Source organism: Ruegeria atlantica, assembly GCF_001458195.1.
Classification (GTDB): Bacteria; Pseudomonadota; Alphaproteobacteria; order Rhodobacterales; family Rhodobacteraceae; genus Ruegeria; species Ruegeria atlantica.
In genome coordinates this window covers 1-113,963 of record NZ_CYPU01000017.1, presented here as the reverse complement: position 1 = coordinate 113,963, position 113,963 = coordinate 1, and the positions used below count along the sequence as shown (strand labels likewise).

110 protein-coding genes and 3 pseudogenes (1 of these 113 running past the window's edge) are annotated in these 113,963 nt (G+C 57.1%); 71 read left to right on the top strand and 42 right to left on the bottom strand.

What is annotated here, in order from left to right:
* The 8 genes from RUA4292_RS04880 to RUA4292_RS04845 all read left to right on the top strand — a co-directional run.
* Positions 1-289 carry the end of an alpha/beta hydrolase gene (locus RUA4292_RS04880; protein WP_058276573.1) on the top strand. It extends 683 nt beyond the left edge of the window, so the window shows 289 of its 972 coding nt (coding positions 684-972); its start codon lies beyond the left edge, outside the window; the stop codon is at positions 287-289.
* Positions 290-458: 169 nt separating this feature from the next.
* Positions 459-2,039, top strand: coding sequence for an ABC transporter substrate-binding protein (locus RUA4292_RS04875; RefSeq protein WP_233493352.1), 1,581 nt, complete (start codon positions 459-461; stop codon positions 2,037-2,039).
* Between the two features lie 126 nt (positions 2,040-2,165).
* Positions 2,166-3,731, top strand: coding sequence for an ABC transporter substrate-binding protein (locus tag RUA4292_RS04870; protein WP_058276572.1), 1,566 nt, complete (start codon positions 2,166-2,168; stop codon positions 3,729-3,731).
* Positions 3,732-3,904: 173 nt separating this feature from the next.
* Positions 3,905-4,882 (top strand): ABC transporter permease, encoded by a 978-nt coding sequence (locus RUA4292_RS04865; protein WP_058273052.1) that lies wholly within the window; start codon positions 3,905-3,907, stop codon positions 4,880-4,882.
* Positions 4,879-5,829, top strand: coding sequence for an ABC transporter permease (locus tag RUA4292_RS04860; RefSeq protein ID WP_058276571.1), 951 nt, complete (start codon positions 4,879-4,881; stop codon positions 5,827-5,829). Before RUA4292_RS04865 ends, RUA4292_RS04860 begins: the two co-directional genes overlap by 4 nt.
* Before the next feature lie 4 nt (positions 5,830-5,833).
* Positions 5,834-7,543: an ABC transporter ATP-binding protein gene (locus tag RUA4292_RS04855; RefSeq protein WP_058276570.1), complete on the top strand. Its 1,710-nt coding sequence runs from the start codon at positions 5,834-5,836 to the stop codon at positions 7,541-7,543.
* 132 nt (positions 7,544-7,675) lie between these two features.
* A complete protein-coding gene (locus RUA4292_RS04850; protein WP_058276569.1) occupies positions 7,676-10,939 on the top strand; it encodes an adenylate/guanylate cyclase domain-containing protein in 3,264 nt (1,087 codons plus the stop codon).
* 16 nt (positions 10,940-10,955) lie between these two features.
* Positions 10,956-12,119 (top strand): hypothetical protein, encoded by a 1,164-nt coding sequence (locus tag RUA4292_RS04845; RefSeq protein WP_058276568.1) that lies wholly within the window; start codon positions 10,956-10,958, stop codon positions 12,117-12,119.
* Here RUA4292_RS04845 and RUA4292_RS04840 read toward each other — a convergent pair.
* The gene (locus RUA4292_RS04840; RefSeq protein WP_058276567.1) at positions 12,116-15,754 is read right to left on the bottom strand and encodes a flavoprotein; all 3,639 of its coding nucleotides are present in this window, start codon (positions 15,752-15,754) and stop codon (positions 12,116-12,118) included. The two genes, RUA4292_RS04845 and RUA4292_RS04840, sit on opposite strands and share 4 nt — an antisense overlap.
* A 417-nt stretch (positions 15,755-16,171) precedes the next feature.
* Between RUA4292_RS04840 and RUA4292_RS04835 the strand changes: the two genes are divergently transcribed.
* Both RUA4292_RS04835 and amaB read left to right on the top strand, forming a co-directional pair.
* Positions 16,172-17,278 (top strand): saccharopine dehydrogenase family protein, encoded by a 1,107-nt coding sequence (locus tag RUA4292_RS04835; protein WP_058276566.1) that lies wholly within the window; start codon positions 16,172-16,174, stop codon positions 17,276-17,278.
* Between the two features lie 3 nt (positions 17,279-17,281).
* Positions 17,282-18,793: an L-piperidine-6-carboxylate dehydrogenase gene (gene amaB / locus RUA4292_RS04830; protein WP_082637001.1), complete on the top strand. Its 1,512-nt coding sequence runs from the start codon at positions 17,282-17,284 to the stop codon at positions 18,791-18,793.
* 45 nt (positions 18,794-18,838) lie between these two features.
* Here amaB and RUA4292_RS04825 read toward each other — a convergent pair whose 3' ends face one another.
* Complete coding sequence (locus RUA4292_RS04825; RefSeq protein WP_058276565.1) at positions 18,839-20,416, bottom strand: DUF5928 domain-containing protein; 1,578 nt, start codon at positions 20,414-20,416, stop codon at positions 18,839-18,841.
* A gap of 144 nt (positions 20,417-20,560) precedes the next feature.
* Here RUA4292_RS04825 and RUA4292_RS04820 point away from each other — a divergent pair, with 144 nt between their 5' ends.
* The gene (locus RUA4292_RS04820; protein ID WP_058276564.1) at positions 20,561-21,379 is read left to right on the top strand and encodes a sulfotransferase family protein; all 819 of its coding nucleotides are present in this window, start codon (positions 20,561-20,563) and stop codon (positions 21,377-21,379) included.
* A gap of 9 nt (positions 21,380-21,388) precedes the next feature.
* On the opposite strand, the gene RUA4292_RS04815 is transcribed toward RUA4292_RS04820, so the two are convergent.
* Together RUA4292_RS04815 and ilvD are read right to left on the bottom strand one after the other, a co-directional pair.
* Positions 21,389-21,838 (bottom strand): NUDIX hydrolase, encoded by a 450-nt coding sequence (locus tag RUA4292_RS04815; protein ID WP_058276563.1) that lies wholly within the window; start codon positions 21,836-21,838, stop codon positions 21,389-21,391.
* Positions 21,839-21,944: 106 nt separating this feature from the next.
* Positions 21,945-23,777, bottom strand: a complete 1,833-nt coding sequence (gene ilvD / locus RUA4292_RS04810) for a dihydroxy-acid dehydratase (protein ID WP_058276562.1) — start codon at positions 23,775-23,777, stop codon at positions 21,945-21,947.
* 107 nt (positions 23,778-23,884) lie between these two features.
* Here ilvD and RUA4292_RS04805 point away from each other — a divergent pair, with 107 nt between their 5' ends.
* Complete coding sequence (locus RUA4292_RS04805) at positions 23,885-24,439, top strand: helix-turn-helix domain-containing protein (protein WP_058276581.1); 555 nt, start codon at positions 23,885-23,887, stop codon at positions 24,437-24,439.
* A 130-nt stretch (positions 24,440-24,569) separates the two neighbouring features.
* Here RUA4292_RS04805 and RUA4292_RS04800 read toward each other — a convergent pair whose 3' ends face one another.
* Positions 24,570-25,676 carry a transporter substrate-binding domain-containing protein gene (locus tag RUA4292_RS04800; protein ID WP_058276561.1) on the bottom strand — a complete coding sequence of 369 codons (1,107 nt, stop codon included), beginning with the start codon at positions 25,674-25,676 and terminating at the stop codon, positions 24,570-24,572.
* Between the two features lie 601 nt (positions 25,677-26,277).
* Between RUA4292_RS04800 and sseA the strand changes: the two genes are divergently transcribed.
* Together sseA and RUA4292_RS04790 are read left to right on the top strand one after the other, a co-directional pair.
* A complete protein-coding gene (gene sseA, locus RUA4292_RS04795; RefSeq protein WP_058276560.1) occupies positions 26,278-27,132 on the top strand; it encodes a 3-mercaptopyruvate sulfurtransferase in 855 nt (284 codons plus the stop codon).
* The gene (locus RUA4292_RS04790; RefSeq protein WP_058276559.1) at positions 27,132-28,316 is read left to right on the top strand and encodes an amino acid aminotransferase; all 1,185 of its coding nucleotides are present in this window, start codon (positions 27,132-27,134) and stop codon (positions 28,314-28,316) included. Before sseA ends, RUA4292_RS04790 begins: the two co-directional genes overlap by 1 nt.
* 68 nt (positions 28,317-28,384) lie before the next feature.
* Here RUA4292_RS04790 and RUA4292_RS04785 read toward each other — a convergent pair whose 3' ends face one another.
* Positions 28,385-29,695 carry an ammonium transporter AmtB gene (locus RUA4292_RS04785; RefSeq protein ID WP_058276558.1) on the bottom strand — a complete coding sequence of 437 codons (1,311 nt, stop codon included), beginning with the start codon at positions 29,693-29,695 and terminating at the stop codon, positions 28,385-28,387.
* A gap of 33 nt (positions 29,696-29,728) precedes the next feature.
* Positions 29,729-30,067: a P-II family nitrogen regulator gene (locus tag RUA4292_RS04780; RefSeq protein WP_058273036.1), complete on the bottom strand. Its 339-nt coding sequence runs from the start codon at positions 30,065-30,067 to the stop codon at positions 29,729-29,731.
* Between the two features lie 259 nt (positions 30,068-30,326).
* Between RUA4292_RS04780 and RUA4292_RS04775 the strand changes: the two genes are divergently transcribed.
* On the top strand, positions 30,327-32,513 hold the full coding sequence (locus RUA4292_RS04775) for a transglycosylase domain-containing protein (protein WP_058276557.1): 2,187 nt from the start codon (positions 30,327-30,329) through the stop codon (positions 32,511-32,513).
* 48 nt (positions 32,514-32,561) lie between these two features.
* Here RUA4292_RS04775 and leuB read toward each other — a convergent pair whose 3' ends face one another.
* The 3 genes from leuB to RUA4292_RS04760 all read right to left on the bottom strand — a co-directional run bounded on the left by leuB (position 32,562) and on the right by RUA4292_RS04760 (position 35,690).
* Entirely contained in the window at positions 32,562-33,665 is a 1,104-nt protein-coding gene (leuB, locus tag RUA4292_RS04770; protein WP_058276556.1) for a 3-isopropylmalate dehydrogenase, read from the bottom strand.
* Positions 33,666-33,831: 166 nt separating this feature from the next.
* Positions 33,832-34,863, bottom strand: coding sequence for an endonuclease/exonuclease/phosphatase family protein (locus tag RUA4292_RS04765; RefSeq protein ID WP_058276555.1), 1,032 nt, complete (start codon positions 34,861-34,863; stop codon positions 33,832-33,834).
* Entirely contained in the window at positions 34,860-35,690 is an 831-nt protein-coding gene (locus RUA4292_RS04760; protein ID WP_058276580.1) for a hypothetical protein, read from the bottom strand. The genes RUA4292_RS04765 and RUA4292_RS04760 overlap by 4 nt, the downstream gene beginning before the upstream one ends.
* 78 nt (positions 35,691-35,768) lie before the next feature.
* Between RUA4292_RS04760 and RUA4292_RS25155 the strand changes: the two genes are divergently transcribed.
* Entirely contained in the window at positions 35,769-35,999 is a 231-nt protein-coding gene (locus RUA4292_RS25155) for a hypothetical protein (protein ID WP_233493351.1), read from the top strand.
* Positions 36,000-36,023: 24 nt separating this feature from the next.
* Here the strand turns inward: RUA4292_RS25155 and leuD are convergent, their stop codons facing one another.
* Genes leuD through RUA4292_RS24400 form a run of 4 tightly spaced genes read right to left on the bottom strand, consistent with a single transcriptional unit; the run spans position 36,024 to position 38,818 of the window.
* Entirely contained in the window at positions 36,024-36,629 is a 606-nt protein-coding gene (gene leuD / locus RUA4292_RS04755; protein ID WP_058276554.1) for a 3-isopropylmalate dehydratase small subunit, read from the bottom strand.
* Positions 36,630-36,671: 42 nt separating this feature from the next.
* The gene (locus RUA4292_RS04750) at positions 36,672-37,226 is read right to left on the bottom strand and encodes an HdeD family acid-resistance protein (RefSeq protein ID WP_058276553.1); all 555 of its coding nucleotides are present in this window, start codon (positions 37,224-37,226) and stop codon (positions 36,672-36,674) included.
* 37 nt (positions 37,227-37,263) lie between these two features.
* Complete coding sequence (gene leuC, locus RUA4292_RS04745) at positions 37,264-38,667, bottom strand: 3-isopropylmalate dehydratase large subunit (RefSeq protein ID WP_058276552.1); 1,404 nt, start codon at positions 38,665-38,667, stop codon at positions 37,264-37,266.
* 52 nt (positions 38,668-38,719) lie between these two features.
* A complete protein-coding gene (locus tag RUA4292_RS24400; RefSeq protein WP_108861670.1) occupies positions 38,720-38,818 on the bottom strand; it encodes an isopropylmalate isomerase in 99 nt (32 codons plus the stop codon).
* Between the two features lie 102 nt (positions 38,819-38,920).
* On the opposite strand from RUA4292_RS24400, the gene RUA4292_RS04740 reads away from it, so the two are divergent.
* From RUA4292_RS04740 to RUA4292_RS04725, 4 genes are all read left to right on the top strand, one after another.
* Entirely contained in the window at positions 38,921-40,273 is a 1,353-nt protein-coding gene (locus tag RUA4292_RS04740; protein WP_058276551.1) for a mechanosensitive ion channel family protein, read from the top strand.
* Between the two features lie 164 nt (positions 40,274-40,437).
* Positions 40,438-40,797, top strand: a complete 360-nt coding sequence (rsfS, locus tag RUA4292_RS04735; RefSeq protein WP_058276550.1) for a ribosome silencing factor — start codon at positions 40,438-40,440, stop codon at positions 40,795-40,797.
* 44 nt (positions 40,798-40,841) lie between these two features.
* Entirely contained in the window at positions 40,842-41,312 is a 471-nt protein-coding gene (gene rlmH, locus RUA4292_RS04730) for a 23S rRNA (pseudouridine(1915)-N(3))-methyltransferase RlmH (RefSeq protein ID WP_058276549.1), read from the top strand.
* Position 41,313: 1 nt separating this feature from the next.
* The gene (locus RUA4292_RS04725) at positions 41,314-41,799 is read left to right on the top strand and encodes a flavodoxin family protein (protein ID WP_058276548.1); all 486 of its coding nucleotides are present in this window, start codon (positions 41,314-41,316) and stop codon (positions 41,797-41,799) included.
* A gap of 3 nt (positions 41,800-41,802) precedes the next feature.
* On the opposite strand, the gene RUA4292_RS04720 is transcribed toward RUA4292_RS04725, so the two are convergent.
* Both RUA4292_RS04720 and RUA4292_RS04715 read right to left on the bottom strand, forming a co-directional pair.
* On the bottom strand, positions 41,803-42,150 hold the full coding sequence (locus tag RUA4292_RS04720; RefSeq protein ID WP_058276547.1) for a hypothetical protein: 348 nt from the start codon (positions 42,148-42,150) through the stop codon (positions 41,803-41,805).
* Between the two features lie 35 nt (positions 42,151-42,185).
* Positions 42,186-42,896, bottom strand: a complete 711-nt coding sequence (locus RUA4292_RS04715; protein ID WP_058276546.1) for a DUF599 domain-containing protein — start codon at positions 42,894-42,896, stop codon at positions 42,186-42,188.
* 80 nt (positions 42,897-42,976) lie between these two features.
* On the opposite strand from RUA4292_RS04715, the gene RUA4292_RS04710 reads away from it, so the two are divergent.
* The 6 genes from RUA4292_RS04710 to RUA4292_RS04685 all read left to right on the top strand — a co-directional run bounded on the left by RUA4292_RS04710 (position 42,977) and on the right by RUA4292_RS04685 (position 49,187).
* Positions 42,977-44,425 carry an FAD-linked oxidase C-terminal domain-containing protein gene (locus RUA4292_RS04710; RefSeq protein WP_058276545.1) on the top strand — a complete coding sequence of 483 codons (1,449 nt, stop codon included), beginning with the start codon at positions 42,977-42,979 and terminating at the stop codon, positions 44,423-44,425.
* 25 nt (positions 44,426-44,450) lie between these two features.
* Entirely contained in the window at positions 44,451-45,551 is a 1,101-nt protein-coding gene (locus tag RUA4292_RS04705; protein ID WP_058276544.1) for an FAD-binding protein, read from the top strand.
* 4 nt (positions 45,552-45,555) lie between these two features.
* Positions 45,556-46,872 (top strand): glycolate oxidase subunit GlcF, encoded by a 1,317-nt coding sequence (gene glcF / locus RUA4292_RS04700; protein WP_058276543.1) that lies wholly within the window; start codon positions 45,556-45,558, stop codon positions 46,870-46,872.
* Positions 46,873-46,990: 118 nt separating this feature from the next.
* Positions 46,991-47,785, top strand: a complete 795-nt coding sequence (locus RUA4292_RS04695) for a trypsin-like serine peptidase (protein ID WP_058276542.1) — start codon at positions 46,991-46,993, stop codon at positions 47,783-47,785.
* Positions 47,782-48,597 (top strand): trypsin-like serine peptidase, encoded by an 816-nt coding sequence (locus RUA4292_RS04690; protein ID WP_058273017.1) that lies wholly within the window; start codon positions 47,782-47,784, stop codon positions 48,595-48,597. Before RUA4292_RS04695 ends, RUA4292_RS04690 begins: the two co-directional genes overlap by 4 nt.
* A gap of 122 nt (positions 48,598-48,719) precedes the next feature.
* Positions 48,720-49,187 (top strand): Hsp20 family protein, encoded by a 468-nt coding sequence (locus tag RUA4292_RS04685; protein WP_058276541.1) that lies wholly within the window; start codon positions 48,720-48,722, stop codon positions 49,185-49,187.
* Positions 49,188-49,998: 811 nt separating this feature from the next.
* On the opposite strand, the pseudogene RUA4292_RS04675 reads toward RUA4292_RS04685, so the two are convergent.
* Together RUA4292_RS04675 and RUA4292_RS04670 are read right to left on the bottom strand one after the other, a co-directional pair.
* Positions 49,999-52,181, bottom strand: a pseudogene (locus RUA4292_RS04675) (esterase-like activity of phytase family protein).
* A gap of 128 nt (positions 52,182-52,309) precedes the next feature.
* Complete coding sequence (locus RUA4292_RS04670; RefSeq protein WP_058276539.1) at positions 52,310-53,785, bottom strand: NAD-dependent succinate-semialdehyde dehydrogenase; 1,476 nt, start codon at positions 53,783-53,785, stop codon at positions 52,310-52,312.
* A 283-nt stretch (positions 53,786-54,068) separates the two neighbouring features.
* Here RUA4292_RS04670 and RUA4292_RS04665 point away from each other — a divergent pair, with 283 nt between their 5' ends.
* From RUA4292_RS04665 to RUA4292_RS04620, 10 genes are read left to right on the top strand one after another with little or no spacing between them, the layout of a single operon-like run.
* Positions 54,069-55,148, top strand: coding sequence for a coiled-coil domain-containing protein (locus tag RUA4292_RS04665; protein WP_058276579.1), 1,080 nt, complete (start codon positions 54,069-54,071; stop codon positions 55,146-55,148).
* Positions 55,138-55,455: a hypothetical protein gene (locus tag RUA4292_RS04660; protein ID WP_145974870.1), complete on the top strand. Its 318-nt coding sequence runs from the start codon at positions 55,138-55,140 to the stop codon at positions 55,453-55,455. The genes RUA4292_RS04665 and RUA4292_RS04660 overlap by 11 nt, the downstream gene beginning before the upstream one ends.
* Positions 55,452-56,570 (top strand): hypothetical protein, encoded by a 1,119-nt coding sequence (locus RUA4292_RS04655; protein WP_058276537.1) that lies wholly within the window; start codon positions 55,452-55,454, stop codon positions 56,568-56,570. Before RUA4292_RS04660 ends, RUA4292_RS04655 begins: the two co-directional genes overlap by 4 nt.
* 53 nt (positions 56,571-56,623) lie before the next feature.
* A complete protein-coding gene (locus RUA4292_RS04650) occupies positions 56,624-58,555 on the top strand; it encodes an AAA family ATPase (protein WP_058276536.1) in 1,932 nt (643 codons plus the stop codon).
* A complete protein-coding gene (locus RUA4292_RS04645) occupies positions 58,552-58,887 on the top strand; it encodes a hypothetical protein (RefSeq protein ID WP_058276535.1) in 336 nt (111 codons plus the stop codon). The genes RUA4292_RS04650 and RUA4292_RS04645 overlap by 4 nt, the downstream gene beginning before the upstream one ends.
* Positions 58,884-59,180, top strand: a complete 297-nt coding sequence (locus tag RUA4292_RS04640; RefSeq protein ID WP_058276534.1) for a hypothetical protein — start codon at positions 58,884-58,886, stop codon at positions 59,178-59,180. The genes RUA4292_RS04645 and RUA4292_RS04640 overlap by 4 nt, the downstream gene beginning before the upstream one ends.
* Positions 59,181-59,219: 39 nt before the next feature.
* Positions 59,220-59,555, top strand: coding sequence for a hypothetical protein (locus RUA4292_RS04635; RefSeq protein WP_145974869.1), 336 nt, complete (start codon positions 59,220-59,222; stop codon positions 59,553-59,555).
* Positions 59,552-60,889 (top strand): DUF6638 family protein, encoded by a 1,338-nt coding sequence (locus RUA4292_RS04630; protein ID WP_058276532.1) that lies wholly within the window; start codon positions 59,552-59,554, stop codon positions 60,887-60,889. The genes RUA4292_RS04635 and RUA4292_RS04630 overlap by 4 nt, the downstream gene beginning before the upstream one ends.
* Positions 60,890-61,156 (top strand): hypothetical protein, encoded by a 267-nt coding sequence (locus tag RUA4292_RS04625; protein WP_058276531.1) that lies wholly within the window; start codon positions 60,890-60,892, stop codon positions 61,154-61,156.
* 11 nt (positions 61,157-61,167) lie between these two features.
* A complete protein-coding gene (locus RUA4292_RS04620) occupies positions 61,168-61,812 on the top strand; it encodes a DUF1523 family protein (protein WP_058276530.1) in 645 nt (214 codons plus the stop codon).
* Between the two features lie 62 nt (positions 61,813-61,874).
* Here the strand turns inward: RUA4292_RS04620 and RUA4292_RS25150 are convergent, their stop codons facing one another.
* The 4 genes from RUA4292_RS25150 to RUA4292_RS04600 all read right to left on the bottom strand — a co-directional run bounded on the left by RUA4292_RS25150 (position 61,875) and on the right by RUA4292_RS04600 (position 64,140).
* On the bottom strand, positions 61,875-62,072 hold the full coding sequence (locus tag RUA4292_RS25150) for a flagellar basal body P-ring protein FlgI (protein ID WP_233493350.1): 198 nt from the start codon (positions 62,070-62,072) through the stop codon (positions 61,875-61,877).
* Between the two features lie 105 nt (positions 62,073-62,177).
* The gene (locus tag RUA4292_RS04610; protein ID WP_058276529.1) at positions 62,178-62,606 is read right to left on the bottom strand and encodes an Lrp/AsnC family transcriptional regulator; all 429 of its coding nucleotides are present in this window, start codon (positions 62,604-62,606) and stop codon (positions 62,178-62,180) included.
* Positions 62,607-62,640: 34 nt separating this feature from the next.
* The gene (locus RUA4292_RS04605; protein ID WP_082637000.1) at positions 62,641-63,873 is read right to left on the bottom strand and encodes an MFS transporter; all 1,233 of its coding nucleotides are present in this window, start codon (positions 63,871-63,873) and stop codon (positions 62,641-62,643) included.
* Positions 63,874-63,876: 3 nt separating this feature from the next.
* Positions 63,877-64,140, bottom strand: coding sequence for a metal-sensing transcriptional repressor (locus tag RUA4292_RS04600; protein ID WP_058276528.1), 264 nt, complete (start codon positions 64,138-64,140; stop codon positions 63,877-63,879).
* 134 nt (positions 64,141-64,274) lie between these two features.
* On the opposite strand from RUA4292_RS04600, the gene RUA4292_RS04595 reads away from it, so the two are divergent.
* From RUA4292_RS04595 to RUA4292_RS04565, 7 genes are all read left to right on the top strand, one after another.
* Positions 64,275-64,889, top strand: a complete 615-nt coding sequence (locus tag RUA4292_RS04595) for a ribonuclease D (protein WP_058276527.1) — start codon at positions 64,275-64,277, stop codon at positions 64,887-64,889.
* The gene (locus tag RUA4292_RS04590; protein ID WP_058276526.1) at positions 64,886-65,848 is read left to right on the top strand and encodes a KpsF/GutQ family sugar-phosphate isomerase; all 963 of its coding nucleotides are present in this window, start codon (positions 64,886-64,888) and stop codon (positions 65,846-65,848) included. The genes RUA4292_RS04595 and RUA4292_RS04590 overlap by 4 nt, the downstream gene beginning before the upstream one ends.
* Before the next feature lie 15 nt (positions 65,849-65,863).
* Positions 65,864-66,463 carry an LPS export ABC transporter periplasmic protein LptC gene (gene lptC, locus RUA4292_RS04585; protein WP_058276525.1) on the top strand — a complete coding sequence of 200 codons (600 nt, stop codon included), beginning with the start codon at positions 65,864-65,866 and terminating at the stop codon, positions 66,461-66,463.
* A gap of 3 nt (positions 66,464-66,466) precedes the next feature.
* Entirely contained in the window at positions 66,467-66,958 is a 492-nt protein-coding gene (locus tag RUA4292_RS04580) for an LptA/OstA family protein (protein WP_058272997.1), read from the top strand.
* Positions 66,958-67,716: an LPS export ABC transporter ATP-binding protein gene (lptB, locus tag RUA4292_RS04575; protein ID WP_058276524.1), complete on the top strand. Its 759-nt coding sequence runs from the start codon at positions 66,958-66,960 to the stop codon at positions 67,714-67,716. The genes RUA4292_RS04580 and lptB overlap by 1 nt, the downstream gene beginning before the upstream one ends.
* Positions 67,717-67,969: 253 nt before the next feature.
* Positions 67,970-68,533 carry a ribosome hibernation-promoting factor, HPF/YfiA family gene (hpf, locus tag RUA4292_RS04570; protein ID WP_058276523.1) on the top strand — a complete coding sequence of 188 codons (564 nt, stop codon included), beginning with the start codon at positions 67,970-67,972 and terminating at the stop codon, positions 68,531-68,533.
* Positions 68,534-68,593: 60 nt separating this feature from the next.
* A complete protein-coding gene (locus tag RUA4292_RS04565) occupies positions 68,594-69,058 on the top strand; it encodes a PTS sugar transporter subunit IIA (RefSeq protein ID WP_058273066.1) in 465 nt (154 codons plus the stop codon).
* A 61-nt stretch (positions 69,059-69,119) separates the two neighbouring features.
* Here the strand turns inward: RUA4292_RS04565 and dalA are convergent, their stop codons facing one another.
* Complete coding sequence (dalA, locus tag RUA4292_RS04560) at positions 69,120-69,635, bottom strand: divisome-associated lipoprotein DalA (RefSeq protein WP_058276578.1); 516 nt, start codon at positions 69,633-69,635, stop codon at positions 69,120-69,122.
* Between the two features lie 169 nt (positions 69,636-69,804).
* On the opposite strand from dalA, the gene RUA4292_RS04555 reads away from it, so the two are divergent.
* Together RUA4292_RS04555 and RUA4292_RS04550 are read left to right on the top strand one after the other, a co-directional pair.
* Positions 69,805-70,404, top strand: a complete 600-nt coding sequence (locus RUA4292_RS04555; RefSeq protein ID WP_058276522.1) for a L,D-transpeptidase — start codon at positions 69,805-69,807, stop codon at positions 70,402-70,404.
* A gap of 140 nt (positions 70,405-70,544) precedes the next feature.
* On the top strand, positions 70,545-70,727 hold the full coding sequence (locus tag RUA4292_RS04550; RefSeq protein ID WP_010442520.1) for a hypothetical protein: 183 nt from the start codon (positions 70,545-70,547) through the stop codon (positions 70,725-70,727).
* Between the two features lie 76 nt (positions 70,728-70,803).
* On the opposite strand, the gene hemH is transcribed toward RUA4292_RS04550, so the two are convergent.
* Positions 70,804-71,853 (bottom strand): ferrochelatase, encoded by a 1,050-nt coding sequence (hemH, locus tag RUA4292_RS04545; protein WP_058276521.1) that lies wholly within the window; start codon positions 71,851-71,853, stop codon positions 70,804-70,806.
* Between the two features lie 57 nt (positions 71,854-71,910).
* Positions 71,911-72,741, bottom strand: coding sequence for a methyltransferase domain-containing protein (locus RUA4292_RS04540; protein ID WP_058276520.1), 831 nt, complete (start codon positions 72,739-72,741; stop codon positions 71,911-71,913).
* Between the two features lie 16 nt (positions 72,742-72,757).
* On the opposite strand from RUA4292_RS04540, the pseudogene RUA4292_RS04535 reads away from it, so the two are divergent.
* The 5 genes and pseudogenes from RUA4292_RS04535 to RUA4292_RS04520 form a co-directional block, all read left to right on the top strand.
* Positions 72,758-73,480: pseudogene (locus RUA4292_RS04535) on the top strand (ComF family protein); the annotation flags it as partial.
* A gap of 43 nt (positions 73,481-73,523) precedes the next feature.
* On the top strand, positions 73,524-73,781 hold the full coding sequence (gene grxC / locus RUA4292_RS23870) for a glutaredoxin 3 (protein WP_082636999.1): 258 nt from the start codon (positions 73,524-73,526) through the stop codon (positions 73,779-73,781).
* Positions 73,781-74,611: a carbon-nitrogen hydrolase family protein gene (locus tag RUA4292_RS04530; protein ID WP_058276519.1), complete on the top strand. Its 831-nt coding sequence runs from the start codon at positions 73,781-73,783 to the stop codon at positions 74,609-74,611. The genes grxC and RUA4292_RS04530 overlap by 1 nt, the downstream gene beginning before the upstream one ends.
* Before the next feature lie 14 nt (positions 74,612-74,625).
* Positions 74,626-75,066: a MarR family winged helix-turn-helix transcriptional regulator gene (locus tag RUA4292_RS04525; protein WP_058276518.1), complete on the top strand. Its 441-nt coding sequence runs from the start codon at positions 74,626-74,628 to the stop codon at positions 75,064-75,066.
* Between the two features lie 220 nt (positions 75,067-75,286).
* Positions 75,287-75,772: an imm11 family protein gene (locus tag RUA4292_RS04520; RefSeq protein ID WP_158506955.1), complete on the top strand. Its 486-nt coding sequence runs from the start codon at positions 75,287-75,289 to the stop codon at positions 75,770-75,772.
* 29 nt (positions 75,773-75,801) lie between these two features.
* On the opposite strand, the gene ubiG is transcribed toward RUA4292_RS04520, so the two are convergent.
* The gene (ubiG, locus tag RUA4292_RS04515; RefSeq protein WP_058276516.1) at positions 75,802-76,548 is read right to left on the bottom strand and encodes a bifunctional 2-polyprenyl-6-hydroxyphenol methylase/3-demethylubiquinol 3-O-methyltransferase UbiG; all 747 of its coding nucleotides are present in this window, start codon (positions 76,546-76,548) and stop codon (positions 75,802-75,804) included.
* Positions 76,549-76,596: 48 nt separating this feature from the next.
* On the opposite strand from ubiG, the gene pip reads away from it, so the two are divergent.
* The 8 genes from pip to infB all read left to right on the top strand — a co-directional run bounded on the left by pip (position 76,597) and on the right by infB (position 85,083).
* A complete protein-coding gene (gene pip, locus RUA4292_RS04510; RefSeq protein ID WP_058276515.1) occupies positions 76,597-77,574 on the top strand; it encodes a prolyl aminopeptidase in 978 nt (325 codons plus the stop codon).
* Complete coding sequence (locus RUA4292_RS04505; RefSeq protein ID WP_058276514.1) at positions 77,571-78,392, top strand: ABC transporter substrate-binding protein; 822 nt, start codon at positions 77,571-77,573, stop codon at positions 78,390-78,392. The genes pip and RUA4292_RS04505 overlap by 4 nt, the downstream gene beginning before the upstream one ends.
* 93 nt (positions 78,393-78,485) lie before the next feature.
* On the top strand, positions 78,486-79,403 hold the full coding sequence (locus tag RUA4292_RS04500) for a hypothetical protein (RefSeq protein WP_058276513.1): 918 nt from the start codon (positions 78,486-78,488) through the stop codon (positions 79,401-79,403).
* A gap of 9 nt (positions 79,404-79,412) precedes the next feature.
* Positions 79,413-79,583 (top strand): hypothetical protein, encoded by a 171-nt coding sequence (locus RUA4292_RS24710; RefSeq protein WP_158506953.1) that lies wholly within the window; start codon positions 79,413-79,415, stop codon positions 79,581-79,583.
* 164 nt (positions 79,584-79,747) lie between these two features.
* Positions 79,748-80,338 carry a ribosome maturation factor RimP gene (rimP, locus tag RUA4292_RS04495; RefSeq protein WP_058276577.1) on the top strand — a complete coding sequence of 197 codons (591 nt, stop codon included), beginning with the start codon at positions 79,748-79,750 and terminating at the stop codon, positions 80,336-80,338.
* The gene (nusA, locus tag RUA4292_RS04490; protein ID WP_058276512.1) at positions 80,338-81,945 is read left to right on the top strand and encodes a transcription termination factor NusA; all 1,608 of its coding nucleotides are present in this window, start codon (positions 80,338-80,340) and stop codon (positions 81,943-81,945) included. Before rimP ends, nusA begins: the two co-directional genes overlap by 1 nt.
* A gap of 22 nt (positions 81,946-81,967) precedes the next feature.
* Complete coding sequence (locus RUA4292_RS04485; RefSeq protein WP_058272981.1) at positions 81,968-82,591, top strand: RNA-binding protein; 624 nt, start codon at positions 81,968-81,970, stop codon at positions 82,589-82,591.
* An 8-nt stretch (positions 82,592-82,599) separates the two neighbouring features.
* On the top strand, positions 82,600-85,083 hold the full coding sequence (infB, locus tag RUA4292_RS04480) for a translation initiation factor IF-2 (protein ID WP_058276511.1): 2,484 nt from the start codon (positions 82,600-82,602) through the stop codon (positions 85,081-85,083).
* A gap of 280 nt (positions 85,084-85,363) precedes the next feature.
* On the opposite strand, the gene RUA4292_RS04475 is transcribed toward infB, so the two are convergent.
* The 6 genes from RUA4292_RS04475 to RUA4292_RS04450 form a co-directional block, all read right to left on the bottom strand.
* Positions 85,364-86,350, bottom strand: a complete 987-nt coding sequence (locus RUA4292_RS04475; protein ID WP_058276510.1) for a hypothetical protein — start codon at positions 86,348-86,350, stop codon at positions 85,364-85,366.
* Between the two features lie 266 nt (positions 86,351-86,616).
* On the bottom strand, positions 86,617-87,444 hold the full coding sequence (locus RUA4292_RS04470) for an alpha/beta hydrolase (RefSeq protein WP_058276509.1): 828 nt from the start codon (positions 87,442-87,444) through the stop codon (positions 86,617-86,619).
* Between the two features lie 3 nt (positions 87,445-87,447).
* Positions 87,448-88,326 carry a tryptophan 2,3-dioxygenase gene (locus RUA4292_RS04465; RefSeq protein WP_058276508.1) on the bottom strand — a complete coding sequence of 293 codons (879 nt, stop codon included), beginning with the start codon at positions 88,324-88,326 and terminating at the stop codon, positions 87,448-87,450.
* A gap of 63 nt (positions 88,327-88,389) precedes the next feature.
* Positions 88,390-89,418 (bottom strand): L-threonine 3-dehydrogenase, encoded by a 1,029-nt coding sequence (tdh, locus tag RUA4292_RS04460; protein ID WP_058276576.1) that lies wholly within the window; start codon positions 89,416-89,418, stop codon positions 88,390-88,392.
* Positions 89,419-89,432: 14 nt separating this feature from the next.
* A complete protein-coding gene (locus tag RUA4292_RS04455; RefSeq protein ID WP_058276507.1) occupies positions 89,433-90,617 on the bottom strand; it encodes a glycine C-acetyltransferase in 1,185 nt (394 codons plus the stop codon).
* A 109-nt stretch (positions 90,618-90,726) separates the two neighbouring features.
* Positions 90,727-91,290, bottom strand: a complete 564-nt coding sequence (locus tag RUA4292_RS04450) for a helix-turn-helix domain-containing protein (protein ID WP_058272976.1) — start codon at positions 91,288-91,290, stop codon at positions 90,727-90,729.
* Between the two features lie 118 nt (positions 91,291-91,408).
* Here RUA4292_RS04450 and RUA4292_RS04445 point away from each other — a divergent pair, with 118 nt between their 5' ends.
* Entirely contained in the window at positions 91,409-92,584 is a 1,176-nt protein-coding gene (locus RUA4292_RS04445; protein WP_058276506.1) for an acetyl-CoA C-acyltransferase family protein, read from the top strand.
* Between the two features lie 95 nt (positions 92,585-92,679).
* Here RUA4292_RS04445 and ubiB read toward each other — a convergent pair whose 3' ends face one another.
* Together ubiB and ubiE are read right to left on the bottom strand one after the other, a co-directional pair.
* The gene (ubiB, locus tag RUA4292_RS04440; protein ID WP_058276505.1) at positions 92,680-94,209 is read right to left on the bottom strand and encodes a 2-polyprenylphenol 6-hydroxylase; all 1,530 of its coding nucleotides are present in this window, start codon (positions 94,207-94,209) and stop codon (positions 92,680-92,682) included.
* Positions 94,209-94,961: a bifunctional demethylmenaquinone methyltransferase/2-methoxy-6-polyprenyl-1,4-benzoquinol methylase UbiE gene (gene ubiE / locus RUA4292_RS04435; protein WP_058272973.1), complete on the bottom strand. Its 753-nt coding sequence runs from the start codon at positions 94,959-94,961 to the stop codon at positions 94,209-94,211. Before ubiE ends, ubiB begins: the two co-directional genes overlap by 1 nt.
* A gap of 86 nt (positions 94,962-95,047) precedes the next feature.
* On the opposite strand from ubiE, the gene mutM reads away from it, so the two are divergent.
* From mutM to recF, 6 genes are all read left to right on the top strand, one after another.
* Positions 95,048-95,899, top strand: coding sequence for a bifunctional DNA-formamidopyrimidine glycosylase/DNA-(apurinic or apyrimidinic site) lyase (gene mutM / locus RUA4292_RS04430; RefSeq protein WP_058276504.1), 852 nt, complete (start codon positions 95,048-95,050; stop codon positions 95,897-95,899).
* A 66-nt stretch (positions 95,900-95,965) separates the two neighbouring features.
* The gene (acuK, locus tag RUA4292_RS04425; protein ID WP_058276503.1) at positions 95,966-96,742 is read left to right on the top strand and encodes an acryloyl-CoA hydratase; all 777 of its coding nucleotides are present in this window, start codon (positions 95,966-95,968) and stop codon (positions 96,740-96,742) included.
* Between the two features lie 232 nt (positions 96,743-96,974).
* Positions 96,975-97,238 carry a 30S ribosomal protein S20 gene (gene rpsT, locus RUA4292_RS04420; protein WP_058272970.1) on the top strand — a complete coding sequence of 88 codons (264 nt, stop codon included), beginning with the start codon at positions 96,975-96,977 and terminating at the stop codon, positions 97,236-97,238.
* Positions 97,239-97,778: 540 nt separating this feature from the next.
* A complete protein-coding gene (gene dnaA, locus RUA4292_RS04415; RefSeq protein ID WP_058276502.1) occupies positions 97,779-99,164 on the top strand; it encodes a chromosomal replication initiator protein DnaA in 1,386 nt (461 codons plus the stop codon).
* Between the two features lie 228 nt (positions 99,165-99,392).
* Entirely contained in the window at positions 99,393-100,514 is a 1,122-nt protein-coding gene (gene dnaN / locus RUA4292_RS04410; RefSeq protein WP_058272968.1) for a DNA polymerase III subunit beta, read from the top strand.
* 59 nt (positions 100,515-100,573) lie between these two features.
* Entirely contained in the window at positions 100,574-101,671 is a 1,098-nt protein-coding gene (gene recF, locus RUA4292_RS04405; RefSeq protein WP_199519987.1) for a DNA replication/repair protein RecF, read from the top strand.
* Here the strand turns inward: recF and RUA4292_RS04400 are convergent.
* On the bottom strand, positions 101,668-102,234 hold the full coding sequence (locus RUA4292_RS04400; RefSeq protein ID WP_058276500.1) for a carboxymuconolactone decarboxylase family protein: 567 nt from the start codon (positions 102,232-102,234) through the stop codon (positions 101,668-101,670). The two genes, recF and RUA4292_RS04400, sit on opposite strands and share 4 nt — an antisense overlap.
* A 99-nt stretch (positions 102,235-102,333) precedes the next feature.
* Between RUA4292_RS04400 and RUA4292_RS04395 the strand changes: the two genes are divergently transcribed.
* Both RUA4292_RS04395 and gyrB read left to right on the top strand, forming a co-directional pair.
* Entirely contained in the window at positions 102,334-102,906 is a 573-nt protein-coding gene (locus tag RUA4292_RS04395) for a TetR/AcrR family transcriptional regulator (RefSeq protein WP_058276499.1), read from the top strand.
* A 125-nt stretch (positions 102,907-103,031) separates the two neighbouring features.
* Positions 103,032-105,449: a DNA topoisomerase (ATP-hydrolyzing) subunit B gene (gyrB, locus tag RUA4292_RS04390; RefSeq protein ID WP_058276498.1), complete on the top strand. Its 2,418-nt coding sequence runs from the start codon at positions 103,032-103,034 to the stop codon at positions 105,447-105,449.
* A 144-nt stretch (positions 105,450-105,593) separates the two neighbouring features.
* On the opposite strand, the gene RUA4292_RS04385 is transcribed toward gyrB, so the two are convergent.
* The 6 genes from RUA4292_RS04385 to RUA4292_RS04360 all read right to left on the bottom strand — a co-directional run bounded on the left by RUA4292_RS04385 (position 105,594) and on the right by RUA4292_RS04360 (position 110,827).
* Entirely contained in the window at positions 105,594-106,355 is a 762-nt protein-coding gene (locus tag RUA4292_RS04385) for an HNH endonuclease (RefSeq protein ID WP_058276497.1), read from the bottom strand.
* Positions 106,356-106,364: 9 nt separating this feature from the next.
* A complete protein-coding gene (locus tag RUA4292_RS04380; RefSeq protein WP_058276496.1) occupies positions 106,365-107,069 on the bottom strand; it encodes a hypothetical protein in 705 nt (234 codons plus the stop codon).
* A 3-nt stretch (positions 107,070-107,072) separates the two neighbouring features.
* Positions 107,073-108,974 (bottom strand): Eco57I restriction-modification methylase domain-containing protein, encoded by a 1,902-nt coding sequence (locus tag RUA4292_RS04375; RefSeq protein ID WP_058276495.1) that lies wholly within the window; start codon positions 108,972-108,974, stop codon positions 107,073-107,075.
* A 6-nt stretch (positions 108,975-108,980) separates the two neighbouring features.
* Positions 108,981-109,466, bottom strand: a complete 486-nt coding sequence (locus tag RUA4292_RS04370; protein ID WP_058276494.1) for an immunoglobulin domain-containing protein — start codon at positions 109,464-109,466, stop codon at positions 108,981-108,983.
* Between the two features lie 2 nt (positions 109,467-109,468).
* The gene (locus tag RUA4292_RS04365) at positions 109,469-109,882 is read right to left on the bottom strand and encodes a CRISPR-associated protein Cas4 (protein WP_233493349.1); all 414 of its coding nucleotides are present in this window, start codon (positions 109,880-109,882) and stop codon (positions 109,469-109,471) included.
* 129 nt (positions 109,883-110,011) lie between these two features.
* On the bottom strand, positions 110,012-110,827 hold the full coding sequence (locus RUA4292_RS04360) for a 2-keto-4-pentenoate hydratase (RefSeq protein ID WP_145974868.1): 816 nt from the start codon (positions 110,825-110,827) through the stop codon (positions 110,012-110,014).
* Between the two features lie 84 nt (positions 110,828-110,911).
* Between RUA4292_RS04360 and RUA4292_RS04355 the strand changes: the two genes are divergently transcribed.
* Positions 110,912-111,109, top strand: a complete 198-nt coding sequence (locus tag RUA4292_RS04355; RefSeq protein ID WP_058276491.1) for a DUF3955 domain-containing protein — start codon at positions 110,912-110,914, stop codon at positions 111,107-111,109.
* Between the two features lie 243 nt (positions 111,110-111,352).
* Here the strand turns inward: RUA4292_RS04355 and RUA4292_RS04350 are convergent, their stop codons facing one another.
* A complete protein-coding gene (locus tag RUA4292_RS04350; protein ID WP_058276490.1) occupies positions 111,353-111,913 on the bottom strand; it encodes a Crp/Fnr family transcriptional regulator in 561 nt (186 codons plus the stop codon).
* A 96-nt stretch (positions 111,914-112,009) separates the two neighbouring features.
* Between RUA4292_RS04350 and RUA4292_RS04345 the strand changes: the two genes are divergently transcribed.
* From RUA4292_RS04345 to RUA4292_RS25690, 3 genes and pseudogenes are all read left to right on the top strand, one after another.
* A complete protein-coding gene (locus RUA4292_RS04345; RefSeq protein WP_145974867.1) occupies positions 112,010-112,567 on the top strand; it encodes a hypothetical protein in 558 nt (185 codons plus the stop codon).
* Between the two features lie 228 nt (positions 112,568-112,795).
* Complete coding sequence (locus RUA4292_RS04340; protein WP_058276488.1) at positions 112,796-113,722, top strand: DMT family transporter; 927 nt, start codon at positions 112,796-112,798, stop codon at positions 113,720-113,722.
* 66 nt (positions 113,723-113,788) lie between these two features.
* Positions 113,789-113,963, top strand: a pseudogene (locus RUA4292_RS25690) (IS30 family transposase); the annotation flags it as partial.

The following is a 113,963-nucleotide window of genomic DNA, read 5'->3' as shown; positions in this document are numbered from 1 at the left end:
CGATCTCGCGCTGCGGGCCAGCAAGGCAGCAAACCTCAAGAACAAAGTGGCGTCTCGCCGTTTGGGTCATACGGGGCCAGAGAATATCGATCGAACACCGCATAACATATTTCAGGTCGACTGTGACGATATCAATACGGCCTATGACACCCCCACCGGCCACAAGTATTTTGGTCCGGTTTCGCCGGGCGGCGAGGCAGGCCTGGTGTTCCGGCATATTTTTCAATGCGTCCAATCCGGGCGCGTTTTCCCGGATGATCCGCATCAGCGCTCGGTCATTCTGCGCTGAATCGGGTGTTCGCGATATGTCGGCTTTTCAAATTTGATCGGAAATCCAAATAGTTCACAATCTGGTGTTGCAACCTTCAGAATGATCTGGATGATCAGCACTACCAAGACCGACAAAACCGGTCTGCCGTTCCACGGAACGGTACTAACGAAAAAACGGGGAGATTATAATGATCCTGAAGAACTTGATGATCGCTGCCAGTGCGACCGCATTGATGGCGGGTGCCGCATCGGCGGAAACGCTGCGATGGGCACGTGCTGGTGACGCGCTGACGCTGGATCCGCACTCGCAAAACGAAGGCCCGTCACACACAATACGGCACCAGATGTACGAGCCGCTGATCATTCGCGACGTAACAGGCGCGTTTGAACCTGCGCTGGCGACCGAGTGGGGGCCCAAGGCGGATGACCCGAATGTTTGGGTCTTCAAACTGCGCGAAGGCGTGAAATTCCATGATGGCGCGGACTTCAACGCCGAAGACGTGGTGTTCAGCTTTGAGCGGGCCAAGCAGCCGAATTCGGACATGAAAGAGCTGATCGGTTCGATCACCGAAGTGCGCGCGGTGGACGATTACACAGTCGAGATCGTCACCGATGGTCCAAACCCGATCCTGCCGTCGAACCTGACTAACCTGTTCATTCTGGACAAAGGCTGGGCCGAGGCAAACAACACTGTCAATGTGCAGGATTTCGAGGGTGGCGAGATCACCTTTGCCACCACCAACGCCAACGGTACGGGGCCTTATGTCCTTCAAAGCCGCGAGCCTGACGTCAAAACCGTGATGGTGCGCAACGACAACTATTGGGGCATCGACCAGTTCCCCATGGAAGTGACCGAAATCGTCTATACCCCAATCCAGAACGCTGCGACCCGCGTGGCGGCGATGCTGTCGGGTGAGGTGAACTTCCTGCAGGATATGCCGGTTCAAGACATTGACCGCGTCAATGGCGCCGATGGCCTGATGGTCAAGCAAGCACCACAGAACCGTGTGATCTTCTTTGGCATGAACCAGGGTGCGGACGATATCGAAGCAGACAACGTAGACGGCAAGAATCCTCTGGCCGATGTGCGTGTGCGTCAGGCGATGTCGATGGCGATCAACCGTGATGCGATCAAGCAGGTCGTTATGCGCGGCCAGTCGCAGCCTGCGGGCATGATCGCACCGCCTTTCGTGAACGGCTGGACCGAAGCGATGGACGGCGAATCCGCCACTAATCTGGAAAAAGCCAAGGAACTGATGGCAGAGGCAGGTTATGCCGATGGCTTCTCGCTCCGGTTGGACTGCCCGAATGATCGATACATCAACGATGAAGGGATCTGTCAGGCGGCCGTTGGGATGTTGGGCCAGATCGGCGTGACCGTGAATCTGGACGCAAAGCCCAAGGCGCAGCACTTCCCGCTGATCACCGACGGCAAGACTGACTTCTACATGCTGGGTTGGGGTGTTCCGACATATGACTCGGAATACATCTTCAACTTCCTTGTCCACGGTCGCGAAGACGACATCGGCACATGGAACGGAACCGGCTATCAGGACGACGCGCTGGACACGAAGATCAAGTCGCTCGCTTCGAACACCGACTTAGACGCCCGGAATGCCGACATCGCGGACATCTGGCGTGTGGTGCAGGACGAAGCGCTTTACATCCCCATTCATCACCAGGTTCTGAACTGGGGCATGGCCGACGGTGTGGGTATCGACGTGGATGCCGAAGACCAGCCCAAGGTCAAATACTTCACTATCAAATAAGTCAAATCTGTTGACGGTTAGACAGGGCGCGATTTTCGCGCCCTGTTTTTTGTTGCGATCTGGGATTTCCTTGCGCATGCGGCAAAAACCAAGAAAACTCGACCACGGAAACAGGGAGACATAACAATGATCCTCAGGAACAGCGCCATTGGCATTGCAATGCTGGCTGCCACCAGTGTTCAAGCTGCAGATTTCAAATGGGCCTCGACCACCGACCCGCAAACCATGGACCCGCACGCGGTCAATTCGGCTCCGGTTCTGGGATTTCTTAACAACGTCTACGAAGGACTGGTCCGCCGCGACAAGGACATGAGCGTTCAGCCCGCCCTGGCCGTCAGCTGGGAGCCGATTGGCGAAGGCGACGGCTGGCGCTTCAAGCTGCGTGAGGGCGTGACCTTTCACGACGGCAGTACCTTTGACGCGCAGGACGTTTTGTTCAGCTATCAACGCGCCTCGGGCGAGGCCGCGGATACGCGCAGCTGGTTTGCGCCCATCAGTGAAGTCATCGTCGTTGACGATTATACCGTAGACTTCATGACGACCGCGCCGAACCCGTTGTTTCCATCCTCGATTGCCAACTGGATGATAATGGATCAGGGCTGGACCGAAGCCAATGATGCCGCCGTTCCGGACAAAGAGGCCGGAAATTTTGCGACCATCAACGCCAATGGCACCGGGGCATTCAAGGTCACCGAGCGTGAGCCTGGCCTGAAAACCGTACTGGAACCCCACGAAGGTTGGTGGGGCGACGTCGAACACAACATCACCCGCGCCGAGTTTAACCCGATCCAGAATCCCGCAACCGCCGTTGCGGCGTTGTTGTCGGGCGATGTGGATATGATCAACCCGGTGCCAATCCAGGACGTCGCGCGCCTGCAAGAAGACAGTGATGTCGAAGTCATCAAGGGGATCGAGGCCCGCGTGATCATGCTGGGCTTTGATCACGAGGCTGAGACGCTGAAGTATACCGACGATGAGGGCAAGCCCAACCCGTTCCGCGACCCGCGCGTCCGCAAGGCAGTGGCGCAGGCCGTGAATGTCGATGCCATTCTGGCCACCATCATGCGCGGCAATGCCGAAGCGGCCTCGCAATTGGTGAGCCCAGCCATGAGCGGCTATTCTGCGGCCCATGCCGAACGTCCCGCATTTGACGTTGAGGGTGCCAAGGCTCTGCTGGCCGAGGCAGGATACGCGGATGGATTCTCATTTGGACTGAAATGCCCCAATGACCGCTATCTGAACGACGAAGCGGTGTGTCAGGCAGTTGTCAGCATGCTGGCCCAGATCGGGATCACGGCTGAGCTGGAAGCGATGCCTGTGCGCAATTACTGGCCCGAGCTGCGCGAGGATAACTATGACATGTACCTGCTGGGTTGGAGCCCGGGCACATTTGACGCCGAGCATCCCGTCCGGTTCATTGTCGCGACCCCGAACGAAGAGAAAAAGCTGGGCAGCTGGAACTTCGGCGGCTTCTCGAACGCACGCGTGGATGAACTGCTGCCTGCCATCCAATCCGAGCTGGATGAGACTAAGCGTCAGGCCATGCTGGACGAAGTGGCTAAGATCATTCAGGACGAACAGGTCTATGTGCCCATGTATGTGCAGCCACTGGTCTGGGGCACGCGCAGCAATGTCGAGCTGACACAGCGCCCCGACAACTTCTTTTTGCTGCGCTGGGTGACAGTAAACTGAAGACGTTTTAGCATTGGATTGGCGAGGGCCGGTTCGGCACCGCCAATCCGCATCGTACCCTGCTCAAAGCCGATGACGCAGGAAATAAGGATCGCTCTGATACCATCCCGTTAGCGATACCTTGACCATTTAGCCGACCCGTGCATAGAGAAGCGGATCAATGGGGAAAGTGAATGTTCGCATATATCGTCCGAAGGATGCTCCAATCCGTGATCGTACTGCTGGTCGTGGGTCTGGTCGCATTCTCTATGTTCCGGTTTGTCGGCGATCCGATCGACAACATGCTTGGTCAGGAGCGTACGCAAGCCGATATCGACCGGCTGCGGGCTGAACTGGGGCTGGATCAGCCGTTTCCGGTTCAGTACTACAAGTTCCTGAAAAATGCCGTTCAAGGCAATTTCGGTGTGTCTTATCGTCAGGGACGTCCTGTCTCGACCATCATAGCCGAGCGCGCGCCGGCCACGCTGGAACTGGCTTTTGTTTCCGGCTTTCTGGCAATCACAATGGGGATTGCGCTGGGCGTGTTCACAGCCATCCGACGACAAGGGATTGCTGCGAATGTCATCATGACCGTTTCCCTGATCGGGGTGTCCCTACCGACCTTCCTGATCGGGATCTTATTGATCTACATTTTCTCGGTTGAATTAGACCTCTTACCCAGCTTCGGGAGGGGCGAGACCGTTATGATTGGCAACTGGTCCACCGGCTTCTTGACGACTTCTGGCCTCAAGGCGCTGATCCTGCCCGCGATTACGCTGGGTCTGTATCAGATGACCCTGATCATGCGCCTGGTCCGGTCGGAAATGCTTGAGGTGTTGCGCGCCGATTATGTCCGGTTTGCACGCGCTCGCGGTTTGTCGGACCGGGTGATCAACTTCCGCCACGCGCTTAAGAACACTATGGTTCCCGTGATCACGATCACCGGTCTGCAGCTGGGCTCGATCATCGCGTTCGCCATCATCACCGAAACGGTGTTCCAGTGGCCGGGCGTTGGCCTGCTGTTCATCAACGCGATCCAGTTTGTCGATATCCCTGTCATGGCCGCTTATCTGATGTTGATTTCGGTCATGTTCGTTTCGATCAACCTGATCGTCGATCTTCTTTATTATGCCATTGACCCGCGCCTGCGTGTCGACGCGAGGGCCACATGACCGATACCATCGAAACCCCGACCGCCCCAACCAAATCGCGATTTACCAAGTTCTGGGACAGCGATTTTGCGTGGTCCTTCCGGCATTCTCCGGTTGCCTTGATCGCCTCACTGGTGGTGCTGATCCTTTTGCTGGCCGCCGTTTTTGCCCCGGTCATCGCACCCTATAATCCGTTTGATCCGGCATCGCTGAACCTGATGAACGGCTTTACGCCGCCGGGCACGCCCAATGCCTTTACGCAGGAAACCTTCTTTTTGGGGACCGACGATCAGGGACGCGACGTATTCTCGACCATTCTATATGGCATGCGCATCTCATTGTTTGTCGGCGTGTCAGCCGTGATGCTGGCGCTGATCATAGGTGTCATCCTTGGGCTGGTTGCAGCGTATTTTGGCGGTTGGGTCGAGACGCTCATCATGCGGATTGCCGATGTGCAGCTGACCTTCCCGGCCATTCTGGTTGCGATGCTCATCTTTGGTATCGCCAAGGGCGTCACGCCTCCCGAATACCGCAACGAAATGGCGATTTATGTTCTGATCATCGCAATTGCCCTGTCTGATTGGGTGCAATTTGCGCGGGTCGTACGCGGCGCTGCGCTGGTGGAAAAGAACAAGGAATACGTACAGGCCGCCCGTCTGATCGGGCGCGGGCCAATTCCGATCATGTTCCGCCATATTCTGCCCAATGTCCTCAGCCCGGTTCTGGTTATTGCCACGATCTCGCTGGCGCTGGCAATTATCGCCGAGGCAACGCTCAGCTTTCTGGGCGTGGGTGCGCCGCCGACCCAGCCGTCGCTGGGAACACTGATCCGTATCGGACAGGGCTTCCTGTTCTCGGGTGAGTGGTGGATCCTGTTCTTCCCGGCCTGCACCCTTCTGGCGCTGGCCCTGTCTGTCAACCTGCTGGGCGACTGGCTGCGCGACGCGCTGAACCCCAAGTTGCGGTGATTACATGAGCCTTCTGACGATCAACGACCTGACGGTCGAATTCCCGACGCGCCGCCAATTGTTCACCGCCGTGGACCACGTGGACCTGTCCGTTGAACCGGGCGAGATCCACGGTCTGGTGGGCGAATCCGGTGCGGGCAAATCCACAATCGGAGCGGCCATCATGGGTCTGCTGGACCGGCCCGGCCGGATTGCCAGCGGCACCATCAAGCTGAGCGGTGACCAGATCAGCGGTCTGGATGCCGTCGCAATGCGCGGCCTGCGCGGCAAGAAAATCTCGATGATCTTCCAGGATCCTCTGACCTCGCTGAACCCGCTGTTTACCGTGCGCGAACAGCTGACCGAGACGATCCAGGCCCATCTGGGCGGAACGGATGCCGAGGCGAACCAGCGTGCCCGTGATCTGATCGACCGGGTGGGCATTCCTGACCCGGACACGCGGCTGGACCAATATCCGCACCAGTTCTCAGGCGGGATGCGGCAGCGTGTGGTCATCGCTCTTGCGCTGTGCACCGAGCCGGACGTGATTATCGCGGATGAACCGACGACGGCGTTGGACGTGTCCGTTCAGGCGCAGATTCTAGACCTGATCAAAGAGCTGGCGCTGGAACGGCAGGTTGGCGTTATCCTGATCACTCACGACATGGGCGTTATCGCGGATACCACGGACAAGGTGACGGTCATGTATGCGGGCAAGGTGGTGGAAACCGGCCCGACGTCTCAGGTCATGGGTAAGCCCACGCACGAATACACCAAGTCGCTGATCGCCGCCGTTCCGCGCCCGACTCTGAAGCTGCACCGCTTTCCGCAGATCAGCTATGGTGGGCGCGAGACCCGTTTTGCCATCGACGATATGGCCCGGCACTGGCCTAAGGTGGACAATGACACCAGCAAACCGGTGTTCGAAATCCGCAATCTGACCAAGAAGTTCCTGCAGCGCAAAGGCCTGCTGCCGTGGGACCGCACTTATTTCACTGCCGTTGACGATGTCAGCTTTGACATCCGTGCGGGTGAGGTGTTCGGGGTCGTGGGTGAATCCGGCTCTGGGAAGTCTACCATCGCGCGGATGATCGCGGGGCTGTACCCGGTTGATGGCGGTACGATCACCTTTGAGGGGCAGGTGGTTAGTGATCTGACCAACAGGGCCGCGTTGGATGCCTATCGCAAGAACATCCAGATGATCTTCCAGGACCCTTATTCGTCGCTGAACCCCCGGATGCGGGTCGACGATATCGTGGCCGAACCGATCCGCCATCATAAGCTGATGGAAGGGTCTGACATCAAGCGCCGCGTGAACGAGCTGTTGGATCAGGTCGGGCTGGGCCATGAGGCCGGGCTAAAATACCCGCACGAATTCTCGGGTGGTCAGCGACAGCGGATCTCGATTGCCCGCGCGCTGGCGACGCAGCCGCGGTTCCTGATCTGTGACGAACCGACCAGCGCCCTGGACGTGTCAATTCAGGCGCAAATCCTGAACATCCTGAAGGATTTGCAGGAGCATCTGGGTCTGACGCTGCTATTTATCAGCCACGACCTTCCGGTGGTGCGTCAGATGTGCGACCGGGTGGCCGTGATGAAGCAGGGCAAGGTGGTTGAACTTCAGGAAACCAACGAACTCTTCGCCAATCCGCAGACCGAATATGCAAGCGAGCTGCTGCGGTTGATGCCGAAACTGGACGATCTGTCGACGGACGGGCTAGAGGCCGAGATCTAATTCCAAAAACCCAATTGCCCGTCACGCGGGCAATTGGGTGTGCATATACATTAAAATATTCAAACTTTGCAGACTCATCCGAGTTTGTTGTGCTACGTCTGTCTATGGAGTTGGGGGCTTCAGAGGGGCGAAATGTCTCAGGACCTTAGGGACTGGCTAAGCGCACTTGGATTATCTGACTACGCGCAGGCCTTTTTGGATAACAAAATTGATTTTGGAATTTTACCCGATTTGACGGGTGAAGACCTGATCGAAATCGGAGTCACTGCTGTCGGCGACCGCCGACGGCTTTTGCGCGCGATTGCCGAGCTTGAGACGTTCGAAACCGCTCCGCCATTTCAGCCTGGGGAATCGCTGGAGCCTGCGAAGCGACAGGTGACAGTCATGTTCGCCGATCTGACCGGATTTACCCGGTTGACCAGCGAACTGGATGCCGAAGACATGCACGCGCTGCTCAACGCGTTTTTCACCAGGGTGGACAAAGTCGTCGAAAAATACGGCGGCCGGATCGACAAGCATATTGGCGATGCGGTTATGGCCGTGTTCGGCGCGCCGATCTCGCACACGAACGATACCGAACGGGCCGCGCGGGCCGCGCTGGAAATTCACACGGTTCTACCGGGCCTGAACCCGCCGCTGACCTGCCATATCGGGATTGCATCAGGACAGGTCATTGCCAGTACGACAGGCAGTCAGGCGCATACGGAATACACCGTGACCGGTGACGGTGTGAACCTGGCGTCACGCATCACCGACATGGCGGCGCCGGGGGAAACTTTGGTTTCACATGACATTCAGCGTGCGTTAGGGCCGCTTTTTGTCGGTGAATCGATGGGCGAAAAGGCGATCAAAGGCCTTGGTGATCCGGTTGAGCTGTGGCGGCTGGACCGGATGGCGCGCAACATCCGATCGCGCAGGCATCGCTTTGTGGGCCGCGAGCGAGAGCTGTCCCTGTTTTCGGCAACGTTTGATCGATGCCAGCGGCACGGTAAGGGTGAAGTCCATATCGTACTGGGCGAGCCGGGTATTGGCAAAACGCACCTGTCCGAACAGGTGGCTGAGTTGGCCGACAGCCTGTCCTATTCCGTCCACAATGGCGTGGTCATGGATTTCGGCGCGCGCGAGGGGCATTCAGCCATCCAATCCGTGACGCGCAGTATTCTGGGGCTGGAGCCGACGGATGATACGGAAACCTGTGCCTCTGTCGCGAAAGATGCAATTAGTAAGGGTTGGGTAACAGCGGCGAATGCCGCGCATCTGAATGCGCTGCTTGAGCTTGAGCAAGACCCCGGTCTGGCCGAGGTCTATGCGGTTATGGACAATGCAACCCGTCTGCGGGGGCGGCGTCAGGTCGTCGACGACCTGATCTCGGCCCACAGCCAAGAAACGCCTTTGTTGATCCATATCGAGGATATCCACTGGGCTTCACCCGAGATCCTGACAGCTTGCGCCCATATCGCGGCGATGACGCGAAATCTGCCCTGCGTGTTGCTGATGACCAGCCGCGTGGAAGGCGATCCGATCGACCGCGAATGGCAAATTGCGACGGATGGCGCCCTGATATCCAAGCTGGAACTGGCGCCGATGGGAGACGAACAGGCCCGGCAACTGGTCGAAGAGTTCACCGGGATCGACCCGGAACTGTTAGACGCCTGCGTGAAACGCGCCGGGGGCAATCCGCTGTTTCTTGAGCAGTTATTGCGTAATATCGATGTGCTGAAACAAGAATCTGTTCCCGGCAGCATTCAGGGCATTGTTCAGTCCCGTCTGGATTCGCTGGACCGGACCAGCCGGACGTCGATTCAGGCGGCATCTGTGCTGGGGCAGAGGTTCTCGCCCGAAGTTTTGAATTTTGTTCTGGGTGAAGGGCATCTGGACACCTCGACCCTGATCCGCTCCGCCCTGATCCGCGAGGCTGAGGCCGATCTGATGTTTGCCCACGCGCTGATCCGCGACGGATCTTATGCAACTTTGGTGAAATCTGAACGCGCGCGCCTGCATCGTCAGGCCGCGAGTTGGTTTGAGGACCGTGACGCCACCCTGCGGGCACAACATCTGGATCGCGCGGGTGCAACCCATGCGGCCCAGGCTTATCTGGAAGCCGCGGACAAGCTGATACAGGTTTTTCAGTTCGACGATGCCAGCCCGTTGATCGAACGGGGGCTGGAACTGCCAGCACCCGCAGGGGTTCGCTTTGATCTGTTCTGCGCCCGGGGTGAGACGCACCGGTTGCAAGGCCTGTCCAATGATGCCCTGCGTGAATTCAAAGAGGCTGCAGAACTGGCCGAAACGGATGAACAAATCTGCCGTGCACAAATCGGCCTGGCGCAGGCTGCGCGGCAGGCCAGCCTGTATCAGGAAGCACTGGAAAGTCTGAATATTGCCGAGGCAGCCGCAGAACGCTGCGGGTCTGACCGCGACATTGCCCAGATCAACTATGTGCGCGGCAATGTATACTTCCCGCTGGGGCAGGTGACAAAGGCGCTTGAGAGTAATGAAAAGGCTCTAACACTGGCCAGAAAGCTTGAATCCGCACGACTTGAAGTTGGCGCGCTCAGTGGATTTGGCGACGCCAATTTCATGAATGCCACGATGCAGACCGCAACGGGGTTCTACACGCAGGCGGTCGAACGGGCGCGGGAAAAGGGTTTGGTCCGTGACTTGGCCGCAAACCTGCACAATCTGAGCGTCGCGCGTAGTTATACCGGCGAAATAGCGCAAGGAAAGCTGGATGCGCAGGAAGCCATTGAGGTGTCACAGAAGTATTTTGCCTTTGTGCCGGAATGCGTTGCGCAGACCTGTTTGGGCGTTGCGCACACCTTTTTAGGAGAAATAGATCAGGCGCTGGACGCCTTCACCCTGTCTGCCGAGATCGCAAACCGTGTTGGTGCAAAACGCCTCGAGGCGCAGGCGCTTGAACATCTTGCCCGCACACACGTCTATGCCGGGCAGCTGGAACAGGCGCGCGAAACCGGTCGCCGCGCGGTCGATATTGCCCTTGAGCACGGTCGGAATTTTGTCGGACCAAAAGCGCTGTCAGCTTTGGCCATGGCCGAAGAGGACCCAACTGCGCAGGATGAAAACCTAAAGCTTGGCGAGAAGATCATCGCCGAAGGCTGTGTTGGCCATAGCCACCTGCATTTCTATACGGACGCCGCTGCCGTCATGCTGGCGCGCAAGCAGTGGGACGAAGCCACACGGTACGCAGATGCCCTGGCCGATTTCACAGCGGATGAGCCCTTGCCGATGGTCGATCTGTCGATCCTGCAGGCTCGAACACTGGCTGAATGTGGGGGTTGGGGCATTCCTTTGACGGCACACGAGGGTTTCGATGAATTGAAGGCGCGGTTTCAGAACCTGGGCATCAAGCAATCGCTGGTCGGGCCGCTGGACTAATCAGGTGAGGGGCTGAATGAGCATAGAAAAGAAAGTCTGGCTGATCTCGGGTTTTGTTACGCTGGGTCTGGCCCTTGTTCTGTTCAAACTCTGGATTGAACTGAACCATTTCGACGAGGACCCGACGCAATTGCCAGATCAGGCGTCGGTCGACGCTTACCTGCAAGACCTTCCAAATTTGCCTAGCTATCAGGTCAAAACTGGCATATTTATCAAATCCTTCAGTTTTACCGGTGCCAGTGATGTGCATGTCAGCGGCTATATCTGGCAGCATTATGAAGACGGTGTGCATGACGCCATCAAACCAGCCGAAGGCGAAGTGGGGTTCATCCTGCCGGAAGCTGCCGAGGCAGCGAGTGGCCTGATTGAAGAAGCCTACAGGATAGATCAGGGCGGGTCCGAGTTGATCGGCTGGTATTTTGAACAGACCTTGCGCCAGGCCTTTGACTATACCAGTTATCCGTTTGACCACAAAACCGTCTGGGTCCGTTTCTGGCCGGGCGAGTTTGATGTAAATGTGGCTCTAATCCCTGACTTTTCGGCCTATCCGGCCACGGGGCCGAACGATATCTTTGGCATCGACAACCGGATCGTCATGGGAACGTGGGAGCGTGAAAACACCTATTTCGACTACCGGCTGTCCGATCTGGATACGACCCTTGGCATCGGCAAGAACGAATATCAGACCAACCTGCCTGAGCTGCACTATAATTTCGTCATCAAACGGAACTTTGCGAATGCTTTTATCGTCCACATGATCCCGCTGATTGTTGTGACGATGCTGCTGTTCGGGGCTGTCATGACAGTCACGCGACGCCCCAATCTGGTGGAACGGCACGATTTCAGTACGTCCAGCGTTATCGGCACCTGCTCAGTCTTGTTTTTCGTGATCCTGCTGGCGCATGTGCAATTGCGCGAAGGCTTCGCCGGATCTCCTGTGATCTACATGGAATCGTTCTTTTTCCTGATGTATTTCCTGCTGCTGGCAGTGTCGGTAAACACCTACTTCTTTGCAGCCGAGGCCGTGCCGTCCCTGTGGTTCATCCACTATAAAGACAACCTGATTCCCAAGGCCTGTTTCTGGCCCTTTGTCCTGTCGTGCATGGTGATCATCACGGCCTATAACCTCAGCCTCAAGGACAGCCCTAAGGATGAGGTCGGGATACAGGTTCAAAACTAGGCGGGTGGCTGCCACCCGGGTTTTAATGTGCCTGTGGCCATGTCCAGCGTGTATTCCCCGACAACCCCGGCTGCGCCTTTCTCCAACTGATCCAGATACTTGGTGGGCTGCGCGATCACATAGGCATATGCGGGTTTCATTACGCCCTCGATCAGCACGTTGATCCGCTTACGGACGTAGACGTTCTCGGGTGATCCGGGTCCGTGAAAACCTTCGAGCTTGTCGAGTTCATTCATACCGGACGAAGTCACCCGATACACCTCTCCGTGGATCGGTTTGCCACGGCCTTTCTGGTCGACCAGCGTGGCCATCCGATGCAGGTAACCACAATTCGGATTGTCGCAATGCGGCTCATGCGGCACGATCAGGGGCATTCGCTGTCGGGTCACGGCCTTGCCAACGAAATCATCCAGCACATCTGTGTGGGCCTCATGGTTCGGGAAGCCTTTCTTTAACGAGCCATAGGTGAAGTAGAGATAGGTACGTTCACGGTCATCTACGACATCGTCTTCGCTCTCTTCCTCGATCTCCGCAAGCGTGTGGCTGTTGGCCCAGTCATCCAGCATGGCCAGCACTTTACTCGAGATTTTGGCTTCATTGACGTCCTCGGCGTTTTTGGGGCTTTGCAGGAAGTGGATGCACGAACTTGCGTCAATGCCATCTGCAGCCAACAGTGTTTTGACCATATCAACCGAGTTGTTCATCACCGCCACGTGCAGGCTGGTAAACCCATGGTCGTTGGTCGCATTCACGTTGATGCCGCGCCGTATCAGCTCTTGCGCGGCCTCAATGTCAGGTTTGCCCAAGCCCTTTCCGTTTTCATGCAACTCACCTTCGCCGCCAGCTGCGTAATGCAACAGCGTATCGCCATTGTGCTCATCCACGATGTCGATCCCGGCCATCCCGTTTTCAATCGCGTCGAAAACACGGCGCCATTGCACGAACTCATCCGAAGCTGCGGCTTCTTGCGCCCATTTGCAGATGTTGTGTTCCTGATCGGCTAGTTCTTCGAACGCTTCGTCCAGAACTTCCATGATCTGGTCCGGGGTCGCCATCATACCGATGCCCATCATGCCGTTCGACAGCCGCCCTTTGCGGGGACCGACCAGATCAACACCCAGATCGCGTAGCTTTTCGACATTCCTTTGGGTTGTGACGTTGTTCCACATGTTGGTGTTACACGCCGGGCAAAGGATCGCCGGTTTGTTCCGGTACTGCCAGGCGACAAAGACCGAGGTCAAAAGGTTGTCGGCAATCCCATTGGCGATCTTGCCCATTGTATTGCAGGTCACGGGCGCCACGATCACGCAATCGGCCCAATCACACAACGCAAGATGCGAGGCGCGCAGCGGCATGCCAAACTTGGTGTAGCGGAAGTTCCATTCGTCGTCGTCGCGGTAATAGTCGTTGTGCGAGATATAGTCCTCGACCTTTTCCGGCTCATACCCCCTTTCAATCTCGACGCCCTTTTCGATCTCTATATCGCGAAAGAACCTTTCAGCGGACACTGAAGGGATCAGTTTCACATTGTGGCCGGCATCGGTGATTTTCTTCACCAGTTGCGGCACCTTGTCCGCCGCCGATGATCCGCAAGCACACAGCAATACGTTGCGCTTTTCGCTGGGAGCATCGGTCAGCCCGCCCTTGGGGTACCCAAAGATGTTCTTGTCCAAGCTGGGGGATTCATGACGCAGCAGAACAGGCAACCCGGCCTTTTCAACGTCCTTCTGAAATTCGCCTTTCAGGATACTGTCCACGATGTCGTTTCGCCGGCCCAGACAAACGCCATTAAAAAACAGATACGGAACGGTTTCCTTACCGGTTCGGGCGATCAGTTGCCGGCGCATTTTCATAACGTTTGCACCATGCCCCTCGACATCAATCAGCTTGATGTCGGTGATGCCGATATTGGCCAGGATACTGCGCAGCATGTAGGACCAGGGGTCTTCATCCGCATAAAAAAGAACAAGTGGGTTGTTTTTGACGATCTGGTCTACGTCGCTGGGGTCTTCGGGTGGGTCCTGTTTTTCGATCACGAGCAAGGCCGGGTCCTTGAGGTCCCGAAGGCCGCGGAACAAATGCCCGCGCGGTGCCTGCCATACCTGTGAGGTCGCGGGACTCATGTCCACAACCGTCACCATATCGGTGGCCTCTTTATAAGCGATACACAGGCACCAGAACTCCTCCAGCAGGGCCGTTTCACGGAACGCATTCTTTGGGGGGCGAATGACCTCAGACCCCAGGACTTTATTGAAATCGATATTGATCATCAGATGACGAAGATCTTTGTGTTCGTTCAGACTTTGCAATTGGTGGTGGAACCAGTCTTCGGGTGAACTGACGTTTTTGTCTGAACGTTTGGCGTAGCGGCGGAAAGTGCTTCCCAGATGCACGTCCGGTTCCTGACTGAGGTACCGTTGCGCCATCGCGTGCATTTCCCGGGCTGTCGACACACGACTAAGCGCCTCGGCCAAATCGGTTTGCGTTGCCCTCAGCAGTTTGTCTTCGTCAACCTGTTCATCCCCAAGGATGGCCAGGCTTTCGGCAAGAACGCCCATCGAATTCATGTTCGGGCTGGCCCGCCGGAACAGGTTGCGCCGCTTTTTGGGGTCCTTGGCCAGGTATTGCGTACTGTCGACATAATTGCAGTCCTGCTTCAGGGTTTGCAGGTATGTTTTGACAGCGTCTAGCGCCGAAAACCGCAGCATCCCCCGTGATCGCATCGATGTTCCATCGCGGTCGGTCATCCCGGCCCACAGTCGATCAATGGTCGTCACCCATAGCTTGCCGTACTTTTCCGGGTGAACGTCCATCATATGCACAAGGCCGGTACTTGGGTTGCACTTTGCGATAATGGCAAAATGGCCCCCCGGCATGTTCTCCTTGCCATGTGCGACACCGACTTGAAAGTTCGCCACAAGGATATCGTTCTTTCCACCCAGCCGATTGGATTCGTCTATTGCCTCAAGCAGCAGATCCACGGATGTCGTGGCCTCATCCATGAAATAGGCCTGCACCTGAATGACATCGCGCAGGTCCTGAGTATGGATGAATGTGCAGGCAACATCGAAAAGTTCGCCCAGCGATATTCCGTCGTTTACGACAAACGAGGTCGGCAAGCCGCATTCGCGAAAGATGTCGTTGACTTCGTAGCTGAATCCAAGCGCCGACATGCTAAGGGCTGCAGCGGTCACGCTGCAGCAATTGATCGGCTGTTGATAGTTCTTCAGATGCACACTGACCAGATCGCCAAACAGCGTATCTTCACAGGCATCCTTGATCTTTTTCGGGATTGCCTTCCATTGGTGTTTGGGCAGATAGGCCAATCGGGTGCCCGGAGTGGCCAGCGCCTGAAGACTGACGGGAATGTCCTCGATTTCGAGATGTTCTTCGTAAAAATAGTCCCCGGTGTCTGCGGTCGCCAGAACCGCTTTGTCCTGCCGGAGCTGAACCATGCCGCCAAGGACCACGAACATACCTTCAGAGGGCAGGACCATCTCTTCGGATACTTCGTAGAACTCGAATTTCGAATGAATGACTGATGGATCCTTGGATGGCAGGACCTCGTCTATCAAGTTGAGATCGTCTTGGGATGGATTGAATGATTGAGAGTTTTCAATTGGATCTTTAGGCACGTCTTGTCCCCCCTGAACTTCGCCGTGAAAATTATCAAAGACCCAACGCAGAAGCTTGTTTTTGGGTCAGGCACCCATCGGTCATACGGAATAGAAAACCGGCCTGACGTAATTTTCCGCGCTGGGCGGACCGATTGAACACATTGATATGCGCGAACAAAAAGGTCCAATTGAGCGCACTGTATAATATCTGAATATAAAAATCACTGGCGTTGTTGATTGGGTCAATTGCGTTGCAGCCATAGGGTGATCATGTCGTTCATCGTGCCGCCGAGCGTGGAAGCTCGCACAGCTGGTACGACGAATTGACAAAAATCTTGTCAATATGACAAGCTTAACCACGATTTCGTCAAGATTGCCCCTGCGTTTCGGACAGAAGCGGCCTCATACTTTCAAAAACGAAAGAGGAGGCGCGTTTTGAGCTGGAACATTTGTGTCATCGGAGCAGGCAAGATCGGTCAGATGATCGCGACCTTGCTGAAGTCATCGGCCAATTACTCGGTCACAGTGGCCGACCGGGATTTGGCTGCGTTATCAGCTTTGAACAAGCAGGGCATTTCGACCCGGCAAATCGATGTGAGCGACGAAGCGCAACTGACCGAAGGCCTGGGTGGGTTCGATGCCGTAATCTCCGCGGCCCCGTTCTTTCTGACGCCGAAAATTGCCAAGGCGGCCAAGGCCGCTGGTGCGCATTATTTTGACCTGACCGAAGATGTCGCGGCGACCAATGCCGTGCGCGAACTGGCGCAGGACAGTGAAACTGCATTCATGCCGCAATGTGGCCTGGCGCCGGGTTTTGTTGGTATCGCGGGGGCATCGCTGGCGGCGGAATTCGATGAAATCGACAGCCTGCATATGCGGGTGGGGGCGCTGCCGCTCTATCCGACCAACGCGTTAAAATACAATCTGACCTGGTCCACTGACGGGTTGATCAATGAATACTGCAACCCTTGCGATGCCATTGTGAATGGTGAACGGGTCAAGACCGCTCCGCTGGAGGATTATGAGCTGCTTGGCCATGACGGGGTGGAGTACGAATGCTTCAACACCTCTGGTGGGTTGGGAACGTTACCCGAAACGCTGGACGGCAAGGCGCGGGCAGTGTCTTACCGTTCGATCCGGTACCCGGGCCATTGCGATATCCTGAAATTGCTTCTCAAGGACCTTGGCCTGGAACATCGCCGCGATCTGCTAAAGGATATTTTTGAGACCGCGCTGCCACGCACCGACCAGGATGTGGTGCTGGTCTATTGCACCGCGAAGGGCATGATCGACGGCGCGCTGCGCGAGAAATCCCTGATCAACAAGAGCTTTGCCCGCACCATCAACGGACAGGTCTGGAGCGCTATACAGGTCACCACGGCCGCAGGCGTTCTGGGTGTGGTTGATTTGATGCGGACCGGCGCACTGCCTGCGAAGGGCTTTATCCGGCAAGAACAGGTGAACCTGTCCGATTTCCTCAATACCGAATTTGGCCGGCTCTATCGCGCCGGCGACGTAACCGAACAGAACAAGGCGGCCTGAGATATGAAAGACATCGTGATGACAGCCCAAACAACCCTCGCCAATCTGGATCTGACCGAGGCCGAACTGACCGGCGGCACGCTCAAAGTGACGTCTCCGATTGATGGCAGCGTGTTGGCCGACGTGCATGAGACACCCGTTGCCGACATGGACGCCATCTTTGCCCGTTCTAAAACGGCGTTCAAAGAATGGCGGACAGTACCGGCCCCGCGCCGGGGTGAGCTGATCCGCCTGTTGGGAGAGGAACTGCGCGCCGCCAAGGACGATCTGGGTGCTCTGGTCAGTTGGGAGGCTGGCAAGATCACATCCGAAGGCTTGGGCGAAGTGCAGGAGATGATCGACATCTGTGACTTTGCGGTCGGTCTTTCGCGTCAATTGTATGGTCTGACCATTGCGTCGGAACGTCCGGGTCACCGGATGATGGAGACGTGGCATCCGGCAGGCCCGGTCGGGGTGATCTCGGCCTTCAACTTCCCGGTAGCGGTTTGGTCTTGGAATGCGGCACTGGCGCTGGTTTGCGGTGACCCGGTGATCTGGAAGCCGTCCGAGAAATCTCCGCTGACCGCGATGGCTTGTCAGAAGATTTTTGAACGCGCGCTGGTTCGGTTTGGCGATGCGCCGGGCAACCTGCTGCAAACCCTGATCGGTGATGCGGCGCTGGGCGAGGCCTTGGTCGCAAGCGAAGACGTTCCGGTTATCTCGGCCACAGGGTCCACCCGTATGGGTCGCGCCGTGGCACCTATTGTAGCACAGCGTTTTGGCAAGTGCATTCTGGAGTTGGGCGGCAACAATGCAATGATCGTTGGTCCTTCGGCCGATCTGGAAATGGCTGTCCGTGCGGTTGTGTTCTCGGCCGTAGGTACGGCCGGTCAGCGCTGTACCACGCTGCGCCGCCTGATCGTACATAACTCGATCCGCGAAGAACTGGTGGGCCGTCTGAAAAAAGCCTATGCAGGATTGCCCATCGGCAACCCACTGGTCGAAGGCACGTTGATTGGCCCGTTGGTAGACGAAGCCTCGGGCACGGCCATGACCGCAGCGCTTGAGGCTGCCAAGGCCGAAGGTGGAGCCGTGCACGGTGGTCGTCGCGTGACCGAGGGTGTGCCTGCTGGTGTCTATATGGAACCGGCCATTGTCGAAATGCCTGGCCAGACGGCGGTGGTAAAAACCGAAACCTTTGCGCCCATCCTCTACGTCATGGGCTATGACGATTTTGATGACGCGATTGAGCTGCAGAATGACGTCCCCCAAGGCCTGTCCTCTTGCGTGTTCACCCTGAATATGCGCGAGGCAGAGCAGTTCCTGACTGCGGCCGGGTCGGATTGCGGGATCGCCAACGTGAATATCGGCCCATCTGGTGCCGAGATCGGTGGAGCCTTCGGTGGTGAGAAGGAAACTGGCGGCGGGCGCGAAAGCGGCTCGGACGCGTGGAAAGCCTACATGCGTCGTCAGACAAATACGGTGAACTACTCGGCTGAGTTGCCTTTGGCACAGGGCGTCAAATTCGATATCTGAACCAATTATCCAGCGGCGCTTCGGCGCGCCGCTGGACGATCCGCGTTAATCCGCAAAAAGATAGTCAAGGCTCATGATGGCTTGCGCCTTGTCCAGCGACACGCCCAGAAACTCGGCAATCGCGGTCTCATTCTCAATATTTGAGTTGGTCTCGCGGATACGCAGGTATCCGTCGAACTCTGCCTCGCGGATCAATTCGGATTCGTGCACCAGTGAACTGCGCAGTGCTGGGATCAGACGGGCCACGGATTCCCGAGGACTGCTTTCTCCGGCCAACCCCACGCGGCGGGCGTGGCCGATCAGATAATCGTCGGAGTACTCGCACTCGATTTCCAGAACATGGCTACGGGCCTGAACCGAGCAGAAATCCTGAATGATATCCAGATCTGCGGGATCCACGCACAAGACCAGCTTGTTGGAATCAAAGCTTTCAAACAGCATGCGCGCCACCGCGCGCCGGTGCCGCGTGCGCTTGGCCAGAGACGATTCAATGCCGCCCAGATCAGGCAAAGAAGTGTCTTCTTCGTTGAACAGGTATTCCACGCAGGGAATGTCGGTTTCCGAGACGATCTGATCCACCAACCTCTTGGCAACATGCCATTTCTTACTCACGATCAGAAACACTTCGCGCTCGGGGCCCAGTGAATTGCCCGCCTCCCAGAACCGTAGCGCATAGCGCCGCCCCACCCGGCCACGCCCAGTCAGAAAGCTGTACAGGTTGCGGCCTTCGTCCGAGATGTGAAAGGTCATCCCTTCGGTTGCGTACATCTGACCCAACCTGTCCTTCAACTCATGGGCTTCGGGGCTGATCTTGCGGGCGAACAAGTAATCTTGGGATAGCAGCAAGTCATAGTGATCGTTGTAGAACGTCACCGGCATGCCATAATCCGAGAACATCAGAAATGTGGGAGTGCGGTTGTCGATCTCAGTCTTAGGGATCAGATGGCGCACCAACGTCTGAAAAAAGGTCTCGTCCGGAATCCAGGTGGTCGAGAAAAACCGTTTCACATCCGGGCGCTTTTGCAGAAAATCCAGGATCATTTCGATGGTTCTGCGGCGCAGGCACCACCATTGGCTGCCGATCATTATCTGAACATCTGACGGAATCTCGCGCGTCAAACCAAACCGTTTTTGCAGATTGTACGACCCGTAAAACAGCTTGGCCTGTGTGCGTTCGTTGAAATAGTGCCGATAGATCAGCCGGTCCTCGACCATGCCGGTCTTGATCCAGTTGCTTTCCAGGAAATCATGGCTTTCGACGAAATCAACGTCGTGCTGGTTCAGAAAGTCGTGGATGTATTCAGCCGATTTGATCGGCATGCAGTCACCTGACACCATGTAGAAATGAGTGGCGCGGGGAAACGCATCCACAGCGGCCTGCAGGGCGTTCAGCGTGGCCTGAACCAGTGACCAAGCCCCCCAGCCGCATTTGATGCGCTTGCTGGCAAACGTGACATTGGGGTTGTCTTTCAAAGCCTCGCGAATGCGTTCGAAAGCGGCCGCACTGGCCCGCGCGTCAAAGTGGATCGCCATGCAATCCCCGGCTGCGGTCAGTTGCTCGGCCTGCGCGATGATTGCGTCAGGGTCTTTGTGACAAAGCAATATGTAGGCAATTCTTGCCATATTGGCCTATTGTTTTCCGTTTCTGCCCGTTTCCAACCGTGATACTGAGGATGAGCGATTGAATAAATAGAATATTTTTGGTTTTTTGGTTTCAAATGCTGGCGCGTCAATTTTAAGACCAGATCAGCAAAGGAGGCACAGCAGATGGGTTTTCCCGGTACATGGATGACCGAAAGCGAAAGCATGGTTTACCGTGTGGTGCCGAAATGCGCCTGTTCGACCATTGGTCAGATCATGTTTTATTCCGATCACGGGCAGTTTTTTGATGGGGATATCCACGACGCAAAAGACGGGATGCACAAATGGGCCTTCGGTCCAAGTCAGGATCAGATCTCGGGAAATGTCCGCAATCACAAGTCCTTGGCCTTTACTTGCGTACGCAATCCCTACACCCGAATTCTAAGCTCGTTCTTCGACAAGATCTGCGGCATTCAGCGCAACGGCAAGCGGTATCGGGGCAATTTGGTGCCCACGCTTATCTATAATTACGGGATCGAAGTTGGCGGCGACGATGGCAAGGGTGAGTTCGATCAGATCGCCAGTTTCCGCCGGTTTTTGCTGTTTGCACGTGATACGATCCGCTGGCGGCGTCCGATGGATCCTGACATTCACTGGTCGGCCATGTCCGGGCATGTTTCTACCTTCATCGTGAATGGTGGGCAGTACGATCAGATTTTCTGGACTGAGCAGTTCAACGAAGGAATGCAAAGTGTCCTTGATCGGTTAGAGACACCGCACGCTGTGAATTTGTCCGAAATCCCGCGATTCAATGAATCCGAAGGCCACGGGCCCAAACGTGCGCATCCGGTCGAGGACTACTTTGACGACTTTTCGATGCATCTGGTCTACGAAATCTACAAACACGATTTCGAGTTGTTCAAATACGATTTTGAGAACCCGGGCAACAAGATGCCAATCGGTGAGATTGATCTGGACGAAGTTCATGCCAAACTGGGCGACTAGGCGAACGAGTCAGCGATTGATCAGGCACTCTTTCAGGCCAGACGGGTATAGCTCTGGGCCGCCGGTATCCAGAGCATCCAGACTGAACCATCCTGCTGTCCAGCTCAGGCCATTGTCTTCGGTGAATGAAATAGGCGCGTCGGGCCAGTTCAAAAGCTCGGGGCACTGAATCTCGGCCACAAAGATGATCTCATGCCCCTGATGCCCTTCATGCTGGTACAGGTTCTCAATCACCAGCGGTTGCCCTCTGACTTCAACCGTCACATCGAGTTCTTCGCGGAACTCACGTTTCAGGGCGTCATGCCATGTTTCGCCGAATTCGACCGATCCGCCCAACGGGCGAACACCCTTGATGCGACCGTCGTCATTTGGGACTTCAGCAACAAGAAGGCGGTCCCCCCGCCAATGCAAGCCGATGGCTTTGACACGGATACCTTTGTGCGGGCGCCAGAATGTCATGCTTCTCACCGATTGTGCTATGGATATCGTTGAATACAAAAGAAAAAGGTCTCGCTAAACAAACTAGCGAGACCTTTGAAGTTATTGCAGTTTGGAAACCGCTTCGTCAGACTTGGCGCACGGCACCTTTCGCGGCACTTGTCGCCAGCTTGGCATAGGCCTTGAGCGCGGTTGACACCTTGCGCTTGCGCGGTGCGGCGGGCACCCATCCCTTTTCGTCCTGCTCTTCGCGGCGGGCGGCCAGTTCTTCGTCAGACACGGCCAGATGAATCGTCCGGTTGGGGATGTCGATCTCGATCTTGTCGCCTTGCTTGACCAGCCCGATTTCGCCACCCTCGGCGGCCTCTGGTGAAACGTGGCCAATCGACAGACCCGAAGTGCCACCCGAAAAACGCCCATCGGTCAGCAGGGCACAGGCTTTGCCCAGACCCTTGGATTTCAAGTAAGACGTCGGATAGAGCATTTCCTGCATCCCCGGACCGCCGCGCGGGCCTTCGTAGCGGATCACCACCACGTCGCCCTCTTTGACCTTGCCGGTCAGGATGTCGTTCACGGCCTGATCCTGGCTTTCGCAGACATAGGCAGATCCAGTGAACGTCAGGCTGTTGGGATCAACGCCTGCCGTTTTCACGATACATCCTTCGCGCGCGATGTTGCCGAACAAGACTGCCAGACCGCCATCCTGACTGAACGCGTGTTCCTTGGACCGGATCACACCGCCTTCGCGGTCGGTGTCCAGTTCCTTGTACCGGTTCGACTGGCTGAACGCCTGCGTCGTGCGTACGCCGCCGGGCGCGGCCTTGAACAGGTCCTGCGCTGCGGGGTTGTTGGCGACCTTGATGTCCCAATTGGCAATCGCTTCGCCCATGGTTGCCGAATGCACGGTGCTGCAATCTTCGTGCAGCAGCCCGGCGCGGCTTAGCTCGCCAAGGATCGAGAAGATGCCACCGGCGCGGTGCACGTCCTCCATATGAACATTCTCGGTATTGGGCGCGACCTTGCACAGACACGGCACCTGACGGCTCAGGCGGTCCATATCGGTCATAGTGAAATGCACTTCACCCTCATGTGCAATGGCCAGCAGGTGCAACACCGTGTTGGTCGAACCGCCCATGGCGATATCCAGGCTCATCGCGTTTTCAAAAGCGTCGAACGTGGCGATTTCACGGGGCAGGAAGCCTTTTTCGTCCAGATCATAGTGCCGTTTGGTGATCTCAACGATCCGACGCCCGGCCTCGAGAAACAGCTCTTTACGATCGGCGTGTGTGGCCAAAGTTGAGCCGTTGCCCGGCAGAGCAAGACCCAGCGCCTCGGCCAGACAATTCATCGAGTTTGCGGTGAACATACCGGAACATGACCCACAAGTTGGGCAGGCGTTTTCTTCGATGTGCTGGACCTGTTCGTCGGTGAACTTGTCATCGGCGGCGGCGACCATTGCGTCAACCAGGTCGATCTTCTTGGCGTCCAGATCGGCGATGTCGATCTTGCCAGCCTCCATCGGGCCGCCCGAGACAAAGATCGCCGGGATATTCAGGCGCATAGCGGCCATCAGCATGCCGGGGGTGATCTTGTCGCAGTTCGAAATACACACCATCGCATCAGCACAGTGGGCGTTGACCATGTATTCGACCGAATCCGCGATCACTTCGCGCGAGGGCAGAGAATACAGCATTCCGTCGTGGCCCATGGCGATACCATCATCGACCGCGATGGTATTGAACTCTTTCGCAACACCTCCAGCGGCTTCAACCTCGCGCGCGACCATCTGGCCCAGGTCTTTCAGGTGCACGTGGCCCGGCACGAATTGGGTGAAAGAGTTGACGATAGCGATGATCGGTTTGCCGAAATCGTCGTCACCCATTCCGGTGGCGCGCCACAGGCCGCGGGCACCAGCCATATTACGGCCGTGGGTAGAGGTTCTGGATCGGTACATTGGCATGATGCTGTTTCCCTTTTGCCCCGGTTGCGATATTCGGGTTGCGTACGTTATAGCGCACGTACCACATGTGCGCTATAACGCACAAGGGGATTCAAGAGACGATCAAGATGGCACCGGACGAAATTACGCTAAAACTACGCGATGTGCGAGCGGCCTCCGGGCTGAGCCTGTCCAAAGTGGCCGAGATGACGGGTGTCAGCAAAGCCATGCTGGGTCAGATTGAGCGTGGCGAATCCAGCCCGACCATCGCAACGCTGTGGAAAATCGCCAAAGGGTTTCAGTTACCACTTAGTGCATTGATTGGAACGGCGGCGCTGCGGGATACCGCCATGCCCGACGTGTTTCACACGGTGACCTTTCCCGGCAGCATCGAGGTCAAGATCGTCTTTCCCTTCGATCCAGCGCTGGGCGCCGAAACGTTTCACGTCGACCTTGCCCCAAACCAAAGCCACGAATCCGCAGCTCATGCCGCAGGTGTGACCGAAGAAGTGTTTGTGTTGAACGGATCGCTTGAGATTCTGCGCGACGGTGATTGGGTGCCGCTGCAGGCCGGGCAGGGCCTGCGCTTTGCAGCCGATCTGCCGCATGGCTACCGGGCCGGGACGAATGGCGCTGCGTTCTTGAACATGCATCACTATGCGCAACCAGCCGACGTCACCTGAGGAAGCGCGCTCGCTGGAAAGGGTGGGCGACATGAAACAGATAAGTGACCCAAGTACAAAGCGATGGCTTTGTTTCGAGGTGGTACACAGCGCGGGTCGCGGTGTGTATGGGTTCTTTTGCACGAATCGATCAGTTCGACGCGGATTGCAGTTTTGAGCTGTACTCGGACAGCGAGCTGGAAACGATATCGTACCACTCGCCCGACTGCCGCATTTCGTTCAGGCCATTGTTCAACATCGAGATATACTGCAGCCCGTACGGGTTGGATTTATGGGCCAGCAGGGGAATGGCGGACAGATGGGTGAAGTTCTCATTCTGAACCACCTCGTTCTCCAAACCCAAAGCCGCAATTGCACCATTGGCTTGCTGGATGGCCATCCCGGTGGCGTCCGCCGTTCCGTTCATAACCGCCTCGATGCACTCTTCCGGGGTGCGGGGGCGAACAAGCGTAATTTTAGGTTCTACCAGACCGGCCTCTTCCAGGTCATTGGTAAAGAACCCGCCCATACGACAGAAAACGGCCCCTTCCAGCTCTTCGATGGAGGCTGCGCCAGCATATTTGCTGTCGGGCAGAGTGAAATACCCAGCGACCGATTCATACAATGGCTGTGACGCGTAGAACCCGTTACAGCGATAAAGGCTGTCTTCACCCATGGCATGGGGGTTTTTTGTGCAATCTGGCACAACCCAGGCAACGGCGATGTCATACGCTCCGGCGGGCAGAAGTGTATAAAGATGCGAGTTGAAATCGTTCACCCAACCCTGGTTGTATTCGCGCTTGTTGCCAGCACGATGCAGGGCCGTTGTCGACAACCGCATCAAAAAGCCGCCACCCGAAAGACCTTCGTCCGTATCGGGTGCCCAATCATTGCCGGCCAAAAGAAGAATCGGTGGTTTATAAACGTTTCTGGCTTTGATCTTCGCGGCCTTTTCTTCCTCTCGCTCGACAACTTCGTTGAACTGCGATGCGGCGGTCAAGCGGCCGTCGGCGCACGGCAAATTCAGAACAGTACCAGGCGTCAGGTTGTTCGGATTTCCGGCAATGACGTTTCTGTTCGCGTTGAAGATGATCTGGTAGTCCCGAGATCCATAAGCCGTTTCGGAAATAGTCGCCAGTGTTTCACCTGCTTCTACTGTATACGGTTCGCACGCGACCTGCGCCGCAGCGCCTATCGGTGAGATCAAGGCAGCCAGACCCAGGGCCTCTAGGCCAAACTTAGTTCCAGGGGTATTCATTTCGTTCTCCTGTTGAGTGAGTGCTTTGACTTGCGCCATGGTCCGGGTTGTTTGGTTTACTACCCTGGCGGTGGTATTTTTTTCACTTACAAAATGTTAGGAAAGGTGTTCCGCGCTGCTTCAAATTTTTCAGACGGCGGGGGAGTGCATCTATTATTTTTCCAACTTGCCCGTTTCTCTTGGCTCCAGCACCGATGTTGTATTGGCTGTTTCACGGCCTGAACATGGGCGCTTTCACAGATAATCCGGGGTACAATGACGTAGGGAAAACCGGCCATTTTCTGGCGGAAAGTGTGTTTTTCGTTCAACCCCTAGTGGAGTGAAAAGTATCATGCAGGCGCAAGTCCACAAAGCAGGACGGCACTCGTACACCCATGACCATTTCCGGTGGTTACAACTCTAAATGTGCATATGGGCAAACCGTGTGCGGAAGTTAAACTGAGTTACAGGTGCGCTTGGGCCTGTTGGTTTTGCTCAAATTGGCCCCAATGCCCGGAACCGCAGGATCAGAGGCGTCTGTTAGCGTCATCATCCTATCCAGTCTTGAACCCGCATGCGCGCGCGTATAGGGAAAAACCAAACGCGTTTAGGGGAGGCTTTTATGCAGGATGATCCGAAAACCCTCGTTTCTACCGAATGGCTTGCTGCCCACCTCAAGGACCCGGATCTGCGGGTGCTGGATGGGTCATGGTATCTGCCACAGCAAGGACGCGACGCAAAGGCCGAATACGATGCCGCTCATATCCCCGGCGCACGGTTCTTTGATATCGATGACATTTCGGACCACCGCTCGGACCTCCCGCATATGGCACCTCCGGTCGAAAAGTTCATGTCCCGCCTGCGGGCGATGGGTGTAGGGGATGGCCATCAGGTTGTTGTATATGACGGGGCTGGCCTGATGTCCGCGGCCCGCGTCTGGTGGTTGTTTCGGCTGATGGGGCAGGAAAACATCGCCGTTATGGATGGCGGTCTGCCCAAGTGGCAGGCCGAGGGGCATGATATCGAAGATCTGCCGCCGGTGATCCGCGACCGCCACATGACCGTCCGGGTCCAGAACTATCTGGTCCGTGACGTCACGCAGGTATCTGCCGCGGCCAAGCTCGGAGATCATGAGATTATCGATGCACGCTCTGCCGATCGTTTTGCCGGAACCGGAACGGAACCGCGTGAAGGTCTGCGAACGGGCCGCATTCCCGGATCGCGCAATGTGCCCTTCGGCACGTTGCTGAACAAGAACGGGACGATGAAATCACCCGACGAATGCCGCGCCATCTTCGAGGCCGCTGGCGTCGACCTGTCCAAACCGGCGATCACCTCTTGCGGGTCTGGCGTGACGGCTGCGATCCTCAGCCTTGCGCTTGAACGCATGGGCAAGAAAGACCACTCGCTTTATGACGGCTCCTGGGCTGAATGGGGTGCCTTCCCGACCCTGCCCGTCGCAACCGGAGAGAACTGATGTTCGAAAACCTCAAACCGCAGCCTGCCGACAAGATTCTGGCGCTGATGCAGGCGTATCGCGAAGACCCGCGCGATCAAAAGATCGACCTGGGAGTTGGCGTTTATAAGAATGCCGAGGGCGTGACCCCGGTGATGCGTGCGGTGAAAGCGGCCGAAAAGCGCATCCTGGAAGAGCAAGAGAGCAAGGCCTACACCGGATTGGCGGGCGACCCGGCCTATGCCGACGCGATGATTGGCCTGATCCTGGGCACCTCGGTTCCACGCGGCAACATCGCTGCCGTGGCGACGCCCGGCGGAACCGGTGCCTGCCGTCAGGCGTTTGAGATGATCCGCATGGCCAACCCATCGGCCCGCGTGTTCGTGTCTAACCCCACTTGGCCGAACCACTTGTCGATTCTGAACTACCTGGGGATGGAGACGGTCCAATACCGGTATTTCGACGGTGAAACCCGTGGCGTAGATTTCGACGGCATGATCGAGGACCTGAAAACCGCGAATGCGGGCGACGTGGTCCTGCTGCACGGCTGCTGCCACAACCCGACCGGCGCCAACCTGAACATGGTGCAATGGCAAGAAGTCGTGAACCTGATCAACGAGCGTGGCCTCGTGGCGATGATAGACATTGCCTATCAGGGCTTTGGTGACGGTCTTGAGGAAGACGCGCAGGCAACCCGACTGGTGGCCTCATCGGTCAAGCGTTGCCTGATTGCAGCGTCCTGCTCGAAGAATTTCGGTGTCTACCGCGAGCGGACCGGCCTGTTGATGGCCATCAGTGATGACCCGGCGCAGACAGCCCTTAACCAGTCCACGCTGGCCTTCCTGAACCGTCAGAACTACTCGTTCCCGCCAGATCACGGCGCGCGGGTCGTGACGACGATCTTGAACGACGAAGCCCTGCGCGCTGACTGGGCGGCTGAGCTGGAAGAGGTGCGCCTGTCCATGCTGGGCTTGCGCCAACAACTGGCAGACGAGCTGCAGGCCCAAAGTGGGTCCGATCGTTTTGGGTTTGTCGCCCAGCACCGAGGCATGTTCTCGCGTCTGGGGGCGGCACCGGAACTGGTCGAAAAGCTACGCGCGGATCACGGCATCTACATGATCGGTGACAGCCGGTTGAACATTGCTGGCTTGAACGCGACGACGGTTCCGATTCTGGCCAAGGCGATCGTTGACGTCGGTGTCTGACTCAATCCAATAAATCAGAAAACCCGGGCGGGAACGCCCGGGTTTTTTTGTTTTCCGGTGGCTGGCTCTTAGCCTTTCGAAAACTCTGGATAAGCTTCCATACCCAGCTCTGCCATGTCGAGGCCGTTGATCTCGTCTTCTTCGCTGACGCGGATGCCGACCGTCGCCTTCAGAATTGTCCACAGGATCAACGCGCCAACAAATGTGAACACACCATAAGCTACGATACCGGTCAGTTGGGTGATCAGGTTTGCTTCGCCGTAGAAGATCACGGCGATGGTGCCCCAGATGCCTGCGAACAGGTGAACCGGGATGGCACCGACAACGTCGTCGATCTTGAACTTGTCCAGCATCGGAACCGCGAAGACCACGATGATGCCACCAACTGCACCGATCCACAGCGCTCCGAACAGGGTCGGGGCAAGCGGTTCTGCAGTTATCGAGACCAGACCGGCCAGCGCGCCGTTCAGCACCATGGTCAGGTCGGGTTTCTTGTACAACACCTGCGTCATGATCAGGGCTGCGATAGCACCAGATGCGGCGGCCATGTTGGTGTTGGCGAAGATGCGCGACACGTCGGATACGTCACCCACGGTGCCCATCGCCAGTTGCGAGCCGCCGTTAAAGCCGAACCAGCCCAGCCACAGGATGAACGTTCCCAGAGTTGCCAGCGCCAGATTGGAACCGGGCATCGGGTGGACTTTGCCGTCTTTGTATTTGCCAATGCGGGGGCCAAGGATCAGGCAGCCCGCCAGAGCGGCCCAGCCGCCGACCGAATGCACAACTGTCGAACCGGCGAAGTCGGAAAAGCCCATGGCATCCAGCCAGCCGCCGCCCCATTTCCACGATCCAGAGATTGGGTAGAGGATACCAGTCAGCACGATGACGAAGACCAGGAAGGGCCACAGCTTTATGCGCTCGGCCACGGCACCGGACACGATGGATGCGGTTGCCGCCACAAAGACCAGCTGGAAGAAGAAGTCCGAACCGATAGACGCGTAATCTAACGCCGCGTCCGCAGGCGCAACACCCACGGCATCAAGCACGGTCGGGCCGCCAAGAGCAAAGAAACCATTGAAGTCGCCCGGGTACATCGTGTTGAAGCCGACCAGCCAGTACATGATCGCGGCAATCGAAAACAGCGCGATGTTCTTAATCATCTGCATGGCAACGTTCTTGGAACGCACCAGACCGCCCTCGAGCATGGCAAATCCTGCTGCCATGAAGAAGACAAGGAAGCCTGCCATCAGGAACAGCAGGGTGGTAAAAATATACTGGGTGTGCAGCGCGGCTTCGCCCTCGGCGGCCTCTTGCGCCAGACCCATCTGCGGCAGCACGACAAGCGCGGCGGCTGGGATGAGAGATTTCATCAGGTTCATTGTCAGTCCTCGAATGCTTTGGAGTGGTGGCGCTTACAGCGCCTCTTCGTTCGTTTCCCCGGTCCGCACGCGCAGCGCCTGCTCGACATCAAGGACGAAAATCTTGCCGTCACCGATCTTGCCGGTCTTGGCGGTTTTGGTGATGGTCTCGACAATTTGGTCGGCCATCGTGGCGGGCACCACGATTTCAAGCTTGATCTTGGGCACGAAATTCACCGCGTATTCGGCCCCACGATAAATTTCGGTGTGGCCCGATTGCGAGCCGAAGCCCTTGATCTCGGTCACCATCATGCCGCGCACGCCGGCTTCGGTCAGTGCCTCGCGCACCTCCTCCAGCTTGAACGGCTTGATTGTCGCAATGATCAGTTTCACGTCTGTCCCCTCTTCCTGTCCGGCGGAACCGGTTTGTTTGCACCTGCAGAAAGAGAGCGTGACTGACCGCAGTAAGAAACGGTCAGGGCGGGAGAACGCAGGGTAAAAGGGGGGTGAGGTGCACAATTTTTGCACAAAAAAACGTTGATGCCCAAAAATCAGGCGAAATATTGAGGCCGGTTAGCGGAATTTCATACCTCTACTTCGCGCCAGTGGCAGGGTATGGTGCCTCAAAATGATAACCGGGCAGAGTTTGAGCATGACTGAGTCCAGGCGTCGCAAGACATCGCTTGTTGCAGACAAAAGATACCCTTCGAAGGGGCGTAAACCCGCTGCAACAAAGCGGACGACAAAGCCCACCGGCAAGAAGGCGACGGCGCGCAAGACGTCGACTCGCAAAACCACCCGGAAGAAAACCCGCAAGACGTCCGGTGGTGGAGGCGGCTTCTTTCGACGCATGTTCCGTTGGATATGGCGGTTGATTTGGGTAGTGACCTGGCGTGTGGGCGCGGTGGCCGGGATGCTGTTGGCTTTGGCGGTTGGCGTTGTCTACTCCTCTTTGCCAGATGTCGATGCCTTGTTGGACGGTCGTGCGCGCGGATCGGTGACCCTGCTGGATCGGGATGGCAAGGTCTTCGCCTGGCGTGGGGACCAATTTGGTGGGGTGATCACGGCGGATACTGTCTCGCCGCATCTGAAGAACGCCGTCGTCGCGACCGAGGACAAGCGGTTCTATCGCCATTTCGGCGTCAGCCCGCGCGGTGTCGCAAGCGCTGTGCGCATCAACCTGAGCGAAGGGCGCGGACCGCTGTCGGGGCATGGCGGGTCGACCATCACGCAGCAGACGGCCAAGCTGTTGTGTCTGGGTGTGCCTTATGAGCCCAGTGAATGGGAATCCGAAGCTGCCTATGAGTCCGATTGCCGTCAAGGCTCGCTTTGGCGCAAGGCCAAAGAGGCGGTCTATGCGATGGCGATGGAGGTCAAGTATTCCAAGGACGAGATCCTGACCATCTATCTGAACCGGGCCTTCCTGGGCGCGGGTGCGCGCGGGTTCGAGGCCGCAAGCCAACGCTATTTCGGGATTTCGGCGGCTGAGGTCAGCCCGTCGCAAGCTGCTATGCTGGCTGGTCTGCTGGTGGCCCCGACGCGCTATGCGCCGACGAATAACCTTCAACGTTCGCAGGATCGGGCGCGGCTGGTGGTTGGCCTGATGGAGGCACAGGGGTATCTGACCTCGGCACAAGCAAGCAGTGCGCGCAGCAATCCCGCGCAACTGTCCGAAGCCGCTGCTGCGCGAGCCGGCGGTTACTTCGCCGATTGGGTGATGGCCAGCGGACCCGAGTTCTTTACACGCAACACGACCGAAGATGTGGTGATCCGCACCACACTGGATCAGCGTATCCAGAAATCGGCCGAAGAGGCGCTGCAGTTCATCTTCCAGGAGAAGGTCCGCGAAGGATCAAAGGCGCAGGCCGCGATCGTGGTGATGTCGGCGGACGGGGCTGTGCGCGGCATGGTTGGCGGGCGCAAGACCCGCGTGTCCGGCGCATTCAACCGAGCCACGCAGGCGCTGCGGCAAACGGGGTCTTCCTTCAAACCCTTCGTTTATGCCACCGCGCTTGAGCTTGGCTATTCGCCATTGGATACGGTGGTGGATGAGCCCCACTGCGTGAACATTCCGGGCTCTGGCCAATGGTGTCCCAAGAACTACACCAACAAGTTCTATGGGCGCGTCACGCTGGCGGACGCGTTAAAGAACTCGTTGAACATCCCAGCGGTGAAAGTGGCTGAGATTGCTGGGTTGGACAATGTCCGTACCGTGGCCAGCGAGTTTGGCATCGATAGTGATCTGGCGCAGGGCCCCGCATTGGCGCTGGGCGCGTCGGAAAGCACGCTGATCGAGATGACGGGGGCCTATGCGGGTATCCTGAACGGCGGCTCGGCGGTGGAACCCTATGGGCTGACCGAATTGAAGCTGTTGGGCGATCAAACCCCGGTCATGGTTACGACAACAGGCATTGGTGAGCGGGTCATCAACGACAAAGCCGCTAAGCAACTGACGTGGATGATGGAGCGTGTCGTGTCCGAAGGCACTGGTGCGCGCGCTCAGTTGCCCGGATGGCAGGTCGCGGGAAAGACAGGGACGACCCAGGCCGCCCGCGATGCCTGGTTCATCGGTTTTACGGCAGACTACGTGACGGGCATCTGGATGGGGTATGACGACAACACCCCATTATCCGGTGTGACCGGAGGCGGGTTGCCGGCTGAAATCTGGAAAGAAACCATGCTGCGTGTGACCGAAGGCATGACACCGACGCCGTTGCCGATGTTGGTCCCGGACCCACCAGTCAGAACAGCGCAACCGCAGCAGCAGCGCCGAAAGAACCAAACCGGGTTGGACCGGGCCATCAACAACCTGCTGAACAACATTTTCGGTGGAAATTAAAAAAGGCGGCGCGCTGTGCACCGCCTTTTCAATTGAATGTGGGTCCGATCAGAGGCTGTCGTCGAGCGCGCCCAAAATGGCGTCGCCCATTTCCGTGGTCGAAACCGGCGTGACGCCTTCGTCGGCCAGCAGATCACCAGTACGGACCCCGTCGACCAGTACCTTCTCGATTGCGGCTTCCAGACGGTTCGCTTCTTCAAGCTGATCAAAGCTGTAGCGCAGCGCCATGGCAAAGCTGAGGATACAGGCGATTGGGTTAGCTTTTCCCTGACCTGTGATATCCGGGGCCGAGCCATGGACGGGTTCGTACATCGCTTTGGGGCGGCCATTCGCCATCGGAGCACCCAGCGAGGCCGACGGCAGCATTCCCAGCGAGCCGGTTAGCATCGCCGCGCAATCCGACAGGATGTCGCCGAACAGGTTGTCTGTCAGGATGACGTCGAACTGTTTGGGCGCACGCACCAACTGCATCGCGCCATTGTCGGCATACATATGGCTCAGCTCGACCTCGGGGTAATCCTTGGCCACACGGTTCACAACTTCGCGCCACAGGATGCCCGATTCCATGACGTTGGCCTTCTCCATAGAGCAGACCTTTTTGTTCCGGCGCATTGCCAGCTCAAAGGCCGAGCGCGCGGCGCGTTCGATCTCAGATTCGGTGTAGCGTTGGGTGTTAATGCCAACACGCTCATTACCTTCTTCAAAGATGCCGCGCGGCTCGCCAAAATAGACGCCCGAGGTCAGCTCGCGCACGATCATTATATCGAGGCCAGCAACGATGTCTTTCTTCAGCGACGAGAAATCGGCCAACGCGTCAAAGCACTGCGCTGGGCGCAGGTTCGAGTACAGGTCCATCTCTTTGCGCAGGCGCAGCAAGCCGCGCTCGGGCTTGAGGCTGAAATCCAGATCGTCGTATTTTGGGCCGCCAACAGCACCCAGCAGAACCGCGTCAACCTCTTGCGCTTTGGCCATCGTCTCGTCCGACAGGGGCTTGCCATGCGCATCATACGCGGCACCTCCGACCAGATCCTCGCTCACGTCGAATTCCAGGCCGCGTTTCGCACCGAACCAGTCGATGACTCTGCGCACTTCGGCCATGACTTCGGGGCCAATTCCGTCTCCGGGCAGGATGAGGAGCGAGGGGTTGGACATGAAGGATCTCCTTGCGTTTTACAGCACAGGCCCTAGCGCCTGCGCGGCATCGGGTCAATGAGACGATCCCGCCTGACGGCAAGGAAAATACAGGTTTGTTTCCGTTAGCGTCTGAAAATTGCGTCAGGTCTGCTTTGCAGGCCAGATCATGGCGCAAAGTGCCGTATCAGCGAGGCAGTGTCAGGTCGACCCAGATCAGCCGATGACGGCTGGCGCTTTCGGCGGTTTTGCGTTCTTCGGAGCCCGCAGCGGGCCAGTGCACCCCGGAATCCACCACCTTCCATTGGGCCGATGGCAGGACGTAATCGACCCGCATTGGACCAACCGTTTTCCAGACCACCGTTGTCAAATCGCCTGAGGGGTCTGCGGGTGAAGGGTCCTGAAGGCGGGGGTCGTTCAAAAACTCTCGGATCGCCTCCTTGCGTCCATCACCTCGCACTGGGTCCAGATTGGCGTCACCCGCGATGACAAACAGACGATCGGGTTTGCGCCCGACTTCTCCGTCCATGACTGCGGACCAAAGACGGATCTCGTCCTTGTTCCTCAGTCCATTGCGATCCTCTGGTCCGTCAAACACCGGGGGCGAGGCGTGGAAGGTCATCAAATCCAGCCGCCCTGCCGGAGCTTCGATGGGCACAACCCAATGCGCCACGGATGAGAGGCGCTGAACGTTCTGCGCCTGTTGTGAGGGGGAGGGGCCTGCGTCATGTTGGGGCAGTTCAGCACCGGGCAGTTCCTGCCATAGCAGGTCGGACAGGTCCTGAATCTGATCCGAAGCGATGGGATAGCGGGACATCACGGCCAGCCCGCCCTGACCGGTGAACCGATCCCAGCCTTGCGCGTCGCCGGGGCCGTTGGTGCGACCATCTCCGTCCAGATCCAGATCCGTTTCCAGGCCGGAATTTGGTTGGGCTGCGAAAGTGTAGGGGTAATCCAATCCGGCCTCGCTCAACCGATTTGCCAGCGCCGCCAGCGCCAGCCCCTCGAAATCCCAGTCGATCCCCTGCAACGCAATGATATCGGGGCGGGTTTCCGACAAAACCGCAGTAACCGCCATCACCTGATCATCGCCGCGGCGAATATCGCGCAGCAGCAATCCCGGGCCATCGCGGCTGAGTTCAGTGTTGTAGGTGGCAATACAGATCGTCTCTGCCTGCGCCACAACGGGCAACAGCAGCAGGATCAGGATGCGGATCATGCGGTCTGGGTAGACTCAGCTGTAGAATAGGCGCGCCGTTTTTCGACGATCAGATTGGCAATGCGCAGGGTCGCCATGCCACGCATGATCATGCTGGCCGGTAGGAAGGCCCAAGCGCTGAGCGTCCAGATCAGGGTCTGGGGATCGCTCAGAGAGATCGGATCGGCATAGTCAGTCAGCAGTTTGATCAGCGCCGGGATCAGGAACGGCAGCAGAATACCGATGCAAATGTTCAGCCGTCCGTCACGCTGCAGGCGGGTGACCACGTCACCGCCTTTGGTGGGGTCGAACAACGGAAGATTGGTCCAGACATTGAAGGCACCGTTTCCGGTCGGCCAGCCGCGCACTTTCACTGCGTAGGCAAAGCTGGCGATCGTCACCAAAGCAGCGACATACGCGACGCTGGCAGAAATACGGACAAGTTCGATCAGGGGCGCACTTGCGTTAGCCGGCAGCATCAGGATGATCAACCTTACCGGCGAATAGGGGAAGTCGACGACATTCGCGGCGCCCAGGCCAAAGGAATAGAAGGTCGTCGTCAGGCCGGTCGGCGTATACGCGTTCTTACAGATCAACGTCAGGAACGTGATCATCGACATCAGCCCAACAAAGCGCAAACGGTTCACAGGTGGCGCATCGCGGAATTCGATAAAGCTGGGAAAGGCAGAGTTGTATTCAGCGAACGTCAGAAAAAACGCGAGAATGGCGAGAAAGACGACTATCTCGGTCCCATTCGTAGACGTTACAGGCAGGTACAACGCGGGTGTCAGCACCATAAGTGCGACCAATAATCCCCGAATCGCCGCCCCTGTTGTGCGCGCAATCACTATCCAAACCCTTTCAAAACGGATTGTCCGTTTCTTTTTCTTTGGCGGCTTCGTCCCATCTTGCATCCGGCGTATTTAATGCCGGAGACCTCTATTATCGCCAACATTGACGATCAGCGACAATCCGCTCAAGCCAAGGTGCAGAAAACATGTGATTTTGGGCAAAATGATGGCAAAACTGGTGCGCCGTTGCATCATTTTTGTCGCAAATTCGGCGTGTATCAGAGGGGGGGGACCACATGTTGTGGTTGCCGGGTCAACAACCCCAAGAACGAGAAAGGGGTCGCCCAGGCGACCCCGATAGGTTGAGTATCCACAGATTCGTTCTTGGAATCACACCCAGGGGCGGGCCTGGCTTGCGTGATCCTCGAATTTGTCGATGTGGTGATCTTTCTCCATCGTCAGGCCGATATCGTCCAAACCATTCAGCAGGCAATGCTTGCGATGTGGGTCGACGCTGAACTCGATCACAACGCCATCCGAGGTGGTGATCTGCTGATCCTCCAGATGCACGGTCATGCGGGCGTTTTCGCCTTTATGCGCATCTTCCATCAGGATCGCGTGGTGTTCTTCTTCGACCACGATGGGCAGGATGCCGTTCTTGAAGCAGTTGTTAAAGAAGATGTCGGCAAAGCTGGTCGAGATCACAACCTTGATGCCGAAATCCTTGATCGCCCAGGGCGCGTGTTCGCGCGACGAGCCGCAGCCGAAATTGTCACCGGCAACCAGAATCTCTGTCTGACGATAGGCGGGTTTGTTCAGCACGAAGTCTTCGTTTTCGCCACCATGTTGATGGTAGCGCATCTCATCAAACAGCACGACACCAAGGCCGGACCGTTTGATGGTTTTCAGATGCACTTTCGGAATGATCATATCGGTGTCGATATTGATCAGCGGCATTGGGGCGGCCACCCCGTGGACTTTGTCAAACTTTTCCATGTCTACACTCCTGCGAGAGTGGGCCGCGCCCATGTCCCGAGTTTAAGCTTGTTTCGCTTCTGTTGTTGCGTCGTTGGGTGCGTTCCGGATGAAGAACGCCATAAAGACTAGGCCGAACCCGTTGAACAGCATCTCAATGCCCAGGAAGATACCCAAAATGCTCAGCAGCACCTGAGGATCGCTTCCCACATATGTCCAGATGATGCCCGCGAGGACGATCGACAAGACGCCCGAGATCATCGTGGGCCAGAAAAACTGTGTTCCCTTCATCTGGAACGACAGAATGACCCGCGCGATGCCGCCTGCCATGAACAGGATCAGCATCACGGTTGCCAGTGTCAGGGTTCCCTGCAGCGGGTGATCCAGAAAGGACCAGCCCAGAAACAGCATCACCGCACCCATGATGAGTGACAGAATTTTGTTGCCGGTGCCTTCAACCGTAAAGCCGCCAACAACTTGCAGCACGCCCGAGATCAGCAGCAACACACCGGTTACCACCGTCACAGCGACAGACGCCACAACTGGCGCGCCCAGTACAAAGATACCGAACGCTATGGACAGAAGCCCCAGCAGGAGCCATTTGACCCAGTCACTCATATTTTCAATCCCTCAAATATCTAGATGTGATGGGACCTTACATCAATTCACGCACATCTGTCAGCCGTCCTGTTATTGCCGCTGCGGCAGCCATTGCAGGGCTCAGCAAATGGGTGCGTCCGCCCCGGCCCTGACGGCCTTCGAAGTTGCGGTTTGAGGTCGCTGCACAGCGTTCGCCCGGCTGCAGTTGGTCGGGGTTCATCGCCAGACACATCGAACATCCGGCCAGACGCCATTCGAAACCGGCATCCTTGAAAATCTCGGCCAGACCTTCTTCTTCGGCCTGCGCCCGAACCAGACCCGAACCTGGCACGACCATGGCACGCATGCCGTCCTTGACCTTTTTGCCCTTCAGGATCTCGGCAGCAGCGCGCAGGTCTTCGATGCGACCATTGGTGCAGGACCCGATGAAAACAGTGTCAATCTCGACGTCGCTCAGCTTTTGACCGGCTTCCAGACCCATGTACTCGATCGAGCGGCGGGCTGCGTCAACCTTGCCACCTTCAAAATCTTCGGGGTTCGGTACAGTTGCGGTGATCGGCAGTACGTCCTCGGGGCTGGTGCCCCAGGTCACGACAGGCGCGATGTCTTCGCCGCGCAGGGTGATGACCTTGTCGAAATGCGCGTCATCGTCGGTAAACAGCGTTTTCCACCATGTCAGTGCTGCTTCCCACTGGGCACCTTTCGGCGCGTGGGGGCGACCTTTGACATATTCATAGGTGGTCTCGTCCGGCGCGATCAGGCCCGCACGTGCACCGCCTTCGATCGCCATGTTGCAGACGGTCATGCGGCCTTCCATCGACAGATCGCGGATCGCTTCGCCGCAATATTCGATAACATAGCCGGTTCCGCCGGCAGTACCGGTCTCACCGATCACAGCCAGAGTGATGTCCTTGGCGGTCACACCCGGCTGCAGCTTGCCGGTGATTTCCACCTTCATGTTCTTGGATTTCTTCTGGATCAGGGTTTGCGTGGCCAGAACATGTTCAACCTCGGACGTGCCGATGCCGTGGGCCAAAGCACCAAACGCGCCGTGAGTGGCCGTGTGGCTGTCGCCACATACAACTGTCATGCCAGGCAGGGTCCAGCCCTGTTCGGGGCCGACGATGTGCACGATGCCCTGACGAACGTCATTCACCGGGTAATAGTGAATGCCGAAATCCTTCGCGTTCTTGTCCAGCGCTTCGACCTGAATGCGTGATTCGGGGTTTTCGATCCCATTCACCCGATCCGCAGTGGTCGGAACGTTGTGATCCGGCACGGCGATGGTCTTTTCCGGCGCGCGTACTGGACGACCCGCCATACGAAGCCCTTCAAAGGCTTGCGGGCTGGTGACTTCGTGCACCAGATGGCGGTCGATATAAAGCAGGCAGGTGCCATCATCGGCTTCGTGCGCGACATGGGCATCCCAGATCTTGTCATAGAGTGTTTTGGGGGACATCGGTCCTCTCCCGTTTGTAATGAGAAATAGCTGGCGAGTGGCTGGGCGCCGCTTATAGGCGGGCCAGAACCGTGCGGGCGGCCCCAAAGAACCGTTCACGCAGGCGCGTGCGGTCTTGCAGTGTCGGAGCAGGGGCCAAATAGACTCTCATGCGCCTCAGATATATCGCGTGTGCCCGTCAATCAAGGTTCAATCCGGCCTCGGGCTTGCATCACCCCGAGTTGCTGTCCAAGCTGCTGTTCAGGAGACCTGTATGAACCAAGACCTGATCCCCAGCTCGCTGTCGGAACTCTATGAAAACATGGTCGCGGGGTTTTCCGTGCAGTTCGGCAAACTTGTTGATCTGATCGTCACGCCGGGTTGGCGGCGGCACCAGTTGATCATCATTCTCGCTCTGTGGGCTTTGGCATATGTGCTCAAACTGGTTACGCAAAACCGGTGGGAAACCTGGGCACGTGCCCGCACCGGCTGGCCCAAATGGCGGCTGCGCACTCTGGTTCAGCTGATGCAGCGCCTGACGCTGGTCTATTTCGTTTTGTTGTCCTGGCCGCTGTACCTGTTCATGCAGAATGTGACCTGGCCGTCGCACAGTTACATTATCGGCGTGATCGCGACATTGGCCGCCGCATGGCTGGCGATCGCGCTGGTGGCGCGACTTGTCCGCAACCGTACGCTGCGGCGGATCTTCAAATGGGCAATGTGGGTCTATGCAACACTGGTTGCGCTGAACTTGACGGATGATGTGGCCGAGTTTCTGGACGGCGTGGCGATTTCCATCGGTGATCTGCACATCTCGGCCCTGGGGATTCTCAAGGCCGCTTTGCTGATCGGCGTGCTGCTGACGTTGGCCCGCATCGGGACCCGCACGGCCGAGCGGGGATTGCAGAGGAACGACGACATCACGCCTTCGATGCAGGTTCTGTTGGCCAAAGGCATTCAAGTTCTGCTGTACGGAGCTGTCTTTATGGCGGCCATCCGCACGCTTGGATTTGATCTGACAGGTATCGCGCTTTTGTCAGGTGCGATCGGCGTGGGCATCGGGTTTGGCCTGCAAAAAGTGGTGTCGAACCTGATTTCCGGGATCATCATCCTGATGGACCGCTCGATCAAACCGGGCGACGTGATCTCGTTGGGTGACACATTCGGATGGATCAACGCGCTAGGCGCGCGGTATGTATCGGTGGTCACGCGGGATGGGCGTGAATACCTGATCCCGAACGAAGACTTGATCACCAATCAGGTGGTGAACTGGTCGCATTCGGACCGTTATGTGCGTCTGGACCTGGACTTTGGCACCAGCTACGACGACGACCCGCATCAGGTGCGCGCAACCGCGATCCGGGCAGTCAAATCGGTGAAACGTGTTCTCAGCGGCGGTTCACATGAGCCGGTCTGCCATATAACCGGGTTCGGCGACAGCAGCGTGGACTATGTGCTGCGGTTCTGGATCAGCGATCCGACCAAGGGGCTTACCAATATCAGAGGCAATGTTTACCTCGCCCTTTGGGACGCTTTCAAGGCCGAGGGGATATCGATTCCTTTCCCCCAGCGCGAGGTTCGGCTTCTGCCCGACGGCGCAGACTCGCAACAGATCGCCAAAGAGTGAGCACCCGTGCGGCCGCAAAAGCGCCCGTTCATTGAAATGTTGCATTCCCCTTGTTACCTTATTAGTACCCCTGCGCCGGGGTTTGGCGGCGCGCAACAAAGGAGGACTATGTCCTGTCTCTACATACACAGGCGGGTTTGCCCGCCGATGATGGGGCCAATGTAATGGCCCACTCTCAGTCAATCAGCGACAAGCTGCTTGAACGTATCCTTTCCTCACTTTCCGATGACAAGGCCGAAGACGTCGTGCAGATCAACCTGCAAGGTAAGTCTTCTGTTGCGGATCACATGGTGATTGCCTCGGGTCGGTCGACCCGTCAGGTCTCGGCCATGGCGGAAAAGCTGACGGATCGCATCAAGCAGGAATTCGGTTTCACCTCGAAGGTCGAAGGCAAGGATGCCGGCGACTGGGTGCTGATCGATACGGGCGACGTAATCGTCCATATCTTCCGCCCCGAAGTGCGTGAATTCTATCAGCTGGAAAAGATGTGGCTGCCTCAGGGCGGCAGCGCCTCGGCCAACTGAGGCGCTATCCCGGCCTGCATTAACAGGCCGGAGGCGAGAGAAATATGCGTATAAGCATTTGTGCGGTCGGGCGATTGCGTGCCGGACCGGAGAAGTCCCTGCTTGACGATTATCTGACCAGATTTGACCGGACGGGCCGTAGCCTGGGCCTTGGTCCTGCACAGGTGATCGAAGTTGAGGACAAGAAAAACGCAGGCATGGGGGCTGAGGCCGTGTTGCTACGCAAGGCCCTGCCCAAAGGCGCGGTGATCTGCACGTTGGACGAACGTGGGCGGGTGATGTCCTCGCCTGATTTTTCAAAAAAACTGGGTGGCTGGCGCGATGCCGGGCGGCAGGATCTGGCATTGATCATTGGCGGTGCGGACGGAATAGACCCTGATCTGCGGGCCGAGGCCGATTTTTCCATCTCATTCGGGTCGATGGTCTGGCCCCATATGCTGGTCCGTGTGATGCTGGCCGAGCAACTTTACCGGGCCGCGACCATCCTGTCGGGCGGTCCCTATCACCGGGTCTGACATGGCGCAGCTTTTGATCGTCTACCATTCGCGCACCGGCGGATCCCGTCAAATGGCCCAAGCCGCCGCGGCAGGAGCGCGGGACGAAGCGGAAACGGTTCTGAAAACTGCAGATCAGGCGACCCCTGAGGATTTGTTGGCCGCGGATGGGTATATTTTCTGCGCGCCCGAGAATCTGGCGGCGATTTCAGGTCTGATGAAAGAGTTCTTTGATCGCTGCTACTACCCTTTGCTGGGCAAGATCGAAGGACGGCCCTATGCCCAGATGATCTGTGCCGGGTCTGATGGCGAGAATGCGGCCCGCCAAACCGCGCGGATTGCCACTGGGTGGCGCTTGAAAGAGGTTCAGTCGCCGCTGATCATCAGTACCCATGCGCAAACGCCCGAGGCTATTCTGGCCGAAAAGACCATCCCGCAAAACCAACTGGATGAGTGCCGTGATATTGGGGCTGCGTTGGGTGCGGGTCTGGCGCTGGGTGTGTTCTGAAGATCAGTTCAGTGTGACCAACGTCGTCTCGTCACCCCAGCCATCGACACTGCACCGCGCCTGAATCTGAACCTGAGACACGCCATCTGGAATCGCCACCCCGGATAGTGAGCGTGTAAAGGGCTGCTCATTCTCATGTGGATGATGCAATACGCGCATGCCCAGTTCATTGCCGTCCATGTCTAAAACACGCCAGCCATCAGCATAGTGATCCCACCCGGTATCGGGATGGCGGATCGTCACGTCGAATCGCCACGTGTCACCGCTTTGGCTGGCCGCCACTTTTTCAATCACAGAAGGGTCGGCAAGCGCCGGGCTGGCGAGAAGAAGGCTGAGAATCAAATACCGCATGTGGCGATCCTAGGCTGTGTCCGTCGGCTTCGCGATCACGAATCCGTGTCGCCCGGTTGGGACAGCAGGACCAGCCGGGAATGCGACGCAAACTCGCGCCGGTATAGGACACCGAACGTGATCGCCGTGCCCAGCAGCAGCGCCACAGGCCCAAGTATCCAGGCAACGGATGCCAGGGCAAAATAAGTCACGCGCAAACCGCGGTTAAAGCTGCGCGCCGCGGTGACGCAGATCTCGGCCGCTTGTGCTGCGCGCGGATAGGCTTGTGGGTCCGACGGTTCATTGGGCACCGAGGCCATCAGAACCGCGCAATAGCCAAACAACCGATGTGCCCAGACGTATTTCAGGAATGCATTGGCCAGAAAAAGGATGATGATCAGAATCTTGATCTCCCACACCATGGCCGGTGCGCTGCCGATGGCCAAATCATTGGCGACTCCGGCAAGGCGTTCGGTATTGCCCAGCAAAGCCAACCCGCCCCCGACAGCGATCATCGTGGTCGAGGCGAAGAACGTGCTGCCCTGCCGCATCGCCGCGACCACCTGCGCGTCGAACATTCGGGGCTGTCGAGTGACCATTTCCCGCATCCACTCTCGACGATAGTCATCCATCATCATCGTGACAGAACTCTTGGTAGGGGAGGGATTTTCGATCCGCCACCCGATCCAGAGCCAAGCAACCAGCAACACGGCAATTGCCGCATAGTCCAGCGGTGAAAAAAGTTGTGCCCGATCAATCCACGTCATGCGGCGACCTTAGGGCCAGACATGAGAACTTGCCAGATGGAGAAATTGGTAATAATATTTTACCAAATGGAGGATCAGCCATGGAAATGCCAACGCCAAATCCTGACGTTCTGCGCCGCAAGGCCGTGGTTCTTCAACGTTTGTTGCAGGTCTTGCCCGAAGAGGCGGTTATTCATGAACCGTCCGAGACACGTGCTTATGAATGCGACGCACTGACGGCGTATAGGTGCCCTCCGATGCTGGCGGTGCTGCCGTCGACCACGCAAGAGGTCTCGGACGTTCTACGCATTTGCAACGAGGAAGCCGTTCCAGTGGTTCCGCGCGGGTCGGGCACTTCCTTGGCAGGTGGCGCGTTGCCAACAGCGGATTGCGTCATCCTTGGAGTCGCCCGGATGAACGAGGTGCTGGAGGTCGACTATGACAACCGCTTCATTCGCGTTCAATCAGGCCGCACGAACCTGAGCGTGACCGGTGCGGTCGAGGAAGACGACTTCTTCTATGCGCCAGATCCGTCCTCACAGCTCGCCTGTGCCATTGCTGGGAACATCGCCATGAACTCAGGCGGGGCGCATTGTCTAAAATACGGTGTGACCACCAACAACCTGTTGGGCGTAAAGATGGTGCTGATGGATGGCAGCGTGGTCGAGATTGGCGGCGCGCATCTGGACTCTGGCGGCTTGGACCTGCTGGGTGTCATCTGTGGGTCTGAAGGGCAGTTGGGCGTGGTGACTGAAGCCACGCTGCGCATTCTGCGCAAACCCGAGGGCGCGCGACCCGTGCTGATGGGGTTTGATGACAACGAGGTCGCCGGGCAATGCGTCTCGGACATTATCAAGTCGGGCATCCTGCCGGTTGCGATCGAATTCATGGATACTCTGTGCATCAAAGCCTGTGAGAATTTCGCCCATGCCGGTTACCCCGACTGTAACGCTTTGCTGATTGTCGAGGTCGAGGGGTCCGAGGCCGAGATGGATTATCAGTTGTCAAAGATCATCGAAATCGCCAAGCGCCACAATCCGGTCGAACTGCGCGAAAGCCAGTCGGCCGAAGAAAGCGCGAAAATCTGGCTGGGGCGCAAGTCGGCCTTTGGCGCGATGGGGCAGTTGAACGACTACATGTGTCTGGACGGCACGATCCCGGTGTCGTCCTTGCCGGAAGTGCTGCGCCGGATTGGTGAAATGAGCGAAGAATACGGCTTGCCGGTCGGAAATGTGTTTCATGCAGGCGATGGCAACATGCACCCATTGATCCTGTTCGATGCCAACAAACCCGGTGATCTTGAGAAATGCGAGGCGTTCGGAGCCGATATTCTGAAGCTTTGTGTTGATGTGGGTGGCTGCCTGACAGGTGAGCACGGCGTTGGGATCGAAAAACGCGATCTGATGTCCCACCAATACGCGCCTGCGGACCTTGAGGCTCAGATGGTCATCAAGGATGTGTTCGACCCGAATTGGTTGCTGAACCCCGCCAAGGTTTTTCCGTTGAGTGCGTCTGAATCCCGACGCATCGCGCGAATTGCTGCTGAATAGTCGGCTCTAACAAAGAAGAATTTCCATGAATCCAAAGACAGAAGCCGAACTGGCCGAGATGGTGGCCGGGTTAGATGAACCAGTTCGAATTACTGGGGGCGGTACGCGTGGCGTCGCGGGGCCGGACATGGCGATTCAAACCAGCGGGCTGACCGGGATCTCGCTGTATGAACCCGGCGCGCTGACGCTGGTGGCGAAGGCCGGCACGCCGATTGGAGAGATTGAGGCCGCATTGGACGCTGAAGGTCAGCAATTGGCCTTTGAGCCGATGGATCACCGGGGACTGCTGGGAACCAGTGGCACACCGACCATAGGCGGTGTTGTGGCGGGCAACATATCTGGGCCCCGGCGGGTACAGGCTGGGGCATGCCGCGATTTTCTGCTGGGCGTGCGCTATGTCGATGGCATGGGGCAGGTCGTCAAGAATGGCGGTCGGGTCATGAAAAACGTTACCGGCTATGATCTGGTCAAACTAATGGCGGGATCCCGGGGCACTCTGGGAGTTTTGACCGAAGTGTCGTTGAAGGTACTGCCAAAGCCCGAAGTCGCCGCAACGCTGTCTGTTCAGGTATCTGATGTGACCACCGCAGTTGCAGCGCTGTCCGCCGCATTGAAATCCCCTTTTGAAGTTAGCGGAGCAGCGTACGACCCGGATATGGGAAGCGCCTTACTGCGCCTCGAAGGATTTGCGGGTTCGGTGTCATACAGGTCGGATCAACTGAAATCCCTACTGTCTGGTTTCGGCGAAGTTGCCGAACTTGAGCATCCCGGCACATTGTGGGCCGACCTGCGTGATGCAGCCGGTTTCCACGAACAAAGCGGTGATGTCTGGCGCATTTCGGTCAAACCCTCGGAAGCGCCGGACATCGTTGCGCGCATCCCGGCAGATCGGACGTTGTTTGATTGGGGCGGTGGGTTGATCTGGGCCTTGGTGCCGGTTGGAACTGATCTGCGGGCGCAATTAGGCGCGTTTGACGGTCACGCAAACATCGTGCGGGCAGGGCAGGAAACACTGGTCGAACTGGGACGTTTTCAACCGGAGGCGTCCGGGATTGCGGCTCTAACCAAGGGAATTCGTCAAAAATTCGACCCCCGCGGTTTGTTTAATCCGGGGTTGTTGGGGTAAGCCGATGCAGACGACATTCACCGAAGAGCAGTTGCAAGATCCCGCGATCCAAAGATCAAATGAAATCCTGCGAAACTGCGTCCATTGTGGGTTTTGTACAGCCACATGCCCGACCTATCAGGTGCTGGGGGACGAGTTGGATAGTCCACGGGGGCGCATTTACCTGATCAAGGACATGCTGGAAAACGAGCGTGTACCGGATGAGAAAACGGTAAAGCATATAGACCGCTGCCTGTCATGCCTGGCCTGTATGACCACGTGTCCATCGGGTGTGCACTACATGCATCTGGTCGATCATGCGCGGGAATACATCGAAGAGAACTATAAACGCCCCTTCTCGGATCGTGCGTTGCGTTGGGTACTGGCACAGATCCTGCCTTATCCGATGCGGTTCCGCTGGGCTTTGATCGGGGCGAAGCTGGGGCGACCATTCCGCTTTCTGATGCCCGACGCCCGGTTGCGTGCCATGCTGGACATGGCGCCCAAACATATCCCGCCCGTCAGTCGCAATGACGACCCGCAGAGATTTCCGGCCAAAGGACCGCAGCGCAAGCGCGTTGCGCTGATGACGGGTTGTGCGCAAAAAGCTTTGAATACTGACATTAACGACGCAACTATTCGACTTTTGACTAGGATGGGATGCGAGGTCGTCGTGGCCGAAGGGGCAGGGTGCTGCGGCGCGCTGACCCATCACATGGGCAAGACCCGTGAAAGCCATGAGGCCGCAAAGGCCAATATCAGGGCCTGGACGGCAGAAATGCACGGCGACGGGCTGGACGCCATTGTCATCAACACCTCGGGCTGCGGCACGACTGTCAAGGATTATGGCCATATGTTTCGCAACGATCCCATAATCGAAGACGCGGCGCGGGTGTCGTCGATTGCAATGGATATCAGCGAACTGCTGGTCCAGCTGGAACTGCCTGTAGGTGAAGACAGGGGCCTGACCGTTGCATATCATGCAGCTTGTTCTCTGCAGCACGGTCAAAAGATCAAAGCTCATCCTAAAACTCTGCTGAAACAGGCCGGTTTTGCTGTGTTAGAGCCTATAGATAGTCATCTGTGCTGTGGCAGCGCGGGGACTTACAACCTGATGCAGCCCGAGATTTCGGGCAAGCTGAAGGACCGCAAGGTCAAAACGCTGGAAGCCAAAAAGCCGGACGTGATCGCGGCGGGCAATATCGGATGCATGATGCAGATCGGCTCTGGCACGGACATTCCCGTGCTGCACACGGTCGAGCTTTTGGATTGGGCAACCGGCGGTCCGGTGCCGCGGGCATTGCGTGAACCAGCCAATCGTAAGGTTCCGGTCCTTAGATAGACCATGCTGATGCAACTGCGCACCACTCGCCCCGTTAAACGGGCGCGGGCGTCATCGCCCTATTTTTGCCGCACCGGAGACGTAGGAAAATACGTCAACAGCAAAGCCGGAGTGCCGTTTGCGAAACTGGATCACAGCATTGGCGCTGGCTTTGATGCCGTTGTCCGCCGCAGCCCAGGATACCGGGTTGAAAAGCCTGGACACCACCGATGCGGGGCGCGCGTGGATGGCGGTCGGGCGCCTGGATATCAAGGACGGCGCCGGGTTTTGCACCGGGACACTGATTTCTCCGACCCAGGTTTTGACGGCTGCCCATTGTCTGTTCGATAAGGTAACTGGTCAGCGGATCGACCTGGCAGAGGTCGAGTTTCTGGCCGCCTGGCGTCTTGGGCGTGCATCGGCCTATCGGGCCGCACGTCGCGCTGTTGTTCACCCGGACTACGAATACAGCACCGAGGCAACGGCCTCGCGGCTGTACAATGACATCGCGCTGATCGAGCTGTGGCAACCGATCCGCAATACGAGCGTAATTCCGTTCGAGACCGGAGACCGCCCGGCCCGAGGTGCCGAAGTGGGGGTCGTGTCCTACGCGCAGGACCGGGCCGAGGCCCCCTCGTTGCAAGAAGTGTGCTCCGTCATGACGCGCACATCCAACGTTTTGGTGTTGTCCTGTGACGTCGAGTTCGGGTCGTCGGGCGCACCGGTCTTTTCCTTTGACGGGGACCGGCCGCGCATCGTTTCGGTCGTCGCAGCCAAGGCCGAATTCAACGGGCAGCGCGTGGCTGTCGGCACCGCAGTCGAAGATTCATTGAAACTGCTGCAGGCAGAATTGTCGGCTGGCCGCGGATTTGGCGTATCTTCCTCCCAAGGAGGGGCACACCGCAATATTGGAGCAAGGTTCATAAAACCATGAGTCGCTTTTTTCTGAATTTTCTTTTGTTTCTTTCAATTTCCGCTTCTGCAACTTACGCCCAGACAGCCAAGCGTAAACTGACGGACCGCGATGACCTTTACGGGTGGGAGGCGGTTGGACGTCTGGACATCGGCGATGACGGGTTTTGCACAGGCACCCTGATTGCGCAGGATCTGGTTTTGACCGCTGCGCACTGTGCGTTGGACAAGGCCACCGGCGAACCGTACCCGCCGGGAATGGTGACTTTTCGGGCGGGGTTAAGCGGCGAGGACGCATTAGCCGACCGCAAGGTAATTCAAATCGCGGCGCACCCGGATTTCGTGGCAAACGGCCCGGTGTCGGCACCGCGGGTGAAGGTTGATGTGGCTCTGATGCGTCTGGACGAGCCAATCCCATATTCCATCGCCGATCCTTTTGCCCTGCATCAGGGTAGGGTCTCGGGAAATGAGGTCAGCCTGGCCTCATACGGGCGCGGCCGGTCCGAGGCGATTACACGTGAAAGGTCCTGTCGGATATTGGATCGAGACCAGGGATTGATTACTTTCAACTGCGATATCACCTTTGGGTCCTCCGGTTCTGCCTTACTTGCCAAAAACGGCCCGCGTTGGCAGATTCTGTCTGTAGTTTCCGCAGTCGCGTCCAACGGGTATCAGAAAGTAGGATTTGGCATGGAACTATCTGGAATCGTTGCCGAACTAAAGGCGGACCTGCGACGCGATGCGCCGCGTCCACAGGCAACGATCCGCCGGTTGCAGGTCGGGTCCGGCAAGTCGAATTCCGGCGCGAAATTCATCAGCTCGGGCGGGGGTTGAACTCGATCAAATTGCTACCCATGTGAACTGTATCGGGTCGCCACGAACGGGGCCCGTATCAACCAGATGCCCGTCCGAACGGAGGGCAGAACACAGATCGCTCTGATATGAGGATATGACACATGCGTAGTTTTGATTTTGCACCCCTGCACCGTGCCACCGTTGGTTTTGACCAGATCGCCGACATGATGGATCGCGTGCTGACCAATGATGTGGCTCAGCCGAGCTACCCGCCTTACAACATCGAAAAGACCGATGCCGACACTTATCGCATCTCGGTTGCAGTCGCCGGTTTTTCGGAGAATGACCTTTCGGTCGAAATGAAAGAAAACGCCCTTATCGTTGCTGGCAAGAAAGCCGCCGAGGACAAAGAGCGCAGCTACCTGCACCGTGGCATCGCCACCCGAGCGTTCGAACGCCGCTTTGCTTTGGCCGATCACGTACGGGTCATCGGCGCGAGCCATGAAAACGGCATGCTGAACATCGACCTGAAGCGCGAAGTGCCCGAGGCATTGAAACCGCGCCGGATCGAGATTTCTTCGGCCAATGCCATCGAAAAGGACGTGGTCGACGCCAAAGCCGTGAACTAAGGCGACTTTGATACGCCGCGATAATCGTTCCTCTCTGGATTATCGCACCATACGCCCCGCGTTCCTCCAGACGCGGGGCGTTGTTTTTGTAGAACCGGAAGGTCCGCTAAGCGGACAAAGCCGCCGTTTCCAATTCTGTTGACCACAGCAAGGTTACTTGTTTCCATCGATTGAAAATACTGGAAGATCAATTTGCTCAAGCGCTGCATCTTTATTGCTTTACTATTTCTCGGGCACATTTCTCACGCAGATGATGGGCCGTTTGCTCTTCTTATCGATCACTCTTTGATAGGCAACTTAGAACGTGACGGTGAATGGGAAGTGACATTCTTTGAATCCACGGTCATGTATGAATGCCTGAAATGCGACGGTTCCGTTAAGGCGTAAATCGAGGTTTTTCCGGTAAGCGGCAACGAAAACCTCGCTGGATTTCAAGAAAGTTACCTGTACCAACGGAAACTATTCTGCGCAAATCTTGTAGTTGAAGGCATTGGTCGGTGTTTGGACACTCAGCCGAGGAGCATACGGCTTGGCATGCTTTCCGGTTTCCGCTCAAGCCAGATCATCGGAAGCCGGAAGGAATTCGAAACTGCTTTGTTTAGCCTTGACTGGGACAATAAGCCTATCGCTATGAAGGCTACCGTTTACTCGGAAATTGAGTCAGATGCATCCGTTGACATACTTGATACGCTAGAGTGGCATATGCGCAGGTTAACACGTTTTTGGTAGCTTTGGGCTCATAGCTTACGTCTGAAGTTAAATGACCCCGCACAATTTCGTGCGGGGTCCTTCTGTGTTTTTCCTGTTGAGTTTAGTTCCCGCCAGTCACTGACCCGATCGACCAGAACATCGTCTCACCCGAGGCGTCGTCGACGCCGTCATTGTCGGTCATCACAAACGCCTCGCCCGAGGGCAGGATGGCCAGGCCTTCGATCTTGTCCAGAACGTAGCCACCGGTCGAGGTCAGGTCAGGCAGCAGGTCGCGGACCTCTTGCTTGCTGACCACGGGCAGGGGACCGCCTAACGGGGCCGGGGTCATCTCTGACAGCGGGATACGGTAGACCTTTTTGGTCACGGCGCGGTGGTCATGCTGATTGTCGCGCTCGATGACATAGACGTGGTCGCCAAAGGCCACGATTTCCGACAGGCCAACCCAGCCCTCTTCCGGGTCCGCTTTGGGATAGTGCACCGCGCCCCATTCCTTGGTCTCAAGGTTGTAGGCCACCAGTTTCACGTGGTTTTCAGGGCCGTCCTTCCATTCGCGCTGAACGGCCGTCCACAGGGTGTTGCCAACGCGGGTGATGCCTTCAAACCCAAAGCGCTTTTCGACGGCCATGAGCTCAGGTGGCAGGCCGATCTCGCCTTTGCGATCCTTGATCAGGCCATCAGCGGACACGTGGTAAATCGCATGCGGGATAACACGGTCCGTACGCCCTTCGGAGGCGACGTAAAACCCGCCTTTACCGTCCAGCGTGATGCCCTCCAGATCCAGCTTCTGTGCCGGGTTGCCGTCCTGACGGTGGATGCGGATCACATCCACAATGCGGGCCGGTTTATGGCTGGGGTCGATCTTGAAAATCGAAGGCTGGAAGCCATAAAAGCTGTCGTTGACCGCGTAGATCATGCCGTCCTCATCAGACACCAGACCGGACAGCGCGCCCCAGCCGATCAGCTCACCCGTGCCTGCGGACGTCAGATGCGGATAGGTGGCCGGGGCGTCCTGATATTCGTAGATCATCACGTGTGCACGCGGGCCACCGTCTTCGATCAGGTCCTTTTCATTAGCCGAGATCAGCAGGTTACGTTCCGGAATCGCAACATAACCTTCGGGACCAACGCCTGAAGGCAGCAGCTGTTTCAGAACTGGGTTGGCCGGATCGGTGGCGTCATAGACACCCACGACCGAGGCGCGCTCGGCTCCTACAAAGATCATTGGTGTGTCACCGAAGGTCGCTGCGGTCACACTTTCAGGCTCAACACCTTTGGCGTCCGAGCGTTTGTCGGGATAGTGACCGATCTGGATGATGGCTTTCTCGAAACCGGTACCGTTTTCGTAAACTACGGCGCCGTCCTTGTGGAAGATCGTCCAGCCACGCGAACCGCCCTCGTAGTCGCCTTCGTTGGCGGTGCGAAGTGGTTCTCGTCGACCCATTTCACCGCGTCCGGTTCACGCAGACGGCCCGGCTGACTTTCGGTGAAAACCAGTGCGCCGCGCTCATCGGTGGCGTCGATACCATCCAGGTCTACGCTACCGGCCGAGAAATGGCTGATCACCTTGCCGTCTTTGTCCACGACCGCGATGTGGTTGTTTTCCTGCAGGGTGACGACAGTTTCGCCCAGACTATTGATGTCCACGAACTCGGGTTCGGGGTCGGTGGGGGCAACGTCGGCCAGACCGGTCAGCGAGGCCATCTTCATGCCCGCGCAATCCAATGCGCCGTCTTTCAGCGGCACCAGAGCCAGTGTTCCGGCAGGCAGCTGAGGGAGGACCCCGTCGTTCAGGTCTTCGTCACGCTCATTCTCGATGGCTACGGAAACAAAGTTGCCATCCGGGGCAATCGCGACACTGTCGGGCTGACCACCCAGGTCACAGGCACCGGTTTCCACCTTGCCCGCAATATCGACCGAGATCAGCTTGCCCGAAGGGACAGTATAGCTTTCCGAAGTGTTCACGCCCACAAAAGCCGTCGTGCCAACAATCCCCACGGATGTTGGCTCACCACCCACGTCCATCGCACCCAGTGGCGCGGGGTTCGCGGGGTCGGTGATATCGACCATACCAATCATACCCAGCGGGCTGTCCGTATAGACCAGCGTCATGCCATCAGCAGTCGCCGCGATGATCTCGGGCGAGGTTTCGCGGGTGGTATCCGCCCCCTCGGCCATATTTTTGACGACGGGGAAAGACGCAATTCGGTTGAAATTCATTTCTGCCGCTGCCTGACCGGCAGTCAGGGCAAGGGCAGATGTCAGGCAGACACAGCGCAATGACATCGGGTGGTATCCTCTCTCACTTGGATGAGAGGGGGATGAACGCGGGTCATTGCAGGGATGTGACGGTTTGTTTGCAGTTTTGTGACAAACGTAATGGCCCCGGCGCGCAGCACCGGGGCCTTTTCAGATCAGACCGACAGGCAGACGTACTTCATTTCAAGATAGTCTTCCATGCCGTGATGGCTGCCTTCGCGGCCCAGGCCGGACTGTTTGACGCCACCAAACGGGCCAAGCTCGGTCGAGATGATGCCGGTGTTCACACCAACGATGCCGTATTCCAGCGCCTCGGCCACTTTGTAGACGCGGCTGAGGTCCTTGGCGTAAAAGTACGAAGCCAGACCAAAGATCGTGTCGTTGGCCATTGCGATCACGTCATCCTCGTCTTCGAACTTGAACAGGGGCGCCAGCGGGCCAAAGGTCTCGTCCTGCGCCACCATCATGTCCTGCGTCACGCCGGTCACGATGGTGGGCTGGAAGAAGGTGCCGCCCAGATCATGCGGCAGACCTCCGGTCAGAACCGCGCCGCCCTTGTCGGTGACGTCTTTGATGTGTTCCTCGACCTTGGCGACCGCTTCTTCGTTGATCAGCGGACCGGTGGTGGTGCCATCGGCCAGACCGTCACCGATTTTCAGCGCTTCGACGGCGGCTTTCAGTTTGGCCGCGAATTCATCGTACACGCCCGCCTGCACATAGATCCGGTTGGCGCAGACGCAGGTCTGGCCGTTATTGCGGAACTTGCACATCATCGCGCCTTCAACGGCTGCATCCAGATCGGCATCGTCAAACACGATGAACGGCGCGTTGCCGCCCAGTTCCATCGAGCATTTCATCACCTGATCAGCGGCCTGTTTCAGCAGGATGCGACCCACTTCGGTCGAGCCGGTAAAGGTCAGCTTGCGCACGCCGGGGTTTTCGCAGAATTCCTTGCCAATCTCGCTGGCGCTGGAGGACGGCAATACGTTAAACACGCCAGCCGGGATGCCAGCCTGTTCGGCCAGAACGCCCATGACCAATGCGGACAGCGGTGTTTCCTTGGCCGGGCGCGCAACAAAGGCGCAGCCTGCCGCCAGTGCCGGAGCTGCCTTGCGGGTGATCATCGCATTGGGGAAGTTCCAGGGCGTGATCGATGCGGCAACGCCAATCGGCTGTTTCAGCACCATGATCCGCTTGTCGCGCTGATGGCCCGGGATCGTCTCGCCATAAACGCGCTTGGCCTCTTCGCCGAAGAACTCGATGAATGACGCGCCATAACCGATCTCGCCAACGGCCTCGGCCAGCGGCTTGCCTTGCTCGGCGGTCAGGATCTTGCCCAGATCTTCGGCGTTTTCCATCATCAGGTCGTACCAGCGACGCAGAATCACGGCGCGTTCCTTGCCGGTCAGCTTGGCCCATTCCTTTTGCGCGGCCTCAGCTTGAGCGATTGCACCGGCAACCTGTGCGCGGCTCAGGTCTGCAACTTCGGCCACAACGTCGCCACGTGCCGGGTTGGTTACGGCGAATGTGCCATTGTCACCGTCAACCCACTGACCACCGATATAGGCTTTGGTCACCAGCAGATCGGGGTTTTTCAGGATTGATTTCAGGTCGGTTGTCGCGTCCAGCATGGGTCAGCCTCCGGCAATAAAAATTTGTTAGCACTCAAACATGTGCCTCCCGGATTGTCTATGGCCACCCGTGGGGTCAGATCAATCCAGTTTTCGTATGGTAAACGTGACGTTTTTTGCCTACCGGAGCGCATTCATGCGATCTGAGGCCAAAGTGTCAACCCGCCTATCTTTTTTTGGCGGAGTTTGCCAAAGTTCCACAGGATTGGATGCCCAAGGGGATGTAAATGATCGTAACATCTCCTATCTTGTTGGGTGCATAATTAAAAAAGGAATAGGACAGATGTCGAACCAGCAGTTTGATGCGTTGATTGAGGAAACGCAGCAAAAAGTGCGCGAAAGCCAGTCTCAGATCGAAGGGCTGACATCCCGGATTGAAGCCGCGCGTTCTAAGATCGGCTCTGCCGAGGCCGACATCGACATCGAAAACGCCACGCTTGAGGATGTGCACGCCCATACCGAGGTGATGAACGCCAATATCGCCGAGCTGATCATGGGTCTGGACGACGTCACCAGCGCCTTTTCCAAGGATTTCGACGAGATGCGCTCGAAATCCGGGTGGGAGACGTTTGTCGGCATCTTCTCCAAGGGCAAGTCTGAATCGATGCGGCAGGAGCGCATGCGCACCGCCAATATCGACGACAAGCTGCAGGACCTGATCGCCAAATCCGACGTAATCGTTCAATTGCTGCAAGGGCAGCTATCCGTGTTGGAAGAACAGCGGGTGAAGGTCGAGGAAAACCTGACCGGTACGCTGGACGACCGCGAGGCTACTGTTGCTGAACTAGAGGCGCTGCGGGCTGAGATTCAGGATATGGATCCGACGATTATCACTCTGGAAAACAAGATCAGTGTCGAACAGGACGCCGCCGCGCGCACGCAGCTGGAAACCGAACTGGCCGAGCTGAACAAGCAATACAATGCCAAGGTTCAGGAAGAGCAGGTCAAGCTGGCCAAGTCACAAACGCTGGAGCGCTATATCGAAAAGGGCAAGACCTGGGTCGACTCCCTACAGAACCAGGCCGCGACACAGATGGTGCTGATCAACAAGCTGCAGACAGACACGCAACAGCGTGTGGTGCTGTATGACGCCCTGACCAAATCGCTGAAAACCGCGCAACAGCAGGACGTGGCCCACCGCATCAACGAGATCGGCGTGCAGACCGACCAAGAGGCGCAGACGGCAATGGCCGCCATCGGCACCGCGACCAACCAGAAAATGGCCGACATGCTTGAGGCGCATGAGGACCACATGGTCTTTGCCCGTGATGTGCTGGAGAAAAAGGCCAAGGCGGATGAACGCTTTGCCCGTCGCTTCGCCTCGATTGTCGAGAAGCATGATAAGAATTTGTATGGTGGGTAAAAAAGAGTGGTTGCGACGAATGCCATTTTTCTTAGAGCAAGACAAAGACAAGACTTGGGTAGAACGGAACGGTGAGCTTGTTTGGGGTGCAATTGGCCTCGTTTTCCTCATCTGTTTTCTGACGATGATGGCGAATGGGTTTTACCTTTTGAGTGGCGTTGGTGTTCTCGGTGCTTTGTGGTCGGGCTATCGACTGGAAATGTTTCGCAGATCGCAAGGAATTAACAGTGTGCCAACTAATGTCCAAAGCGACGGCAGTCAGTCACCTGGCCCGGACCTAGGTGGTTTTGGTGGCGGTGATGCATGATTGACCCCACTAAAGACCATGTGGGACTAACCGACACCTTCTCCTCGCGCCGCTATTTTCGAAAATTCGAGGTGATCACCGTTCACTTGTTGCGCGTGGCCGCGACGATGGAGGCGGAGGGCGCGATCAGCAAGCAAGAGGTGCGGATCGTATCGCGCTACCTCTCGGGACTGCTCTACACCTTCCGCGCGCTTTCCATGAAATACCTGCTGGTCGGGCGCGATACCGGACGGTTCTTTGGCAGCCTCGCCATGGACAAGCGCGACAGCGGATTTCCGGTGGCGGCCGAACTGCTGACCATGGCCAATGACGCGCAGCAGGCGCAGGTGCATCTGGCGAATATGCCCTCGGAAGATGACCTGAAAACCGACATGGTACGGACGATCATTGGCGATCAGGAAATCCCGACCAAGCTGCAATTCGCCCTGTCCCAAAGGCTCTATTACGAGGAGTTGCTAAAGGGAGAGCTGTTCTGGGCCCGCAACGATCCCGAATGCCACTGGATCGGGAATGAAGGCGAGCGGCGCAAATTCATGATCCACTGGGCGGTATATGACAGTCAGATCAACCTGCCGGTCATCTACCTGATGCAGCTTGAGGACAGCGGCAAGACAGCCTTACCCAAAGACCAGCGCCGCTGGCCCGAAGTGCAGGCGCATCTGATGGCGCAGTCTTTGGGCGGGCTGAAACTGGTGACCATCGCCAAGGGATTTGATCAGGACTTCGACGACCTACACCCCAAACACCTGCGCCGCATCCATGTGGGGCCGATGTATTCCTCGGCCTATACCGAGCAAACCGGCCCGTTGCGGCAGGTGCTTGAGGACGCACAGGCACCGCAGGGTCAGGACTGGGCACTGGCCTGGACCACCGAAGAGCTGGACAGCGAAGAGGTGATCGAAGAACGCGCCGGGTGGTTTTCCACAGTCGAGCGCGAGGTTTTTGCGCTGGACCCGTTCGGCGGACAGGGGGCCGAGACCGGGGCTACGCGCACCCAACGGTCGATCATCCTGCCCCAACGTCCATTTCAGGTGCTGGCTGAACGCAACCCACCGGGATTTGGGGATGTGCGCAAATTCGTGGTCAGCAAGAGCGGGCAGGTGCTGCGCTATTAGTTTGGCCTCCGGCGGGAGTATTTTTGAAAAGATGAAGCAAGGGCGGTTTTGAAATGAGTTTGACGTCAGATCAGATGGAATTGCGCGAAGACGATATTCGCAAGCATTATCCGGCAGCGACCGCCTTGTTGAACGGTTTCGAACACGCGCCGCGGATTGCCAAACCTGTTGAGGTGGCGACCGAACGGTCTCCGGGCGTTTCAACTGGGCGGCGGTTTCGCTCCACGACGCCGGGGCTGGTGACACGCCGAACCGTGCGCGCAGCCGGAGTGCATCTGGTCGAACGGATCGAAGCCTCGGATGATGGCGATACGCTGGTTTCACCACCTCAGGCGACCACGCAGCAGGCCATCCGCCGCGCCATTGCCATCGCCTTGGCTGTGGCTGAGACCTATGCGCAACAGACCTCGCTGGCTGATCTGAAACGCGCGAATTTGGCTGGAGACTTGCCCGCCGCGCGCAAGACCGAATTCTCGGAACTGCTGACGGCCGAGGCGCTGATCACCTCGCACACCTTCGGCAATGCGCTGGCGTACTTGATGTCCTCGCATCTTGGAGAGACCACTGTCGATATCGGTGAGGTCGAAGAGGTCTTGACCGACAACGGCCAACTCGCCCTGCACGGCGCACTGTGGGAGCTGGACCAGACACTAGCAAAACACGCCCCCGACGATGCCCACCTGATCGCGGCCACTAGTGCCTATGCCGAACAACTAATGGAAAAGTCGGCCCTGCGCGCGCAGTCAGCAGGCCATCTGGCCCCGTTCCAGAACGCCGCATGGCACATCGAGGCTGATGATCTGACGATCCGGGGGTTCGAACCGGCCTCCAAGGCCAAATCCACCACCCTGACCATGACGTTCAAGAAACCGAACGAGGTGGTCGGCAACCATATCGCCAAGTATCAGGCCATGAAGCTGGCCAAGATGGTGATGGCTTATGATTTCGACCGCCGCCTGAACCCGTTTGCGGAACTCGGCGGGTTCATCTTTACCTTCATGGGCGACGGCAAGCCGGGCACCGGTAAAACCACTCTGATCCAGATGATGGCCGGGCTGATCAACGACTATTGCCAGAACGCGGGCTATCCGTTCCGCTACCAGAACCTGAGCACCGACAATATCGACAGCTATCAGGGCAAATCCGGCCAGAATGCCAAGGCCTTTATCAACACGATCATCGACCCCTCGGTCATCGGCTTTGGCACCATTGACGACATCGACCAGCTTGCGGGCAAACGCGGCGACCGGCAGTCGTCAGCCGGTCAGCTGGAAATCACCGCCGTGCTGATGGAGAGCTTTGCGGGTGCCAACACTGTCGTGCGCGGCAATTGTACCTTTGGCATGTTCTCGAATTACCCCGAGAATGTGGACGACGCCTTGCGTCAACGGGCGGGCGCGCGGTTCCTGGTTGACGGGCCGCAGACGCGCGAGGATTACATCGATATCCTGCACCTGCTGATGGGCCGCAATCACGACATCCCGCTGGGCGAACACGAGGCCTATGCCGCGCAGGAAATCAAAAAGGCTGTCGCTGCCAGTTTCGAAAGTCATTCCCGCCCGCACGAAGAGACTCTGCTGCAGGTCTATGACCGGGTCTCCGGCGATATCGGCCAGATGGATACGATTGCCAAGATGGGCACCTATCTCAAGGCAATCCAGCAGGCGGATGAGCGCTTTACCGGCCGCGCGATCAAGAACATCACCGATGCCGTCAAGGTCCGCGCGATGGATTTCGAACTGCCCGACGAATGGATGGAAAACCCCGACCTGTTCCTGTTCCGCGACTACGACACCAAAAAGGCTATGATCGAGGACCTGCGCCAGCCGATCACGGTGGAAATGGTGATGCAAGAGATCAACCGCTACGCCGACAGCGAGTTCCGCTATGCCGACAAGAGCGACGAGGTCGCCATCGAAAACGCCATCCGCGAGATGGGTCGGATGGAAGAGGCTAAACGGCGGTATCTGGAGGGCAAAACATGATCGGCGGCCTGATCGCTTTCCTAGCGTCGCTGATCGCCATCTGTCTGTTTTTGGGCATCGCTGTTGCCCGTCGCAGACCGGCCTCTCGACGGGCCTTTGCCATGCTGGTGCTGATCATCTTCGCCGTCACATACATATGGAGTGCCCTGTTTGAGATTTGGATAAACAACGCATCCTTGTTCCGTCCCGGCTCACTGCTCAACGCCTTTGGCCCAAATGAAATGCCTTCACATTTTCTTGGTGCTGCGTTGTTCTGGTTCGTGCCCGCACTGATCTTGGCTGCAGGCGCGTATCTAACAACGCGTCGTCGGTCAAAGGAGGCACAGACGTGACATTGACACTCGCAATCACCGGTTTTGCCCTTGTTTTGGGTCTGATCCAACCCCTGCGCTGGGGTTTGCTCGGCTTTCTGGGTGCGGTGGTGGTTCTGTTCCTGACCCAGTTCGGTGTGAACGCCGGCAGCGGGTTCGAGGGCACCACATGGGAAGAATCGCTGATCCTATTTGAGGGCAGCTTGGCGTCTTATATCGGGTTCAATCTGCAAATCACGGCACGGGCGTTTGCATTGCCATTGTTCGCGTTGGCCGCCGTATTTGTTGGTAGGCTCAGCCAGAGAGTAAACTGAGTGCAACACACGCTCGATCAGTTTGTAAGGAGTACCTGAGTGCTTGATGTCGTCTTTCTGATAACATGTGCTCTTCTAGCCTATGCTGGAATCAAGTTCGTCCGCTGGGCTTTTCGTTTTAGCTTGCCAGTTCCTTTGGGTAGATTCATGTGGCTGCGATTTTTCTTCTGGTGGACCCTCACTCTTTTTATGGCAGTGGCCGCGTATATCGGTGTGATCGCCTCAGTGGCTTATTACCTTTTCGAGATTTTGAATTTGGACGAAAGGTTGGATTCATCAGTACTGTTGCTGGGAGGGTTGGTTTTGACTGCGCCTTACTGGGCAGGTTTGATAAATGGCATCAATTTGCAGGCATCGCATAGGTGGGCCGAATGATCCGCCTCATCAAAAAAGGCCTGATGTTCGGCAACCTCGTCCACATCTCCAGCCCGGCCTTAGTCGAGCGGTATAACCGTGCGCTGCAGCATCTGGCGGGCAAGACCACGGCGTTAACGGATTTCCATGTCGATATCTCGGGCTATTCGCCGGAGGTGGGGATTGAGTTGGAGGATGAGCTCTACCTCAACCCCAACGGGGTCAACCGGCAGTTCATCCTGCTGACGACCGAACAGAAACGCGCGCCTTTGCTGAACGTCAAATTCTCGACCTCTCGCGATATCCTGCGCGAATTCATCGAGATGAACGAGGCGCAACTGTTTGCCCTGACCGCCACCGATTCGGTGGCCGGAGAGCTGGTGAACTCGGTCATCAAACTCACCACGCCCCGCGATCTGCTGAACCTGCGCAAGATCGAGATTGAGGCCGACACCGCAGGCGGCACCCTGCGAAAGGCACAGCAATTGGCGGGCATGGTCGAACGATTCAAAACCGAAGAGGACGCCTGGTTCGACGATGTGCTGATCGCCAAGATGATCGAAACGGCCAAGGAAACCGGCGACGTAACCCGCAACCCCGTCCGCCTGCGCCATACCGCCTTCGAACAGCGCAACTTCTGGACAGCGCATTTTGGCGGACTGTACCTGTTTCCGGATCTGGATCATCCGGCGGCGATCTGCATGGGCGAAAAACCCGACGATATGCCGATCAAATACGTTTTTGAATCGTCGCAGCGGAACCAGATTGCCAAGTTACTGGGGCTAAACGGCTTGGTCGAAACGATCATCGAGGCGCGCGGCGTGAATTCCGCCGCGATCTTGCAGCAAAAAATGGACTTTCTGACCGTGGATGCCGCTGCCGATGCAGGCGTTGACCTGACAGGGTTGGATCGCGGTGACATGCGACGGCTGGCGCGAAACCATTCGGATCGTCTGCCTGACGCTTATCACGGTTTGGCGCAGCTGTTGCGCTGGGCAAAAGATGGCGGGCCGTGGCCGCGTATCACCTCGGATCACCCAGCCTATTTCTATACGCTGCGGGCGACAAACACACCGAACCGCGATCTGGTGAACATGTTGTTGGCGGAACTGGCCCCGTTGGACCCGCGTCAGGTGTTCATTTGCCATAAGGAACTGTTCTACCGCACCTATGCGATTTGGCCCGAGGCCAAAAAAGCCTATGTTGCCGACTTCCTTGCGCGCGAGTATCAGGTGGATAAGGCTGGCGCCCGGGCCGCACTATTCGGCCACGAACCGGATATGAGCGGCAATGACCGGATCAGCGAAGACATCATCGCACGCGTCGGCCCCTGGGGCGCAGTAGGGAGAAGTTAAATGTTCGTCGCACTGCGTTTTTTGATCCCGTTGCTGGTCGTTCTGACGGTCATTTATGTGGGCGTATCAATCTATTCCCGCTGGGTACGGCGCAGTAAGCTGATCGCCCATTGGGAGAAAAAGGGTCTGACCGGCGACCGCGATGCATTTGTCCAGCGCGGGCTAAAAAAATACGACGGATCGTTTCGACGCAAACTGATCCTTGGGATTTACGTGGTGCCGCTGGGCCTGATCGCAATCCTGATTTATGTTACGAATTTCATGTGAGGGTTTCGCTGATGCGTTACGTCAAATGGGCTATCATCATCCTGTTTTGGGGCACGATTGCGGCGGTGTTGAATTACACCCTTCCGCAGCACGATGTGGTTCGGATTTCGGATACCTATGAGAAACGGATCGACCCCGGTGAGAACAGCATCTTCTGGTCGGTTCATGACGTCGGCAGTGATGCGACAACGGCAAACCGCGATGTGTTTTTCATTCAGACCCGCAAGACCAACGGCAAGGTCATGGTGTATCGGAACGAAGACACGGGCTGGGGCTGGCCACCTTATTTTAAACTAAACTCGTCGAACCTGCAGGCCGAAGCCGCAGACTTGAAATCAACAAACGAAGCGCCTCGCTGGGTGGTTGTTCGCCACTACGGTTGGCGCAGTGAGTTCCTGTCGATTTTCCCGAATGCAGTGAAGATTTGGTCAGTAGACAGCCAAGACGTTCGGATTATTCCCTGGTTCAATATCATTTTCCTGACCGTATTCTTCGCGATAGCTTGGGCCCTTTGGGTCCGCTGGCGCCGGTTTCGCGAGGCGCGGGTTGATCCCGTGATCGAGAATATGGAAGATGGCCTTTATGCCGCTGGCGACGCCATAGAAGAGCAGGGCAGCAGGTTCCGAAAGTGGCTGAACAGTTGGAAATCCAAATAGGTTTTGGTGGGGCCGTTTGGCGCCTCCCTCAGCCTTGGCGGTGACCTGTTGGGCTGAGTTCCTCAGCATACGATAAATTCGGCGTGCAGCGCTCCGGCGGCTTTGATCGTCTTCAAAATGTCGATCATGTCCCGGGGCGACACCCCAAGCGCGTTCAGACCTGCCACAACTTCGGACAGGGTTGCCGTGCCAGCGGTAGTTGATCTGGAAGCACCCGATATCAAAGCTGCGTTTGCCTGCTTTGAAGATGTCGAACACATATGATTTTGCCTCGAACTCTGAGGTGAACCAAATGCCCTTCCCTTCGACATTGATCGTCCGGGCCAAGCTAGCTGTGTCAGGGTTTACAGAGGGTTATCGGCCGCTCAGTTTCGATCGATCCGGCGGCCGAACACGACACTAGTGTTGGTTCGCGAAACCCCGGGGATCTTTGCCAATTCGTCGACCAGTATGTCCAGATCCTCGATCCTGGGGGCTTCGGCGGACAGCAGCAGGTCGAACTCCCCATTGATCGACAGGCAAAGTTTGACCTCGGGATAAGTTTCCAGTCGCTTGATAATACGTTTGGTCTCTTTTTGCTGAACCTCAAGCAAGACAACGACCTGAACGCGCGGGGCGTCTTCAGGGGCGCTCAGAACCACGGAATACCCGGCAATCACGCCGCGTTCTTCCATCCGCTGAATGCGTTCATGCACGGTGGTCCGGGCCACACCCAGTTTCGCCGCGATCTTGGTCGTAGATTCGCGGGCGTTGTGCTGCAGGGCTGTGATGATGCGGCGGTCAAGCTGATCCATAGGGCCAAGGTGTAGTGCAAATACCTTGGGATGCTCAAGGTTTGTCAGCGTGTTCGCCCGACGTGATTTTCTGCTTGGAGCGCGGCCAGATCAGAAGCGCAACACCAAGCCCCGCAAGGGCTGCAATAGTCATCCAGATCAATGTCTGTTCGGTCCCTTTGGTGGTCATCAGCCACCCGGCCAACGGGTACAACACCAGCCAGCAGGCATGGGACAGCGTGAACTGCGCGGCGAAAACTGCCGGTCGGTCTTCCGGGCAGGCTGTGCGTGTCAGCAGGCGGCCGGACGGTGTCAGAGTGGCTGAATAGCCAAAGCCAGCACCCGCCCATAACACCGCGAGCCCCCACAAAGTCATCTGGGTCGAGGCGAACAACCCCGCTGCAACGGCCATCGTGAGTGTCCCGAATGCTGCACCAGCCAGCATAACGCTGCGATCCTCATAGTGATTCAGAAGAGACGGCAGGATGAAGGCAGCCACCATCGAGCCGCCGCCATACCCGGCCAATGCAACGGCCACAGCACTTTCCGACAGTCCAAGATCGGCGCGCACGATGACGACAGTGTTGACGATGACCATCGCGCTGAGTGACGCGGCAGTCCACGTCAGCGCCAGCAAACCGCGCAACCGTGTCGTACCAAGGTATAGGCGAATGCCCCGGGTTGTCCGGTCGTAAACCCCCCTCCGTTTCGTCGGTTTGGGCGAAGGCAGGGCGACCGACACGACAAGTATTGCCGAGGCAACGAACCCAAAGCTTGTGCCCCAGAACAGGTTGTCAAAGCTAATGATCAACAACAGCGCTGCAGCCAGAGCGGGACTGAGCAGGCTTTCGAGGTCATAGGCCAGCCGGGACAGCGACAAGGCTTTGGTGTAGTCCTGCTCATCTGTCAGAACATCCGGGATCGTTGCCTGAAAGGCAGGAGTGAAACCGGCAGATGCCGATTGCAGCAGGAAGATCAACACATAGATTTGCCATATCTCGGTTACGAACGGCAGGCAAAGCGCGACGGCGGCTCGCACCAGATCTAGCACCACCAACATTTTGCGTCGGTCCAGCCGTTCCGCAAACGCAGCGGCGAGCGGGGCGACAACCACGTAGGCCACCATCTTGATGGTCAGGGCGGTTCCCAGAACCATACCCGCCGCGTCACCGGCCAATTCAAAGGCGAGCAACCCCAAGGCAACCGTCGCCAGCCCGGTTCCCATCAACGCAACCACCTGAGCCGCCAGTAAATGGCGATAGATGCGGTTCTTCAGGACGCTCAGCATCGGTCAGAGGTACTTTGTGATGGTTTTGAAACCTTCCGCGTCCGGGTCTTTGGTTGCGGTCGTTGGTGACAGGCAGTGATCAATATGATCGTGGATCAAAGTCCGCTTGGCGTTGGTAATCGCCTTTTCAACCGCAAAAAGTTGCTGTGCGATGTTGGTGCAGGGCTCTTGATCTTCGAGCATGGATATTACCCGGGCCAGATGCCCGTGTGCCCGTTTCAGACGCGCGTGGATCTGCGGGTGCGATTCGTGTTTGTGCTGTGTCATGCAATAACCCTATCCCCCCCATGGGGATGAGGTCAACGTAACCTGCGGGTCCCTGCCGCACTGTCATGGATAGCGTTGAGTTTAGAGACCAAACCTCCTATCTCGGGGGCGATACCGGACAAAGGACAAGCCCCGTGGCAAACCATCTTTACAAAAACGACCTGCCGGACGGGTTCGATATGGGCCCTGTTGTGGCCATTGACTGCGAGACTATGGGGCTAAACCCGCATCGAGACCGGCTGTGCGTGATCCAGATGTCGGGCGGCGACGGAGACAGCCATATTGTTCAGGTCGAAATAGGCCAGACCGAGGCCCCGAACCTTTGTTCGATGCTGGAAAACCCTGACGTGCTAAAGCTTTTCCACTTTGGCCGTTTCGACATTGCTGCGATGTACCACGCATTTGGCGCGTTGGCCGCTCCGGTCTATTGTACCAAAATCGCCAGTCGGCTGGTGCGCACCTATACGGATCGACACGGGCTGAAGAACCTGTGTCAGGAGTTGATCGGTGTCGATATCTCAAAACAGCAGCAGATGAGCGACTGGGGGGCTGAGACTCTGACAAATGCGCAGCTGGATTATGCGGCCTCGGACGTACTGTACCTGCATCAACTGCGCGAGGCGTTGGACGGGCGCTTGGCCCGCGAAGGCCGCACCGAAATGGCGCAGGCCTGTTTTGACTTCCTGCCGATGCGTGCGAAACTGGACCTCGCCGGTTGGCCCGAAACGGATATTTTTGCGCACTCATGACCGATACCGAAGCATTCCTGAGAACCGCACGTCAGGTCATCACCGACGAGGCCCGCGCGCTGGACGTGCTTGGCGAAAGCCTGAATGAAGATTTTGCCGAAGCCGTGCAGAAGATCCTGCAGGCTCCGGGCCGCATCATCATCAGCGGTATCGGCAAATCGGGTCATATTGGCCACAAGATTGCCGCCACGCTGGCCAGCACTGGCACGCCGGCCTATTTCGTACACCCTGCCGAGGCGAGCCACGGTGACTTGGGCATGGTGTCGAAGGGAGATGTGGTTCTTGCGATTTCCAATTCGGGCGAAGCGCCGGAGCTGGTCAATCTGCTGGCCTTTACCCGCCGCTTTGGCATTCCCTTGATTGGTTTGTCCAGTAAACCGGAAAGCACGCTGATGAAACAGGCGGATGTGCATCTGTTGATCCCGTCGCTGGGCGAAGCTTGCGGTTTTGGCATGGTGCCCTCGATTTCAACCACTTTGACGTTGGCGATGGGCGACGCCTTGGCCATTGCGTTGATGAAGTACCGTGATTTCAAGCCCGAGGACTTCCGCGCCTTCCACCCTGGCGGCAAGCTGGGGGCGCAGCTTTCAACCGTGCGGGATTTGATGCACGCTGATCTGCCAGTTGTGTCTGAGGGCACCCCCATGAGCGAGGCGCTGCTGGTCATGAGCCAGAAAAGCTTTGGCGTTGTCGGTGTGTCGGATGAGACGGGCCGCCTGATTGGCATCGTGACTGACGGCGACTTGCGCCGAAACATGGACGGCCTTCTGGACAAGACCACCAAAGAGGTCATGACCACCAATCCGCTGACCATTTCCCCGAACGCAATGGCGGAAGAGGCGGTGGCGATCATGAACGACCGCAAGATCACTTCGCTGTTCGTGGTCAACCCCGAGACACAAGGCCCAGCCGAGGGGCTGTTGCATATTCACGACTGCCTGCGCGTCGGATTGGGCTAAGCGGAGGGTAGTGCGGTGGACGGACACTCACGCAGGGTACAGTTCTTCAAGGTGGTGCTGCCGTTGGTGGCTATCGCTATGCTGTCGACTGTGTTCCTGCTGTCGCGCAGCATCGAAACCAATGTGTCCGTGCCCTTCAACCAGCAGGATATCGATGAACGTTTGGCGGATCAGGTGGTGACGCAGCCCAATTACCAAGGAACGACCCGCAAAGGCGAAGACGTTCAGATCGAGGCAAGCCGGGCAACGCAGGGTACTGAGGGCGAAGCGCCAACAGCGGCCGAATTTCGGGGCCGCTTTGGCCTGCTGAATGGCGGCGTAATCACTTTGGATTCCAATTCTGGCATGATCCGTCCGGACAAGAATACGGCTACCTTTGTCGGGGATGTGGTTATAACAACAACGGACGGCATCATCGTCACAACGGATCTGTTGAACACCGCGCTGGACGAAATTCAGGGCGACACGCCCGGTCAGGTCGACGGAACCGGTATTATTGGTGATTTTACTGCGGGCAGAATGACATTTGGGACTGAAAAAAAAGATGGACCGGTCCATATTATTTTTACAGATGGCGTGAAGTTGGTGTATGAGCCTCAAAAAGCAGAAAGATAACCTGTGTTCTATTTTCGATTAGCCCTTGTAAGCGCTGCTCTGGTAACTGGTGCGATCTCTGCGACAGCGCAGGAAACTCAGGTTGCTTTCGGTTCGGCTAATGCCGACCCAAGCCTGCCGGTCGAGGTGACCTCGGAAAAGCTGAACGTAAATCAGGAAGACGGCTCGGCCGAGTTTCTGGGCAACGTGATCGTCATTCAGGGCGAAATGCGTCTGACGGCGGAACGCGTGCTAGTTATTTATAACGAAGACCGTTCAGGCATCGAACGGATGGAAGCGACCGAGGATGTGATTCTGGTCAGCCCTCCGGATGCGGCCGAAGGCGACTGGGCGGAATACACCATCGATTCAGGTGAGATCGTCATGAAGGGCAACGTTCTGCTGTTGCAGGGGCCAAGCACGATCAGCGGCGACCAGATGAACGCCAACCTGACCACTGGCAAAGCGACGATGACCGGCAACGTGAAGACCATCCTGCAGCAGGGGGCCAACTGATGGCTCAGCCAAACCTGACGGTAGCCGAAGGCACCTCTGGCCTGAAAATCGAAAAGCTTCGCAAGTCTTACCGAAAAAAGACAGTGATCCGCGACGTTTCCATGACCTTGGGCCGATCCGAGGTGGTTGCACTTTTGGGCCCGAACGGGTCAGGCAAGACCACCACATTCTATTCGGTCGCAGGCCTTGTGTTTCCTGAGGCGGGCACTGTTACGATTGACGGTCAGGTTGTCACAACGCTGCCTATGTATCGCCGCGCACGTCTTGGGATCGGATATCTGCCGCAAGAGATGTCGATTTTCCGTGGCATGAGTGTCGAGGACAACATCGCCGCCGTTCTGGATATCACCGTCAACCACGCCCACCGCCGAAAAGAGCGGCTGGAAGAGCTGTTGTCCGACTTCTCGATCGAACACCTGCGCCGCGCACCCGCGCTGGCCCTGTCGGGCGGTGAACGCCGCCGGGTCGAGATCGCGCGTTGTTTGGCAGCAGATCCGAAATATCTGTTGTTGGATGAACCCTTTGCGGGGGTCGACCCGATCAGCGTCGGGGATATCCGCCACCTGGTTGCGGACCTGAAAAAGCGTGGAATCGGCGTGTTGATCACCGATCACAACGTGCGCGAAACTCTAGAGATCGTGGATCGTGCCTACATCCTGCATGACGGTCAGGTCCTGATGTCCGGCACACCCGATGAAGTGGTCGAAAATGAAAACGTGCGCCGGGTTTACTTGGGCGAAAACTTCCGTATTTCATGAGCTTGCACAGATTTTCGCCGGGCGCATAGCGGAAATCTCGTATATACACGCCTGTTTTGATTGACTCTCCCGCCGTCTCTTGCCTCAATTGGACTATGGCATTTCTTCGGTTCCCGACTGGATCACGACGCCCCTTCCTCGAAGGGGGGCCGGTGCGGTTACCGCAGGATTTGCCGATGTCCCCCACCCGATAAAAACAAGCGCGTCGCATTACGTGACGTCAGAAATGGGTGTGAATTGTGAAGGAGATTACATGCGTTACCAAATCAGCGGAAAACAGATCGACATCGGTGGGGCCCTGCAGACTCATGTGCAGACCGAACTGGGCGAGGTCGTAGGCAAATATGCCCAACGTCCGACAGATGCCAACGTCGTCTTTTCCCGTTCAGCGCATGAATATGTATGCGAAACCACAGTGCATCTTTCCACTGGTCTGACCGCTCAGGCCAAGGCACACGCAACCGAGATTTACGCGGCGTTTGAGGGATGCTGCGACAAGATGGAAACGCAACTGCGCCGTTATAAGCGCCGACTGAAAGACCACCACAAGGATCGGTCAGAGCCTGTTGAACTCTTCGGAGCGTCGTCTTATATCCTCGCCTCTGACGAATCGGAGACGGCTGACGAGCCCGATACTCTGCAGCCCATGATCGTGGCTGAGATGGAAACCAAGATCCCATCGCTGAGTGTTGGAGAGGCGGTCATGCAGATGGAACTTGCCGGTGCGCCGGTGCTTGTGTTCCGAAACGAAAACAAGGACGGATTGAATGTCGTGTACCGTCGCGAGGACGGTAACATCGGCTGGATTGATCCGTAACAGGCAAGACTAGCAAGGCACGCCCCTGCAATTGCAGGGGCCCCGCCGTGGAGCGTGATGATGGAGCTTTCGAGCATATTAAAGCCCGAAGCAGTACGTGTGTTGTCCGCCGCTTCTAGTAAGAAGCGGTTGTTTCAGGAAATTGGTGATGTTGCCGCCGGGACTTTGCACCTGGATGCGCAGACTGTCGTCGATTGCCTGCTGGAGCGCGAAAGTCTGGGGCCGACCGGGGTTGGGCATGGTGTCGCCTTGCCGCACGCTCGGCTGACAGATCTGGACAGTGTCTCGGGTGTGTTTGTAATGCTCGAAAAACCGATTGATTTTGGATCGGTCGACCGGCAGCCGGTGGACATCGCGTTTGCACTGTTTGCGCCGGAAGAGGCGGGTGTCGATCACCTTAAGGCGCTTGCGCTGGTGTCGCGTACACTGCGCGACACGTCTGTTTGTACAAAGCTGCGGGCCAACCCTGATCCGGTCAAGCTCTACGCAATTCTGACCGAAGCGCAGTCCATGCAGGCCGCCTGACCTAGCTGAAATAAAAAAGCCCCCGAAAGCCGGGGGCTTTTACCTTCGAGGCGGCTTTTGGTTACCCACCTGCTCCCATTTCCAGCGTCCACCAGATTTTCCCGCCACTTTCCTGATGCCAGGAAAAGCCCATTTGTGAGGCTTTCGGGTCCATGATCACGGCTCGGGGGCCAGGTTCCTGCATCCAGGCGGCCAAGGTTTCGGTTTCGGTCTCATAGGTTTCCGAGATCGCCTCACCCAGGAAGGTTCCGTAGTAACCGACGCGTTGCGCGCGATCTATGGGCGACGATCCGTCCGAACCGAAGTGCCATGGGCGGTTCTGACGCGCCATGTCCTTAGAGTGGGTCGCGGCCGCGGCATTCAGCTGCGAGTTCAGCTGCACCGCCTGCAAACCCTGAGCTTGGCGCAGGGCGTTTACCGAATCCAGCATACGGAACTGGAGCTTTTCGGGGTTGCCGCGGATTTTGTAGACCGACGGCAGTGGACGGCCATCCGATCCGTAAGTTGGGGTGCTGCTTGGGGTACATGCAGCCAGCGCAACAAAGCAAAGAAACAGTAATGTGATAATACGCGTCATGATCGACCTGATTATTGTGTCGACATACGGCATAGCGCGCCATGCAGCCTTCGGCAAACCTGCAATGGCTGATTCTTGCATGTTTCTGCCGGTTTGATTTGCGATTGACGCATTCTGGCAATAAAATAGGTGAAAATTTCAGGACAACTTTCGCAAAGGACCGGTCACTATGGTCAAGAAACCCATTCATTCATCTAGCCGCCGAGCATTTCTGGCCGGTGCTTCGGCCTTGTTGGCAACGCCGGCGATTGCCCAGTACGTTCCTGGTGACCCACTGCGCCCAGCCCCCGAGGCCGAGCCAGACGTGCGTCGCAATGTCTCGGGGTTCCGCGCCCTGGATTGGCAGCCTTATTTCTCGAATACGAGAAATGGGGCCATTCTGGTCGATACGGTGTCCCGAGCGCTGCATTATTGGTCAGATGATCAATCTGTATACAAACTCTACCCCTCATCCGTTCCGCTGACCGAAGAATTGACCCGCCGGGGCCGCACCAGCGTCATCCGCAAAGTTGAGGGCCCCAGTTGGTCACCGACACCTTCTATGAAGAAACGAAATCCCGAATGGCCGGATCACATTCCGCCGGGCCCTGATAACCCATTGGGAACACATGCTTTGTACCTGAGTTGGAAATACTACCGGATTCACGGAACGCATGACACGCGCAAAATTGGTCGTCGGTCGTCGAACGGATGCATCGGCCTGTTCAACGAAGATATCGCTGAGCTGTTCTCGATGGCGAAGGTCGGCACGCAAGTGTTGCTTATTTGACGACATTTTCGCGTACGAACCCGCTTGTGGCTCAAGTTGCAATTGCATTCCAGCCATATAGCTGATTAGAAAAAAACCACGAGGTAAGTCTTAGGTGTGCGGATCCGATTGATGGAGCCGTGCAAACTCTGGAGGTTAATATGAAAAAACTCGTTCTCGCCGCTGCATTGACTGCTGCTGCTTCGACCGCTTATGCCGGTAACCTGGAAGAGCCGGTTGTTGAAGCACCGGTTGTTGTAGAGGAAACTCAGGGTTCGTCGCAGGGTATCATCCTGCCGCTGATCCTGCTGGTCGTAGTTGCCGCAGCTGTTGCAGCAAGCTAATTTGACGAGCTAAATCTAGAGAAAAGGCGGTGGAGCGATCCACCGCCTTTTTTCATTTCTTGATGATGGGAAACGGTCAGTCGAGCCAGCCCTTAAGATTGTCTTCGATTACCTTGCCCAGTGCGCCAATGTGCGAGTCATCGTCATTGAGGCAGGGGATATAGGTAAAGGTCTGACCGCCGGCCTCTTCAAAGCTTTCCTTGATCTCTTCGTTGATCTCTTCCAGCGTCTCGATGCAATCGGCGGAAAACGCGGGCGCTATAACGGCGATGTTCTTCTTTCCCTGCCGCGCCAAATCAGCCACGTGATCCACGGTATAGGGTTTCAGCCATTCCTCGGGACCGAATCGCGATTGGAAGGTTGAGACCAGCTGATCGTCCGACCAGCCCAGCCGTTCCTTCAGCAATCGGCTCGTTTTCGCGCATTGGCAATGATAGGGGTCGCCCTGCTGCAAATAGCGCTCTGGCATGCCGTGATAGGAACAGACCAGGACATCCGGTTTGGTCTCCAGCGCCGCATAGGCTTTTTCCACTGACCCGGCCAAAGCGTCGATATAAGTAGGCTCGCCGAAATAGGCGGGAACGGTACGTGAGGCGGGTTGCCAGGCTTCGTCCATCAACGCGCGGAAGAACTGATCATTGGCTGTTGCCGTCGTCGCGCCAGCGTATTGCGGGTAAAGCGGGAAGAACAGGATGCGGTCGCAGCCCGCGGCAACCATCTCACGCACTTTGGATTTGGTAGAAGGGTTGCCGTAGCGCATACAGAAATCGACCATCACCTGATCGCCATATCGTTCCCGCATTGCGTCGCGCAGCTTGGCTGTCTGATCCTTGGTGATCGTCATAAGCGGGCTTTCGCCCTTGTCGTGATTCCAGATCGACTTGTAGGCCTCGCCCGAACTGAACGGGCGCTTGGACAGGATGATGCCTTGCAGAATCGGCTGCCATTTCCATTTGGGATAGTCGATTACGCGCTGATCCGACAAAAACTCGTTCAGGTACCGGCGCATCGGCCAATAGCTGTAGTCATCCGGCGTACCGAGATTGGCCAGCAGAATGCCGACGCGGCCCATTTTGACCTTGGGGTGGTCTGCGGGGGCATGATCGGGGCGAGTGGCGTCAAACATCTGATGCTTCCTGAGATTTCTCTATACTAGCCTGAGATAACCGGAAAAGCCCGGTCGTCAATTGGACAGTTTACCTTCTTTTGTACCCAGCGCATCCGCAAGCCGCGCTTTGGCCGATCCGGGGCGTAACGGTTTTTGCTGGCTGTCATCAGGCGACCAGCCTGTCAGGCATATCAATTCATAGGTGGCGGCCAACCGCCCCGCGGGTGTTGAGAAGTTGTCGGCATAAACCTGCTGCGCGCGGGTAAAGACCTGTCGCTTGGTGGGTTGTTTCATGCGCCCGGACAGGCTGTTGGTCTCACCCATGGCGCGCAGATCATGCATCAGGTGCTGCATGTCGCGGTATTCCGCCGTCAGGCGCGCGGTGTCGGCGACCGGCAGCGCAAACCCCGCCCGTTGCAGCAACCCGCCAAGATCGCGCAGTTCGGCCATCGGGACGATACGGGGGCTGAGGCCTCCGGTCACTTCGATTTCGGCCTGTCCCAATGCGGCGCGCAATTCGTGCAGGGTTTCTCCGCCCAGACACACGACCAACAGCAACCCGTCGGGGCGCAGGGCACGGCGACATTGGATCAGTTGCCCGACGGGATCATTGGCCCAATGCAGCGCCATGGCGTGGATGACCAAATCATGCGCGCTGGGGGTCAGGGCCAGAACCTCATCATCCGCAACGATCCGCGTCCCGGGTAGCACGTCCTGCCAGATATGCGCAAACGGCGTCACGATCGCCGGGGCCGTAAAGGTTTTGTTAACCATGGAGAGCCGATCCTGCACTTCGTCCACAGCGGCACGATGCAGGAACAGGGCCTCATCCTTCGCGCGGGCGCGGTGCCGGGTAAGGACCTGGCGATCAAACAAAGAGGGTGTATTGGACTCAGGCAGTTTCATAGGGCGCAATTATCGCATGTGGCACCGGATTCAAACCGCTGTCGCGCTGATCTATCCGCCGCGCTGTCTGGGATGCGGGGAACTGACCGAATCGGATTTCGGGCTGTGTGGGTCATGTTGGCGCGAGACGCCCTTTATCGGTGGAGTTGTTTGCGAAAGCTGCGGGGTGCCGTTACCGGGGGTTGCAGACGGTCACCGGATTGAGTGCGACGATTGCTTGGCTGTGCCGCGCCTCTGGCAAGATGGGCGTTCGGCCCTTTTGTACGATGGCAAAGCGCGGTCGCTGGTGCTGGCCTTGAAACACGGTGACAGGCCCGAACTGGCGCGCCCCGCCGCACGCTGGCTAGCGCGGGCCGGGCAAGAGCTGTTCCGGGAAGGCATGCTGCTTGCACCGGTGCCTTTGCACTGGTCCCGGTTGTTGAAACGCCGGTACAACCAGTCCGCCCTACTGGCACAGCACCTTGGGAAAGAGGCAGGGCTTGAGGTGTGCCCGGACCTTTTGCTTCGCCACCGAAAGACGCCTGTTCTGGATGGCAAAACAGCCACCGAGAGGGCGGAAGTCCTTGAACACGCGATCATCGCCCATCCAAAGCGACAAGACCAAATGCAAGGGCGCAATATCCTGCTGGTGGATGATGTGATGACCTCCGGCGCGACACTGGCGGCTTGCGCGCGTGTCTGCCGTGCATCCGGAGCAAATCATATTTCCGTGTTGACCCTAGCGCGCGTTGCCAAGGATGCCCAATTCGCCCAAGATTATGCGAAACGCGAAGGTACGGAATATGAAACCGGTAGAAATCTACACCTCGCCGCTGTGCGGTTTTTGTCACGCGGCCAAGCGGCTGCTGAAGCAGAAGGGCGTCGAGTTCCAGGAAGTGGACGTTCTGATGCACCCCAAGCGCAAGCCCGAGATGATCCAGCGCGCCGGTGGCAAACGAACCGTGCCACAGATCTTTATCGGTGCGCAGCACGTGGGCGGCTGTGACGAACTGTATGAGTTGGAGCGTCAGGGCAAGCTGGATCGCCTGCTCGCGGCCTGATGAAGACCGCGCTGCTGCAAATCACCTCGTCGGATGATCCGGCCGAAAATCTGGACAGGGCGCGCGCCATGATGGCCGAGGCTGCGGAACAAGGCGCGCGGTTAATCCTGACGCCCGAGGTGACGAATTGCGTGTCCACCAGCACCACGCGGCAGCGCGAAGTCTTGCAGCACGAAGAAGATGACCAATCGCTGGCCGGCCTGCGGGATAAGGCCGCTGCGCTGGGTGTCTGGCTGCTGATCGGGTCTTTGGCGATCAAAACCCATGATGCAGACGGTCGGTTTGCCAACCGGTCCTTCATGATCGACCCGCAGGGGCAGATCGTGGCGCGGTACGACAAGATACACATGTTCGACGTGCAGGTCACCGAAACCGAGACCTTCCGCGAATCCAAAAATTACCGCCCCGGCGACAAGGCGGTGATTGCCGACACCGATTTTGGCAAGGTTGGCATGACCGTTTGCTATGACGTCCGGTTTCCGGCGCTCTATTCGGCGTTGGCGCAGGCAGGTGCGCGTATCCTGACGGTTCCGGCCGCGTTTTCGCCGGTCACAGGCGCGGCCCATTGGGAATCGTTGCTGCGCGCCCGGGCGATTGAGACCGGCTGTTGGGTTCTTGCCCCCGCACAAACTGGCGAACACCCTAAAACCCGCGGCAAGACGCGCTATACCTATGGCCACAGCATGGTTGTCGCCCCCTGGGGCGAGGTCGTCATCGACGCAGGGACCGATCCGGGCATTCACATTTTCGATATGCATGATAGTTCTGTGTCTGAGGCGCGCCGTCGCGTGCCCTCGTTGACTCACGTCCGTCGCTTTGATGGACCCTGATCCAGAACCGGACCATGACTGACGAACACAATGCCCTTGCGGTCACGCTGTTCAGCGAAATCCTGACCGCAGACCAGCTGTTGCGTAATCGGCTTAGCCGGGTGCTGCCCAAGGGTATGGAGATTTCGCATTTCTCGGTGCTCAACCACCTGGTCTTTGTCGGGAACGAGCGTAGCCCGGCACAATTGGCCGATACGTTCCACGTCACGCGTGGTGCGATGACCAACACGTTGGCCAAGCTGGAATGGGCCGGGTACATCCATATCCGCCCCGACTGGGACGATGCCCGCCGCAAGATGGTTGCGATCAGCCCCGCAGGTCGCCGCGCAAGGGATCAGGCGATTACGTCGATTGCCCCGCTGATCAACCGTGTGGTCGGAGAGCTTGGGTTGGAACGGGTCCGCAACACCTTGCCCGTGCTACGGGATTTGCGGTTGCAGTTGGAGGGGGAGTAGGGCTTGGAAGCGGTGCCGCGTCAGGCAATAGAATTCAACCGATTGGCAATGCTTTACGAAAGAGCGGGTTTAATCGATCTGCCCGGCAGGAATTCGAGGATGAGCAATAATGCCGTGGATTTTGCATGAGAGTATTTCAGACCAAGAAGATGTGACGTGGGCGTTGCGGAATCCATCGACCGGCGCTGACAGGACGACGCCTAAGATTTACATGCCGACAGTGGAAATTTCCGAAGGCGAATACCCTTTGGATTTTCAACAAACCTCATCGCACACAGAGCTAACGGATTTCATGAGAGGAGGAAGTCTGGGTGTTGTGCTTGTCAGCCAAGCGTTCCGGGACTTGATCGAAGAAATGGATCCGGGGCACAGCCTTTACTATCCAGTTGTTCTGCATTGCAATGATGGGCGGATTATCAAGGACAAGTATTTTCTTCATAAGTTCTCAGACTTTGTCGACGGCGGCGTCATAGTTGACGAGTCTGACGTTCAGCCCGTTATGCGTAAAGGCAAAGTTGGGTTTTACAGTAGCTCGGCCTTGCCCAAGTTGATTTGGCGCAGTGACAAAATCAAGGATCGCCACGTATTCGCGGACAGATATTTGCGTCGCCGTTTCTGTATTTCCGATGCGTTCTTAGAGGCGGCTGAAGACAAAGGCTTCAAGGGTTTCCAGAAAATCGAGTCCTTTATCCACTACGTTTCTTAACAAGCGTAGGATGGGCGCTTGCACCCATCCTACCTCAGCTTAACGCTCGCCGTCACATAATTCACGCTTAAGTCCCGGTCCGAGATCGACCAGCTCCACAGGATCGGGTTGAACACGAACCCTTTGCGATCCACCGGTTCTAGTCCAGCCCGACGCAGCAGGTCGAACAGCTCATCGGGGGTGATAAACTTGGTCCACTCATGCGTGCCGCGTGGCAGCCAGCGCATGACGACTTCGGCCCCAAAGATGGCCATCGCATAGGATTTTGGATTGCGATTGATGGTCGAGCAGATCAGCAAGCCGCCCGGCTTCAGCAATTGCTGCGATGCGGTCAGGAAACCTGCAGGATCGGCCACATGCTCGACCACTTCCATGTTCAGCACCACGTCGAACTGTTCGCCTGCAGCGGCCATGTCCTCGGCGGTGGTGTGGCGGTAGTCGATGTCCAGCCTGGATTGTTCCGCATGGATGCGCGCGACGGGCAGGTTGCCTTCGGCGGCATCCGCTCCGACCACTTCGGCCCCAAGGCGGGCCATCGGTTCGCTCAGCAACCCGCCGCCGCAGCCGATATCCAGCAAACGCAGGCCCTCGAACGGCTTTGGCGACTTCAAATCGCGATCGAATTCGCCCGCGATCTGCTGTGTGATATAATCCAGCCGACAGGGGTTGAGCATGTGCAGTGGTTTGAATTTTCCATGCGGATCCCACCATTCTGCGGCCATCGCTTCGAATTTTGCGATCTCAGAAGGGTCAACCGTGTTCGGATGCGCTTGCATTCCTGTCTCCGTATGCTCTTTTACGCTTAAGGACTATATAGGGCCATAATGGACAAGTACCCGGACCAAAAGCGCGCAGTTCAATATCTGTACCCGCCGATCGATCCTTTCGATCAGCGTACGGTCGATGTGGGCGACGGACACCGTATCTATATGGAACAATGCGGCAATCCCAACGGCATTCCGGTGGTGATTCTGCACGGAGGCCCGGGCGGTGGCTGCAGCCCCGCGATGCGGCGCTATTTTGATCCGGACGTTTACCGGGTGATTCTGTTTGATCAGCGCGGATGCGGACGGTCACGCCCGCATGCCTCGGTCACGGACAACACCACTTGGCATCTGGTGGACGATATCGAACGTCTGAGAACCCTGCTGGATATCGACGACTGGATTGTCTTTGGCGGCAGCTGGGGGGCAACGCTTGCGCTGGTCTATGCGCAGTCCCATCCGGATCGGGTCAATCGCCTGGTGCTGCGCGGTGTGTTCCTTGCGACGCAGGCCGAGCTGGACTGGTTTTATGGTGGTGGCGCGGGCAAATTTTGGCCCGAGCAATGGGCGAAGTTCACCGCTCTGCTGTCGGAAAGTGAACTAAGCGACACGATCGGCGCATATAACAAACGCCTGTTCTCGGGTGATCGCGCGACCGAGATTCTGTATGCGCGCGCCTGGTCCAGTTGGGAAAACGCGCTGGCTTCGATCCATTCGCATGGCGCAACTGGGGAAAGCCCGGGGGAATACGCGCGCGCCTTTGCGCGGCTTGAGAATCACTATTTCATCAACCGGGCGTTCCTTGAACAGGACGGGCAGATTCTGGACCAGATGGACAGAATCGCACATATCCCCGGCCATATCGTGCAGGGTCGGTATGACATGATCTGTCCGCCTCAGGCCGCGTGGAACCTTGCCCAGCTGTGGCCCAATGCCGAGCTGAAGATGGTGCGCCAGGCCGGGCATGCGCTGTCCGAACCCGGAATTAGCGCGGAATTGGTTCGCATCATGGACCGCGTGGCGGAGGGCGCAGTATGACCCGCATCGACCGTCGTGCTCTGTTTGCTTCCGGTGCTGCTGCCGCTCTGCTTGCGGCGACCGGTGCGTCTTTAGCCGATACGCCCAAAGTGGGTGGTACGCTGCGCCTTGCCGTGCCCCGCGATGACAGTTTGGAGCAGGTTGCCCGTGGGGCCGTGTTCGACACCCTGACCGAGATTGCACCCGACGGAACCCTGCGCGGAGAGCTTGCGACCGGTTGGCAAACTGATTCCCAAGCCCGCATCTGGAGCTTTGATCTGCGCGAGAACGCTCGTTTTCACGATGGCGCGGTCCTTGATGTAAGGGATGTGATGGCGGTTCTGGGCGATGTCGGGCAGGTCGACGCCTTGTCAGATAATCGCGTGCGTCTGGAGTTGGCTCAGGCCAACCCGGGTCTACCCTTCCTTTTGGCCGACAGCAGGTTCGTCATTTCGCGCAACGGGCAAGGTGTCACGCCCTTGCAGGCGGCGAACGGCACCGGATGCTACCGAGTTGAACGGGCGGAGGATGATCGTCATTTCCTTGGGCGCCGTGTGGCGGGCCACTACAAGGATGGATTGGCTGGCTGGGCCGAAACCCTGGAAGTTATCGTGATTCCCGACGCTCGCGTGCGTACCGAGGCACTGCGAGACGGATTTGTGGATATCGCGGCACTGCCGCAGGGCGAAGGGTTCAGCCCGCACCGCGGATTGCGCTTTTTTCCAAGCGAATCCGATATGGCGCTGGCTGTTGCAGGGCATGTCGGCATGCCCCGTCAGATCGGAACGGATCGCCCCCTGGACGACGGCCGCATTGCCGAGCGTTGGTGGTTGATTTAAACGCCGAAAATTCGCCTGACTTCTACTTTGTGCATAATTTTGCTATTGTACGCGCTGTATTAGCTTAATTGTTTCGAAAGTGGGAGAATTCCCATGAGGGTTGAAGGTTTAAAGAATATATCAATCTCTATTTTGTCCGTAGCATTGGCGGTTGTTGCGGTGTTTGCCTTGAAATCAGGTAAAGACGTTACCGTAAAAGTCAGCAAAAACGGAACGATAGAGCTGGATGCCCGCGAAGGGCAGTCTCTGACTCAGTTGCTGGACAAGGGTTTTGAGGCCGTAGAGGCGAGCCCCGAAGATAGTGCAGAGACGACAGCGCGGAAACTGTCCGATATGCGGGCTCTGACCCGTACGCTGAAGTCGCATGGTTACTATGCGTTGAACGATTCGGATCTGGTTCACGAGATTAGAGGGCTGGAAAAGGAGGATCCCCTGTCGGCCGGGCTGCGCGACGTTCTGTATGATCTGGAAGGTCCGTTTTCGCTGCCCGGAACATTGCGTGGGGCGGATTCACGGATGTGGCAGGCGATCGCTGATCTGTACGAGGGTATAAAGTCCGAACCACGTGGTGACAGCCAGCTATTTGCGACGCTTTACACCAACTTCATTCAGCAAGAGACCGTGTTCAGCCCCTTCAAGCACGAGGTAACGGCCGAGGGCGTGTTGTTGCATGACGCAAATGGGACCGAAAAACCGATGGTGTACACTTGCCCCGACAGTTTTTTGAAACCGGGGATTACCGTCCTGATCAAACCGACCGGGGGGTCATCCAATATCATGCGTCAGTTCACGGTGCGGCAAGATCCTGTTTTTCATGCCTGCGCCGCGCGGACACCGTTCGAGTTTTTGTCGGGTTCGGAAATGAAGCTGGGGCTGAACCGGGTGGCCTTTGATCAACTCTTCCCACCGCGGACGGCGAGTGCCGAGCAGTTTCAGGGCAGGGGCACTCTTTCGGTGATTATTTACCCGCGCAACACGCAGCCTGCGCTTTTTGCATCTTCAGCGGAATAGGAGCATTCAATGAAAAAATTTGCTGTTCTGGCTGCCACTATTGCACTTGCGACCTTCGCTCTGTCAGGCGTGGCACATGCCCAGGGACGTCAATGCCTGTTTGACGGCGAGGTCTACGAAGACGGGGACCGCGTTGGTCCTTACCTTTGTGAAAATGGCGAGTGGATTCTGTCAGACTGATATTGTGATTGCCCATCCTGGCGCTTGGGCTTGCAATCTTGCAGTCGCTTGGCTATATGGCCGTTAACAGCGGCGTGTCGGGCTTCGGTCCGGGGCTCCACCGGAAAAGATCGACGGGCCGCGCGCCCGTTTTTTTGTGCCCGACTGACAGGGTAGAGTACCAGATGACAAATGACCTGATAGCCAAAGCAGCCATCGACCGGCGACTGGCCGAGATCATCACCCCCGTGATCGAGGATCTGGGGTATGAACTTGTGCGTATCCGCCTGATGAGCGGCAAACAGACCACGCTGCAGATCATGGCTGACAAGCCAGATGGCGGTATCGAAGTGGATGATTGCGCAGAAATCTCGAACGCGGTCAGCGCCACGTTGGATGTCGAGGATCCGATCCTTGACGCCTATGCGCTGGAAGTGTCCAGCCCCGGCATCGACCGCCCCCTGACCCGTCTTAAGGATTTTGAGGCGTTCGAAGGATATGAGGCCAAGATCGAAACCGCCGAACTGATCGACGGACGCCGCCGTTTTAAGGGTGAGCTGGCCGGGATCGAGGGCGATGAGGTCTTGATCAATCTCGCCGAGGGGGACGAGACGATCACCATCGGACTGCAATTCGACTGGCTAAGCGATGCCAAGCTGGTCCTGACCGATGACCTGATCAAGGAAATGCTGCGCCAGCGCAAAGACGCCGGTGCCCTGAACGAAAACGCTTTCGACGAGATTGAGACCGAAGGGTCCGAAGAGGAGACGAACTGATGGCAATCACCTCAGCCAACCAGCTGGAGCTGCTGCAGACCGCCGAGGCCGTGGCCCGCGAAAAGATGATCGACCCCGGTCTGGTTGTCGAAGCGATGGAAGAATCGCTCGCCCGTGCCGCCAAGAGCCGTTACGGCGCCGAGATGGACATCCGCGTCAGCATCGATCGCAAGACCGGCAAAGCGACATTCACCCGCGTTCGCACCGTGGTCGAGGATGAAGAGCTGGAAAACTATCAGGCCGAGATGACCGTCGAGCAGGCCAAACAATATATGGAAACGCCTTCGGTTGGTGATGTCTTCGTTGAAGAAGTGCCGCCGGTTGAAATGGGCCGTATCGCGGCACAATCCGCAAAGCAGGTGATCCTGCAGAAGGTCCGCGAAGCCGAGCGTGACCGTCAGTACGAAGATTTCAAGGATCGTGCAGGCACTATCATCAACGGTGCGGTCAAGCGCGAAGAGTTTGGCAATGTCATCGTGGATCTGGGCGGTGCCGAGGCCGTTCTGCGTCGCAACGACAAGATCGGTCGCGAAAGCTATCGTCCGAATGACCGTGTGCGTGCCTATATCAAGGAAGTGCGCCGCGAAGTTCGTGGCCACCAGATCTTCCTGTCGCGCACCGCGCCGGAATTCATGGCTGAGCTGTTCAAGATGGAAGTGCCGGAAATTTATGACGGCATCATCGAGGTCAAAGCTGTTGCCCGTGACCCCGGTTCGCGTGCCAAGATCGCCGTGATTTCCTATGACGGTTCGATCGATCCTGTTGGTGCTTGCGTTGGTATGCGCGGCAGCCGCGTGCAGGCCGTTGTAAACGAGCTGCAGGGTGAAAAGATCGACATCATCCCGTGGAACGAAGATCAACCGACCTTCCTGGTGAACGCGCTGCAGCCTGCTGAGGTTTCCAAGGTGGTTCTGGATGAAGAAGCCGGAAAAATCGAGGTTGTGGTTCCCGAGGAACAGCTTTCGCTGGCCATCGGTCGCCGCGGTCAGAACGTGCGTCTGGCCAGCCAGCTGACCAATCTGGATATCGACATCATGACCGAGGCCGAAGAATCGGCGCGTCGTCAGAAAGAATTCGAAGCCCGCACCCAGCTGTTCATGGACAGCCTGGATCTGGATGAGTTCTTTGCCCAGTTGCTGGTATCCGAAGGCTTCACCAACCTCGAAGAGGTAGCCTATGTGGAAATCGAAGAACTGCTGGTGATCGACGGTGTTGACGAAGGTACCGCGCAAGAGCTGCAAACACGGGCGCGCGAATATCTGGAAGCACAGGCCAAGGCTGCGTTGGAAAGTGCCCGCGCGTTGGGTGCCGAAGACAGTCTTATTGAATTCGAAGGCCTGACACCCCAGATGGTTGAAGCGCTGGCCAAGGACGATGTGAAGAATCTGGAAGACTTCGCCACCTGCGCTGACTGGGAACTGGCCGGTGGTTGGACCACGGTCGACGGCCAGCGAATCAAAGATGACGGTGTTCTGGAACCTTTCGGTGTAACGCTGGAAGAGGCGCAGGATCTGGTCATGACCGCTCGGATCATGCTGGGCTGGGTCGATCCTGCTGAGTTGGAGCAGGCCGAAGAAGAAGTTACCGAAGAGGAGGCCGAGGCCTGATCTCAGGCTTCGGGTGGCGCAAATGGGTCGCGGTGGCGTCCATAAGGATCGGTCCGAAGGACCTGAACGCAAGTGCATCGCCACGGGCGAGGTTCAACCTAAATATGGGTTAATCCGCTTTGTGACGGGGCCGGATGGTCAGGTCTTTCCGGATGTCGCGGCAAAACTGCCGGGACGTGGCGTCTATGTCGCGGCGGATCGCAGCGCGCTGGACAAGGCCGTGGGCAAAAAGCTGTTTGCACGTGGTTTCAAGGCGCAAGTCAGTGTGCCCAACGATCTCGCGGATGAAGTTGAGCGTCAGATTGCGCGCCGTGTGATCGAGTTGGTGAGCCTTGCGCGCAAATCCGGTGATGCGATCGCCGGTTACGAAAAGGTCAAGACGTGGCTGGACCGGGAAGAGGCCCAGGTACTGATACAAGCCTCTGATGGATCAGGGCGCGGCAAGTCGAAACTGAGCACGCCGCACTTCGGAACATACATCGGCTGGCTGACGGCGGACGAGCTGGGACAGGCATTTGGGCGCCAAACCGTGATTCATGCGGCGCTCGCCTCTGGCGGACTCGCCAAACGTGTTGTAGAGGAAGCGCAGCGCCTGCGTGGCTTGCGCGAAACGGATGACGGCGGCAGGGGCCGCGCGGAAGGGTAAGAAGCTTTATGAGCGATAATGACGGCAAAAAGACATTGGGTCTTCGTGGCGGGGCACGCCCCGGAAATGTGAAACAAAGTTTCAGCCACGGACGTACCAAGAATGTCGTGGTGGAGACCAAACGCAAGCGCGTGGTGGTTCCCAAGCCGGGTGCCGGCAAGCCGGGTGGCGGAGCAACGCCCTCGGGTGATCCGTCGCGCCGCCCTGCCGGGATTTCCGATGCGGAGATGGCCCGCCGGATGAAGGCGCTGCAGGCCGCGAAGGCCCGCGAGGTCGAAGAGGCCGCCGCCCGCGAGGCAGCTGAAAAAGCGCGTGAAGAAGAACGCGCCCGTCGTCGTGCGGAGCAAGAGGCTAAGGAACGCGAACAGCGTGAGGCCGAAGAACGTGCACGTGCCAAGGCCGAAGAAGAAGATCGCAAGCGCAAAGAGGCTGAAATTGCGGCCCAACGCGCTGCCGCTCCGGCTGCTCCGGCAGAGCCCAAGGCGGCTGCTCCGCGCAGCCCGGCGAACAAGCCAGCACCGGCTGCAACGCCGCGGAAAAACGATCGCGAGCGTGAACAGCGCGGCAATCGTGGCAAAGGCCGTGATGACAACCGCCGGTCCGGCAAGCTGACACTGGGTCAGGCCACGGGCGGCGAAGGTAATCGACACCGCTCTATGGCGGCGATGAAGCGCAAGCAGGAGCGGGCGCGTCAGAAAGCCATGGGTGGTACGGTCGAGCGCGAAAAGGTAATCCGCGACGTACAGCTGCCCGAGGCGATCACGGTGTCAGAGCTGGCCAACCGTATGGCCGAGCGTGTGGCAGACGTTGTCAAATCGCTGATGAACATGGGCATGATGGTCACGCAGAACCAGACCATTGATGCCGATACCGCTGAACTGATCATCGAAGAATTCGGTCACAAAGTGACCCGTGTCTCTGATTCGGATGTCGAGGACGTCATCAAAGAGGTCGAAGACGACGACAAAGATCTGAAATCGCGCCCACCGGTCATCACCATCATGGGTCACGTTGACCACGGCAAAACATCGCTTCTGGATGCGATCCGCGATGCGCGGGTTGTGGCAGGCGAAGCGGGTGGCATCACCCAGCACATCGGTGCCTATCAGGTGACAACCGATAGCGGCACCACGCTGTCTTTCCTGGATACGCCCGGTCACGCGGCCTTTACCTCGATGCGCTCGCGCGGTGCTCAGGTCACCGATATCGTGGTTCTGGTTGTTGCCGCCGATGACGCGGTGATGCCGCAGACCATCGAAGCGATCAACCACGCGAAAGCGGCCGGAGTGCCGATGATCGTGGCGATCAACAAGGTCGACAAGCCGGGCGCGAACCCGGACAAGGTGCGCACCGACCTGCTGCAGCACGAAGTCATCGTCGAGAAAATGTCGGGTGAAGTTCAGGACGTGGAAGTCTCTGCCATCACCGGTCAGGGTCTGGATGAGCTGCTGGAAGCCATCGCGCTGCAATCCGAGATTCTTGAGCTGAAAGCCAACCCGAATCGCGCCGCCCAGGGTGCCGTGATCGAGGCGCAGCTGGACGTGGGTCGCGGCCCCGTCGCCACTGTTCTGGTTCAGAACGGCACGCTGCGTCAGGGCGATATCTTCGTCGTGGGTGAGCAATACGGTAAAGTCCGTGCGCTGATCAACGACAAGGGTGAACGCGTCAAGGAAGCTGGCCCCTCGGTTCCTGTCGAGGTTCTGGGTCTAAACGGCACGCCTGAGGCTGGCGACGTTCTGAACGTGACCGAGACCGAAGCACAGGCCCGCGAGATCGCGGAATACCGCGAACAGGCCGCCAAGGACAAACGTGCCGCCGCTGGCGCCGCAACGACCCTTGAGCAGCTGATGCAGAAGGCCAAGGAAGACGAGAACGTCAACGAACTGCCAATTCTGATGAAAGCAGACGTTCAGGGCTCGGCTGAGGCCATCGTTCAGGCGATGGATAAGATCGGCAACGACGAGGTACGCGTGCGCGTGCTGCACTCGGGCGTAGGTGCGATTACCGAAACCGATGTCGGCCTTGCCGAAGCATCCGGTGCGCCGATCCTGGGCTTCAACGTGCGTGCCAATGCGTCGGCGCGGAACACCGCGAACCAGAAGGGCGTGGAAATCCGCTACTACTCGGTAATCTATGACCTTGTGGACGACGTGAAAGCCGCCGCATCCGGCCTGCTGAGCGCCGAGATTCGCGAAAAGTTCATCGGTTACGCCGAGATCCGCGAAGTCTTCAAGGTTACAGGCGTCGGCAAGGTTGCTGGCTGTCTGGTCACCGAAGGCGTGGCGCGTCGTTCCGCAGGTGTCCGCCTGCTGCGCGACAACGTGGTGATCCACGAAGGCACGCTGAAGACGCTCAAACGCTTCAAGGACGAAGTGGCCGAGGTCCAGTCGGGTCAGGAATGCGGTATGGCGTTCGAGAATTACGACGATATCCGTGCAGGCGACGTGATCGAAATCTTCGAACGCGAAGAGGTCACCCGGACGCTGGATTGATCCGGTAGTACAGTAAAACAGAAAACAGCGGCTCACTCGGGTCGCTGTTTTATTTTTGTGAATGATTGCAAGCCTTTGATTGTGCGTTTGAGATTCTCTGAATCCAGTCAGTACGGTGCGTTTTACAATCCTGCCCTAATTATGAGATGAGTCTGACTTCAAGGTCGGCTATGTGAACAATGCTGTCGTTCGCTCGAAGAAAATGAACGACCGATCTTGAAGGTAACACATTTTAGGGTTGTTCAAACGATCCTATCCAGTGGATCGAAATGCAAACACCCTATTGCAACTTCGGAAGCGGTCGGCGGCGCGCCGCGTCTACAGCCTGATCTAGAAAGCGAATGTAGTTCGCCATGGAGTCGAGGTGATCCTCCATCGGGGGGCCACACTTCCATAGTTCGGTGAACGCGCCATTGGTGAAGACGCTGCAATCCCAACCACGCAAAGAGAATTGAATCAGCTGTTTGAAATGGAGCGTATTCAAGCCTTCATCCTCCGCAAAGCTGACGGTTTGCATGTCGCACCTGTCATTACAGAACAGCACGACATATCGACCCTGAAACATACGGGATTTTGACAAGTAAACACGGCGCTGGTTCTCAAGTGAGCTGTGGCCACTAATATCGAAGTCTTGCGAAGCGGGACGCAAGAACGCGCGCAGCGAGGCATAGGTGGGTTTGGGGCCACCCTCCCAAAACCACGCCGGGCCCAAAACCTCACGAAAGACGTTATTACGATTAAGTTCTTCAGACCCAAACTGCCCTCTGTAGAAAACAATGTAATCTTCCCATCTGGTAAAGGGCTTGGTGCGATCTGCACACTTGACAAAATAGGGGTTCGCGCGATGGTTCAAAGCCGCCCCACGGAGCACCTTGCCGTCTAAGTATTCGGTTTCATCATAGCTATCAGTCGTTAACCGACAGGTGTCTCCGGTAACCGGCTGGGCATAGTGGATTAGGTTTAGGGTCTCCTGCCCGATGTTCTTTACGACATATCCTTCTGGTATGTCATAGCAGTCGTACTGCGCGCAGAAATTCGTCCATTCCTCGGCTTTCCTGCGGATTTTCTCTGCCCGCTCAGCCTCGACCCTCTCAATGTGCGTCGGAGCGGTAAACACCAAATACGCAAAATAGCCAATCCAAACCACCGCGATGAGAATTGCCACGGCGATAAACGCGACTACCGCGGAAAGGAGGTAGCGAAAGAAGCGTTTCAGAATCATAGAGTTTCGGCCCAGAACCACATCGTTGACAGCTTGTGTCAGCATTCGGGCGAAACTTTGACCCATTTCCGGGTCACGGGGGTCACTTTCCCAGTGTGGCGAGCAGGACTTTCTAACGACCTTCGAACCAAAGCTATCGGTGTGAGTTTTGGCAAGCAGAGATAACTAAACCCGACATTGGAACTAAGCCCGGGATTGAGCACTTTGATCTCGAACCGGGCGTTCGAACCTTGGCCACAAAGGTAAGGTTTGTAATGCTCGTGTTAATTTCCGGGGAAAATACCAAATCAGTTGATTTTCAATGCCTATGACTACCGATTTGCCGGCAAAAACGTCCCTCGATGCATGATAATATCGAAGTGCTGCATGCCCTTTAGCAAATCGAAACTGACCGAATGCCCGCCTTTGCGCAGGGCTTCCGCATAATCGCGACTTTGGCGGATGAATTCCGGCGTGTCCCGTTCCGCCACTGTCACGTGATAGCGAGGACCGGGGGGTGGCAGGTGCAGGATCGGGGACAGATCGTGCACCTCGACCGGGGTCAACTGCAGCGGGTCGTTCACCGAGGTCAGGCTGATCGGTTCCAGATCATAGACGCCGCTGATCAGAATAACATCGCGCACGCGCAATCCCGCGCGGGCCAACGCATCCGCCGAGGTCGCCATGACCATGGCCACCAGATGCGCGCCAGCACTGTGTCCCGATAGCGTGATCCGCGACGGATCAAAGCCCAGGTTGAACGCGTTCTCTGCCAGCCAAAGCAGGGCATCGCGGCATTCGTTGACCATCTGATCCAGCCGCGAATCCGGGGCCAGCGTGTAATTCAACGTGGCAAAGGATTGCTCGGCCTCAATCAGTGCGGGGGCCATCATCGCCGATTCGCGCTGGCTGAGCGCTTGCCAATACCCGCCGTGAACAAAGACGTGCAGAGGCGCGCCTGCTCCTTTCGCGGGAAAGAAATCCAGCACTTGCTCCGGCGAATCGCCATAGGCGACGTTTTCCTTCACGTCCATCCGCGCCCGGTGCTGCGCGCTGAGTGCGGTATAGCTGTCTAGATAGGGTGTCAGATCGCCACCGATCATCGAACTAGGGGCGTATTCACGCTCCAGCTCATCCTGAGAGAACCCTCGATACAGCATCGCCTACTCCTGCCCCGCATACATCAATTCGGTGCGCACATCGTAGAGGTCGTGGAAGAAGCGTAAATTCAGGGCCTTGCGCAGAAAGGACACGCCGCTGGATCCACCCGTGCCGGGTTGGTTGCCGATGACACGTTCCACAGCCGTGACATGGTCAAAACGCCAGCGTTGGAACAGGGATTCGACGTCCATCAGCTTTTCGGCTAGCGCGTATAGGTCCCAATACTGGTCCGTATCGCGGAAAACCTGCCCCCATATCTTCACCACGCGGTTGTCGCCGGAATAAGGCTGCGCATAGTCCCGGTTCAGTAAATCATCGGGCACATCGAAACCCTGACGGGACAACATATGCAGCACCTCGTCATACAAGGACGGTTTCGTCAGTGCGGCGTCTAGCATCGCCATCACTTCGGGATCATGTGCGTGAACCTTCAGGGTCGAGGCATCTTTGTTGCCCAGAATAAATTCGATCTGACGATAGCCGTAGCTTTGGAAGCCCGACGAACTGCCCAATGCCTCGCGGAAGGTCATGTAGTCGGCCGGCGTCATGGTCAGCAACGTCTCCCAAGCCGAGATCAGCTGGCGCTGAATCGCCTTGACCCGGTCGAGGTTCTTCATCGCAGGCCCGAATTCATCCTGTTGCAGGAACCGGCGCACCTCGACCAGTTGGTGATGCATCAGTTTCAGCCACAGCTCGCTGACCTGATGGATTATGATGAACAGCATTTCATCCGGCTGCGCAGGGTCCTGAAACGTTTTTTGCAGGTTCAACAGGGTCTTGAGCTGCAGGAAGTCGCCATAGCTTTTGCGATGGGTTTCCGCGAAATCGGTGACCAGAGTGTCCTCGATTCCGCGTTCCAGATACCGGTCCTTGTCGCCCATGTGCTCCTCCAAACGCCCGAGTTCACCCCTGTTTAGGGTCTGACCCCGCGCAATTCCAGAGCGTTAAGTCCAGTCCAGAACAACTTTGCCGGACTGACCTGATTTCATCGCGTCAAAACCTGCGGCGAAATCGTCGACCTTCATCTCGTGCGTAATGACTCGGCTGACGTCCAGACCGTTCTGCAACATGGCGATCATCTTGTACCATGTTTCGAACATTTCACGCCCATAAACACCTTTGATGGTGATGGCCTTGAAGACGATACGGCTCCAATCCACTGGGGATTTGCCGGGGGGAATGCCCAGCAAGGCGATTTTGCCGCCCATCACCAGTGCCTCGACCATCTGGTCCAGTGCGGCTTGCGAACCGGACATCTCCAAGCCAACGTCAAACCCCTGCTGCATACCAAGCTCGGTTATGACATCTTGCAGGTCTTCCTTGCTGACATCCACGGACCGCACGGTGGGCACGACGTGTTCAGCCAGCTTTAGCCGATCCGGGTTGATATCGGTTATCACCACATGCCGTGCGCCTGCATGCCGGGCGACAGCGGCTGCCATGATACCGATAGGGCCTGCGCCCGTGATCAGAACGTCTTCGCCCAGCAGGTCGAAGCTGAGCGCAGTATGAACGGCGTTGCCCAAAGGATCGAGGATGGCACCGATTTCGTCAGGGACGTCTTCAGGCAAGGGTACCACGTTGAAGGCAGGAAGTTTCAGGTATTGGGCAAAGGCCCCCTGTTCATTCACACCAATGCCACGTGTACCAGGATCCAGATGGAATTTGCCCGCGCGGCTTTGGCGACTGTCGGTTGTGATCAGATGACCTTCGCCAGAACAGCGCTGGCCAATCTCAAGCCCCGTTACATTGCGCCCTATCTCAACAATCTCGCCCGCGAATTCATGGCCCGTGATCATCGGGATCGGCACCGTGGCTGCAGCCCAGTCATCCCAGTTCCAGATATGAATATCCGTTCCGCAGATGCCGGTCTTGTTGATGCGGATCAGAACCTCGTCCGTGTCGATTTCGGGCACAGGGGCCTGCACCATCCACAGGCCTTCTTCGGGTTTGGATTTCTCCAAAGCTTTCATTGTGTTCGGGCGCATCAGATCACTCCCAATTCTTTGCCGACCTTGCCAAAGGCGGACAGCGCACGGTCCAATTCGTCCTTTGTTAGAGCCGTATTCATCTGTGTTCTAATCCGTGCCTGACCACGTGGGACCACTGGGAAAAAGAAGCCCGAGACATAGACGCCTTCGTCGAACAGGCGCGACGCCATATCTTGCGCCAGTTGCGCCTCGCCCAGCATGACAGGGATAATTGGATGCTCACCGGGCAGGAGGTCAAAGCCCAGATTTTCCAATCCTGCACGCCAGTATTTCGCGTTGCCAAAAAGTTGTGCGCGCAGCATGTCGCCCTCTTCGACCAGGCGGATTGCTTCCAATCCGGCGGCGACGATGGAAGGTGGCAGCGAGTTTGAGAACAGGTAAGGCCGCGCCCGCTGCCGCAGCAGGTCGATCACTGGCTGCGGCCCGGCGATGTAACCGCCGATCGCCCCCCCAAGTGCCTTGCCCAAGGTTCCCGTCAGAACGTCCACGTCGACACCGAAGTGATCCGGCGTCCCCGCCCCGCTTGGCCCCATGAAGCCGGTGGCGTGGCAGTCATCCACCATGACGATCGCATCGTATTTGTCCGCCAGCTCGCGAATTTTTGGCAGGTTGGCCAGATAGCCATCCATTGAGAACACGCCGTCGGTCGCGATCATGATGTGCCGCGCACCATCCTCACGCGCTTGTTTCAACCAAGCCTCAAGATCGTTCATGTCATTGTTCATGTACCGATAGCGCTTGGCTTTGCACAACCGCACACCGTCGATGATCGACGCGTGGTTCAGACTGTCTGAGATGATGGCGTCTTCAGGCCCTAACAAGGGCTCAAAGAGGCCGCCATTGGCATCGAAACAAGCTGCGAACAGGATCGAATCGTCCTTGTTCAGGAATTTGGCCAGCCTCTGTTCCAACTCACGGTGAATGTCCTGCGTACCGCAGATGAAACGGACCGACGCCATGCCGAACCCCTTGGGTTCCATCGCGCCTTTGGCTGCCTCGATCAAAGCAGGATGATCGGCCAGGCCAAGATAGTTGTTGGCGCACAAGTTGATGACCTTCCGGTCGCCCACCGTAATCTCACCGCCCTGAGGCGAGGTGATCATTCGTTCGCGCTTATACAGACCTTCTGCTTCGATCTGCGCGAGGGTGTCCGTAATGTGGGACAAGAATGCATCTGCCATGGCGGTCTCCGTTTGTCTGAGTCGCATATCTAACATAGCGGACATAATTCCCAAATAGGGGAATTACAATATACGGGAAAAATTTCCGCGAATACGGATTTTGCAGGTGTCAGGCGTTTTTAACGATCAGGAAGACCCGCGCTGCCCCGTTGGCAACAATCGAATGCGCGACATCCGCCGCATAGCGTGCGGTATCACCCTTCTGCAGATCACTGACAGCCGTACCGGAGGTCACACGAACGGCACCTTCCAGCACGGTCAACTGTTCTCTGGCTCCACGGGCGTGAGGCTGGCTGTTTAGTGCGCCGTCTTTGTCAAACTCAATATCGTAGACCTCGTGACCACCGGCTTCCTCGGGCGGTGAAAGAATTCGAATCCGGCAGTTTTGGCCCATGTTGTCGATGCTGGGCACCTCGGATTTCCTAAGGACTTCGATCTGGTTCGTGCTGTTCGCTTCCTCCAGAAGACCCGCGAAATCCACCTGTAGCGCACGGGTCAGGTTCCACAGGGTCGAGATCGTCGGGCTGCTTTCGCCCCGCTCGATCTGACTGACCATCGATCTGGATACGCCGCTAAGATTTGCCACGGCTTCAAGCGACAGGCCCTTGGCCCTGCGCGCCTCTTTCAGGCGTGCGGGCAGGCGTGTCAGGATATCATCTGGGTTTTCCGTCATGACGGAATCTCATGCGCGTTTGTCCGTCATATGTCAATTCTGCTTGTGACGGTACGTTCCATGGGACAGCCTGATGCCGCAGATGCATAGTGCCGTCAAATTCCGGAGGAGTAGAGACATGAAAGACATCGTGATTCTTGATGGTGCCCGCACCGCGATTGGTACGTTTGGCGGGGCGCTGGCATCAACCGCGCCGATTGATCTTGCGACAGTGGTGACGGAAGCGGCGATGGAACGTTCAGGGGTCGAACCGACCCAGATCGGCAGCGTTGTTTTTGGCCACGTGATCAACACCGAGCCACGCGATATGTACCTGTCGCGCGCCGCTGCAAAACAAGCGGGCATTCCGAACGAAACACCTGCGATGAATGTGAACCGCCTGTGCGGGTCGGGAGCGCAGGCGATTGTGTCCGCTGTGCAGTCTCTGATGTTGGGTGATGCAGAATTTGCGGTGGCCGGAGGTGCCGAAAGCATGTCGCGCAGCCCCTACATCGTTCCTCAGGCGCGCTGGGGTGCGAAGATGGGGGATGTTAAATCGCTCGATATGATGCTGGGTGCCCTGAATTGTCCCTTTGGCACCGGTCATATGGGTGTGACAGCCGAGAACGTGGCAGACGAACATCAGATCACGCGTGAGCAAATGGATGAGTTTGCCCTAGCCAGCCAGACCCGTTCGGCAGCGGCGATTGGTGCCGGCTATTTCAAAAGCCAGATCGCGCCGGTTCAGGTCAAAGTCAAACGCGACATGGTCGATTTCACGGTCGACGAACACCCCAAGCAGACCTCGGCCGAGGCGCTGGCAGGATTGCGCCCGGCGTTCAAGAAGGACGGTCGGGTGACGGCTGGAAACGCGTCCGGCATCAACGACGGTGCCGCCGCGATGGTTCTGGCTACGGCTGAAGCAGCTGAGAAAGCGGGTCTGAAACCCAAGGCGCGCATTCTTGGATATGGTCACGCTGGTGTCCGTCCCGAGGTTATGGGGATCGGACCGGTTCCGGCCGTTCAGAACCTGATGGCGCGTACGGGCCTGTCGATCGAGGATTTCGATGTGATCGAAAGCAACGAGGCCTTCGCGTCGCAAGCCTTGGCCGTAAACAAAGAACTGGGGCTGGATGCCGCCAAGGTGAATCCGAACGGGGGGGCAATTGCTTTGGGGCACCCGGTGGGCGCTACAGGCGCGATCATCACCCTTAAGGCGTTGTACGAGTTAGAACGCATCGGCGGGTCCAAGGGCCTGGTCACGATGTGCATTGGTGGCGGACAGGGTATCGCCATTGCCTTCGAGCGGATCTGATCCGGATCGGGTAAAGGGGGGCTGTCTGCCCCCCCATCGCGCTTGCGCGATTCCCCCCGAGGATATATTGGCCAGGTGAAACTGGCGGATTTGCCTTAGGTGAAGGCTGTTAGGAGCAGGACAATTGCAGCGCCAGCAGCGGCGCCGATGGTTGCCGGAAGAATGGCGGCCGATAGGCCTCTGTTTTGAGTGTCGTCCTTATGCGTCTGCGCGATCAGCGCATTTTCCACCAAAGCGGGCAGGCGCGGGCCGAAGCGGGCCAGCACCATGGCGGTTTTGCTAAAATCCCGTAGTGCTGCGCGGGGGCCGATGGATTGCTTGATGTAATCTTCGACAACCGGGCGGGCGACTTCCCAGATGTTGATGCGCGAGTCCAGTGACCGCGCCACGCCTTCGACGACTACCATTGTCCGTTGCAGCAGGATCAGTTCCGTGCGGGTTTCCATGCCGAACCGTTCTGTCACCTCGAACAGGTAATTCAGCAGGCGTCCCATCGAAATATGAGTGGCATCCATGCCAAAGATAGGCTCTCCGACCGCGCGCAGGGCGCGGGCAAACTCGTCGACGTCCCTGTCGGCAGGGACATAGCCAGCTTCGAAATGCACTTCGGCCACGCGTTTGTAGTCGCGGCGAATAAAGCCAAAGAGGATCTCGGCATAAACCCGGCGGGTGTATTCGTCGATATGACCCATGATGCCATAGTCGTAGGCAATAATGTCCCCGTTGGCCGCGACCTTCAGGTTGCCCTGATGCATGTCAGCGTGGAAGAAACCGTCACGCAGCGCGTGCAGCAGGAACAGGCGCAACACACGTTCCGCCAAGTCACCGCGGTCGTGCCCGGCGGCGTCCAGCGCGGCATTTTCGCCCAGCGGAACGCCGTCAGCCCAGCTGAGCGTCATCACACGGCGGGCGGACAGCGACCAGACGACCGGGGGCAGCCAGAAGCCCGCGTCGTTCTTGGTGTTGGCCGCATACTCCGACGCGGCGGCGCTTTCCAGCCGCAGGTCGAGCTCGCCGCGTACGACGCCGTCGAAATGTTCGATCACCTCCATCGGGCGCAGGCGGCGCGCACCGGGGGCGAATAGCTGCACGATGCGTGCGGCGAAATAAAATGCGTCTACATCTTTGTGGAAGGCGCGTTCAATGTTTGGGCGCAGAACTTTGACGGCGACGTCTTCGCGGGTGCTAACAAGCTTGGCCTTGTGGACCTGAGCAATCGAGGCCGCGGCGATGGGTTCACTGAATTCGCTGAACACTTCGGAAACCGGCTGGCCCAGTTCCTTTTCAACCTCGGCCATGGCTTCGGCTTTGGAGAATGGGGGAAGCTTGTCCTGCAGCACGCGCAATTGTTCGGCCAACTCATCCCCGACCACATCGGGGCGGGTCGACAGTACCTGACCAAACTTGATGTATGCCGGTCCAAGCGCCGTTAGCGCCCTTGTGGCGGGGGGCATGTCAGGATCGCCTTTGTAACCCAGCCATTGGAACGGTTTTCCCAAAGCATGCGCCAGAAACCGGATTGCGCGCGGAGCCTCGAACGCGTCCAGCACAACGTTCATGGCGCCTGTGCGCTCAAGAGTGGCGCCTGTCCGGATCAGGCGAATGATGTTGTGTGGTCCCCGCATCAGATTTTCCAGCCGGAATGCAGCGCGGCGATGCCCATGCTCAGGTTGCGGTACTTGGCATTTTCAAATCCGGCCGCACGGACCATGCCCAGAAACGTTTCCTGATCCGGGAAATTGCGGATCGATTCGACCAAGTATTGATAGCTGTCGTAGTCATTGGCGATGAGTTTCCCCATGCGGGGGATGACGTTAAAGCTGTAGAGATCGTAGAGCTTTTGCAGCCCGTCATTAGGCAATTGACTGAATTCCAGCACCATCAGGCGGCCGCCGGGTTTCAACACACGGAATGCTTCGTTCAGGGCCTCCTGCGGGCGGGTCACGTTCCGGATACCAAACGAGATGGTGTAGACGTCGAATGTGTTGTCGTCGAAGGGCAGAGCCATCGCGTCGCCGACCACCCAGTTCAGGCTGTCGGCCATCTGGTCGGCCTCGGCGCGCTGTCGGCCTTCGACCAGCATCGGTTCGGTCAGGTCCAGCACGGTAGCATGGCCATAGCCGGCGCGTTTCAAAAAGCGGAACGAGATATCTCCGGTGCCACCTGCGACATCCAGCAGGCGCTGGCCTGGGCGCGGCGCAAGCCAGTCCATCATCGCGTCTTTCCAGACCCGGTGAATGCCCATCGACATGACATCGTTCATCACGTCATATTTCGAGGCGACCGAGTTAAACACGCCCTGTACACGCCCGGCCTTTTCAGCCTCACGTACGGTTTCGAACCCAAAATGAGTGGTCTTGTCGCTGTTGTCGGACATTAGCCTTGCCGTTTTTCGAATTTCGCCTCTGTTATAGGGCTCTGGAACCGGGGCACAATGCGGCCCTTTGGAATAGGAGCCGTGTAATGCCGGAATTGCCCGAGGTCGAGACAGTAAGACGCGGCCTGAGCCCAGCGATGGAAGGCGTGGTGATCGACCGGGCAGATGTGAATCGCCCCGATCTGCGCTGGCCTTTCCCTGAACGGATGGCCGAGCGGTTGACCGGGCAGACGGTTCAACAACTGCGCCGCCGGTCAAAGTACATCCTTGCCGATCTCAGCAGTGGTGAAACCTTGTTGATTCATTTGGGCATGTCAGGCCGGATGACCGTATCCGGCGATCCGCTTGGGCAATTCGTGCATGAACATCCGATAACCCAAAAACATGACCATGTGGTCTTTCACATGGCCAATGGCGCACGTGTCACGTTCAACGATCCGCGCCGGTTCGGTGCGATGGACCTGTTGCAGACAGCAACCGCGGACGATCACAAGCTGCTGTCTGTCCTCGGACCTGAACCTTTGGGTAATGATTTTCACGAACAACATCTGATCGATGCGTTTCGGGGAAAGAACACTCCGATCAAATCGGCGCTGCTGGATCAGGGAATCGTTGCCGGCCTGGGCAATATCTACGTGTGCGAGGCGCTATTTCGAGCCGGAGTGTCGCCACGTCGCAAAGCCGGCCAAATTTCTGCGACCCGAGTCGCAGCACTTGTTCCGATCATCCGGAAGGTATTGCAAGACGCCATCGAAGCAGGTGGATCTTCCCTACGCGATTTCCGCCAAGCCGATGGAGAACTTGGATATTTTCAGCACAGCTTTGACGTCTATGGCCGTGAGGGAGAACCCTGCAGGACTGACGGTTGTGGGGCTCCAATCAAAAGAATCACCCAGTCCGGTCGCTCATCCTTCTACTGTGCGCAATGCCAAAGATAGCTTGATCCAGCGAATGCGCGTGGTAAGGAATCGTACCTGAACGGAACAACCGGAAGCTTTCACCTCATGGCTTTTGAGACGATCATCGTCGAAATCGAAGACCACGTCGCCCTTATCAAGCTCGACAGGCCCGATGCGCTGAACGCGCTGAACTCACAACTGGCGCAGGAATTGTGCTCGGCATTGGAAGATGCGGATAGCAACGACAAAGTGCGCTGCATCGTCATCACCGGGTCGGACAAGGCGTTCGCTGCGGGCGCGGACATCAAGGAAATGTCCGAGATGAGCTTTGTGGACGTTTACAGCTCGAACCTGTTTGGTGCTCTGAACGACCGCGTGTGCGCGATCCGCAAGCCCATCATCGCTGCCGTAGCCGGATATGCGTTGGGCGGCGGGTGCGAACTTGCGATGTTGTGCGATTTCATCATCGCAGCGGACACTGCCAAATTTGGCCAACCTGAGATCAATCTTGGCGTCATTGCCGGGCTTGGGGGCAGCCAGCGTCTGACGCGGTTTGTCGGCAAGTCCAAATCCATGGACATGAACCTGACCGGCCGTTTCATGGACGCAGAAGAAGCTGAACGCGCTGGCCTTGTCAGCCGCGTCGTTCCCGCCAAGAAGCTGATGGATGAGGCGATGGGCGCAGCCCAGAAGATTGCCGAAAAATCCCAACTGTCCGCTATGGCAGCCAAGGAGTCGGTAAACCGCAGCTATGAGCTGCCGCTGAGCGAAGGCATGCTGTTCGAACGCCGCGTGTTCCATTCAATGTTCGCGACCGAGGATCAAAAAGAAGGTATGGCCGCGTTCCTGGAAAAACGCGCCGCGCAATTCCGCGACAAATAAGCGGTTCCCTGATCAAATCGAAACCGGCGGGCCTTTGCCCGCCTTTTTCATACCAGCTATGCGCATCAAAAGAATCGCCTTGGCAAACCCGGCCAACTTGGGTAGTACCCGCCACCATACATGCGCGTGCGGCCCGCTTGGCCCGACTCACACTCGTGATTCCTGATCTGGTGCGGATATTCCGTGGCGCGCAACCCTAGACAACGTACCGAACCAAAGGTCAGAGACACACATGGCTAATTCGCCCCAAGCAAAAAAACGCGCTCGTCAGAACGAGAGCCGTTTCGCAATCAACAAAGCACGTCGTTCGCGCATCCGTACCTACCTGCGTAAGGTAGAAGAAGCGATCGCATCCGGCGACAAGGACGCTGCAACCGCAGCACTGCGCGCAGCTCAGCCTGAACTGATGCGCGGCGTCACAAAAGGCGTTTTCCACAAGAACACAGCGTCGCGTAAAATGTCGCGCCTGTCGGCTCGTGTAAAAGCGCTGGGCTAAGGCCCGGGTTGACCTTGGGTCAACCAAACAAGGTGAAATGATAGAAAATGCGCCGCGCCCAGCGGCGCTTTTTTTTTGCTGTTGCCGGAAAGCCGCGCCTTCACAAAACCGAGAGATTCTTTCGGCGAAAGATACGAGTCAATATCAGAGTTTCGTTGCCGGATGCCTTGGCCTCTTGCTACCACTGTTACAGCGATTCACTCGCTTGGGGGGACAGGCTGTTCCAACGACTAAACTGACGGGCATCAGGACGGTCAGGAACGAATGTTGGCAACTGGTTTGCTAATCTGCTGCGGTCCTTGGGTCACCAGGGAACCAAGCCCTGTCGAATTTGAGATTGCGTTGCGCAACCCTGTTTTCAGGGCGTTCCGGGTATGGAGCGCCGGCAAGTAGGGATGTGCGGACTTTCTAAAACACACCCGCCAAACTTCTGCGGTTTGGCGTTGTGTATCCCTTTGCGTGTGAAAGCATAATCCGGGCAACCGGAAAATAGCAATAAGGCCGACAGGCCAATAAAGAATGGGATGCGTGAGGCGCTTAATGACACAAGAGAAATGGGGACTACTACGTAACAAGTTGCTCAAGGCTATCGGAAAAAACAACTACACGACCTGGATTGAACCTCTTGAATTCCAAGAGTTGCAGGACGGCGTAGCGGTGTTTTCCGTGCCGACTAATTTCATGGGCAACTATGTCAGTCAGAACTTTGCGGATCTCATACTGTATGAGATGAACACCGCAGGGGAAACGGTTCAACGACTGGCCTTTCGCGTCGCTGCTAACTCACCGGCGCGCCCTAAAGTAGACACCGAATCCGAGCCGACTGTTGTGCGGGATGCACCTGTTGCGCCGCAGATGGAAGCCGCGAATGGCGCGTTTGAATCCTTGCAGGCCGCGCCATTGGATTCCCGCTTTACCTTCGACAGTTTTGTTGTTGGTAAACCCAACGAATTGGCCCATGCCGCGGCGCGTCGTGTGTCTGAAGGTGGTCCTGTGACCTTCAACCCGCTGGTTCTTTACGGTGGCGTTGGTCTGGGTAAGACGCACCTGATGCATGCCATCGCATGGGAGCTGAAAACAAAACACCCCGAGTTGAACGTGCTATATTTGTCGGCGGAACAGTTCATGTACCGTTTCGTGCAGGCCCTTCGCGAGCGCCGGATGATGGACTTCAAACATTTGTTCCGGTCGGTTGACGTGTTGATGGTGGACGATGTGCAGTTCATCGCGGGCAAAGATTCGACGCAGGAAGAGTTCTTCCACACATTCAATGCACTGGTGGACCAGAACAAGCAGATCATCATCTCGGCCGACCGCGCCCCGGGTGAGATCAAGGACCTAGAGGATCGGGTGAAATCGCGTCTGCAATGTGGTCTGGTGGTTGATTTGCACCCAACCGACTATGAACTGCGCCTGGGCATCCTGCAAAACAAGGTGCAGCAGTACAGCAGCACATATCCCGACCTGACAATTGCCGATGGTGTCCTGGAATTCCTGGCGCACCGGATCTCGACCAATGTTCGCGTGCTGGAAGGTGCTCTGACCCGTCTGTTCGCTTTTGCCTCGTTGGTGGGGCGCGAGATCGATATGGAGCTGACGCAGGACTGTCTGGCCGATGTGCTGCGCGCATCCGAGCGCAAGATCACTGTCGAAGAGATTCAGCGCAAGGTTTCGGACTATTACAACATCCGCCTGTCCGACATCATTGGACCTAAACGCCTGCGGTCTTATGCCCGCCCGCGTCAGGTTGCGATGTATCTGTGCAAGCGACTAACCAGCCGGTCCCTGCCGGAAATCGGGCGCCGGTTCGGAGGACGTGACCACACGACTGTCATGCACGGCGTAAAACGCATCGAAGAGCTGAAAACCACGGACGGCCAGATTGCCGAAGATGTGGAAATGCTGCGGCGCGCGCTGGAAGCCTGAGCTCCTACTCATATCACTTGAGAAACGCCCCGGACCCTCACGCCCGGGGCGTTTTCTTGTGCGCTATTTTCCACGGTTGGAAATGAACTGTGCTTGCAGGGCCACGCGGCCCTTGACGCTTTGGGCAATCCGACCGAGAAATCCATAAAAAATCCTTGTGCCTCAGGGCGGAACCGCTAACGTGCCAGTCCCGCCCATTTCGGCACGCAAGTCAGAGGAATTAAGGGTATGAAGATCAGCATCGAACGCGGCACCCTTCTCAAGGCCGTTTCCCAGGCCCAATCTGTTGTCGAACGTCGCAACACCATTCCCATACTTGCCAACGTTTTGATCGAAGCCGAGGGCGATCAGGCCATGTTCCGGGCGACCGACTTGGATATCGAAGTTGTCGACAAAGCGCCCGCACAGGTCGAAAAGGCCGGGGCCACAACGGTGGCCGCAACGACGTTGCATGAGATCGTGCGCAAACTGCCCGATGGAGCGTTGGTGACACTGACCGCCGACAGCGCCGCAGGGCGTCTGACGGTTGAAGCAGGCCGGTCGAATTTCTCATTGGCGACGCTGCCAAAGGAAGACTTCCCTGTGATGGCGTCTTCGGAATACCAATCGAACTTTACCGCCTCGGCAGCCTTGCTGCGCCGGTTGTTCGATAAGTCGAAATTCGCCATCTCGACCGAAGAGACCCGGTACTATCTGAACGGCGTCTATATGCATGTGGCCGACGGGTCCGAAGGCGGCAAGGTGCTGCGCTGTGTGGCCACCGATGGCCACCGCCTGGCACGCATCGACGCGGATCTGCCGGATGGCGCTGCAGACATGCCCGGCGTGATCGTACCGCGCAAAACCGTAGGCGAACTGCGCAAGCTGCTGGACGACGATGAGATGGATATCGCAGTGTCGGTCAGTGAAACGAAAGTGCGCTTTGCAACCCCGGACATCACGCTGACCTCAAAAGTGATCGACGGGACCTTCCCGGATTACACACGTGTGATTCCTCAGGGCAATACGCGCCAGCTGGAAGTCGATGCGGCCGAATTCGCAAAGGCGGTAGATCGGGTTGCAACAGTGTCCTCTGAGCGGTCTCGAGCGGTAAAGCTGCAGCTGGATACAGATAAACTGGTGCTTTCCGTCAACGCCCCGGATAGCGGCGCGGCCGAGGAAGAACTGGCCGTGGCCTATGGCGACGAGCGGCTGGAAATCGGATTCAACGCCAAGTACCTGCTGGAAATCGCCTCTCAGGTGGATCGTGAGAACGCTGTGTTCCTGTTCAATTCAGCGGCTGATCCGACCCTGATGCGCGAAGGCAATGATCTGAGCGCGGTATACGTCGTCATGCCGATGCGCGTCTGATCGCACGGACGTGCGATGCCTCCGGCAGGAGTATTTTTGAAAAGATGAAGGGAGGGGTCATGGGTTTGGCCCTGACCGAGCTTACCGTCTCGCATTTTCGGTCCCACAAGCTGGCGCGACTGTCTTTGGATGGTCGGCCTGTTGCGATTCACGGACCGAACGGGGCGGGTAAGACCAACATCCTGGAAGCGGTGTCCCTGTTTTCCCCCGGTCGCGGAATGCGGCGGGCCAGCGCGGCCGAGATGACCCGACGCCCCGAGGCGTTGGGTTGGAAACTGACCGGGGTGCTGCAGGCGCAGGGGCGACAATACGAGATTGAAACCTGGTCTGAGGGCGGTGTCGCGCGGCAGGTTCGCATTGACGGCAAGGCGTCCAGCCAGATTGAACTGGGAAAGCTGGCGCGGATCGTCTGGTTGATCCCGTCGATGGACCGGATTTGGATCGAGGGGGCCGAAGGGCGTCGGCGTTTTCTGGACCGGATCGCGCTGAGTTTCGACCCCGCCCATGCTGAAGCATCTTTGACCTATGAAAAGTCCATGCGCGAACGGAACCGTCTGCTGAAAGAGCAGGTGCGCGATGCGCATTGGTATGCAGTACTTGAAGCGCAGATGGCGGAGACGGGGTATCGTATTCACGCTGCGCGGCTTTCGGCGCTTGATCATCTGCGCGCGGCGCAGGATCAGGCGGAAACCGCGTTTCCATCGGCGGAACTGAAGCTGGTACAGACCGAAGGTGCGATGCCGGAAACGGAAGCGGATCTGCGCGAAGCGCTAAGTGAAAGCCGGTTCCGCGATCTGGCGGCCGGACGTACGCTGGTGGGGCCGCATCGGTCGGACGTGTACGGGGTGTTCGCTGCCAAAGGCGTTCCGGCCAAGGATTGTTCGACCGGTGAGCAGAAGGCTTTACTGGTCTCATTGATCCTGTCGAACGCACGAGCCTTGGCGAGTATGATCGGCGCGCCCCCGATCGTGTTGTTGGACGAGGTGGCGGCGCATCTGGACGCGGATCGGCGCGCGGCGCTGTATGATGAGATTTGTGCGCTGGGTGCTCAGGCCTGGATGACGGGCACCGGGCCTGAGCTGTTTGCGGAACTGGGCGACCGGGCCCAATCCTTGATCGTGAGTGATGGCTCGGAGGGCTCGGTCGTGTCCGCTTAGGCCGGCTCGCCGACTTTACGTTCCCACAGGAAGCCGCGCATGACTTCGTCGACAGGGGTTTTTGCCATGTGGTTCACGTAGTTCGACATGGTTTTTTGCGCGAGGCCCAGCACCACATCCAAAACAGCGCGGTGAGAGTAGCCCGCATTAAAGAACGCCTGCAGCTGTGCTTCGGTCGGGTTGCCGCGGGTTTCCATCATTTGCAGGGTGAAGGTGCGCAGTGCTTCAAGCTTGGCCGAAGGTAGCGGGGTTTCATTGCGCAGGGCTTCGGTGATTTCGTCCGAAACCTTCATCATCTTGGCGATGCCGGTATGAGCGGGCACGCAATAGTGGCATTCGTTTTCCACATTGATGGTCTGCCAGACGACGGTTTTCTCATCATTGTCGAAATCGGTCTGCATGAACAGGCCATGCAGCACCTGATAGCCTTCCAGATGCTGGGGGCTTTCGGCCATGACCTTGTGCAGGCCGGGCAGGCGGCCAAAAGCGGCTTGCGATTTTTCCAGTAGCGGTTTGGACCCTTCGGGGGCGGATACGAGATCATGTGACGGGAAATTGGCCATGTTGGAACTCCTTTTCTGGCGGGGTAAGGCAGAAATAGTCTTTCTTGAGTGATCACTCAAGTATATATTTGAGCAATCGTTCAAGAATTGGTGAAGGTTATGCCACGCAAACCCGAATATGACCGAGATGACCTGATTGCCCGGGCCAGGGATATCTTCTGGCGTCAGGGTTGGGCTGGCACATCCCTGAAAGACCTTGAGCGCGAGTTGAAGTTGAAACCCGGCAGTTTCTATGCGGCATTTGGGTCCAAGGACGCGCTTTATGGGCTGGCGTTGGACCGCTACGCGCAAGAGGGTGTCGCGCGGCTGAGGGCATTGGCTGACCGGGTAGGTCCGCTCGAGGCTTTAAAGGCGCAGCCGCGTTTGGTTATTGAGGCAAGCGGAGCGCCCGCGAAGGCTTGTATGTTGGCCAAGACCTACGCAGAATTGCAGGCCAAGGATCACGAGCTCGCCGGTCGGGCGGGTGTTCTCATGTCCGAGATGAAGGCTTGCTTTGCAGATTTGTTCCGTCAGGCACAAGAGACTGGGGATATTGCCCCAAGCCACGATCCGAACCGGCTGGCGATGCGTTATCAATCCGAACTTTTGGGGCTGCGATTGTCGGCCGAGCGCAGTGATGTCGACGCCCATGAAATCGCGGCAGATATAGCGGCCGATATCGACCGTTTGTAGGGATTCGGCAGTCAGCTGCCGAAAGAAACTAAATCACGCAAGACCGACACAAAATGTTGGGGTAGCGCGTGACAATCCCCCCCAGAAAACGTATAAGTTACCAAAATAATATAGGTACTGACGGCATGTCCGAAGACGCACAGGCACCCCAGGAATACGGTGCAGATTCCATCAAAGTTCTCAAGGGGTTAGAGGCAGTTCGAAAGCGCCCCGGCATGTATATCGGGGATACGGACGATGGCTCGGGTCTGCACCATATGGTGTATGAGGTCGTTGACAATGGGATTGACGAAGCGCTGGCCGGTCACGCGGACCATGTAACCGTTAAAATCCACGCGGATTCCAGCGTCTCGGTCAGCGATAATGGTCGCGGAATTCCCGTCGACATTCACCCCGAAGAAGGTGTGTCCGCAGCCGAAGTGATCATGACCCAGCTGCATGCTGGCGGCAAGTTCGACAGCAATTCCTACAAGGTGTCCGGCGGTCTGCACGGCGTGGGCGTTTCGGTGGTGAACGCACTGTCCAACTGGCTGGAATTGCGTGTCTGGCGCAATGGTAAGGAGCACGTTGCACGGTTCGAAGGTGGTGAGACGGTCGAGCATCTGAAAGTTGTCGCCGAGTGCGGTGATCGGACCGGAACCGAAGTGCGGTTTCTGGCTTCGTTGGATACGTTCTCAAATCTGGAATATTCATTCGAGACGCTGGAAAAGCGTCTGCGCGAACTGGCCTTCCTGAACTCGGGTGTACGGATCATTCTGATTGATGAACGCCCGGCTGAACGGTTAGAGACCGAATTGTTTTACGAAGGCGGCGTCAAGGAATTCGTCAAATACCTGGACCGCTCCAAGACCTCCGCGATGCCAGAACCGATCTATATCAAGGGTGAGCGCGACGATATCGGTGTCGAAATCGCCATGTGGTGGAATGACAGCTATCACGAGACAGTCCTGCCCTTCACCAACAACATCCCACAGCGCGATGGCGGAACCCATATTGCCGGATTCCGCGGTGCGCTGACCCGGACCATCAACAACTACGCCCAGACCAGCGGGATCGCGAAAAAGGAAAAGGTCAGCTTTACCGGCGACGATGCGCGCGAGGGTCTGACCTGTGTGTTGTCGGTCAAAGTCCCCGACCCTAAATTCTCGTCCCAGACCAAGGACAAGCTGGTGTCATCCGAAGTGCGCCCTGCAGTCGAAGGTCTGATGAACGAAAAGCTGGCTGAATGGTTCGAAGAAAATCCGAACGTGGCCAAGATTATCGTTGGCAAAATTATCGAGGCTGCTCTGGCCCGTGAAGCGGCCCGCAAGGCGCGTGAGTTGACACGCCGCAAAACGGCGATGGATGTGAATTTTCTGGCTGGCAAGCTCAAGGATTGTTCGGAAAAAGATCCGACCAAAACCGAAGTCTTCCTGGTTGAGGGTGATTCCGCAGGCGGATCAGCGCAAACGGGCCGCGATCGGCAAACTCAGGCAATTTTGCCTCTCAAGGGTAAAATCCTGAACGTCGAACGTGCTCGGTTTGACCGGATGTTGTCATCTCAGGAAATCGGCAACCTCGTCATGGCGCTGGGCACCGGGATCGGGCGAGACGAGTTCAATATCGAAAAACTGCGCTATCATAAAATTGTCATTATGACCGATGCGGACGTCGACGGTGCACATATCCGGACGTTGCTGTTGACGTTTTTCTACCGGCAGATGCCTGAGCTGATTGAGGGCGGTTACCTCTACATCGCCCAACCGCCGCTTTACAAAGTGGCGCGCGGTAAATCCGAAGTGTACCTGAAGGATCAGGCGGCGATGGATGAATACCTGGTTAACCAAGGTGTCGAAGGGGCGGTGCTGAAGCTCGGTTCTGGCGAAGAGATCCTGGGTCAGGATCTGACGCGCATTGTCGACGAAGCGCGTCAGTTGAAGCGCGTCTTGGACGCCTTCCCAACCCACTATCCACGCCACATCCTGGAACAGGCCGCCGTAGCAGGTGCCTTTGTGCCGGGCGCGGTTGATGCGGATTTGCAAGGCGTTGCAGACAAAGTCGCCGCGCGTCTCGACCTGATTGCGCTGGAATACGAACGCGGCTGGAAGGGCCGGATCACGCAGGATCACGGCATCCGTCTGGCGCGCATTCTTCGCGGTGTCGAAGAGGTGCGTACTCTAGATGGTCCGATGCTGCGTTCGGGCGAGGCGCGCAAGACCGGCAGCTTTACCCAAAGCCTGCAAGAGATCTACAACACCCCGGCAACGCTGGTCCGTCGCGACCGGTCACAGGCTATTCACGGCCCGTTGGATCTGTTGCGCGCCATTCTGGAAGAAGGTGAAAAGGGCTTGTCGCTGCAACGCTACAAAGGTCTGGGTGAGATGAACCCGGATCAGCTCTGGGAAACAACGCTGGACCCGGACGCACGTACGCTTTTACAGGTGCGGGTGGACGACATGGTTGAAGCGGATGACCTATTCACCAAACTGATGGGCGACGTGGTGGAGCCTCGCCGCGAGTTTATCCAGCAAAATGCTCTGAGCGTGGAGAACCTGGATTTCTAGGATATTGTAGGGGAGCGCACAAACCTTCACGCACCCCATAAGATTGCACGATTTGCCCATAAGTCTGCATTGTTTCGCGATAATGGTGCAGAGAAAAGTGAGTAAATCGTCTTATGCGGGTGTTGAAGGATAGATTTTAATTTCTCAAGGATTGAACACCTGATCTCGATGCCAGATCAGGTTCTCCTTGTGCCCAGCAGTTAGACCAGAGATCCGCTTGGAATGTCCGGACAACGAGCTCATTGCCGGCGCGGACAGTTTACTCGAAAACTCAGGTGTCCCGTCGTCCTTGAAAGTCACCAGACCCTTGTCGAATGCTGCGTCCCATAATGCTGACAGCAAAATTCCGTTGTGGACGTCCAACCGCTCAGCATCAGTTTCGCAGTCTTTCCACGGCTTAATGTGTGAGGCTCTAAGGAGCTCAGTGTCAGAAATGTCCGAAATCGGGCAGCGACCCTGCCAATAAGAGATTAAACGATTTCTGAAAATATCCTGACCAATGCGCTGCTTGACCAACCGCTCTGCTTCGGTTTTCTCCGGCAAACCATCGGTTGCAGCCTGAAACTCCTCCAGAGGGCCGTCTGGCAGGCTCACGGACAGCTCATAAATACGTGTTAGCACTGGATACAGCTCGGACATGTGTGCGGCGCTGTAGGCGGCGATACCGGGGTGTGTGACGCAAGCTTTTGGAAACGGAAGCTCCGCGACAACGCCTGGGTGGTCGATTGCGACATACCAGGATCCGTTATCACTGCCCGACGCTAGAAAAATCGTTCCTTTCGCTGTTGTCGATCCGAAAGCCGCCCATCCATTTTCTTGGCCGAGATTCTTGCGGAAGCCGTTCTGCCACGCCGCTTGTTCGCTGGCGGAGTAAGTTACAAAGGATTGGGGAGACTCAATTGCCATAGCTATCCTTCACCAGTAACGCCGTGGAGGGTGGCGCTGCAACAACCCGGCCAATTCGCGGTACTCGCGCAGAAACCACTGGCGGTCTTCTTCCCAATCCGCAACAGCAAACCGTTGGTTGTTTCGACCTCGCCGCAAATCGGCCAACATTTTCAGATGCTTCTCAATTGAACGGAACCGTTGGTATGTCGCAGGTGCGCCCCATCCCTGGTATTTTGGATCAAGGTCAGAAGGGATCTCGATCCGGAAACAGACATCCAGACGCCTTTGCCTTTCACGGCTAGCAAGCCCACGTGTCTTTCCAACCCTGTATCCGACATAGGCCAACGGCGAGCGGTCTTCACCAACGAACGAGCCATCCAGAAATGCGCGCATATCCCGCTTGATGTCTGGGGGGATTGGCCGTTCGACCAGCTCATCATGTTCCTTCTGCGCTCTGTCGCGCTCTGCACGCGCGCGGGCTTCGACCTCGGCTCTTTTGCGTTGCGCTTCCACCTCGCGTCTTTCCCGTTCCGCCTTTCTTTCTGCAAAGAACCGCAGGATCGGTGAAATGCCTGGCACGTTGCGCTGTCCGATGAAGCGTCCTGCGCGCTCAAACGAGATATTGGTGTCCCAACCGATCAGGCGCGCCCCGCTGAGGATTAGCGCCAGCAAGAGCCAGAGCAAAAAGACCAGCAAAGCGAGGACGAACAACGCGGCCAGCAAGAATTCCATCCTCTACATCCCTATCGCGCTGAAGTCGCCGTTGGCCTCCATCCGGTCCCAGGCTTCTAGGACGAGGCGGCGGGTGCGGTATTCGCCGTGTTGGCGGATTTCCTTTTCCTTGAGGACGCGGAAGGTTTCCGAGGGGTAGTCGGGGCCCTTCACGTCGGCGGGGTCGAGGATGTAGCGCAGCTCATCGCGGGTCAGGCCGTAGGCGCGGGCGTAGAAGGCGTCGAGATCGGCGCGCAGCAGCGCGCGGCGGTCCTCGTCCCAGGCGAAGGGCGGGCCGTCATGTCCCAGATCGCGGGCGAAGGGGGCGAGGCTATGCGAGGTGTAGGTGAGTTCCAGCACCTTTGGGGTGATGAAAGCAAGGCGGGGTTCGGTGTAGAATGAGGGAGGCAGTATTGGGAACTGATCGACAAAATAAAAACTTACATTTACGCCGCTGACCTTTTGTCGTGCTAGGTAGTCAAGAGGAAGCGAATTGAGGTTTGCTAACAGTGCCGCCGATTTTGATCCGGTCTCTTTGGGGGCCAAGCAAAATAAACTGTCGCCAATCCCAAAGCTTTCCGGTAGTGCGCAGCAAATGATCGTGCGCTCGTCTGAATTTCTGGCATTTCGACGCCAGGAAATTGACCATGGACGCTTCCAATGCAAATCTATCGTAATTTTGTTGACCTCCTTTTCTTCAACAATATAGCGGGGCAGGACTTCAGTGCAGGGCCCCTTAGCTTCTGAAGACTCGATGTCGTCCGACGCACTACCGACCGCAGAGCTCCATCTGTGGTTATACTGATGCATCATTTTGGCTTCATATAGAGGAACCCACCCCTTCGACTTATGAATTTCAAACACCTCATCGGTCTTTGGAGAGGGTAGCTCCAAGAAGAGGCCGCTGTCGGAAGTCATATTGAATAGCCCCTGTGACATCTGAACGTTCCATTTGTCAGAACCACCATGGGCTAAAACGGGGATCTTTTTGTACACCTCCGCCGTGATTTCGGCGTCTATCCGGGATTTGAAGACGGAGGCAGTACGAGTGAGTGGGTTGAGCCTAGAAATGTCATCTCCACTCAGCTCGAATACTCTCCTGTCATCGTTCAAATCAGAAATCGGCTTGGCATCGAAAACAAACTTAACCCTGCCGAGATTGCGGCCCAAGGTGAGCAGACAAAATGAGTTTTTGTCATCCGTTTGCGTGAACCAGTACCTTGTTTCGTAGAATGAAAGGACCGAGATGACACGGCCATCGGATATGTTCCGCGCGAAAAAAGCTTTGTTCGTATCTGCCGTCGCTATGCCGGTTGGAACTATGATGCCCACTCTCCCCTCGCCGCTGACAAGATTTGCTGCAAGCTCACAAAACAGAGAGTAAGTGTTCATCTTCCCAGTCGCGGTCAACTCGAAGCGGTTGGATGATCGAGCAAATTCGTTAGAAGAATCATGGTTTCTCTTTGTTTCTTCATAAGAGGCAAAAAGTTGCGGCTGTGCGACCTTGAGTTTTTGGATTGCGGCTTTTCGCTTCACGCCTTTCAAGGTCGCGATATCGGGTGCTCGTGATGCGAAGAATTCGCGTTCTGAAAGCTGCATTACCTCACACGGCGGGTTGCCCAGCACCACGTCGAACCCACCGTGCTGCATGATGTCCGGGAACTCCAACGGCCAGTGAAAGGCGCGGGCGCGGCGCGCTGCCTTTGGGGCGTCCACCATCGCCTGCCGCATCTTACCCTGATTGAGGGCCATCCACAGCTCCTCGGTCGTCGGCACCGTGCGAGCCGAGGGGCCAACGGGTGCGCCAACCACCTTGGGCAGTAAGAAGGCCGCGACATAGAGGTTCGCCGCCGCCGTCGCCCGCACGAAGCCCTGCTTCTTGCGCAGTTCCCTGAACCGTTTGGCCTTGGCCCCGATCTGCTCCACCGTATCCTAGGGCAGATCGCGGAATCCCGAGAAATCGAGCGCCATCGGCTTCATCTCGGGCATTGCTGCTTGCCCGGTGCCAAAATCGAAACCACCTTGCCCAGATGTCGCTGCGCGGTTGGCTTGCAAGTAGTAGCGCGCCGTATCCCTATCGTCGCCGGTCAGCGGCTTAAAGGCGGCATCGGGAATCCCTTCCTCCAGCACCGTCAGGTCGAACACCCCCAGCAAAGCATCGCCGCAGCGGATTTGCGCGTCGAAGAAGCCGAGGGGAAGGCCCGGGTCTTCATTCACCTTGCGCGCTCTGATCTCATCTGCGGAAATCGGATCAGACAGTTTTGCCCGGCCAAGTGTGATCTCTACTTCTTGCAGTGCTAAAAGAGCTCGGGTCAGTGGATCAATCTCGACGTCAGCAATGAGTTCATCAAACTCATTTGCGCTGCTGATCGGATCAGACAGCGGTGCTTGTCCGGCGAGAAACTTGGCCTTCTTCAACTTCAGGAACGCGTAATGGGAAACCCGGCTGCTTCAAGCACGACACGCTGGAATGCGAGATCAAAAGTATGTTCGGGCTTTGCGGAAGTTCCGCTCTTGATCTCTGTCAGAACGTACCCATCGCCACTGCGGCTCACGATGTCGGAGATGCAAGTTATGGTTCCATCTTCATAGCGTCCCTGCGCCACGGCGTTTGCACCGTTCCTCCAGGTTTCCAAAGTGCGCGCGGGCAGAGCCTGGTATTCTGAAAAATCTGAAAAACCGAGGCGAACGAGATCACCAAATAGCTCTTCCGCGTAGGGCTCAAACGCGTGCCCCTCGTCAAAGCGTGCTTGCAATGAAGGGTCAATCGGCGGCAACAGATGCCTGGCATGCTTCTTGATCCATAGCCAGGCGGGGTGCCTGAGAAACAACATGTAATCAGATTTGGATAGCATCGTATAATTTGCATTCCAGAATTGGTGAAATCAGTGGAAGACCATCATGGTCAGCTATTGAGAGTAACTTTTCTTTGGTGCAGTCGGCGTCACCACTCTACCAAAGCCTCATGTAAATCGTACCGATAGCTCGGTGTCCATCACGCCACCAAAACCAGCTGACCATTCTTCACCCGGAGACACTGGCCATGCGTCTGTCAATGTGCCAGTTGTGACTAGTTCGCCTCCCTGAAGCTGGTCGGCGTCAGAGAGCAGAGACACAAGATGAGCCAGGACTTCGATTGGGCCTCCAAGCGCGTTTTCACCTTTGCCGGACTCGATGGCCTCGGCGCCCTTGAACAATGCTACTGGCACCTCCGCCAAGCCGGTCAAGATATCATGCGTCGCCGCGATTTTGTCGCCAAGAACAAGGCAGCCGTGCAATCCTTGTGCTGCTATTGAGTCCTCGACTGAGAATTTCCAGTTGGGATAAATCGATTGGACGATTTCAAATCCTGGAGCGACCCACTCCACGCAACCTGCCAACTGCTCATTGTTCATTTCAGCTGTTGGTGCACAGCCAAGGCCCAATACAATTTCTGGTTCAATCCTCGGTTCTGAATACCTTGCCAAATTTACCGGCTGATCAGTCGAAAACAGCCCATCTGAGTGAACCGCTCCCCAAATGGGTTGATCCACACCGTAAACAGGCCAAATCGTGCGGTTCGTGAAGCCAACCTTTCGGCCAACTCTCTTTTTGCCCTGAAGTTCTCGGACACGACTCGCAATCGAATATGCTTCATCCAGCGTCAGCTGTTCTGCCTCTGAAGACAGTTTAGATATCTGCTGGGCAGAGGTCAGGGCATCAGCGATTGTCTGAGCGTTAGCTTCAATATCTCTGGTCATATTTGCATTATACGCACCGGCGGCTGGATTGCGATGCAATCGAGGTTTTGAAGAACCAGGCCCCTCTATTCACAGGCAAAACAAACGATGCTAACTATTGGTCCATCCCCTAGGAGTCCTGACATGACCAGACTTCGCCTTTTTGGTATCGTCAGTCTTTTCTTTGCTGCACTAAGTGGGCTTTCAGAGCACCTGTTTTATGGCGGTGTCGGCCCAAACGGCGTTCTGCACGAAAGCTTCTTTTTACCGCTGACTTTCATTCTCGCAGCAATTGGCGTCGTTGTAATTGTCGCTTCTCTGTTCCAATCGCGGCGTGACTGATACACTTCCGTCAGTCAGAACGCTGTTCCATAATGCAAATTGGGTAATCGCCAGGATGGCGACCTCCGCCCAAGCCTAGGGTCAGGACCTATGAAGTAACTCGAACTTAAACGGCAGTTTCTACCATCAGCGGACGTTCGACATAATCAGGGCAACGACTGAGCTGCGGACAAAACCGCCATTGCCCAGCAAGTGAATGGTTCCGAACTACGACCGCCTTCGCCTAAGAATATTTGACTGAAATCACCGGTTACGAGCTCTGCTCAATGTGACGGGCGTCATTCCCAGGTATGAAGCAATGTGGAAATGGGCAAACAGCGCTTCATACCCCGGGTGTACCTTTCGAAACCACTCTAAACGTTGCCGCGCGCTCAAAGCTGCAAGGCACCATTCGCGTCCGACTTTGCGGGTCAACTCCTCGCGCATTAAGTTATTACCCCATTCGCATATGCTTTCGAAATTCACCATTAGGTCCATCAACTGCGCAGCTGGCATTGTCGCTGCAACGGCGTCATCCAAAATCTCAATATCCACCAACGAACATCCACCTGACGTTCTGGCCATGTTGGGCGTTATCACCATTGGAGCGGCGTACAAGTTCAGGGTTACCTCCGTACCCTCGGCATCGGTGACTACGCTTCGCGCACGTCCACCTAGTAGGAAATACTCATTCTCGTCTCGCTCACCTTGGCTCGACATGTAACTTCCGATTGGCCAGTTACGTATTTCGAATGCATTTACCATTGTCTCCCGATCTTTGTCCGGGAGTTCCATCATGAATTCTTCGATGGTTTTCTGATGCATTTCCACTCCATGCGCCCCTAGCTCACGTTATCAAATGATAATGCTTGAACCGGCCGCGCACTGATAGTCCAGCATCGTCAATGTTGGAGAAAATCTATGAATAACGCACTTTCCTACCCACATCATGGTTCACGAATCCTGCTGTTCTGGTGCGCCGCGATGTTCGTCTACTTTCTTATGGTCTTCGGTTCGCTTGCAGATATTGAACGGATCACCGGGGTTAGGGCATTCGACATGCGACCAAACGGCTATTCCTACGCTGATGCCTTAGCACTCATTTCCGCACTCGGAGAAGAAGGGCGACGAGTTTATCTTACCATGCAAATTCCACTGGACACGATGTACCCGGCTCTATTGGCGATTTCGAGCGCCAGCTCGCTTTATTGGTTGTCGCAATCCTTTGGCTCGACTGCTCGATGGTATCGAGCCGTTGCCGCTGTAGCTTATCTTGCGGCAATCGCGGACTATGCCGAGAATGGGTTGATCGTCTGGATGCTAAATGCCGGTCTTGGCGTTCCCGAAGCACTGGTTACAGCGACAAGTTTGGCGTCGGTGAGCAAGTCTATCTTTTCTACGATTGTGTATACCACCTTGCTGATTGCTCTAGCCGAGTTCGCTATAAGGAGAATGCGTCAGCGACCAAAGGTCAGTTGAACGTCCGCTTCGGGCTCGGTACAGTCATCCGACTGTTTTTCTCAGATGACAGTTAAGCGCCGCTGAGCGGTCGTCCGGTCACGCAAAACCGAACTTTCTGCTTCCAATGACCGCTTTACGCGATAGCAGACGCTGGTGAAAAATGACGCTATGACCGCTACGCGGACGAAGTTGCCGTTCATTTGTCTTGACTATGTCAACCGCAATTTAGCGTGTTAGTTGTCAGCAATGAACCAACTAACCTCAGCCAAGCGGAACGCAATACCCTATGCCCTTGCGGTCGTTGGTGTGCTTTTTGCATCCATTTGTTTTGGCCTTGTACCCTACTTTAGCCGTGGGCTCACCGATCAGGGTCTCGCTCCCTATGCGGTTGCCTTTTATCGGTACATCTTGGCAGCGGTTGTCCTTTTGCCCGCACTTGTAATGCATCACTCAAAGTGGCGGGAAATCATCTGGGGTATGGTTGCAGGCGCAGTGATGGGCCTTGGCTGGGTCGGCTATGTTACTGCTCTTGAGACTGTTCCTGCATCGACGGTTGGTGTTCTCTACATGACCTATCCGGTGTTTACGATTGCCATCGCATGGGCGCTTTTTGGTGATCAACCAACACGGCGTAGCCTTATTGCGGCTGGATTGATCGTTGTTGCTGCGATATTCGCAGGTTCTCCGGCATCGGTGCCTCCGGACCAAATTCCAATCCTTCTCGTCTCATTAGCGGCACCTTTCGGTTTTGGCTTCGGCATATGTGTTCTCGTGCACCGCCTATCACGTATTGCGCCTTTAGCCAGAATGGCGTCAGTCTCGCTTGGGTCGGTCATTGGCCTTGCCCCTCTCATTCTTTCATCCGAGGTCGGCGAAATCCTACCAGAAGGTGGGGGCGACTGGTTTCTGGTTGTCGGGTTTGGCCTTGTGACCGCGCTTATTCCGCAACTGATTTACACGATCTGTTCGCCTATTATTGGGGCAACGCGCACTGCTGTAGTCGGAAGTATTGAACTACCCACGATGTTTGCTGTTGGCGTTCTTGCATTCGGTGAAGTAATCACGGGTGCTCAGGCGTTGGCCTGCGCGCTAGTTTTGGGTGCGATTGCTCTCACTCAAAGTCGCTCAACTCGAACTGTGACGACCGTGATCAGCAAGGAGCCTGAGAGTTAGCTTTGGGCGGCGGACTCAACGGATCGCCGCAACACTTCACTTTGGAAGCAAGGATGGAGTGTTGGTATGGCTTATCGTCGTCGGATTTATTTTACGGAGAAACAGAAGGCAGAGATTTGGGATCGCTGGCAGCGCGGAGAGTCGATGAGCTCGATCGGTCGGTTGTTTGATCGAGGCTCGTCGTCGATCTATCCCCTGCTTGCGAGAACGGGTGGTATACGGCCACCAGAGCGGCGGCGAT

What these genes read in the sequence shown, in the direction of transcription:
- hemH (WP_058276521.1), bottom strand. Translation starts at nt 71,853, where the DNA reads ATGTTTGACGCCACTCGCCCCGATCATGCCCCCGCAGACCACCCCAAG.
- RUA4292_RS04850 (WP_058276569.1), top strand. Translation starts at nt 7,676, where the DNA reads ATGTCTCAGGACCTTAGGGACTGGCTAAGCGCACTTGGATTATCTGAC.
- RUA4292_RS24400 (WP_108861670.1), bottom strand. Translation starts at nt 38,818, where the DNA reads ATGAGAGTCTATTTGGCCCCTGCTCCGACACTGCAAGACCGCACGCGC.
- RUA4292_RS04870 (WP_058276572.1), top strand. Translation starts at nt 2,166, where the DNA reads ATGATCCTCAGGAACAGCGCCATTGGCATTGCAATGCTGGCTGCCACC.
- RUA4292_RS04380 (WP_058276496.1), bottom strand. Translation starts at nt 107,069, where the DNA reads ATGGAATTCTTGCTGGCCGCGTTGTTCGTCCTCGCTTTGCTGGTCTTT.
- RUA4292_RS04505 (WP_058276514.1), top strand. Translation starts at nt 77,571, where the DNA reads ATGACCCGCATCGACCGTCGTGCTCTGTTTGCTTCCGGTGCTGCTGCC.
- tdh (WP_058276576.1), bottom strand. Translation starts at nt 89,418, where the DNA reads ATGAAAGCTTTGGAGAAATCCAAACCCGAAGAAGGCCTGTGGATGGTG.
- sseA (WP_058276560.1), top strand. Translation starts at nt 26,278, where the DNA reads ATGCAGGATGATCCGAAAACCCTCGTTTCTACCGAATGGCTTGCTGCC.
- RUA4292_RS04855 (WP_058276570.1), top strand. Translation starts at nt 5,834, where the DNA reads ATGAGCCTTCTGACGATCAACGACCTGACGGTCGAATTCCCGACGCGC.
- RUA4292_RS04805 (WP_058276581.1), top strand. Translation starts at nt 23,885, where the DNA reads ATGGCACCGGACGAAATTACGCTAAAACTACGCGATGTGCGAGCGGCC.
- RUA4292_RS04720 (WP_058276547.1), bottom strand. Translation starts at nt 42,150, where the DNA reads ATGCGGTATTTGATTCTCAGCCTTCTTCTCGCCAGCCCGGCGCTTGCC.
- RUA4292_RS04765 (WP_058276555.1), bottom strand. Translation starts at nt 34,863, where the DNA reads ATGATCCGCATCCTGATCCTGCTGCTGTTGCCCGTTGTGGCGCAGGCA.
- RUA4292_RS04790 (WP_058276559.1), top strand. Translation starts at nt 27,132, where the DNA reads ATGTTCGAAAACCTCAAACCGCAGCCTGCCGACAAGATTCTGGCGCTG.
- RUA4292_RS04750 (WP_058276553.1), bottom strand. Translation starts at nt 37,226, where the DNA reads ATGAGTGACTGGGTCAAATGGCTCCTGCTGGGGCTTCTGTCCATAGCG.
- RUA4292_RS24710 (WP_158506953.1), top strand. Translation starts at nt 79,413, where the DNA reads ATGAAAAAATTTGCTGTTCTGGCTGCCACTATTGCACTTGCGACCTTC.
- mutM (WP_058276504.1), top strand. Translation starts at nt 95,048, where the DNA reads ATGCCGGAATTGCCCGAGGTCGAGACAGTAAGACGCGGCCTGAGCCCA.
- RUA4292_RS04555 (WP_058276522.1), top strand. Translation starts at nt 69,805, where the DNA reads ATGGTCAAGAAACCCATTCATTCATCTAGCCGCCGAGCATTTCTGGCC.
- leuB (WP_058276556.1), bottom strand. Translation starts at nt 33,665, where the DNA reads ATGTCCAACCCCTCGCTCCTCATCCTGCCCGGAGACGGAATTGGCCCC.
- RUA4292_RS04450 (WP_058272976.1), bottom strand. Translation starts at nt 91,290, where the DNA reads ATGACGGAAAACCCAGATGATATCCTGACACGCCTGCCCGCACGCCTG.
- RUA4292_RS04670 (WP_058276539.1), bottom strand. Translation starts at nt 53,785, where the DNA reads ATGCTGGACGCGACAACCGACCTGAAATCAATCCTGAAAAACCCCGAT.
- ubiG (WP_058276516.1), bottom strand. Translation starts at nt 76,548, where the DNA reads ATGCAAGCGCATCCGAACACGGTTGACCCTTCTGAGATCGCAAAATTC.
- RUA4292_RS04710 (WP_058276545.1), top strand. Translation starts at nt 42,977, where the DNA reads ATGGAAATGCCAACGCCAAATCCTGACGTTCTGCGCCGCAAGGCCGTG.
- pip (WP_058276515.1), top strand. Translation starts at nt 76,597, where the DNA reads ATGGACAAGTACCCGGACCAAAAGCGCGCAGTTCAATATCTGTACCCG.
- RUA4292_RS04865 (WP_058273052.1), top strand. Translation starts at nt 3,905, where the DNA reads ATGTTCGCATATATCGTCCGAAGGATGCTCCAATCCGTGATCGTACTG.
- rpsT (WP_058272970.1), top strand. Translation starts at nt 96,975, where the DNA reads ATGGCTAATTCGCCCCAAGCAAAAAAACGCGCTCGTCAGAACGAGAGC.
- RUA4292_RS04445 (WP_058276506.1), top strand. Translation starts at nt 91,409, where the DNA reads ATGAAAGACATCGTGATTCTTGATGGTGCCCGCACCGCGATTGGTACG.
- RUA4292_RS04825 (WP_058276565.1), bottom strand. Translation starts at nt 20,416, where the DNA reads ATGGCAAGAATTGCCTACATATTGCTTTGTCACAAAGACCCTGACGCA.
- ubiB (WP_058276505.1), bottom strand. Translation starts at nt 94,209, where the DNA reads ATGCGGGGACCACACAACATCATTCGCCTGATCCGGACAGGCGCCACT.
- RUA4292_RS04630 (WP_058276532.1), top strand. Translation starts at nt 59,552, where the DNA reads ATGATCCGCCTCATCAAAAAAGGCCTGATGTTCGGCAACCTCGTCCAC.
- RUA4292_RS04845 (WP_058276568.1), top strand. Translation starts at nt 10,956, where the DNA reads ATGAGCATAGAAAAGAAAGTCTGGCTGATCTCGGGTTTTGTTACGCTG.
- RUA4292_RS04725 (WP_058276548.1), top strand. Translation starts at nt 41,314, where the DNA reads ATGGCGCAGCTTTTGATCGTCTACCATTCGCGCACCGGCGGATCCCGT.
- leuD (WP_058276554.1), bottom strand. Translation starts at nt 36,629, where the DNA reads ATGGAAAAGTTTGACAAAGTCCACGGGGTGGCCGCCCCAATGCCGCTG.
- RUA4292_RS04605 (WP_082637000.1), bottom strand. Translation starts at nt 63,873, where the DNA reads ATGCTGAGCGTCCTGAAGAACCGCATCTATCGCCATTTACTGGCGGCT.
- RUA4292_RS04685 (WP_058276541.1), top strand. Translation starts at nt 48,720, where the DNA reads ATGCGTAGTTTTGATTTTGCACCCCTGCACCGTGCCACCGTTGGTTTT.
- RUA4292_RS04740 (WP_058276551.1), top strand. Translation starts at nt 38,921, where the DNA reads ATGAACCAAGACCTGATCCCCAGCTCGCTGTCGGAACTCTATGAAAAC.
- RUA4292_RS04455 (WP_058276507.1), bottom strand. Translation starts at nt 90,617, where the DNA reads ATGGCAGATGCATTCTTGTCCCACATTACGGACACCCTCGCGCAGATC.
- RUA4292_RS04590 (WP_058276526.1), top strand. Translation starts at nt 64,886, where the DNA reads ATGACCGATACCGAAGCATTCCTGAGAACCGCACGTCAGGTCATCACC.
- grxC (WP_082636999.1), top strand. Translation starts at nt 73,524, where the DNA reads ATGAAACCGGTAGAAATCTACACCTCGCCGCTGTGCGGTTTTTGTCAC.
- RUA4292_RS04785 (WP_058276558.1), bottom strand. Translation starts at nt 29,695, where the DNA reads ATGAACCTGATGAAATCTCTCATCCCAGCCGCCGCGCTTGTCGTGCTG.
- rsfS (WP_058276550.1), top strand. Translation starts at nt 40,438, where the DNA reads ATGGCCCACTCTCAGTCAATCAGCGACAAGCTGCTTGAACGTATCCTT.
- RUA4292_RS04350 (WP_058276490.1), bottom strand. Translation starts at nt 111,913, where the DNA reads ATGCATCAGAAAACCATCGAAGAATTCATGATGGAACTCCCGGACAAA.
- RUA4292_RS04820 (WP_058276564.1), top strand. Translation starts at nt 20,561, where the DNA reads ATGGGTTTTCCCGGTACATGGATGACCGAAAGCGAAAGCATGGTTTAC.
- RUA4292_RS04340 (WP_058276488.1), top strand. Translation starts at nt 112,796, where the DNA reads ATGAACCAACTAACCTCAGCCAAGCGGAACGCAATACCCTATGCCCTT.
- ilvD (WP_058276562.1), bottom strand. Translation starts at nt 23,777, where the DNA reads ATGCCAATGTACCGATCCAGAACCTCTACCCACGGCCGTAATATGGCT.
- RUA4292_RS04715 (WP_058276546.1), bottom strand. Translation starts at nt 42,896, where the DNA reads ATGACGTGGATTGATCGGGCACAACTTTTTTCACCGCTGGACTATGCG.
- RUA4292_RS04485 (WP_058272981.1), top strand. Translation starts at nt 81,968, where the DNA reads ATGGGTCGCGGTGGCGTCCATAAGGATCGGTCCGAAGGACCTGAACGC.
- infB (WP_058276511.1), top strand. Translation starts at nt 82,600, where the DNA reads ATGAGCGATAATGACGGCAAAAAGACATTGGGTCTTCGTGGCGGGGCA.
- ubiE (WP_058272973.1), bottom strand. Translation starts at nt 94,961, where the DNA reads ATGTCCGACAACAGCGACAAGACCACTCATTTTGGGTTCGAAACCGTA.
- nusA (WP_058276512.1), top strand. Translation starts at nt 80,338, where the DNA reads ATGGCAATCACCTCAGCCAACCAGCTGGAGCTGCTGCAGACCGCCGAG.
- RUA4292_RS04500 (WP_058276513.1), top strand. Translation starts at nt 78,486, where the DNA reads ATGAGGGTTGAAGGTTTAAAGAATATATCAATCTCTATTTTGTCCGTA.
- rlmH (WP_058276549.1), top strand. Translation starts at nt 40,842, where the DNA reads ATGCGTATAAGCATTTGTGCGGTCGGGCGATTGCGTGCCGGACCGGAG.
- RUA4292_RS04690 (WP_058273017.1), top strand. Translation starts at nt 47,782, where the DNA reads ATGAGTCGCTTTTTTCTGAATTTTCTTTTGTTTCTTTCAATTTCCGCT.
- RUA4292_RS04470 (WP_058276509.1), bottom strand. Translation starts at nt 87,444, where the DNA reads ATGCTGTATCGAGGGTTCTCTCAGGATGAGCTGGAGCGTGAATACGCC.
- leuC (WP_058276552.1), bottom strand. Translation starts at nt 38,667, where the DNA reads ATGTCCCCCAAAACACTCTATGACAAGATCTGGGATGCCCATGTCGCG.
- RUA4292_RS04565 (WP_058273066.1), top strand. Translation starts at nt 68,594, where the DNA reads ATGGAGCTTTCGAGCATATTAAAGCCCGAAGCAGTACGTGTGTTGTCC.
- RUA4292_RS25155 (WP_233493351.1), top strand. Translation starts at nt 35,769, where the DNA reads ATGCCGGAGACCTCTATTATCGCCAACATTGACGATCAGCGACAATCC.
- RUA4292_RS04660 (WP_145974870.1), top strand. Translation starts at nt 55,138, where the DNA reads ATGGTGGGTAAAAAAGAGTGGTTGCGACGAATGCCATTTTTCTTAGAG.
- RUA4292_RS04475 (WP_058276510.1), bottom strand. Translation starts at nt 86,350, where the DNA reads ATGCTGACACAAGCTGTCAACGATGTGGTTCTGGGCCGAAACTCTATG.
- lptB (WP_058276524.1), top strand. Translation starts at nt 66,958, where the DNA reads ATGGCTCAGCCAAACCTGACGGTAGCCGAAGGCACCTCTGGCCTGAAA.
- RUA4292_RS04815 (WP_058276563.1), bottom strand. Translation starts at nt 21,838, where the DNA reads ATGACATTCTGGCGCCCGCACAAAGGTATCCGTGTCAAAGCCATCGGC.
- glcF (WP_058276543.1), top strand. Translation starts at nt 45,556, where the DNA reads ATGCAGACGACATTCACCGAAGAGCAGTTGCAAGATCCCGCGATCCAA.
- RUA4292_RS04665 (WP_058276579.1), top strand. Translation starts at nt 54,069, where the DNA reads ATGTCGAACCAGCAGTTTGATGCGTTGATTGAGGAAACGCAGCAAAAA.
- RUA4292_RS04625 (WP_058276531.1), top strand. Translation starts at nt 60,890, where the DNA reads ATGTTCGTCGCACTGCGTTTTTTGATCCCGTTGCTGGTCGTTCTGACG.
- RUA4292_RS04395 (WP_058276499.1), top strand. Translation starts at nt 102,334, where the DNA reads ATGCCACGCAAACCCGAATATGACCGAGATGACCTGATTGCCCGGGCC.
- RUA4292_RS04465 (WP_058276508.1), bottom strand. Translation starts at nt 88,326, where the DNA reads ATGGGCGACAAGGACCGGTATCTGGAACGCGGAATCGAGGACACTCTG.
- RUA4292_RS04525 (WP_058276518.1), top strand. Translation starts at nt 74,626, where the DNA reads ATGACTGACGAACACAATGCCCTTGCGGTCACGCTGTTCAGCGAAATC.
- RUA4292_RS25150 (WP_233493350.1), bottom strand. Translation starts at nt 62,072, where the DNA reads ATGTGTTCGACATCTTCAAAGCAGGCAAACGCAGCTTTGATATCGGGT.
- dnaN (WP_058272968.1), top strand. Translation starts at nt 99,393, where the DNA reads ATGAAGATCAGCATCGAACGCGGCACCCTTCTCAAGGCCGTTTCCCAG.
- dnaA (WP_058276502.1), top strand. Translation starts at nt 97,779, where the DNA reads ATGACACAAGAGAAATGGGGACTACTACGTAACAAGTTGCTCAAGGCT.
- RUA4292_RS04650 (WP_058276536.1), top strand. Translation starts at nt 56,624, where the DNA reads ATGAGTTTGACGTCAGATCAGATGGAATTGCGCGAAGACGATATTCGC.
- RUA4292_RS04645 (WP_058276535.1), top strand. Translation starts at nt 58,552, where the DNA reads ATGATCGGCGGCCTGATCGCTTTCCTAGCGTCGCTGATCGCCATCTGT.
- RUA4292_RS04800 (WP_058276561.1), bottom strand. Translation starts at nt 25,676, where the DNA reads ATGAATACCCCTGGAACTAAGTTTGGCCTAGAGGCCCTGGGTCTGGCT.
- RUA4292_RS04530 (WP_058276519.1), top strand. Translation starts at nt 73,781, where the DNA reads ATGAAGACCGCGCTGCTGCAAATCACCTCGTCGGATGATCCGGCCGAA.
- acuK (WP_058276503.1), top strand. Translation starts at nt 95,966, where the DNA reads ATGGCTTTTGAGACGATCATCGTCGAAATCGAAGACCACGTCGCCCTT.
- RUA4292_RS04400 (WP_058276500.1), bottom strand. Translation starts at nt 102,234, where the DNA reads ATGGCCAATTTCCCGTCACATGATCTCGTATCCGCCCCCGAAGGGTCC.
- rimP (WP_058276577.1), top strand. Translation starts at nt 79,748, where the DNA reads ATGACAAATGACCTGATAGCCAAAGCAGCCATCGACCGGCGACTGGCC.
- amaB (WP_082637001.1), top strand. Translation starts at nt 17,282, where the DNA reads ATGAAAGACATCGTGATGACAGCCCAAACAACCCTCGCCAATCTGGAT.
- RUA4292_RS04365 (WP_233493349.1), bottom strand. Translation starts at nt 109,882, where the DNA reads ATGTTGTTTCTCAGGCACCCCGCCTGGCTATGGATCAAGAAGCATGCC.
- recF (WP_199519987.1), top strand. Translation starts at nt 100,574, where the DNA reads ATGGGTTTGGCCCTGACCGAGCTTACCGTCTCGCATTTTCGGTCCCAC.
- RUA4292_RS04355 (WP_058276491.1), top strand. Translation starts at nt 110,912, where the DNA reads ATGACCAGACTTCGCCTTTTTGGTATCGTCAGTCTTTTCTTTGCTGCA.
- RUA4292_RS04385 (WP_058276497.1), bottom strand. Translation starts at nt 106,355, where the DNA reads ATGGCAATTGAGTCTCCCCAATCCTTTGTAACTTACTCCGCCAGCGAA.
- RUA4292_RS04610 (WP_058276529.1), bottom strand. Translation starts at nt 62,606, where the DNA reads ATGGATCAGCTTGACCGCCGCATCATCACAGCCCTGCAGCACAACGCC.
- gyrB (WP_058276498.1), top strand. Translation starts at nt 103,032, where the DNA reads ATGTCCGAAGACGCACAGGCACCCCAGGAATACGGTGCAGATTCCATC.
- RUA4292_RS04875 (WP_233493352.1), top strand. Translation starts at nt 459, where the DNA reads ATGATCCTGAAGAACTTGATGATCGCTGCCAGTGCGACCGCATTGATG.
- RUA4292_RS04775 (WP_058276557.1), top strand. Translation starts at nt 30,327, where the DNA reads ATGACTGAGTCCAGGCGTCGCAAGACATCGCTTGTTGCAGACAAAAGA.
- RUA4292_RS04345 (WP_145974867.1), top strand. Translation starts at nt 112,010, where the DNA reads ATGAATAACGCACTTTCCTACCCACATCATGGTTCACGAATCCTGCTG.
- RUA4292_RS04540 (WP_058276520.1), bottom strand. Translation starts at nt 72,741, where the DNA reads ATGAAACTGCCTGAGTCCAATACACCCTCTTTGTTTGATCGCCAGGTC.
- RUA4292_RS04655 (WP_058276537.1), top strand. Translation starts at nt 55,452, where the DNA reads ATGATTGACCCCACTAAAGACCATGTGGGACTAACCGACACCTTCTCC.
- hpf (WP_058276523.1), top strand. Translation starts at nt 67,970, where the DNA reads ATGCGTTACCAAATCAGCGGAAAACAGATCGACATCGGTGGGGCCCTG.
- dalA (WP_058276578.1), bottom strand. Translation starts at nt 69,635, where the DNA reads ATGACGCGTATTATCACATTACTGTTTCTTTGCTTTGTTGCGCTGGCT.
- RUA4292_RS04705 (WP_058276544.1), top strand. Translation starts at nt 44,451, where the DNA reads ATGAATCCAAAGACAGAAGCCGAACTGGCCGAGATGGTGGCCGGGTTA.
- RUA4292_RS04860 (WP_058276571.1), top strand. Translation starts at nt 4,879, where the DNA reads ATGACCGATACCATCGAAACCCCGACCGCCCCAACCAAATCGCGATTT.
- RUA4292_RS04550 (WP_010442520.1), top strand. Translation starts at nt 70,545, where the DNA reads ATGAAAAAACTCGTTCTCGCCGCTGCATTGACTGCTGCTGCTTCGACC.
- RUA4292_RS04600 (WP_058276528.1), bottom strand. Translation starts at nt 64,140, where the DNA reads ATGACACAGCACAAACACGAATCGCACCCGCAGATCCACGCGCGTCTG.
- RUA4292_RS04620 (WP_058276530.1), top strand. Translation starts at nt 61,168, where the DNA reads ATGCGTTACGTCAAATGGGCTATCATCATCCTGTTTTGGGGCACGATT.